91 protein-coding genes and 2 pseudogenes are annotated in these 100,784 nt (G+C 62.0%); 46 read left to right on the forward strand and 47 right to left on the reverse strand.

Going from position 1 to position 100,784, the window contains the following annotated elements; all coding sequences use genetic code 11:
• Positions 1 to 101 precede the first annotated feature (101 nt).
• Complete coding sequence (locus IQ26_RS11650) at positions 102 to 1,343, forward strand: glycoside hydrolase family 5 protein (protein WP_145716990.1); 1,242 nt, start codon at positions 102 to 104, stop codon at positions 1,341 to 1,343.
• A 140-nt stretch (positions 1,344 to 1,483) separates the two neighbouring features.
• Positions 1,484 to 3,373 (forward strand): asparagine synthase (glutamine-hydrolyzing), encoded by a 1,890-nt coding sequence (gene asnB, locus IQ26_RS11655; protein WP_145716992.1) that lies wholly within the window; start codon positions 1,484 to 1,486, stop codon positions 3,371 to 3,373.
• 109 nt (positions 3,374 to 3,482) lie between these two features.
• Here asnB and IQ26_RS11660 read toward each other — a convergent pair whose 3' ends face one another.
• Entirely contained in the window at positions 3,483 to 4,601 is a 1,119-nt protein-coding gene (locus IQ26_RS11660) for a glycosyltransferase family 4 protein (RefSeq protein WP_145716994.1), read from the reverse strand.
• On the opposite strand from IQ26_RS11660, the gene IQ26_RS11665 reads away from it, so the two are divergent.
• The 3 genes from IQ26_RS11665 (at position 4,566) to IQ26_RS11675 (ending at position 7,449) form a co-directional block, all read left to right on the forward strand.
• Positions 4,566 to 6,194 (forward strand): lipopolysaccharide biosynthesis protein, encoded by a 1,629-nt coding sequence (locus tag IQ26_RS11665; RefSeq protein ID WP_240547076.1) that lies wholly within the window; start codon positions 4,566 to 4,568, stop codon positions 6,192 to 6,194. The genes IQ26_RS11660 and IQ26_RS11665 overlap by 36 nt on opposite strands.
• Positions 6,195 to 6,440: 246 nt before the next feature.
• Complete coding sequence (locus IQ26_RS11670) at positions 6,441 to 6,920, forward strand: hypothetical protein (protein ID WP_145716999.1); 480 nt, start codon at positions 6,441 to 6,443, stop codon at positions 6,918 to 6,920.
• Between the two features lie 175 nt (positions 6,921 to 7,095).
• Positions 7,096 to 7,449, forward strand: a complete 354-nt coding sequence (locus tag IQ26_RS11675) for a hypothetical protein (protein ID WP_145717001.1) — start codon at positions 7,096 to 7,098, stop codon at positions 7,447 to 7,449.
• Between the two features lie 192 nt (positions 7,450 to 7,641).
• Here IQ26_RS11675 and IQ26_RS11680 read toward each other — a convergent pair whose 3' ends face one another.
• The 4 genes from IQ26_RS11680 to IQ26_RS41060 all read right to left on the reverse strand — a co-directional run bounded on the left by IQ26_RS11680 (position 7,642) and on the right by IQ26_RS41060 (position 11,429).
• A complete protein-coding gene (locus IQ26_RS11680; protein ID WP_145717003.1) occupies positions 7,642 to 8,445 on the reverse strand; it encodes a WecB/TagA/CpsF family glycosyltransferase in 804 nt (267 codons plus the stop codon).
• On the reverse strand, positions 8,442 to 9,779 hold the full coding sequence (wecC, locus tag IQ26_RS11685) for a UDP-N-acetyl-D-mannosamine dehydrogenase (RefSeq protein ID WP_145717005.1): 1,338 nt from the start codon (positions 9,777 to 9,779) through the stop codon (positions 8,442 to 8,444). The genes IQ26_RS11680 and wecC overlap by 4 nt, the downstream gene beginning before the upstream one ends.
• Positions 9,772 to 10,926: a non-hydrolyzing UDP-N-acetylglucosamine 2-epimerase gene (gene wecB / locus IQ26_RS11690; RefSeq protein ID WP_145717008.1), complete on the reverse strand. Its 1,155-nt coding sequence runs from the start codon at positions 10,924 to 10,926 to the stop codon at positions 9,772 to 9,774. Before wecB ends, wecC begins: the two co-directional genes overlap by 8 nt.
• A gap of 377 nt (positions 10,927 to 11,303) precedes the next feature.
• Entirely contained in the window at positions 11,304 to 11,429 is a 126-nt protein-coding gene (locus IQ26_RS41060; protein ID WP_276316417.1) for a hypothetical protein, read from the reverse strand.
• 99 nt (positions 11,430 to 11,528) lie between these two features.
• Between IQ26_RS41060 and IQ26_RS11695 the strand changes: the two genes are divergently transcribed.
• The gene (locus tag IQ26_RS11695) at positions 11,529 to 12,569 is read left to right on the forward strand and encodes a glucosamine inositolphosphorylceramide transferase family protein (protein WP_240547077.1); all 1,041 of its coding nucleotides are present in this window, start codon (positions 11,529 to 11,531) and stop codon (positions 12,567 to 12,569) included.
• An 18-nt stretch (positions 12,570 to 12,587) separates the two neighbouring features.
• Here IQ26_RS11695 and IQ26_RS11700 read toward each other — a convergent pair whose 3' ends face one another.
• Complete coding sequence (locus IQ26_RS11700) at positions 12,588 to 13,901, reverse strand: VpsF family polysaccharide biosynthesis protein (RefSeq protein ID WP_208760144.1); 1,314 nt, start codon at positions 13,899 to 13,901, stop codon at positions 12,588 to 12,590.
• 171 nt (positions 13,902 to 14,072) lie between these two features.
• Here IQ26_RS11700 and IQ26_RS11705 point away from each other — a divergent pair, with 171 nt between their 5' ends.
• The 12 genes from IQ26_RS11705 (at position 14,073) to IQ26_RS11760 (ending at position 28,560) form a co-directional block, all read left to right on the forward strand.
• Positions 14,073 to 15,638, forward strand: coding sequence for a GumC family protein (locus tag IQ26_RS11705; protein WP_145717011.1), 1,566 nt, complete (start codon positions 14,073 to 14,075; stop codon positions 15,636 to 15,638).
• An 8-nt stretch (positions 15,639 to 15,646) separates the two neighbouring features.
• The gene (locus IQ26_RS11710; protein ID WP_145717013.1) at positions 15,647 to 16,753 is read left to right on the forward strand and encodes a glycosyltransferase; all 1,107 of its coding nucleotides are present in this window, start codon (positions 15,647 to 15,649) and stop codon (positions 16,751 to 16,753) included.
• A 166-nt stretch (positions 16,754 to 16,919) separates the two neighbouring features.
• On the forward strand, positions 16,920 to 18,122 hold the full coding sequence (gene uxuA / locus IQ26_RS11715; protein WP_145717015.1) for a mannonate dehydratase: 1,203 nt from the start codon (positions 16,920 to 16,922) through the stop codon (positions 18,120 to 18,122).
• 212 nt (positions 18,123 to 18,334) lie between these two features.
• Entirely contained in the window at positions 18,335 to 18,808 is a 474-nt protein-coding gene (locus tag IQ26_RS11720; RefSeq protein ID WP_145717017.1) for a VOC family protein, read from the forward strand.
• Positions 18,809 to 19,093: 285 nt separating this feature from the next.
• Positions 19,094 to 20,740, forward strand: coding sequence for an ABC transporter ATP-binding protein (locus tag IQ26_RS11725; RefSeq protein WP_145717019.1), 1,647 nt, complete (start codon positions 19,094 to 19,096; stop codon positions 20,738 to 20,740).
• 253 nt (positions 20,741 to 20,993) lie between these two features.
• Positions 20,994 to 21,482, forward strand: coding sequence for a MarR family winged helix-turn-helix transcriptional regulator (locus IQ26_RS11730; RefSeq protein WP_240547079.1), 489 nt, complete (start codon positions 20,994 to 20,996; stop codon positions 21,480 to 21,482).
• Positions 21,479 to 22,207 carry an SDR family NAD(P)-dependent oxidoreductase gene (locus tag IQ26_RS11735; protein WP_145717021.1) on the forward strand — a complete coding sequence of 243 codons (729 nt, stop codon included), beginning with the start codon at positions 21,479 to 21,481 and terminating at the stop codon, positions 22,205 to 22,207. The genes IQ26_RS11730 and IQ26_RS11735 overlap by 4 nt, the downstream gene beginning before the upstream one ends.
• Positions 22,208 to 22,209: 2 nt before the next feature.
• A complete protein-coding gene (locus tag IQ26_RS11740; protein ID WP_145717023.1) occupies positions 22,210 to 23,541 on the forward strand; it encodes an NAD(P)/FAD-dependent oxidoreductase in 1,332 nt (443 codons plus the stop codon).
• Positions 23,542 to 23,687: 146 nt separating this feature from the next.
• A complete protein-coding gene (locus IQ26_RS11745) occupies positions 23,688 to 25,271 on the forward strand; it encodes a peptide ABC transporter substrate-binding protein (RefSeq protein ID WP_407660285.1) in 1,584 nt (527 codons plus the stop codon).
• Between the two features lie 105 nt (positions 25,272 to 25,376).
• Positions 25,377 to 26,327: an ABC transporter permease gene (locus IQ26_RS11750; protein WP_145717027.1), complete on the forward strand. Its 951-nt coding sequence runs from the start codon at positions 25,377 to 25,379 to the stop codon at positions 26,325 to 26,327.
• An 11-nt stretch (positions 26,328 to 26,338) separates the two neighbouring features.
• Positions 26,339 to 27,226: an ABC transporter permease gene (locus IQ26_RS11755; protein ID WP_145717029.1), complete on the forward strand. Its 888-nt coding sequence runs from the start codon at positions 26,339 to 26,341 to the stop codon at positions 27,224 to 27,226.
• A gap of 11 nt (positions 27,227 to 27,237) precedes the next feature.
• Positions 27,238 to 28,560: an NAD(P)/FAD-dependent oxidoreductase gene (locus tag IQ26_RS11760; RefSeq protein WP_145717031.1), complete on the forward strand. Its 1,323-nt coding sequence runs from the start codon at positions 27,238 to 27,240 to the stop codon at positions 28,558 to 28,560.
• Between the two features lie 3 nt (positions 28,561 to 28,563).
• Here the strand turns inward: IQ26_RS11760 and IQ26_RS11765 are convergent, their stop codons facing one another.
• The 4 genes from IQ26_RS11765 to IQ26_RS11780 are packed head-to-tail and all read right to left on the reverse strand — an operon-like array spanning position 28,564 to position 32,535.
• Complete coding sequence (locus IQ26_RS11765; RefSeq protein ID WP_145717033.1) at positions 28,564 to 29,844, reverse strand: TRAP transporter large permease; 1,281 nt, start codon at positions 29,842 to 29,844, stop codon at positions 28,564 to 28,566.
• Between the two features lie 6 nt (positions 29,845 to 29,850).
• On the reverse strand, positions 29,851 to 30,372 hold the full coding sequence (locus IQ26_RS11770; RefSeq protein WP_145717036.1) for a TRAP transporter small permease: 522 nt from the start codon (positions 30,370 to 30,372) through the stop codon (positions 29,851 to 29,853).
• Entirely contained in the window at positions 30,369 to 31,349 is a 981-nt protein-coding gene (locus IQ26_RS11775) for a DctP family TRAP transporter solute-binding subunit (RefSeq protein WP_145717038.1), read from the reverse strand. Before IQ26_RS11775 ends, IQ26_RS11770 begins: the two co-directional genes overlap by 4 nt.
• 34 nt (positions 31,350 to 31,383) lie before the next feature.
• Positions 31,384 to 32,535, reverse strand: coding sequence for a mandelate racemase/muconate lactonizing enzyme family protein (locus tag IQ26_RS11780; RefSeq protein ID WP_145717040.1), 1,152 nt, complete (start codon positions 32,533 to 32,535; stop codon positions 31,384 to 31,386).
• 96 nt (positions 32,536 to 32,631) lie between these two features.
• Here IQ26_RS11780 and IQ26_RS11785 point away from each other — a divergent pair, with 96 nt between their 5' ends.
• The 4 genes from IQ26_RS11785 to IQ26_RS11800 all read left to right on the forward strand — a co-directional run bounded on the left by IQ26_RS11785 (position 32,632) and on the right by IQ26_RS11800 (position 36,904).
• Complete coding sequence (locus IQ26_RS11785) at positions 32,632 to 33,549, forward strand: LysR family transcriptional regulator (protein WP_145717042.1); 918 nt, start codon at positions 32,632 to 32,634, stop codon at positions 33,547 to 33,549.
• Positions 33,550 to 33,850: 301 nt separating this feature from the next.
• The gene (locus IQ26_RS11790) at positions 33,851 to 34,828 is read left to right on the forward strand and encodes a tripartite tricarboxylate transporter substrate-binding protein (protein ID WP_145717044.1); all 978 of its coding nucleotides are present in this window, start codon (positions 33,851 to 33,853) and stop codon (positions 34,826 to 34,828) included.
• A gap of 83 nt (positions 34,829 to 34,911) precedes the next feature.
• Positions 34,912 to 35,385 (forward strand): tripartite tricarboxylate transporter TctB family protein, encoded by a 474-nt coding sequence (locus IQ26_RS11795; RefSeq protein WP_145717046.1) that lies wholly within the window; start codon positions 34,912 to 34,914, stop codon positions 35,383 to 35,385.
• A 10-nt stretch (positions 35,386 to 35,395) separates the two neighbouring features.
• The gene (locus IQ26_RS11800; protein WP_145717048.1) at positions 35,396 to 36,904 is read left to right on the forward strand and encodes a tripartite tricarboxylate transporter permease; all 1,509 of its coding nucleotides are present in this window, start codon (positions 35,396 to 35,398) and stop codon (positions 36,902 to 36,904) included.
• Between the two features lie 6 nt (positions 36,905 to 36,910).
• On the opposite strand, the gene IQ26_RS11805 is transcribed toward IQ26_RS11800, so the two are convergent.
• The 6 genes from IQ26_RS11805 to IQ26_RS11830 form a co-directional block, all read right to left on the reverse strand.
• Positions 36,911 to 37,987: an ABC transporter ATP-binding protein gene (locus tag IQ26_RS11805; protein ID WP_145717050.1), complete on the reverse strand. Its 1,077-nt coding sequence runs from the start codon at positions 37,985 to 37,987 to the stop codon at positions 36,911 to 36,913.
• 5 nt (positions 37,988 to 37,992) lie between these two features.
• Complete coding sequence (locus tag IQ26_RS11810) at positions 37,993 to 39,039, reverse strand: carbohydrate ABC transporter permease (protein ID WP_145717052.1); 1,047 nt, start codon at positions 39,037 to 39,039, stop codon at positions 37,993 to 37,995.
• On the reverse strand, positions 39,036 to 40,154 hold the full coding sequence (locus IQ26_RS11815) for a carbohydrate ABC transporter permease (RefSeq protein WP_162457937.1): 1,119 nt from the start codon (positions 40,152 to 40,154) through the stop codon (positions 39,036 to 39,038). Before IQ26_RS11815 ends, IQ26_RS11810 begins: the two co-directional genes overlap by 4 nt.
• 92 nt (positions 40,155 to 40,246) lie before the next feature.
• The gene (locus IQ26_RS11820) at positions 40,247 to 41,719 is read right to left on the reverse strand and encodes an ABC transporter substrate-binding protein (RefSeq protein WP_145717056.1); all 1,473 of its coding nucleotides are present in this window, start codon (positions 41,717 to 41,719) and stop codon (positions 40,247 to 40,249) included.
• A gap of 308 nt (positions 41,720 to 42,027) precedes the next feature.
• Positions 42,028 to 42,534 carry an SIS domain-containing protein gene (locus tag IQ26_RS11825; protein ID WP_208760145.1) on the reverse strand — a complete coding sequence of 169 codons (507 nt, stop codon included), beginning with the start codon at positions 42,532 to 42,534 and terminating at the stop codon, positions 42,028 to 42,030.
• Positions 42,519 to 43,178, reverse strand: coding sequence for an orotidine 5'-phosphate decarboxylase / HUMPS family protein (locus tag IQ26_RS11830; protein ID WP_162457938.1), 660 nt, complete (start codon positions 43,176 to 43,178; stop codon positions 42,519 to 42,521). The genes IQ26_RS11825 and IQ26_RS11830 overlap by 16 nt, the downstream gene beginning before the upstream one ends.
• Positions 43,179 to 43,716: 538 nt before the next feature.
• Between IQ26_RS11830 and IQ26_RS11835 the strand changes: the two genes are divergently transcribed.
• The 5 genes from IQ26_RS11835 to IQ26_RS11855 all read left to right on the forward strand — a co-directional run bounded on the left by IQ26_RS11835 (position 43,717) and on the right by IQ26_RS11855 (position 48,748).
• Positions 43,717 to 44,358, forward strand: a complete 642-nt coding sequence (locus tag IQ26_RS11835) for a glucose-6-phosphate isomerase (protein WP_145717063.1) — start codon at positions 43,717 to 43,719, stop codon at positions 44,356 to 44,358.
• Positions 44,355 to 45,332, forward strand: a complete 978-nt coding sequence (locus IQ26_RS11840; protein ID WP_240547081.1) for a shikimate dehydrogenase family protein — start codon at positions 44,355 to 44,357, stop codon at positions 45,330 to 45,332. The genes IQ26_RS11835 and IQ26_RS11840 overlap by 4 nt, the downstream gene beginning before the upstream one ends.
• 4 nt (positions 45,333 to 45,336) lie before the next feature.
• Positions 45,337 to 46,218, forward strand: coding sequence for an MBL fold metallo-hydrolase (locus tag IQ26_RS11845; protein ID WP_240547082.1), 882 nt, complete (start codon positions 45,337 to 45,339; stop codon positions 46,216 to 46,218).
• A gap of 13 nt (positions 46,219 to 46,231) precedes the next feature.
• Positions 46,232 to 47,119 carry an SIS domain-containing protein gene (locus IQ26_RS11850; protein WP_145717065.1) on the forward strand — a complete coding sequence of 296 codons (888 nt, stop codon included), beginning with the start codon at positions 46,232 to 46,234 and terminating at the stop codon, positions 47,117 to 47,119.
• Positions 47,120 to 47,224: 105 nt separating this feature from the next.
• On the forward strand, positions 47,225 to 48,748 hold the full coding sequence (locus IQ26_RS11855) for a xylulokinase (RefSeq protein WP_145717067.1): 1,524 nt from the start codon (positions 47,225 to 47,227) through the stop codon (positions 48,746 to 48,748).
• A gap of 180 nt (positions 48,749 to 48,928) precedes the next feature.
• Here IQ26_RS11855 and IQ26_RS11860 read toward each other — a convergent pair whose 3' ends face one another.
• The 8 genes and pseudogenes from IQ26_RS11860 to IQ26_RS11890 form a co-directional block, all read right to left on the reverse strand.
• Positions 48,929 to 51,466: an arsenate reductase (azurin) large subunit gene (locus IQ26_RS11860; protein ID WP_145717069.1), complete on the reverse strand. Its 2,538-nt coding sequence runs from the start codon at positions 51,464 to 51,466 to the stop codon at positions 48,929 to 48,931.
• Between the two features lie 14 nt (positions 51,467 to 51,480).
• Positions 51,481 to 52,008 (reverse strand): arsenate reductase (azurin) small subunit, encoded by a 528-nt coding sequence (locus IQ26_RS11865; RefSeq protein ID WP_145717071.1) that lies wholly within the window; start codon positions 52,006 to 52,008, stop codon positions 51,481 to 51,483.
• Positions 52,009 to 52,161: 153 nt separating this feature from the next.
• The gene (locus IQ26_RS41250) at positions 52,162 to 52,587 is read right to left on the reverse strand and encodes an AAA-type ATPase lid domain-containing protein (RefSeq protein WP_322791153.1); all 426 of its coding nucleotides are present in this window, start codon (positions 52,585 to 52,587) and stop codon (positions 52,162 to 52,164) included.
• Positions 52,588 to 52,644: 57 nt separating this feature from the next.
• A pseudogene (locus IQ26_RS41255) lies at positions 52,645 to 53,505 on the reverse strand (sigma-54-dependent transcriptional regulator); the annotation flags it as partial.
• Complete coding sequence (locus IQ26_RS11875) at positions 53,495 to 54,952, reverse strand: sensor histidine kinase (RefSeq protein WP_145717075.1); 1,458 nt, start codon at positions 54,950 to 54,952, stop codon at positions 53,495 to 53,497. The pseudogene IQ26_RS41255 and the gene IQ26_RS11875, both read right to left, overlap by 11 nt.
• Positions 54,949 to 56,049, reverse strand: a complete 1,101-nt coding sequence (locus tag IQ26_RS11880) for a substrate-binding domain-containing protein (RefSeq protein WP_322791152.1) — start codon at positions 56,047 to 56,049, stop codon at positions 54,949 to 54,951. The genes IQ26_RS11875 and IQ26_RS11880 overlap by 4 nt, the downstream gene beginning before the upstream one ends.
• A 217-nt stretch (positions 56,050 to 56,266) precedes the next feature.
• Complete coding sequence (locus tag IQ26_RS11885; protein WP_145717078.1) at positions 56,267 to 56,860, reverse strand: DJ-1/PfpI family protein; 594 nt, start codon at positions 56,858 to 56,860, stop codon at positions 56,267 to 56,269.
• A 179-nt stretch (positions 56,861 to 57,039) separates the two neighbouring features.
• A complete protein-coding gene (locus IQ26_RS11890; protein WP_145717080.1) occupies positions 57,040 to 57,741 on the reverse strand; it encodes a GntR family transcriptional regulator in 702 nt (233 codons plus the stop codon).
• A gap of 144 nt (positions 57,742 to 57,885) precedes the next feature.
• On the opposite strand from IQ26_RS11890, the gene IQ26_RS11895 reads away from it, so the two are divergent.
• Genes IQ26_RS11895 through IQ26_RS11905 form a run of 3 tightly spaced genes read left to right on the forward strand, consistent with a single transcriptional unit; the run spans position 57,886 to position 61,452 of the window.
• Complete coding sequence (locus tag IQ26_RS11895) at positions 57,886 to 59,112, forward strand: iron-containing alcohol dehydrogenase (protein ID WP_145717082.1); 1,227 nt, start codon at positions 57,886 to 57,888, stop codon at positions 59,110 to 59,112.
• A gap of 18 nt (positions 59,113 to 59,130) precedes the next feature.
• Positions 59,131 to 60,615: an NAD-dependent succinate-semialdehyde dehydrogenase gene (locus IQ26_RS11900; RefSeq protein ID WP_145717084.1), complete on the forward strand. Its 1,485-nt coding sequence runs from the start codon at positions 59,131 to 59,133 to the stop codon at positions 60,613 to 60,615.
• A 12-nt stretch (positions 60,616 to 60,627) separates the two neighbouring features.
• Positions 60,628 to 61,452, forward strand: coding sequence for an alpha/beta hydrolase (locus IQ26_RS11905; protein WP_145717086.1), 825 nt, complete (start codon positions 60,628 to 60,630; stop codon positions 61,450 to 61,452).
• A gap of 155 nt (positions 61,453 to 61,607) precedes the next feature.
• On the opposite strand, the gene IQ26_RS11910 is transcribed toward IQ26_RS11905, so the two are convergent.
• The 13 genes from IQ26_RS11910 to IQ26_RS11970 all read right to left on the reverse strand — a co-directional run bounded on the left by IQ26_RS11910 (position 61,608) and on the right by IQ26_RS11970 (position 76,496).
• Positions 61,608 to 62,549 (reverse strand): choline/ethanolamine kinase family protein, encoded by a 942-nt coding sequence (locus IQ26_RS11910; RefSeq protein ID WP_162457939.1) that lies wholly within the window; start codon positions 62,547 to 62,549, stop codon positions 61,608 to 61,610.
• Positions 62,550 to 62,569: 20 nt separating this feature from the next.
• Positions 62,570 to 63,535 carry a phosphotransferase gene (locus IQ26_RS11915; protein ID WP_145717088.1) on the reverse strand — a complete coding sequence of 322 codons (966 nt, stop codon included), beginning with the start codon at positions 63,533 to 63,535 and terminating at the stop codon, positions 62,570 to 62,572.
• Between the two features lie 11 nt (positions 63,536 to 63,546).
• Entirely contained in the window at positions 63,547 to 64,827 is a 1,281-nt protein-coding gene (locus IQ26_RS11920) for a Zn-dependent hydrolase (protein WP_145717090.1), read from the reverse strand.
• The gene (locus IQ26_RS11925) at positions 64,820 to 65,581 is read right to left on the reverse strand and encodes a DeoR/GlpR family DNA-binding transcription regulator (RefSeq protein ID WP_145717092.1); all 762 of its coding nucleotides are present in this window, start codon (positions 65,579 to 65,581) and stop codon (positions 64,820 to 64,822) included. Before IQ26_RS11925 ends, IQ26_RS11920 begins: the two co-directional genes overlap by 8 nt.
• Positions 65,582 to 65,629: 48 nt before the next feature.
• Positions 65,630 to 67,453 (reverse strand): dipeptide ABC transporter ATP-binding protein, encoded by a 1,824-nt coding sequence (locus IQ26_RS11930; RefSeq protein ID WP_240547084.1) that lies wholly within the window; start codon positions 67,451 to 67,453, stop codon positions 65,630 to 65,632.
• Complete coding sequence (locus IQ26_RS11935; protein WP_145717096.1) at positions 67,450 to 68,376, reverse strand: ABC transporter permease; 927 nt, start codon at positions 68,374 to 68,376, stop codon at positions 67,450 to 67,452. Before IQ26_RS11935 ends, IQ26_RS11930 begins: the two co-directional genes overlap by 4 nt.
• Positions 68,376 to 69,356: an ABC transporter permease gene (locus IQ26_RS11940; protein ID WP_145717098.1), complete on the reverse strand. Its 981-nt coding sequence runs from the start codon at positions 69,354 to 69,356 to the stop codon at positions 68,376 to 68,378. The genes IQ26_RS11935 and IQ26_RS11940 overlap by 1 nt, the downstream gene beginning before the upstream one ends.
• A 126-nt stretch (positions 69,357 to 69,482) precedes the next feature.
• Complete coding sequence (locus tag IQ26_RS11945) at positions 69,483 to 71,066, reverse strand: ABC transporter substrate-binding protein (protein WP_145717100.1); 1,584 nt, start codon at positions 71,064 to 71,066, stop codon at positions 69,483 to 69,485.
• 450 nt (positions 71,067 to 71,516) lie between these two features.
• Positions 71,517 to 72,596, reverse strand: a complete 1,080-nt coding sequence (locus tag IQ26_RS11950) for an ABC transporter ATP-binding protein (RefSeq protein ID WP_145717102.1) — start codon at positions 72,594 to 72,596, stop codon at positions 71,517 to 71,519.
• A 33-nt stretch (positions 72,597 to 72,629) separates the two neighbouring features.
• Positions 72,630 to 73,451 (reverse strand): carbohydrate ABC transporter permease, encoded by an 822-nt coding sequence (locus IQ26_RS11955; RefSeq protein WP_240547085.1) that lies wholly within the window; start codon positions 73,449 to 73,451, stop codon positions 72,630 to 72,632.
• Between the two features lie 4 nt (positions 73,452 to 73,455).
• A complete protein-coding gene (locus IQ26_RS11960; RefSeq protein WP_145717104.1) occupies positions 73,456 to 74,376 on the reverse strand; it encodes a carbohydrate ABC transporter permease in 921 nt (306 codons plus the stop codon).
• A 75-nt stretch (positions 74,377 to 74,451) separates the two neighbouring features.
• Positions 74,452 to 75,690, reverse strand: coding sequence for an ABC transporter substrate-binding protein (locus IQ26_RS11965; protein WP_145717106.1), 1,239 nt, complete (start codon positions 75,688 to 75,690; stop codon positions 74,452 to 74,454).
• A gap of 119 nt (positions 75,691 to 75,809) precedes the next feature.
• A complete protein-coding gene (locus IQ26_RS11970) occupies positions 75,810 to 76,496 on the reverse strand; it encodes a GntR family transcriptional regulator (RefSeq protein ID WP_240547086.1) in 687 nt (228 codons plus the stop codon).
• An 84-nt stretch (positions 76,497 to 76,580) separates the two neighbouring features.
• Between IQ26_RS11970 and IQ26_RS11975 the strand changes: the two genes are divergently transcribed.
• Positions 76,581 to 77,723 carry a mandelate racemase/muconate lactonizing enzyme family protein gene (locus IQ26_RS11975; protein WP_145717109.1) on the forward strand — a complete coding sequence of 381 codons (1,143 nt, stop codon included), beginning with the start codon at positions 76,581 to 76,583 and terminating at the stop codon, positions 77,721 to 77,723.
• 45 nt (positions 77,724 to 77,768) lie between these two features.
• On the opposite strand, the gene IQ26_RS11980 is transcribed toward IQ26_RS11975, so the two are convergent.
• From IQ26_RS11980 to IQ26_RS12000, 5 genes are all read right to left on the reverse strand, one after another.
• Positions 77,769 to 78,578 carry a formylmethanofuran dehydrogenase subunit C gene (locus IQ26_RS11980; protein WP_145717111.1) on the reverse strand — a complete coding sequence of 270 codons (810 nt, stop codon included), beginning with the start codon at positions 78,576 to 78,578 and terminating at the stop codon, positions 77,769 to 77,771.
• Complete coding sequence (fhcD, locus tag IQ26_RS11985) at positions 78,575 to 79,483, reverse strand: formylmethanofuran--tetrahydromethanopterin N-formyltransferase (RefSeq protein WP_145717113.1); 909 nt, start codon at positions 79,481 to 79,483, stop codon at positions 78,575 to 78,577. The genes IQ26_RS11980 and fhcD overlap by 4 nt, the downstream gene beginning before the upstream one ends.
• A complete protein-coding gene (locus tag IQ26_RS11990; RefSeq protein ID WP_145717117.1) occupies positions 79,471 to 81,102 on the reverse strand; it encodes a formylmethanofuran dehydrogenase subunit A in 1,632 nt (543 codons plus the stop codon). The genes fhcD and IQ26_RS11990 overlap by 13 nt, the downstream gene beginning before the upstream one ends.
• Entirely contained in the window at positions 81,096 to 82,187 is a 1,092-nt protein-coding gene (locus tag IQ26_RS11995; protein ID WP_145717121.1) for a molybdopterin-binding domain-containing protein, read from the reverse strand. Before IQ26_RS11995 ends, IQ26_RS11990 begins: the two co-directional genes overlap by 7 nt.
• Positions 82,188 to 82,551: 364 nt before the next feature.
• Positions 82,552 to 82,932, reverse strand: a complete 381-nt coding sequence (locus IQ26_RS12000; RefSeq protein ID WP_126043440.1) for a 4a-hydroxytetrahydrobiopterin dehydratase — start codon at positions 82,930 to 82,932, stop codon at positions 82,552 to 82,554.
• A gap of 155 nt (positions 82,933 to 83,087) precedes the next feature.
• On the opposite strand from IQ26_RS12000, the gene IQ26_RS12005 reads away from it, so the two are divergent.
• The 7 genes from IQ26_RS12005 (at position 83,088) to fae (ending at position 89,621) form a co-directional block, all read left to right on the forward strand.
• Positions 83,088 to 84,056: a beta-ribofuranosylaminobenzene 5'-phosphate synthase family protein gene (locus IQ26_RS12005; protein ID WP_145717123.1), complete on the forward strand. Its 969-nt coding sequence runs from the start codon at positions 83,088 to 83,090 to the stop codon at positions 84,054 to 84,056.
• A gap of 41 nt (positions 84,057 to 84,097) precedes the next feature.
• A complete protein-coding gene (locus IQ26_RS12010) occupies positions 84,098 to 84,991 on the forward strand; it encodes an NAD(P)-dependent methylenetetrahydromethanopterin dehydrogenase (RefSeq protein ID WP_145717127.1) in 894 nt (297 codons plus the stop codon).
• On the forward strand, positions 84,969 to 86,099 hold the full coding sequence (locus IQ26_RS12015) for an ATP-grasp domain-containing protein (protein ID WP_240547087.1): 1,131 nt from the start codon (positions 84,969 to 84,971) through the stop codon (positions 86,097 to 86,099). Before IQ26_RS12010 ends, IQ26_RS12015 begins: the two co-directional genes overlap by 23 nt.
• A complete protein-coding gene (mch, locus tag IQ26_RS12020) occupies positions 86,096 to 87,052 on the forward strand; it encodes a methenyltetrahydromethanopterin cyclohydrolase (protein WP_145717131.1) in 957 nt (318 codons plus the stop codon). The genes IQ26_RS12015 and mch overlap by 4 nt, the downstream gene beginning before the upstream one ends.
• 64 nt (positions 87,053 to 87,116) lie before the next feature.
• Positions 87,117 to 88,073: an ATP-grasp domain-containing protein gene (locus IQ26_RS12025; protein ID WP_145717134.1), complete on the forward strand. Its 957-nt coding sequence runs from the start codon at positions 87,117 to 87,119 to the stop codon at positions 88,071 to 88,073.
• A gap of 56 nt (positions 88,074 to 88,129) precedes the next feature.
• Complete coding sequence (locus IQ26_RS12030) at positions 88,130 to 88,948, forward strand: triphosphoribosyl-dephospho-CoA synthase (RefSeq protein WP_145717137.1); 819 nt, start codon at positions 88,130 to 88,132, stop codon at positions 88,946 to 88,948.
• 166 nt (positions 88,949 to 89,114) lie between these two features.
• Positions 89,115 to 89,621 carry a formaldehyde-activating enzyme gene (gene fae, locus IQ26_RS12035; RefSeq protein ID WP_145717140.1) on the forward strand — a complete coding sequence of 169 codons (507 nt, stop codon included), beginning with the start codon at positions 89,115 to 89,117 and terminating at the stop codon, positions 89,619 to 89,621.
• 531 nt (positions 89,622 to 90,152) lie between these two features.
• On the opposite strand, the gene IQ26_RS12045 is transcribed toward fae, so the two are convergent.
• Positions 90,153 to 90,851, reverse strand: coding sequence for a HisA/HisF-related TIM barrel protein (locus tag IQ26_RS12045; protein ID WP_240547088.1), 699 nt, complete (start codon positions 90,849 to 90,851; stop codon positions 90,153 to 90,155).
• Between the two features lie 46 nt (positions 90,852 to 90,897).
• Here IQ26_RS12045 and IQ26_RS12050 point away from each other — a divergent pair, with 46 nt between their 5' ends.
• Positions 90,898 to 91,932 carry a hydantoinase/oxoprolinase family protein gene (locus IQ26_RS12050; RefSeq protein WP_145717146.1) on the forward strand — a complete coding sequence of 345 codons (1,035 nt, stop codon included), beginning with the start codon at positions 90,898 to 90,900 and terminating at the stop codon, positions 91,930 to 91,932.
• A gap of 410 nt (positions 91,933 to 92,342) precedes the next feature.
• On the opposite strand, the gene IQ26_RS12055 is transcribed toward IQ26_RS12050, so the two are convergent.
• Positions 92,343 to 93,137, reverse strand: coding sequence for an alpha/beta fold hydrolase (locus IQ26_RS12055; protein WP_145717148.1), 795 nt, complete (start codon positions 93,135 to 93,137; stop codon positions 92,343 to 92,345).
• Positions 93,138 to 93,279: 142 nt separating this feature from the next.
• Between IQ26_RS12055 and IQ26_RS12060 the strand changes: the two genes are divergently transcribed.
• Positions 93,280 to 93,750 (forward strand): MarR family winged helix-turn-helix transcriptional regulator, encoded by a 471-nt coding sequence (locus IQ26_RS12060; protein WP_145717150.1) that lies wholly within the window; start codon positions 93,280 to 93,282, stop codon positions 93,748 to 93,750.
• Between the two features lie 20 nt (positions 93,751 to 93,770).
• On the opposite strand, the gene IQ26_RS12065 is transcribed toward IQ26_RS12060, so the two are convergent.
• On the reverse strand, positions 93,771 to 94,550 hold the full coding sequence (locus tag IQ26_RS12065) for an SDR family oxidoreductase (RefSeq protein ID WP_145717152.1): 780 nt from the start codon (positions 94,548 to 94,550) through the stop codon (positions 93,771 to 93,773).
• Complete coding sequence (locus tag IQ26_RS12070) at positions 94,547 to 94,870, reverse strand: nuclear transport factor 2 family protein (protein ID WP_145717154.1); 324 nt, start codon at positions 94,868 to 94,870, stop codon at positions 94,547 to 94,549. The genes IQ26_RS12065 and IQ26_RS12070 overlap by 4 nt, the downstream gene beginning before the upstream one ends.
• Positions 94,871 to 94,971: 101 nt before the next feature.
• On the opposite strand from IQ26_RS12070, the gene IQ26_RS12075 reads away from it, so the two are divergent.
• A complete protein-coding gene (locus tag IQ26_RS12075; RefSeq protein WP_145717157.1) occupies positions 94,972 to 95,886 on the forward strand; it encodes a LysR family transcriptional regulator in 915 nt (304 codons plus the stop codon).
• A 203-nt stretch (positions 95,887 to 96,089) separates the two neighbouring features.
• Here IQ26_RS12075 and IQ26_RS12080 read toward each other — a convergent pair whose 3' ends face one another.
• Positions 96,090 to 96,428, reverse strand: coding sequence for a hypothetical protein (locus IQ26_RS12080; protein WP_145717161.1), 339 nt, complete (start codon positions 96,426 to 96,428; stop codon positions 96,090 to 96,092).
• Positions 96,429 to 96,773: 345 nt separating this feature from the next.
• On the opposite strand from IQ26_RS12080, the gene IQ26_RS12085 reads away from it, so the two are divergent.
• From IQ26_RS12085 to IQ26_RS12105, 5 genes and pseudogenes are all read left to right on the forward strand, one after another.
• Positions 96,774 to 97,277 (forward strand): DUF305 domain-containing protein, encoded by a 504-nt coding sequence (locus IQ26_RS12085; RefSeq protein ID WP_145717164.1) that lies wholly within the window; start codon positions 96,774 to 96,776, stop codon positions 97,275 to 97,277.
• Positions 97,278 to 97,290: 13 nt separating this feature from the next.
• Positions 97,291 to 98,748 (forward strand): YncE family protein, encoded by a 1,458-nt coding sequence (locus IQ26_RS12090; protein ID WP_145717166.1) that lies wholly within the window; start codon positions 97,291 to 97,293, stop codon positions 98,746 to 98,748.
• A gap of 55 nt (positions 98,749 to 98,803) precedes the next feature.
• Positions 98,804 to 99,328, forward strand: a complete 525-nt coding sequence (locus IQ26_RS12095; protein WP_145717173.1) for a sigma-70 family RNA polymerase sigma factor — start codon at positions 98,804 to 98,806, stop codon at positions 99,326 to 99,328.
• Complete coding sequence (locus IQ26_RS12100) at positions 99,325 to 100,098, forward strand: anti-sigma factor family protein (protein ID WP_145717175.1); 774 nt, start codon at positions 99,325 to 99,327, stop codon at positions 100,096 to 100,098. The genes IQ26_RS12095 and IQ26_RS12100 overlap by 4 nt, the downstream gene beginning before the upstream one ends.
• Before the next feature lie 493 nt (positions 100,099 to 100,591).
• A pseudogene (locus tag IQ26_RS12105) lies at positions 100,592 to 100,784 on the forward strand (IS110 family transposase); the annotation flags it as partial.

Here is a 100,784-nt window from a genome sequence, read left to right on the forward strand (position 1 = left end):
GTTTCGATTCTTATATACCATGCTGTCGAAAAGCCGCGCGACGGCAATCCTCCTTTTCCAATCCTGCGGTTAATGTCTTCGGCATGATACGGAGAGTGGCGATGAGAAGGATGGCGTGTGTTGCGGCGTGGGTGCTCGGCATGGCGGTAGCCGCCGGCGCTGCGCCGATCCCGCTCCAGCGCGGCGTCGGCGTGCATGAATGGCTCAACTGGTCGCCGGTGGAGGACGATGGATCCTATAGTTGGCCCCCCTATCGCAGCGAGCAGGAATGGCTTGCGGGACACAGGCCGCTCACCGATTGGCCAGGCGGCGACGAATTTGCGCGCGTTCGATCTATGGGGTTCGACTTCGTCCGGCTGAGCGTCGACCCCGGTCCTCTGCTTGCCAGCGAGGGCGCCAAACGAAAGCAGGCGCTGGACATACTTGCCGCTGCGGTCGAACGGATAACGTCGGCCGGCCTCAAGGTTGTCTTCGACCTGCACGGCGTCACCCAGGTCCCGGCCAACAGCATGGAGATGATCTATGGCGGTGCCGACAGCGAGGGCGTGGCCCGCTATCGCGAAATGGTTGTGGCGGTCGCCACCATGCTGGTCAAGGTCGGCACCGACAAGGTAGCCATCGAACCCTATAACGAACCGGCATACTACCCCTGCGATTCGAGCGGAAGCGATGACTGGCAGCGGATCATGGCAGGCACGGTCCGCGATATTCGCGCAGTCAGCAGCGAGATCACCATCGTCGCAACGGGCGCCTGCGGCGGCAGCATTGCCGGACTGGTCAATCTCACCCCAGACTTTGACGATTCGAACCTCTACTACAGCTTCCATATGTACGAGCCGCACAGTTTCACGCACCAGCGGCCCGACGGAACAAACACCTTCGCCTCGGGCCTTCCCTGGCCGGCCGACAGCAGTACGCCCGAAGTGGTGGCCGAAACCCTTAAGGCGCAGATGGACGCCGCCGGCTTGATCTCGGTCGAGCAGGTGATGAACATGGTCGCGGCGCGTGAAGCAATCGCCCGATATTTCGAACAGAATTGGGGCCAGAGCCAACTCGAGGCGAGCTTCCGTCAGGCGGTCGACTGGGCCGAGGCCCATGGCATTCCAGGCCGGCGGCTTTTCATGGGTGAGTTCGGCGTCATCCTCATGTCCACCGACGGCCGCATGGGCGCGTTCGACGCTGACCGTCTGCGCTATCTCAGGGCGGTGCGCCAGCAGGCGGAACGCTTCGCGATCCCGTGGTCTGTCTGGGAATTCTCCAATCCCCATGGAATGACCGTCATCCGGCCCGATGGGCCAGCGGTCCCAGACTCATTGATGTTGCAGGCACTGGGCCTGCCATAGCTGACGTAACCTCGCTTCACGGGCCAAGCTGGGCTTTAATCTCTCCGGCAATTTTGCGATCCGGTTTTGTCGGCCACCAGGTGCTTAATACATTCGGTGTTAGTAGCGTCGTGAATACGCGTACCCCGGGGGGAGAAACGATGTGTGGAATTGCCGGCTGGATCGGGCGGAGAGTTGAGAATCCGCAAGATCGGGCTGCCAGGATGTCAAACGCATTGCGGCATCGTGGTCCCGATGCTGAAGGTGCCGAGCTCTTGGACTTGAGCAACGGCGAGGATCAATTGGCATTGGTGCATCGCCGCCTGGCTATTATTGACCTGAATGCCGATTCAAATCAGCCGATGCATATAGACGACGGCCGACTTAGAATTATTTTCAACGGCGAAATATACAACTATATCGAGTTGCACCAGGAATTGATCGGCCTCGGTCATCATTTTCGAACGCGTTCCGATACCGAGGTGCTGCTCAGAGCTTACGATCAGTGGCACTTATCCATGTTCGACCGATTGAGCGGCATGTTCGCTTTTGCGCTCTGGGATGCTCAGAGGCATGAATTGATCCTCGGCCGGGATCCCTTCGGCAAAAAGCCCCTTTACCTCATGCAAAGCGAAAGATTGCTGTCCTTTGCCTCGGAGATCAATGCGTTGTTGTCATCGCAGCCAAATGCGCAGCATCTCGATTTGAACGCTGTGCACGAATATCTGCGCTGGCGTTACGTGCCTGGACCGCGCACGCTTTTTAAACAGATCCGCAAACTCAACCCTGGAAGCTATGCTGTCTGGTCGCAAGGGACAGTGACGGAAACGCGCTATTTTACGCCCCCGGATCAAACGGATCTGACCGAGGATATCGACCGCGAAACCGCCAATCGACGATTTCTGGAACTGATCGACCTTTCCGTCGAGATCAGAATGCGCAGCGATGCGCCCTTTGGCGCCTTTCTCTCCGGCGGGCTCGACTCGTCAGCAATCGTCGCCCTGATGACCAAGCACAGTGACAAGCCCATTCGTACATTCTCGGTCGGTTTCAGCGAGTCGGCTTATAGCGAACTCCCGTTCGCCCGACGCGTCGCCGATCACTTCAAGACGGATCATTGTGAACTGGTCATCCAGGCAGACGACTTGATTGACCATCTGCCCAAGTTGATTCGCCATCTGGGGGCGCCTGTTTCACAAAGTTCGGACATCCCAATTTACCTGATGTCGGCGCGAGCCTCGCAGGAGGTCAAGATGGTGCTCACAGGGGAAGGGGCAGACGAGATTCTCGGCGGGTATCCCAAACATCGCGCGGAGTCGTTGGCTGGAATCTACCGGTCGCTCGTTCCAGCCTTGCTCCACGACAATCTCCTCGCCCCTTTGATACGCGCCATGCCTGGCGCATCAGCCAAGTTCGATACATTTGCCCGAAGCGCGGGTGAAAGGGACTTTGCCACGCGGATGATCTTATGGTTTGGAGCCATGACAGCGCGGCAACACGATTGCCTCATCGGTGCGCCGGCCAATTGCCAAAACGACCGTAACGACTTCCCGTTCTCCTCGAGCGCGACGGCATCCCATCTTCGCCGCGTGCTGTTTTTTGATCAGACATCGTGGTTGCCTGACAATCTCCTGGAACGGGGCGACCGTATGATGATGGCCGGTTCAATCGAAGGGAGAATGCCGTTCCTCGATCGCGATCTGGTTGCGTTCGTCAGCAAATTGCCTGATCGCTACAAGGTGGGTTGGCGGAAGGGTAAGCTGATCTTGCGCGACAGTATGGCCAGCATGCTTCCTGAGGAAATTCTCAACCGCCGCAAGATCGGGTTCAAAGTACCCGTCGCCGAATGGTTTCGCGGGCCGATGAGGAACTACGTGCACGACCATCTTTGCTCCTCCCGTTCCGTCATTCGCAGCTACTTGAGCGCGAAGCACCTTGATCAAATTGTCTCGGAACACACCAAGGGTGCAGCAGACCACGAAAAGCTGATATGGGCGCTGCTGAATTTGGAGATATTCCATCGCGAGTTCGAGCTTGGAGCGCCGCAGTGACGCCAATGGGATCGATGCCGCGCCCCGCCCGCGGTGCTCGTCTTAGGTTCACCTGCCGCACTCAGGCGACGATCCGCAAGCTCAGCATCCATGTTCTCACAGGACAGAGTCAGCGCTTGACCGGTTGAGCCTCTAACGCGACCGACCTCCAGACGTCGCTGATCGCGCCGACAAACGGTGCGAGCTCGAGCCGTTCCCGATGCACCGCCATCGCGGCAGCGCCAAGCCTGGCCCTCAGTGTCGGATCTTCAACCAGCCGTGTCAGTGCCTCGGTCAACGCCGCAACATCGCCGGGTGGCACCAGCAACCCGGATTGCTCGTTGGTGATGATGTCCTCGACGGCGCCGACAGGCGTCGTCACCACCGCGAGGCCCGCGGCCATCCCTTCGATGACCGAGACGGGCAGGTTTTCGGCAAAGGAGGGCAGCACCAGAATATCCGCCGAAGCGATCAGCGACGCGACCTCATCGGGGCCGACCCAGCCGGGAAAGGCAACGCGCTCGGCAAGGCCCAGTTCGGCCGTTCTCGTCCGCGCCGCCTCGACTTCGCCATCGCCGGCGATCGTGGCGCGCCAATTCTTGATCGGCTCCATGCGATGCAGCGCATCCAGCAATTGCGGTACGCCCTTGCGGTCGCCTATGCGGCCGAGGAACAGGATATGCACATGGTCGCCGCCGCCGACATGGGCCAACGAGGGAACCGCCGTGGCGTTGGGAACGATGACAATATTGCCGGCTCCCCCCGGTGCCCGGCTGGCGACGAAGTCGCGCCAAAGCCCGCCCAAGACGATCACTCGACCGGCGTGCTCGAACAGAGCTTTGATACGGCGGCTCATGAAACTACGATCGTCTTTCCAGAATGTCTGATACTGCGCCCCGTGCAAATGCAGGACATAGGGTATCGACAGCAGGCGTGCGCAGGCGGCGATCACCATCTTGCGATAGGTACTGCCGGAGACCGATATATTGATGTGAATGACATCAGCGCGTCTCGCCAAACGCGCCGCAAGCATCCGCAGGCAAAAGTCAAACATGTAGAAGACCGAAAGTCCGACATGCCCTGGGCCGCGGCTGGCGAGGAAGCGTACATCGATGTCGGCGATCTCTTGCCGTTCGAACTCCTGCTTCAACGCCCCCATGATGCGGTCGATGCCTCCCTGCCCCGAAACACCCGAGGGCGTGGCGACAAGGACATGCACTTTTCGATTGTGGGCAAGACGCTGCAACATGATTCCTATTTCGGAAATACAAAGCAAAGGTTTCAAATAAGGTTTACGACGAATCCGTTAGTTCAAACTGAATCTGTTCACCCTTTGCCGTCATCGCGCTGGATTTTCCGCCGGTCGACGATTAATCGAAGGCGAAATTTCCGGGAACAACCCTTGCTGCTCCGCTCCACGCTCATCTATGCCCCGGCGATCCTGCTGACGCGAATCTCCGCGCTGCTGCTGCTGGTGATCGTGACGCGGTTGATCGACCAGACAGAGTATGGCCTGCTGACCCTGGTGGTGACCGTAGGCGAAATGACCGACATCGCCGTTACCAACTGGCTGCGCATCGCCTTGCTCAGGCTTGGCGGCAAAGGCGACATCAGCCGAGGCAGCCTGAGGCTGGCCGGGCGGGTACTGCTTGCCAGCACGGCACTGGCGCTGATTGTATCCATGGTCGCCTCGGCAGTGATCGTGCCGGAGCGCTGGGTCGAGTTCGCGATCGCCGTCTGCGGCTACCTGATCGCCGGCTCCATCGGTCGCTTCGCGTTGACCGTGCTGCAGATGCAGCAGCGTCATTCGGTCTATTCGATGCTCGAATTCCTGCGCGCCCTGCTGCAACTCGCGCTGCCGATCGGCGCCATTGCCATCTTTCAGGATTCGTTCCTGACGGTATCGCTCGGCTCGAGCCTCGGCGTGCTGATCGCAGGCGTCGTGGCGGGCGTCATGGCATCCCGGCGCGTCGTTGCCGGTCCGCCACGCTTCACCCAGAAGGAGTTCTTCGTCCTCGGCGTGCCCCTGGTCATCATGGCGCTGGTAGGCTTCGGCCTCCACAGCGCGGAGCGTCTGTTCCTCAAGATCTATTACGATGCCGGCGCTGTGGCGATCTTCGCCGCGGCCTATGTGCTGGCCCGCCAGCCGATCGACATGGTCGCCAATTCCATCAACATGGGCGCCTTTCCCGAGGTTGTCAGCCGGTTCGACGACGAGGGGCCTGCGGCGTCGGGCAGGCTGCTGTCGCAATTGATGGCCTTGATGATCCGCCTTTGCCTGCCGGTTGCGGCGATGCTGGTGGCACTCAGCAGCGATATCACGCAGCTCTTGTTGCCTTCCGAATATCACGGCCGCTTTGGTCTGCTCTTTCCGATCATCGCGTTCAGCGTGCTGTGTGCCAACCTCGCGAGCTTCGTCTACGGCACCGTGGTGCACGCGCACAAGCGGCCGTGGCTGCTGATCATCGCCAATTCGTTCGGCTCGGTGGCGACAATCGCACTGTCGGTGCTGTTGATCCCACCGATGGCGGAGGTCGGCGCCGCCCTGGCGCTGGCGGGCGGATCGTTGGTAGGCCTTGTAGCCTGCATCATCATCAGCGAACGGCTCACGCCGGTGCCGGTGCCATGGCGCGACATCGGCGTTTCGATCGTCATCTCGCTCGGCACGGGACTGGCCGCCAGCCTTGCCAGTGCTGTATTCGGCAATGTGCCGGCCATCTTCCCGCTCGTCGCCGGCGGCACCGCCGGCGCGGTGGTTTTCCTCGGGCTGACCTGGCTGTTCTACCCTGCCGCCGCGATGCAACTTGTAGCCAAGCTAAGGGCGCGGTTACGGCTCGCATAGACCCACGAGGGCATCGGAATTGCCGTGTCGCGGTACTGGAGAGCGGTCCCAACTTCGGACCGAAGCATCTGCCCCGGGCCGGCGACGTTTGTTGGAGCAGTCGCCCTATAGATACACCTTTCGAATTACGGTGGAATCACTGTGACAGTGTACTTTTTACGCTTGCACGGCTGTCGTGTGTAGATTGACCGCATGACTCGACGCTGCGGGTGAGCAAGGGGCAACGAAGGGTGTGCGAACAAAACAATGACCAACAGCAACAAAAACACGATTGGACACCATACATCTCCCTTTTGGCGCATCCTTCGAGGAGAGGCTGTGTACCAGCTTGATGAGACGTCAGGGCCGGAAGCCATCAATCGAGCGCTTGGTCCCGACCCCTTTTGGAAGAAAGGGGAGAATGTAATGTGCTTCGACGACCTCGAGGTCGGACTAGACGAAACAAACGAACTGAAAACCGTCAGGTACTTCGGATTATATCCTGGAAAGACACATAAGGGCGAAATCAAGCTGCCAAAGCATGAGAGCGAAAAGATTTCAAAAAAACTATTACAAATGAGTAGTGTTGTGGGATATCTAATGATTAACTCGGTTGAATTCAATTACGATAAGACGCTTGACAGCGAATCAGACCGTGGCATTCACCTACACGATGGATTTGGTCTTCATTTTTATGAAAAATCGGGAATTTTTTATCTTGGTTCTGTGTTTTTGAAAAAAATTTAGAAACAGCAACCCTTTGAAGCATCTCCCTGATCGTGGGGCCGCGAACGGGTCAAAAGTAGGGTTTCAATCAAGCGGATGGATTCTGTCCGACTTCAGCGCACAGTGTGCCGATCCAGGTTGTGCTGCATGGCGCTGAGCTCGGCTGAAATCGAATCAGAAGCGGAGATGAAAAAGAATGGATGATTTTGCCGACAAGCAAGAAAAGTGGAAAGACTACTTTTTACCTAGGGCGAAAGGTGGCGATCCAGATGCCCAACGCGCTGTCGGTTTGGAGTTTTCAGCCGGGAGATATTTGCCAAAAGACCTGGATCAGTCAGAGTTTTGGCTCCGCAAGTCGTCCGAAAAATTGGGTGAGAGGTCTCTCTTTCAATGGATGAAGATACTTGTACTAGCGCGTGACCGCGCGTGCACACGCTGTTTGCCGAAAAAAGCGACTGGAGATTGGGTGCCATCTACTACTTGTATGGATTTTATTTGGCTTCAGAAGGTAGGATCGACGAGGCAAAAACAATTTGCGAGAAAGGAATGAATAAAGGAAGTCTGTTCGCTGAAGCACTTTATTACAGATATAAATACACATGGCCTGTAAGAATAATAATGACTCCGAGGATAATTATCACCTTGATAAAGGTTTTTTCTGTAGCGCGGGCAAACAAAGATGATGATCGTGTTTTACGTTGACTTCGCCATTTCGACCCCGGCGCCCTGTTGTAGCCGCGGCCTATAGATCGACCTTTCGGCGCCCCCGACGGTCCCAGAACTCCCGGCACAGCAGTGCTGCATAAGTAGTGTTGGTGTCATAGTAGCGGCGCCACAGGCGTCGCGGCTCCTGTGCCACGCGAAACAGCCATTCCAGACCGGCCGCCTGAACCAGTTTCGGCGCCCGGGCAACCTTGCCGCCATAGACATCGAAACTGCCGCCCACGCCCATGACGAAACTCGGAGCGAGTTCGTCACGATAGCGCTTGAGAAAGCGCTCCTTGCGCGGCGTCGGCATCGCCACCAACAGGCAGTCGGCGCCCGAGGCGTTGATCGCCTCGACGATGCCGGCCTCGTCTTCCGGCTTGAAATAGCCATCGCGCATGCCGGCGACAACGAGGCTCGGATGATCCTTGGCAAGTCGCCTTTTCACCGCATCGAGAACGGATTGTTCGGCGCCCAGGAGGAAGGGGCTGTAGCCGCGCGTCGCGCACAGGCTCAGCAGATTGGTCATGATGTCGACGCCCGCTACCCGCTCCGGCAGCGCGACGCCGCAAAGACGCGCACCCCAAAGCACACCTTTGCCGTCGACGTTGATCACATCCGCCGTCGCCACATCCTCCCGCAGCTCGGCATTGTTGCGCATGTTCACAAGCTTGGCGACATTCACGACCACATGATGCAGCGGCCGTCGAAGCGTCATCGCCTCATCGGCGATGGCCAGCGTCTCGGCCATGGTCAGCGCATGGATCGGCGCGCCAAGGAACTCCCGGCGCCGTGACGCCAACAGGCGATGCTGCGCCCATGCCGGGTCGTGTGCGCTCAAGCGGCCTCCTCCGCACTTGCGGGAAGTGTCAGGTGTTCGATTTCCGATTTCTTGCCTTCGATGCGGGCGTCAGGCTTGCGTGCCTTGCGCCAGGTCCACAAACCCCTTGTGTCGATGAGCTTCTTGTCCTTGAGCGCTTCGGGATCGATCAGATTGAACTGCCGATGGTCGACCAGCAGGACGACGATATCGCACTTGTCGATGGCCGAAAGTGCATCGGTGAAAACGATGCCCTTGCCCTCGAGCTCATGCGGCAGTGTATGTGTGTTGGGTTCAGCCGCGATGATCTTCAGGTTGGGGATATCGGACAAGAGCTTCACCACCTCGACAGCCGGGCTCTCGCGCATATCGTCGATATTGGCTTTGAAGCTGAGGCCAAGACAGGCGATCGTCTGCTTGCGGGAAGGGTCGAGCAAGGCTTCTATATCCCTGACCACCGACATAGGACGCTCGGAATTGATCCGGCGCGCCGAAGCCATCAGCCGCGTGCTGTTGGGCGCGGCGTCGATGATGAAATACGGATCGACCGCAATGCAGTGGCCGCCGACGCCCGGGCTCGGCTGGAGGATGTTCACGCGGGGATGCCGGTTGGCGAGATCGATCACCTCCCAGACGTTGAGCGACAGATCCTGGCACACTGCCGCAAGCTCGTTGGCAAAGGCGATATTGACGTCGCGGAACGCGTTCTCGGTCAGCTTCACCAGTTCCGCGCTTTCGGCCTGGGTCATGAACAGGTCGCCGGTAACGAAGGTTGAATAGAGTGCCGCAGTCCGTTCCGACGACTTGCGCGACAGTCCGCCGATCGAGCGATCGTTGTTGATCAGTTCGGTCAGGACCTTTCCCGGCAACACGCGCTCGGGCGAATAGGCGACCAGGACATCGGCCTCTTCGCCATGCGTGACAGGAAATTTGAGATCGGGCCGCAACTCGGCAAGCAGTCCCGTCATGATGCGCGTCGTGCCGACTGGCGATGTCGATTCCAGCACCACAAGGTCTCCCCGCTTCAGCACGGAAGCGATGCTTCGTGCCGCCGCGAGCACGTAGCTCACGTCAGGCTTGTGGTCGTCAGTCATCGGGGTCGGCACAGCGATGACATAGGCATCCGCCGGCTGCGGCGTGCTGAACGCCTTTAGCTTGCCGTTGGCTACGACCTTCTGGATCAGACCATCAAGGTCCGGCTCGACGATGTGGATTTCGCCGCGGTTGACCTTCTCGACCACCGCCTCGTTGACGTCGACGCCGATCACGTCGAGCCCGCGGCTGGCAAAAATGGCGCAGGTCGGCAGGCCGATATAGCCCATGCCGATAACGGAAACGGTCTTGATGTCAGCCATGATGCAGCAGTTCCTCAACGATCCGGTTACTGGCCCGGCCATCGCCATATGGGTTGTGTCGTTCCGCCATGCCGCGATAGGCCGCCTGGTCATCAAGCAGGCTATTGGCATTGGACAGGATTTTTTCGATATCGGTGCCGACGAGACGCGCGGTGCCCGCCACAATCCCTTCGGGTCGCTCGGTGTTCTCACGCATCACCAGCACCGGCTTGCCGAGCGAAGGCGCCTCTTCCTGCACGCCGCCGCTGTCGGTCAGCACGAGGTAGCTCTGCTTCTGCAGATACAGGAACGGCAGATAGTCCTGCGGGTCGACGAGATGGATGTTCGGCACGCCTTCCAATTCCGTGTTGACCACCGAGCGCACATTAGGGTTGGGATGAACCGGGTAGACGATCTGCACGTCCCCGCGCACCGCCAATCCCTTCAGCGCCGCACAGATGCGGTGGATGCCGCCGTCGAAATTTTCACGGCGATGACCGGTGACGAGGATCATTCTCTTGGTGGGATCGAGGAAAGGAAACCGGGCGGCGAGCTCAGCGCTCATCAGCCTGTCGGCGTCGATCGCGCCGGAAAAATGCAACAGCGTGTCGATCACCGTATTGCCGGTCACGAAGATGGTGTTCTCAGCCTTTCCTTCGGCGATGAGGTTGTCGCGTGCCTGAACGGTCGGTGCGAAGTGCCAGGTGGCGATGTTACCGGCGATCTTGCGGTTCAATTCCTCTGGAAAGGGAGAGTTGATGTCATGGCTGCGCAATCCCGCCTCGACATGGGCGACCGGAATGCGCTTGTAGAAGGCAGCCAGAGCGGCAGCCATCGCCGTCGTCGTGTCGCCCTGCACGAGGACGATATCGGGCTTCGCCTTTTCCAGCACTTCGGCCATGCCCAGGAGCACGCGCGACGTCACGTCGAACAGCGTCTGGCCGGGCTGCATGATATTGAGGTCGTGATGCACCGGCAGGCCCGTCAGCTCAATGACCTGGTCGACCATCTCGCGGTGCTGAGCGGTGATGCATGTTTCGGTGACAAAACCCGGATGGGCAAGCGCTGCACGCACCACCGGAAAGCATTTGAGCGCCTCCGGCCTCGTGCCGAACACGATCAGCAGTTTCTGCCGGGAAGGCAGTTTTGGATGTGAAAGGATGTTCATTGCTGATCCTGGTCGCCAATAGGGGTCGCGACCTGCTGATTATTCGCCACAAGAGCTCTAATAGCGGCAGAAGCCGCCTTCGTGACCTTAAATCTTAATGTATGATTAACGATCAAACCCGCGCTCCCCCGGGTAACTCTTATGAAAGACCGAACCGGTAGGTATCCTGGCAGAGTAGTCTTGAAAAAGAATATATTCGATTGACTAATATTTTAATCATCGGCCACGCCGACGGATCTCGGCGCTGGGAAATAGAGCTTCTGGTGCGGTTGAAAGCGGCTGGTCACGTGGTTTCGAGTTGCCACGCGTCGGCGCCTGCGCCGATCGCACGCGGGCTTGATAAAGTGCTGGCGATCGAGAGCCGACGCTTCGGTCCCTCACTGGCGAGCCGTTCCAAGCCGTTGCCGGCAGGCGAGTCCGGTCCCGCCGATCTTGTAGTCGATCTCACGGCCACCGCCGCAGGACGAGGCGCGCCCGTCCTGACGCTCGAATTTTGCGGCCACAGCACCTTTCCAGCCGGTGTGGCCGAGATGCTGGCGAGCGGGCGTTTGCCAGAGCTTGCCATTCGCCTCGATGGCGTTGCAGTCGTCCGGGGGCGCCCAATGCTCGGCGACCGGCTTTGGCTGTCTCGCAGCTGCAACGACCTGCTCGCCGGGGCCATCTCGCTGGTTGTGCAAAGCGTCGCCCGTTTTTCCGCGGGCGAACTTGTGCCCATTGCCGATAGCCCGGCGCCGACCCAGAAGACCGGCGGTTTTGTCCGGCACTATCTGCCCTTCTTCTGCAGGGGGGTGGTCGATCGCGCTGTGCAAAAACTAAGACTTGGGCGACGCCCCTTCTATTGGCAGGTTGCCTACCGGCTGATCGACGGGCCAGGTGTCGCCGAAACCGGGCAACTCGACGGTACGCCGTTCACCGTCCTCGCGGACGATGGCCAGCGATTCTACGCCGATCCCTTCGTCCTCGAGCGGGATGGCCGCCACTATCTGTTTGTCGAGGAATTTCCCTACGCTACGGGCCGCGGAGTGATTTCTGTCGCCGAACTGGGCGACGATGGCACTTTCGGCGTACCGAGGGTGGTGCTGGAGGAACCGCACCACCTGTCGTATCCGCAGGTATTCGCTCACGCCGGCGAGATTTTCATGATCCCCGAAAGCAGCGCGGCGCGCGAACTTGTGCTCTATCGCGCCGCACAGTTTCCAGATCGCTGGGTACGCGACACCGTGCTGATGACGGACAAGGATTTCAATGATGCCACGCTGCTCGAAGTCGATGGGCGCTTCTGGCTGTTGGGGACGGAGCGGTTCGGTTATGGCAGCGCGTCGGATACGATGGCCGTCTATTCCGCACCCTCGCTGCGCGGGCCGTGGGTTGCGCATGCGCTCAATCCCATCGCCGTCGATCACTCGGCCACTCGGCCCGGCGGCGCCTTTATCCGCCAGGGCGATGGCCTGGTGCTGCCGGTGCAAAATGGGTCGAGAGCCTATGGCGGCGGTCTGGGGTTGATGCGGCTTGATCGGCTTGACGATTTCGATGTCCGTTTTGCGCCGCCTCGCCCGATCGGCGCGGGGCCGGCATGGGCCCGCGCGGGCATCCACACGCTTAACCGCGCAGGTCGTGTCGAGGTTGTGGACAGCGCCGGCTGACGAGCCTGGAGCCTGTGCTTATCCGAGCCGATCCAGTTTCGGCGCGGATGCGACCACGGCCGAAGATGTACTCTTCGGCTGGTATCTATACGGCGCGTTTCTATAGGCAAGCAGCAACACCACGATTATCGTGATCTCCGGCGATTTTGACGAGAGCGCGTTATTCGACAGCGCGGCAAGCAAGAACGTCATGGTGCCGACCCATGCTGGCAGCGGCGCCGCGCGCAGCAGCCGAAAAACGAACCAGAATATCAGCACGGTAAAGAGCACGGCTATGGGCAGGCCGAAGAGCATGATGATGACCACCGGCGCGCTCTCGATGTAGGGCAGATGCAGCTTCTCGTTGACGATCGCCAGGAGGTCGTCGACGTTCATGCCAAACAGGATGTCTTTCCAACTGACAAGCCCGAACACCTGGTAGATCGTCACCCGCGCCATGAAATTTTCGTCGAAGATCGTGTTGCCGAATCGATTCAGCAGCCCGCCCGAAAACAGTATGGCCACCAGCGCCGCGCCGCCCGTCAGGGCGAACAGCAGCACGACAGCCTTGGCCTGCCGCTGGTGCCTGGGCGTCAGGCGCGGCCAAGGCACGAACATCAGCAGAATGAGGGTTTCGCAGGCAGCGAGCATCAGGGCGGCGCGAGCGCCTGACGCGGCACAACCGACGAGCAATACGAGGATGGATACCACCCGCACCCATATGCGCCAGCGCGTCAGCGGTACGAATCCGATGGCTGTGGCGCAGAGCGCGCCCAATGCCAGCGGGTGCGCCGATAGGCCGATTGGTCTGAACTGCAGTTCCCGGAGACCGTAAGGTAGAAATCGATGTTGAGTCACCGCTTCGATCGTGCCGATCACGGCGCTGAGAATCACCATTCCAAGCACGACGTCGCCCAATGCCCGCCGTGCATCCGCATTCAAGGCCAGCATCAACAGGCCCGCGGCGCCCGCCACCAGATAGGTATCGATGATGAACCCCGAGGAGCCCGCCCGGCCTGTGATGAAAAGATACGGCACCAGCGCGAACATCAGCGCAGAATAAAGCAGCAAAGCCTTGAATATTCCAATTTCGTCGCCCTGCAGCAGAAATGGCCGGCTGAAAAGAAAGAGAGGAAGCAGCAGAAAGATGGCATAGGTGCCGAAATGCAGCTTCTCGTAGAACAAGCCTCCCTGGGCCGTATAGTCGACGACCATGTTCATCATCTGCGGTGACACCGTGAAGCGGAGCAGGAACGCCAAGGCTGCGCATAGGAAAAACAGAAGCGACAGCGCGTTCTGACGACGCGCTTGGCTGGACAACAATCGTTCCGATGCGGCAGCGGGATAGCTCATGGCCGATCCAGGTGGAGGTATTCAAACGGCATTCTGGCCAACGAGGTCCATTCAGGGGTCCGCCGAACGGACGCTGCGCCTGAATCGGCAAAATATGCCAACTTGGAAAATGAGATGTTAACGATCTTTCTGTAGTGCTGGCCCGCGTAGCGAATAACAAGAGTTAGCATCATGTCCGCCGCTTCCGGCACTCCCCCTTCCTCTGCGGCGGATTCCGATATCAGCGCACTTGAGCGGATCGCCAATGCGCGGCGCGCCAGCAGGGCAAGGCTGCAACAGGATGCCCCAGTCATGGCACGCACCTCCGGACCTGTCATGCCGCACACACCCGAGCCTGTCGCGACGGTGACGCTTGACAAGATCGGCGATTTCCTTGAGCTCGATTTTCGACGCCTGTTTGTCTGGCTGCGTGCCGGCCTCGTCGTGGCATGCATGCTGGCAGTGGCCGGCGGCGTCATCGGCGCCGCCTATGGGCTGCTGAGCAAACAGCGTTATACTGTTACGACGGAAATCCTCATCAATCCTGCCAATTTGCAGGTTGTGGAAAACGATCTCTACTCGCAACCGGGCCAGGTCGATAGCCAAATACTCAACGCGCGCAGCAAGCAGCGCATCTTGACCTCGGGCAACGTGCTTGCACGTGTGGTGGACGAACTCGGTCTAGCCAACGATCCGGAGTTTTACGACCCGGACCGGAGCGCCTCGGCGTCTGGCGTTGGGGTGAGTGGCACCAAGTCCGATCCGAAGCTTATCGCCCAGAAGAGCCTGGCGGAGCGGGTAAGCGTCTCTGCGGATGAAACGTCGTTCGTCACAACCCTCTCGGTATCGGCGGAAACCTCCGGCAAGGCGATCCTGATCTCGCAAGCCATGGTCAAGGCATTCCAGGAAGAACTGGCCAAGGCCGAAGCTGCTGGTGCCAGCCGTGCCGCGGCTGCTCTTGACGGCCGGCTCGGCCAACTCAAGCGGGACGTGCAGGTCGCCGAAGAGAAGGTCGAGAGCTACAGGCGCAGCCACAACCTGTCTTCCAGCAATGGGCAGCTTGTCAGCTCGCAGACGATGACGCAGCTCAACAGCGAAATTGTTGAGGCGCAATCGCGCGCCATCGCCGCGCAGGCAAGTTACGACGCCTTGGTTGCCTCCGGCGTCAATGGGGCTAACCCTGACCCCACGGTCTCGGAAGCACTCGCAGTGCTGCGCGACAAGGCAAACGGCCTGCGGCAGCAAATCGATTCACAATCCATGACATTCGGTCCGCGCCATCCGACGATCGTCAGGCTGAGGACGGAATTCGAAACCGTCAGTTCTCAACTCAGGTCGGAGTTCTCCCGTACGGTCGGCACGGCAAAAGCCAACCTTGATAGGGCCAAGGCTTCATTGGCTTCTCTCAGCGCCAAGATGAGCGACCTGAAGGGCAACGTTTTCACCGACAGCGAGTCCCAGGTCGCCCTGCGTGAGCTTGAACGCGATGCCGCATCGAAGAGGGCGGTCTACGAAAGCTTCCTGTCACGCGCGCGTCAAATCACCGAGCGCGAGCAGATCGACACCACGAATGTGCAGGTGATTTCCACCGCGGTGCCGCCAAAGGGGCGCTCGTGGCCGCCACGCACCCCCCTGGTGGCCGGCATGGGAGCCTTCGCCGGCTTTGCTCTAGGCATGTTGCTCGCCATTGCCATGGGCATCGTGCGTGACATGCGCCAGCCGCCCAACCGATCAGGCATCGGCGTCAGCCGAGCCTGAATCCAGGCATGCCAAAGCGCATTGTCTTTCACATTGCCAGTCTCAGGGGCGGCGGCGCCGAGCGTGTCTTCGTCCTCATTGCAAATGAATTGGCGTCCCGTGGGCACGATGTCACGCTTTTTACCTGGAACGCGGAAGGGCCTAACGCTGCGCTGCGCTCGCCTGCCGTGCATCTGGTCGATTTCGGCCTTCCCATCAGGGGCGAGGGTTATGGCAAATGGGCAACGCTGAAAGGCGTCGTGCGAAGCGCACGTCTATTCAACCGCCTTGGTCCCCATGCGGTCTATAGCGCCCCGGAATTCGCCAATCTGGTCGTGGCGCTGGCGCTTCTGTTGGCACGCAGCCGAGCGAGGTTCCTTCCAAGTTTCCACGCAGCCGCCTCACTGCCTTCCAGTGGTCTCGGCGCAAGAATAGCGGTCTGGCTTTCCACGCTGGTTGCAGCGCGCGCAACCAAAGCCATCGCCGTCTCGGCGGGTGTCGGCCGCGATATCGTGGCCCGCGGCTTCCCCAGATCCAAGGTTGTCGTCATCAACAACCCGCTGCCGCCGGCTGCAGCGCCCCAGGGACATTCCCATGCCTGGCAGGCAAAGCTGGCGACGATGGGCGATGGCCCGGTCATCGCCACCGCTGGACGTCTGGTGCCGGTCAAGGATCATCGGACTTTGCTCCGGGCCTTCGCCATCCTGCGCGCCGGCCGCCGCGCTCGGCTTGTCATCTTCGGCGAAGGCCCGTTGGCCGCCGAGCTCCGCGCCTATGCCCAGGAATCCGGTATAGGCGCCGATGTGCTCCTTGCTGGCTACGTCAACGACCCCGCGTCCTGCTACGCCGCAGCCGATCTGTTCGTCCTTTCGTCCACGAGCGAGGGCTTTGGCAATGTGTTGGTCGAGGCTATGGCTGCTGGTGTCCCCGTAGTCTCCACGGATGCGCCGCATGGCCCGCGCGAGATTCTCGGTGACGGTCGTTTCGGCGCCTTGGTGCCGGTTGGCGACGCCGCGGCCCTGGCAAAGGCGATGGCTGATATGCTGGACAAGCCGACTTCTGCCGCCCTCCTGAAGAGCAGGGCGGCGGATTTCGAAGTTGAAAAGATCGGAGATCGATACGAAGCTCTGCTGTAGCCAGGGACTTCGCTGGCCTTCGGCCGGTACAGGCGCCCAAGCGGGATCGGTGTCAGATACATCGGAATCTGGTATTAGCCGACGAAGATCAAAAGCTGGTCGGTCACGGCGGCGGGAAACGCGGGCGTGCAGCCGCACGGCGATTCTTTTTTTACGGGATGTTTGAATGAGACATGTGTGGCGTTGGTTTGGGCCGGTCGACAAGGTGACGATCGCGGATGCGCGTCAAGCCGGTGCGCAAGGTATCGTCTCGGCCCTTCACCACGTTCCTTACGGCGCCGTCTGGCTGCCCGCCGAAATCGAAAGACGTCAGCGCGAAGTCGCATCTTTCCCGGATGGAAGCGCAAGCGATCTGAACTGGGAGGTCGTCGAGAGCCTGCCGGTTTCCGAAGCGATCAAGACGCAGGTCGGCGAATGGCGCAGCCATATAGCCAACTACAGGACATCACTGGAAAACCTGGCGCGGGCCGGCATTTCGGTCGTCTGCTACAATTTCATGCCCGTGCTCGATTGGACCCGCACAGATCTTACCTGGCGCCTGCCGCATGGCGGCACCACCATGCGCTTCGATTTGGCCGATTTCGCCGCATTCGACATCCATATCCTGAAACGCAAAGCGGCGCTCGCCGATTACACACCGGAGCTCGTCTCCGAGGCGGAGCAGCGACACGCGCAGATGGATGACGTTGCACGCAAGATTCTAGCAAGAAGCGTCAATTCCGGTCTGCCCGGCTCAACCGAAGACACGTCTCTCGACGGTCTCGCGGCTCAACTGTCAAATTATGACCACATCGACGCAACAACCCTGCGCCGGCATTTCGTCGACTTCCTGGCGGAGGTCGTGCCGACGGCCGAACGCCTCGGCCTGCGTCTCTGCTGCCACCCGGACGATCCGCCGTTTCCGCTGCTCGGCTTGCCGCGCGTCATGTCGACCGAGGCCGACTACAGGTACATTCTGGACGCAATCGACAGCCCGGCCAACGGGGCGACACTGTGCACGGGGTCGCTCGGCGCAAGACCGGATAATGATCTGCCGGGCATGATCGGGCGGCTGGGGCCAAAGATCCATTTCGCGCATCTGCGCAATGTGCACAAGGAAGAGCCGGGCATCCCCTGCTCTTTCCACGAGGACGAGCATCTTACCGGCGACACCGACATGGTGGCGGTGGTGGCGGCGCTACTCCACGAAGAGGCGCGGCGCAGGAAGGAAGGACGCCCGGATGCCGTCATCCCGATGCGCCCCGATCATGGCCAGGACATCCTCGATGACCTCACGCGAGGCGCCCAGCCCGGCTATCCGGCCATCGGTCGGCTCAGGGGACTGGCCGAGCTCCGCGGCGTCGAACATGCCATTCGCAAGGCGACATAAGCTTCATTTCGCGGCGAACGATCCCGCAGTATGTCTGCACGGGAGATAATGCTGCAGGAGCCAAGCGTCCCCCAAGCCGATGTTCCATATGGGCCGATGTTCCATGTGGAAACAAAAAGGCTGCGGTGCGTTAGCCGTGGGGCTGCCTGTCTCGAAAGAGAGCGGGTGGGGAAACAAGGCCGGAATTTGGCTTCAAAGCGAAAGGACACGCAATGGCAAAGAACACGATTTTCCTCTGGTACGACAAGGACGCCGAGGCTGCTGCCCGCTTCTGCGCCGAGACCTTTCCCGACAGCGCGGTGGGTGCCATCACCCATGCACCCAGCGACTACCCGTCCGGCAAGGAGGGCGACGTGTTGATGGTCGAATTCACGGTTGCCGGCGTCGCTTGTGTCGGCCTCAACGGCGGTCCCGCGTTTAGACATAGCGAAGCCTTCTCGTTCCAGATCGCCACAGACGACCAACACGAAACCGACCTCTACTGGAACGCCATCGTCGGCAATGGCGGCCAAGAGAGCGCCTGCGGCTGGTGCAAGGACAAGTGGGGCGTCTGCTGGCAAATCACGCCGCGCGTGCTGACCGAGGCGATGGCGGCCGGCGGTGATGAAGCAAAGCGCGCGTTTGGTGCGATGATGACCATGAAGAAAATCGACGTGGCCGCGATCGAGGCGGCACGGCGTGGCTAGATAGGCTTCACCAACATCGCTGAACGCGGATCTGCAACGATCTCGACTTTGCGTCCCGCCCACCGCGTGAAGGTGGACTGACCCTGCTGCCGCGAGAGGAGCGGCACTTACCAGGGCGTTCCCGCCGGAGCGCCCTTTGGCCATCTTGGCCCCGGACAAAATCGCTGCGATTTCGCAGTGATCGCAAGACACCGGTGCCTGTCTCAAAAATGCGGGCTTGCGCAGACGGTGGAACGTGCGGCTAGTATGCGTCGTCAGATCATTGGAACTTCGAAAGGCCAAGCAATGCTGCCGAGCGAAACGACTACAGGCGATCCGATCGAGGAAGCTGTTCTGTCTGTTCGAAATCTGACTATCAGCCTGCCCAGGAACATGGAGCGTGAGAACGCGGTCGAAAACATATCCTTCGACATGAAGAAGGGTGAGATGCTGTGCATCGTCGGCGAATCCGGCTCCGGCAAGTCGGTCACCGCAAATGCGATCATGGGTCTGCTGCCATCTTCGGTGCGGATCACGCAGGGAAGCATCCGGTTTAAGGGCCACGATCTGGCCAGTGCACGGGAAGATGTTCTGCGCGGCCTCAGGGGCCGTTCGGTCTCCATCGTCTTTCAGGATCCGCTTTCGGCGCTCAATCCGCTGATGACCGTCGGGCAGCAGGTTGCGGAGGTTATGGAAGCGCACCACGCAGGCACTTCGGCGACCCGCACGAAGGCGGTTGTCGATCTGCTCGGCGAAGTCGGCCTGCCGGAGCCCGAGGTTCTGCGGCATCAGTATCCGTTCCAACTCTCCGGCGGGCAACGCCAGCGCGTCATGATCGCCATGGCGCTCGCGCTCGGGCCTGATCTGCTGATCGCCGACGAGCCGACGACGGCTCTCGACGTCACCACCCAGGCGCAGATCCTTGCGTTGATCCGGCGGCTGCAGCGCGAAAAGAACATGAGCGTCATGTTCATCACGCACGATTTTGGCGTCGTCGCAGAAATCGCCGATCGCGTCATCGTCATGGAGAAAGGCGCGATGGTCGAACAAGGCGTCGTTTCCGACGTGCTCGGCAATCCAAGCCACCCCTACACTAGGCGACTGATCGCCGCCGTTCCACATATGATCGAGAATGAGAAGAAGTCGCGCGGCGATGCCCCAATTGTGCTGGAGGTGCGGAAGCTCGACAAGACCTACCGGCCAGGCATCGGCTTCTTCTCGCGATCGCGCATCGTCCACGCCGTCAAGCAGGTCAGCTTCGAGGTCCGCCGGGGCCGGACGCTTGGGATCGTCGGAGAGTCCGGCTCGGGAAAATCGTCCCTCGGCCGCGTCCTCCTGAAGCTGCTGGATAGCGACGGCGGCAGCATTCTGTTCGACGGCAAGGATATCGCGGCACTTTCGGCTTCCGAATTCCGGCCGATGCGACCGCACATTCAGATGATTTTCCAGGATCCTTTTGCCTCGCTCAATCCGCGGCAGACGATCGCCAAGATCCTCACCGTCGGCCCGATGGCGCACGGCCTGCCCGCTCGCGAAGCGCGCGCGAAGGCGTTGAAGCTGCTTCGGCTGGTCGGGCTCGACGAGGGTGCCTACGACCGGTTTCCGCATGAATTTTCAGGCGGCCAGCGCCAGCGGATCGGCATCGCGCGCGCCCTGATGATGGACCCCAAGGTCCTGGTCGCCGACGAAGCGGTCTCCGCCCTCGACGTCTCGATCCAGGCGCAGATCCTCGACCTCCTGGCCAATATCCAGGAGGAAATGAAGATAGCCATGATCTTCATCACTCACGACCTGAGAGTGGCAAGCCGTATCTGCGACGAGATTCTGGTCATGAACCGCGGTGAAGTCGTGGAATCCGGCCCGCCCTGGCAGATATTCCGATCGCCACGTCACGCCTATACAAGGCAACTCATCTCTGCCATTCCAGGCAAGGAATGGGTTCCCGCCGCCTAGGCGGAGATCGGGAAAGTCCCGCGATCCATCACGGTGCCGATAGAGGCGCGGCCGCAAGGCCGTGTCTCGATCGAACTGCACGCGCACCCTCGGACCTTCCTGCGGGGAAAATAGTTGCTTTTGTCCATCAAAAGTAGTTGCAATTGTCCACCACCCGCTCAACTATGTCTTTGAAGGCCCGCGGCAACCCCGATTTTCGAGGCTGCCGGTGATCTCGATGCAGGCTGCCAGGGAAGCCTCAGGAGAGTGTCCGTTGCCGAAGAAGAAGAAAGGCCCTCTTCATACCGTCGAGACGGTAGGGCTCGATGTCCTCGAAGACACGTTGAGCTTCTATATCCGAAGCATCAATATCGCCCTTTCTCGTGATCTCGATGACCGCCTGGAGGGTCTCGACGTGGCTCGGGGAACCGGCAAGATCACCACACTGCTTCTTGTCGACAGCCACCCAGGGATACGGCCCTCGGTCATCGCGCAGCTCATTATGCGCGATCGTTCCGCCATGGGCAGGCTGGTTGACCAGATGATCGAGCACGATCTTCTGACGCGTGAGGCCGCAGCGGACGACGGACGGGCACAGGGGCTTCATATCACCGAAAAGGGGGCGGGCCTCGCCCGCAAGGTGCGCAAGATCGCCACCAAGCAATCCAGCGATTTCTTCGCCGGTGTGCCCGAGGAAGACCAGAAGCGTCTGCTCGACATATTGCGGCGCGTCTATCGTCGCACCGTGGGTCTCGGCCAATGAGTGAGCCGGCGGCAGTTGGCGCAGTGCAGGCCACCCGACGGGTGGCGCTCCTGTCCGGCGCCAGTCGCGGCATCGGCGCGGCTTGTGCCCGGCACTTGTATGAAACGGGCTGGTCGCTGTCGCTCGGCATGCGCGAACCGGTGCAGCCCGACTGGGCCGACAGCGAGCGCGTAAGCGTATTCCCTTATGAGGCCGCGGCCGCCGGCGCCGAACGGGGATGGGTCGACGGCACCATCGATGGCTTCGGCCGGATCGACGCGGTCATTGCCTGTGCCGGCATCATGATTCCGAAGTCGGTCATCGACGTTGACGACACGGATCTCGATCTCATGTTCGAGATCAACGTGAAGGCTCCGCGCCGCCTGGTGCGCGCGTCATGGGAAGCGCTTGCGACAAGTCGAACAGGCCGTGTCATCATTCTCGCCTCGCTGTCGGGCAAGCGGGTCAAGTCCGCGACATCAGGCTCCTATTCGATCTCCAAGTTTGCTGCCGTCGCCCTTTCCCACGGTATCAGACAGGCGGGATGGGATCTTGGAATTCGAGCCACGGCCGTCTGTCCCGGTTTCGTCGCCACCGATATGGCGCGCAGCATTACCGATCGCGCCGATGCGCTGATGACCGATCCCGATGATCTCGCACGGACCATCGGGATGCTCCTCGATCTGCCCAATCATGCAAGCGTCGCCGAATTTTCCATCAATTGCCAGCTCGAGGAGCTCTACTGAGCATGCCCGGACCATTCGTCGTCCCCGTTCATGGAGATATTGAACTGCCAAAGGAGGTGGACTGCGTCGTCATTGGCGGCGGCATCGTCGGGGCCTCGACGGCGCTGGAACTCGCCGAAAGCGGCTTGCGGGTGGCTTTGTGCGAAAAGGGCGGAATCGGCCAGGAGCAATCCAGCCGCAACTGGGGCTGGGTACGCATCTCCCGTCGGGATCCGCGCGAGGTCCCGCTGATGGCGGAAGCACTGCGCATCTGGACGAGGCTCTCCGAACGAACGGGACGGGATACCGGTTATGCCCGAGCCGGAATTGTGTTCACCTGCGCGAACGACAAGGAATACGAACAGCACGCGAACTGGGGACGTCATCTCGAAGGCTATCAGCTCGAGTCGCGAATGATCGGTTCGGGAGAATTGCGTGATCTCCTCCCCGGCTCCCATCTCGATGTCAAAGGCGCGCTGTACACGCCCGCCGACGGCCGCGCGGAACCGCAGAAGGCCGCGCCGGCGATTGCCGAAGCCGCGCGCGAGCGCGGCGCCGCCATCTTGACCGAATGCGCGGTGCGCGGCGTGGAGACAACCAACGGCGCCGTCTCGGGCGTCGTGACCGAACGTGGTTTCATCGCTTGCAAGGCAGTCGTCCTTGCGGGAGGCGCCTGGTCGAACCTGTTTTGCGGAGCGCTTGACCTTGACCTGCCGCAATTGAAGGTCATGAACACGGTCCTTCGCACCACGCCGGTCGAGAACGGACCGGAACAGGCCGTGTGGGCAAACAATTTCGCTGTCCGCAAACGCCAGGACGGCGGCTACACCATCGCCTCCAGCATGACCAACGTCGTCGACATCGTGCCGAACTCGTTCCGCTACGCGCGCGATTTTCTTCCGGCCTGGAAGATGGAGTGGCGATCGCTGAATTTCCGGCTGGGTGGCCGTTTCCTCGAAGAGGCAAGGGTACCGACCCGTTGGACAATGGACGAGGCGAGCCCCTTCGAATACTGCCGCGTGCTCGATCCCAAGCCGTCGAAGAAAAGCTCCGAGCGTATCCTTTCGAACGCCCGCAAGGCATTTCCGGCTCTGGACAAGGCGGAGATCGCGCAGCGCTGGGCCGGCTATATCGACGTCACGCCCGACGCCGTCCCCGTCATTTCCGCGGTCGATGCCGTCCCCGGCTTCCATGTCGCGACCGGATTTTCGGGCCACGGCTTCGGCATCGGCCCGGCGGCAGGCAGGCTGATGGCGGATATCGTCACCGGGCGGCCGCCGATCGTCGATCCGACGGACTTCAGATGGTCGCGATTTTCGGACGGGTCGAAGGTCGCGCCGGTCAGTGGATTCTAACCGCTCCGACAAGAGAGCGGGACGCAAGCAAAGTGGAACACTTTCAAAGGAGACTTCTAATGTCGAACCAGAGCAGCAGTACAATCTTTCGGCCGACGCGTCGGCAAACGCTTGGAATGGCGATCGCCAGCGCAGCCGGCCTCGCCATGCCCAACCTGACAGGTACCGGCAAAGCCCTTGCCGCGACTCCGCCGAGCGCGCCCAAGGGGCAGGTGATCGTCGGCTTTTCTCAGGAACCCACCGTCTTCAATCCGCACCTGGTGCATATCGAGGTCGACGAGGGCATCCACTTCAGCGTCTTCGATCCGCTGTTTGGCGTCGACCCGCAAGGTAATTTCTTCCCCGCGCTCGCCAAGGAGGTGCCGACCGTCGAAAACGGCGGCATCTCGGCCGATGGACTCGAATGGCACGTAAAGCTGCGCGATGACGTCAAGTGGCACGACGGAAAGCCGTTCACGGCCGAGGACGTCAAGTTCACGCTCGAACTCCTGGTCGACCCGAAATTCCTGAGCTGGCGGCGCGCCGGCCACGAACTTGTCGAGAATCTGACCGTCGTCTCGCCAACCGAGATCAGTTGGAAGATGAAGGAGCCTTACGCACCCTATCCATCGATCCTGGCGGCGACCTTCATCGTCCCGAAACATGTGCTTGGGGCGGCGGAGGACAAGAATACCGCGCCGTTCAACAATGCTCCCATCGGAACCGGACCGTTCAAATGGGTGGAGCGCACGGCCGGAGACCATATCGAGTTGGCCGCCAACACCGATTACTTTGGTGACGGCCCTTATCTCGAGCGTCTGATCTACAAATATATTCCCGACCTGACAGTTCTCTACACCCAGTTCAAGACCGGCGACATCGACGTCATCGGACTGCAGTGGATCACGCCCGACCACTATGAGGAAGCCAAGGCATTGAGCGGGACATCCGTCGCCGTCGTTCCCGCCGCCACCGTCGAATCGCTCAGCTTCAACATGGAGCGCCCGCAATTCAAGGAACTCGCGGTTCGCCAGGCGCTGTACTATGCGCTGGACAAACAGACGATCATCGACACCCTCTACTACGGGCTGCCGACCCCCACCGAAACCTACATGCCGCAGCAATCCTTCTACTACAATCCGGATTTGCCAAAGCAGGAATACGATGTGGAAAAGGCGAAGAAACTGCTCGACGACGCTGGCTGGGTTCCCGGCAGTGACGGCATTCGCGTCAAGGATGGCGTCCGCCTCTCGTTCAAGAACTCGACCACGGCGGGCAATCATATCCGCGAACAGGCGCAGCAGTTCATTCAGCAATCGTATCGCGACATCGGTGTCGAAGTGGAGATCTCCAACCTGCCGCCTGCGGTCATGTGGGGTGACTACTGGATGAAGTCGCAATTCGATTCCGTTGTCGTCGGCATCAACTTTCTGACAGGGTCCGATCCCAACACTTCCGACTATCTCAGTTCGAAATCAATTCCGGCCAAGGGTGGCGCCGGCCAGAATACCTGGCAGTACGCCAACCCGGAGGTGGATAAGCTGCTCGAAGCCGGCGGTGTCGAATTCGTGCCGGAAAAGCGCAAGCAAGCCTATCTGAAAATCCAGGAGACCCTGCGTAACGACCTGCCATTTCTGCCGATATTCCAATATGCGACGGTCCGCGGACACAAGTCCGGTGTCGAAGGCGTCGTCCCCAATATCAACGTGCGCATCGACTCCTGGGATGTAGCCACCTGGTACTGGTCATAGCTCTGGAAATGGGCCGGGCCGGCAATGACCGGCTCGGCCTGTATCGCCAATAAAGGCGCCTTGGCGCGACGTATCCGACTGACAGCAAAAACGGAGACAGCCGGCATGCTTCGCTATCTGCTGGGACGTTTCTGGCAAAGTCTTATCCTGCTCCTGCTGGTCTCGATGATTGGCTTTGCCGTCTTGAACCTCGCTCCAGGTGGGCCGCTTTCGCAGTTCAGCCTCACGCCGGGGATGACGCAGGCCGATCTCGATCGCATCGCCTCACAAATGGGTCTCGATCGACCTCTTCCGGTTCAGTACATCGACTGGCTGGGACACCTGCTTCGTGGTGACTGGGGACGATCCTTCCGGGACGGCAGGGCCGTGCTCGATATCATCTGGGAGCACCTCCTCGCGACGATGCTTTTGATGGGCGTATCGACCGCGATCGCTATCTTCGTCGGCACGTTGATAGGTGTACTGGGCGCGCTCAAACGGTATTCGATCTTCGACTACGCGGCGACGGTCGGCGCGATGGTGGCATTGTCGATCCCGACCTTCTGGTTCGGACTGATCGCGATCTACATCTTCTCGCTCCGGCTCAGGTGGCTGCCGGCCGGCAACATGTACACGATCGGCGACGGTTCACTGGGCGACTATGCGGTCCATCTCATCATGCCGAGCATCGTTCTCGCGCTGGTCAATATCGCCGTATGGAGCCGCTACATGCGGACCGCTACGCTCGACGTCATCAATCAGGATTTCGTTCGCACTGCCCGGGCCAAGGGACTGAGGCCCCGGCGTGTGTTAGTCCGCCACATCCTCGGAAACGCTCTGCTTCCGATGATCACGCTGCTGGGGCTTCAACTGCCAACAATACTGGGTGGCGCCCTGGTGACGGAAACCGTCTTCACCTGGCCCGGCATGGGACGGCTGTTCCTCGATAGTCTCGGCTACAGCGACTACCCCGTGGTGATGGGCCTGCTGATGATGTCCGCGGTTCTCGTCCTGGTCGGCAATCTGGCCGCCGACCTCACCGTCGCATTCGTCGATCCGCGCATTCGATTGAGCTGAGGAACGAACAAATGAGCCAGTCGGAATTACTCGTCTCCGCCCGCTCCACGCAACCCTGGTGGCGCAGCCGCACCGTGCGCCGATTTGCGCGCCATCGACTGGCAATGTTCGGCTTGGCCATGATCATCATTCTGGTCCTCGCCTGCGTCATCGGACCCTTTCTCCTGCCCTTCGACGACCTTTACATCGACCTGCGTGGCCGCTTCTCCCCGCCGTTCACCGGCTATCATTTCTTCGGCACCGATCCGCTCGGGCGCGACATCGCGGCGCGCCTGCTCATGGCTGGCCGCATTTCGCTGCTGGTCGGTTTCGCTGCCATGCTCCTCAGCACCGTCTTCGGAACCGTGCTCGGGATTGCAGCCGGCTACTTCGGCGGTCGCATCGGCACGGTGCTGATGCGTTTCGTCGATGCGATGCTGTCCTTTCCCAACATCTTCCTGCTGCTGGCGATGGCTGCGTTCATCAAGCCGAGCCCGATCATGATCACCCTGATCATTGCTGCGACGAGTTGGATGGAAATCGCTCGCATCGTCGAGGCGGAAGTGCGCTCGCTGCGTGAACGCGACTTCGTGGTCGCCGCCCGGATGCTCGGGCTCAGCAACAGCCACATCATGTTCCGCGAGCTTCTGCCCAATGCGATCGGCCCGATCATCGTCGCGGCCACGCTTACCGTCGCCCGTGCCATCCTCCTCGAAGCCTATGTCAGCTTCCTTGGCTACGGCATCCAGCCGCCGCTGCCGAGTTGGGGAAACATGCTCAACGGCGCCCAGCAGTATCTCGATAGCGCGCCGTGGCTGGCGATCGTTCCTGGCGCCGCGATCACTCTGGCGGTCACGAGTTTCAACTTCATTGGCGACGGGCTGCGCGATGCGCTCGACGCGCGAAGCGACATGCTTTGAGGCCGGCCGGCATGGCAAGGTTTTCGCCGTTTGAAGTCTCACTCTGGTATGCGACCGCGAAGCCGCCGCCGGAAAGCGGCCCGCTGCAAGGGCGCACACGGGCGGACGTCTGCATCGTCGGCGGTGGCTATACCGGATTGACGACAGCGCTCGATCTCGCTCGCGACGGCATCCGCGTCGTTCTTCTCGAAGCTCAGGAGATCGGGTTCGGCGGCTCGGGGCGCAATGCCGGCCACTGTACGCCAACCTTCACGCATTACAGCCTGCCCGAACTGCGTGCCATGTTGGGCGAGCCGTGGGCCGAAAGGCTGATCGCCCGACAGACAGGGGCCAACAGACAAGTCGCGGAGATGATCGAGCGTTACGGCATCGACTGCGAATGGCAGCAGAACGGCTACGTCATGGGCGCGCTTACGCCAGGTGCCGTCGCCAAGCTCGAGGCAAAGGCGCAGCAGTACAATGCAGTTGGCGCCAAGACGCGGATGCTGGACAGGCAGGCTAGCGAGGAGATGACCGGCAGCCCGCGATATTATGGCGGCTGGTTTCATTCCGAGGCTGGCCACCTCAATCCGTTGAGTTACGCGAGAGGGCTGGCGCGTGCCGTCATCGAGGAGGGCGGCACGATCCATACCAAATCGCCCGTCCACGATGTCGTGCGGCAGGACAGCGCCTGGGCCGTACGCTCGGGCGAAGGGGTTGTGGTTGCGGACAAGGTCATCTTTGCGACCGGCGCCTACACTGTTGACGGTTGGCCCGGCCTCGACCGGACCTACAAGATCCAGAAGGTGTTCGTCGCCGCGACGCAGCCGCTGATCGGCGCGGAACGCCAAACCGTCCTGCCACGCAACACCACGATGCATGATGGCCGCGGTGACATCTTCGTCTACAAGTACAACACCGAGGGACGGATTGTCGCCTCGATGTTCCCGATGGGTCGGCGCGGCCGGGACATGGCGTTCACACACCGCCTCATGTCCGACCGCCTGCGTTGGCTTCATCCGCAGATCAGCAGCGACTTGAGATGGGAGTATTTCTGGTTCGGTGAACTGGACATGCAGAAGCGAACCATCCCGCGGTTCTATGAGCTCGCGCCCGGCGTCGTCGCGCTGACTGGCCTGTCCGGTCGTGGCGTGCCAACCGGAAGCATGCTCGGCGGCGTACTCGGCGAGTGGGCGAAGGGAGTCCCCGAAAAAGACCTGTCGCTGAAGCTCGAACCGCTCCGGCGAGCACCCTTCTTCATGTCGTTCGCTCCCGCCGCCGTGTTGCGATACTACCGCGCCTCGGACTGGCTGCGGGCAAAAGCGAGCGGATCTCCGCTTCCACCCCACGCCTGAGAACTACCGTGCGCTCAGCAGGTAGAGGAACGAGAAGCTGATGGACGGGAAGTAGGTCACCAGCCCCAGGCACACCACGATGATGCCGACCAGCGGCACCAGATGCGGGATCATCCGGTGAAGCGATATCTTCGCCACGGCGCAAGCGGCGAAGAGGTTGACGCCGAAAGGCGGCGTGATCATCCCCATGGCCAGATTGGTTATCATGATCATGCCGAAATGCACCGGGTCGATGCCGAAACGGACGGCCACCGGAGCAAGGATCGGCGCGATGACGACAATCGAGGCGGATGTCTCGATGAACATTCCAATCAAGAACAGAAAGAGGTTGACGGCCAGCAGGAAGGCGACGGCGCTATCGAAGTTCACCACGATCCATTCGCCGATCGCCGCGGGAATGCCGGCCCTGGTCAGAACGAAGGAGAACAGCCCGGCCATCGAGATGATGAACATGATGATGGCCGAGGAAATGGTGGACCGCCGGATCACGTCGGACAGGCTCCGCGGCGTCATCTCGCGGTAAATGACCAGGCTGACGGCCAGTGCGTAGAAAACGGCTATCACCGACGCTTCGGTCGGGGTGAAGACGCCGCCATAGATGCCGCCCAATATGATGATCGGCATGAGCAGGGCCAAACCCGACCGTTTGAGGCTTGGCAGGAACGGCTTCCGCGGGAAGTTTTCGGAGGCCCCATGACCGGTTAGCCGCGTCCACATCAGAACATAGATCACCAGGGCGCCGGCTATCAGCAGTCCCGGCCCAAGCCCCGCGATAAAGAGGTCGCCGACCGGCGCACCGGCCGAAACGCCATAGAGGATCATCGGGATCGACGGCGGAATGATGACGCCGAGTTCGGCAGAGGTCGCCTGCAGCGATGCGGCGAAGCCGACCGGATATTTCTGGCGCACCATCGCCGGTATCAGGATGGAGCCGATGGCGAAAGTGGTTGCGACGCTCGAACCGGAGACCGCGGCGAAGATCATGCACACGACGATGCACGACATCGGCAAGCCGCCCCGGACATTGCCCAGCACGCTCTCCACCAGATCGACCAGCCGGGAGGAAATGCCTCCGGCCGCCATTACATTGCCGGCCAGGATGAAGAACGGAATGGCGGCAAGCGGGAATTTGTCAAGGGCGATGAAGGCCTGTTGCGGCACGACAATCAGGGGCAGATTGGAGAAGCCGACGGTTCCGATCACCCCTGCCAGCCCAATTGCCACGGCAACCGGAACGGCTAGCATCATGAGCACGATCATGGCCAATATCATTACGGGCAGCATGTCGGATTATCCCCCGCTCTCTATGACAACTTCGTCGGCCTGGGGAGGATCGATCGCATGGGCGACCAGGGCCAGGATTGACAGTACTGCGCCGGCCGGTAGCGCCGCGTAGGCCCATGATGCCGAGATGTTCAGGCCGGCGATGGTCTGGAACCGCACCCGCCACACCAGAATGCAGCCAAACCACAGGATTACCAGCAGCAGGGCCATGACAGCCAGCGTGATAAAGGCGCGAAGCGCGGCCTTGGCCCGTCCCTGGCTGCGCGCGAGAAGAAGGTCGACTGAAATCAGCGTTCCGGTGCGCATGGCGCCCGCCAGCGCGAGATAAGTCATCCAGATCAGGATCGCCTGGACGAACGGCTCCGACCAGGACGCCGGCTGGAACAGGATGAAACGCGCGATGACCTGGTAAAGCCCGGCCAGTGCTGCAAGCACAAGCCCCAGGCAGCCGAGCACAACCGCGGCCTGGGTGATGTGGCGCTCGACCGCGAGAAAGGCCGAGCGCCAGGAGCCGATGGCAAGGTTCATTTGGTTTCCTGGATTGCCTTTAGCTGCGCCTCGCCGAACTCGTCAGCGAACTTGGCGAAGAGCGGATCGAGCTTCGCACGGAACGCTTCCTTGTTGACGTCCTCGACCACGGTCATGCCCTGCCCGGTCAAGGTTTCGATGCCGGTCCTGGCGACAGCCTCGACCTCTTTGCGGTTGCGCGCCATCGCGTTGTGGGCAGCTTCCTTGAAGACCGCCTTGTCGGCGTCGGAGAGCCCGCCATGGACGGCAGGCGAGATCAGCAGGACTAGCGGCGTGAATGCATGGTCGGTCAGGCTGAGGTATTTCTGCACTTCGCCGAACCGGTTGTTGATGATCGCGCCGATAGGATTTTCCTGTCCATCGACAACCCCTTGCTGCAAAGCCGTGTAGACCTCCGGGATCGCCATCGGAGTGGGCAGGACATCGAGCTCGGTCCAGACCGCGATGTGCATTTCGTTCTGCTGCGTGCGGATCTTGAGGCCTTCCACATCGGACGGCTCCTTGACCGCCCGCACATTATTGGTGAGCTGGCGAAAACCCATCCCGCCAAAGGCCAGGCCGACCAGGCCATTCGAGGGAAGCCCCTCAAGCGTCTTGTCGCCGATCGGTCCATTCAGGACTGCTTCGGCATGGTCGAAGTCGCGGAACAGGAAAGGAATGTCGAATACCTTCAGTTCGGGCGCGAAATTTGCGACGATCGAGGTGCTGACCACAGTCATGTCGACCGTGCCGACCTGCACGCCTTCGACGACCTCGCGATCCCCGCCGAGCGCGCCGCCGCCCTGGAGCCGGATGGCGATACGGCCGCCGGTCCCCTTCAGAACCTCTTCAGCGAATTGACCCATGGCGATCGCCTCGGGCGCCTGCACCCCGCCAACATAGCCGAGGTTGAGGGTCATCTCCGGTTCTGCCAAAGCCAGGCTGCTCGGCAGGCCGGCAGCCAGCATGCAGGCTACGAAAAAGGCACGTCTGTTCATTGCATCCTCCCTGTTATGAACGTTACATCAAGAACTATTCCAGCACCCAATGGGCTGTGACGTACTCGGCGATCCGGTCGATCGCGACCTCCACGCCCAGGCCCGGTCCGCCCGGCACTGCCAGGTGTCCCTCGGCGTCGGGCTTCGGGTCGAATATGGCAGTGCGCAGGGGATTGAAGCCCATATCGCATTCGAGCAGCGGGAACGGGACCGAACCGCGGCTCGACGGCAGCACGGACGCGAATTGAAGCGCGGCCAGGGTATTTATCCCCGTGCCCCAGACGTGCGGGGCGACCGGCACGTCGAAGGCGCCGGCCAACCCGGCAATGCGCATGCCCTCGGTCAGGCCCCCGCAAAGCGCGAGATCCGGCTGGATGATGTCGAGCGCCCCGGCGCACAGGCTGTCGCGGAACGCCTGGACGCCGCAGAAGGATTCGCCGCCCGCCAGTGGAATCGCCAGAGCACGGGCCAGCCTCGTGTAACCAGGCAGGTCGTCGTGCGGAAGCGGCTCCTCGATCCAGGCCAACCGCGCATCGGCGACCGCCTCGGTCAGGGCGACAGCGCCGCGTTGGGTGGAACTCTCGTTGAGATCGGCCATGAGCAGCGCATCATCGCCGAGAACTGCGCGCGCCCGGCGGATCGCCTGCACGTCCAGCGCCGCGCCAACGCCGACCCGGACCTTCACCGCGCGATAGCCCGCCTCGGCGTAACGCTCCACCTCCTCGGCAAAGCCGGCATAGCGGTCGACGCCTGACTTGAGGAGCGGACCGCTGGCATAGGCCGTCACCCGATCGCGTAGCCGGCCGCCGAGCAAAGCATGAATTGGCTTGCCTTCGACGTGTCCGTAACCATCCCAGAACGCAATATCGAGGGCGCTGATCGCCATGTGCGCCTGGCCACGACGGTCGGGAACGGCAAACTGCAGCAATCTGGCCTGAGCGGCTCGGGGGTTGGTGACGTCTGCACCGAGGATGGCGGGAGCCAGTGTGGTGCGGATGAAGCTGCTGGCGGAGGTCGGGAAAGCCCATGTCTCGCCCCAGCCGGCAATGCCGCCGGCGGTGGTGACCTTCACCAGCAGGGCCGAACGCTGGTTGAAGACCCGCAGTGCGTTTCCAGCAAGCTCGGGCAGCGTGCAGCAAAGCTCGAATCCCTCGACCTTTACGACCCGATTGTCCCGATCCTTCATGAACGCTCCTCTGCCATGGGTTGTCTGCTGCCAGCTATCGCATTAACTCTGCAGTGACCAATTAGAAGTTCTGGCTTCCACTCATTGGGATTTTCAATGAATAGAATCACGATCGCTCAGATCGAGGCATTCTACTGGACGGCGACGCTAGGCTCGGTCGACGGTGCGGCGCGCCAGCTCAGCCTGTCGCAACCGACGATCTCACTTCGGCTGAAAGCGCTGGAACGTGAGACCGGAGTTCCGCTGTTCCAGCGCGTCGGGCGCGGTGTTCGCCCGACGCCCGACGGATACGATCTCCTGCCGGAGGCAAAGCGCATTCTCGAAGGTATGGAGAGGCTGGCTGGTCGCGGCGGCCCTGTCCGGGTGCGCGGCACCATCCGTGTCGGCTTTGCCGAGGGTTTCGCCCTCGTCTGCCTGTCGAGAGCCCTCGAACTGCTGCACCAGCTTTATCCCGACCTGAATCCCGAACTCGTGGTCGCCACCACCTCTGCCGTCGAACCGGAACTCCATGCGCATCGGCTCGATCTGGCTTTCCTGGTCAACCCGACCGACAACAGCGATTTCACGCTGGTCCCTCTTGGCGCCCAGGAAACGTGCTGGATTGCCTCGGCCCGGTGGTCCTTGCCGGCCTTGGTCAGCCCGCACGACCTTGCGAACCTGCCGATCATTTCCAACCCGCAGGGCAGCATCAACTATCGCCAAGTCCGCGAGTGGTTCGCCAGTGCGGGCGTCACCCCGGCGCGGGTCGACATCTGCAACAGCGTGGCGATGCTGGCTCACGTCGTGACGGCAGGAGTGGCCATCGGCATCTATCCCAGCAAGATGGCCGAGGAGGACGTCCGCGCCGGTGTTGTACGCTTGCTCCGCACGTCGCCGCCCGTCGCCGATACGCCGATCTACGCCAAATTCGCAAAGCGCAGCGGAAGCCCGAACATTCGGGCCTTCATCGCGACCGTCCGACAGGTGCTATCGAACATGGACTACCTGACTGATCACGGTACGGGCGTGAATTGAGGTGCCTGGGCCGCATGCGGCCCAGGTCGGAAAGATCACAGGTCTCTTCTTATAACGGAACGAGTCCGTTTCGTTTAAGAGAGTGAATGGAGATATCCGAGCGACGCCAGGAACTCGGCGAATGCCCTCCGGCTCAATGTCACCTTTCCACCCATTTTGCGCGGACGGTTGCGCATAATCGCAGTTTACGGTTTGAGTCCGATTGCAATCTGCTAGCTTGCGCTAGTTGTTGCTCCATCCACAGCGGTGCTGAGAGGACTCCGTGCAGCGGTGGGAATTCTTATCCCGGGAGGAAATCACGATGAGAAAATTTGTCGCCGTTCTGGCTGCCGCCGCGGCCATCACGCTTTATCCATTCGCCGCGGGCGCGCAGACCTATCCCGAACGCACCATCACCGTCGTGGTGCCGTTTTCGGCCGGCGGCCCAACCGACACGGTCACGCGCCTCGTCGCGGAAGCCATGTCGAAGGATCTCGGCCAGCAGGTCATCGTCGAGAATGTCGGCGGCGCCGGCGGCACGCTGGGCGCTGGCCGCGTCGCGAGCGCCGAGCCGGACGGCTATACGCTGCTCCTCTATCATATCGGCATGGCGACCAGCGCCACGCTCTACCGCAACCTGCCTTACGACACCCTCAACGCTTTCGAATATGTCGGCCTCGTTACCGAGGTGCCGATGACGATCCTCGCGCGCAAGGACCTCGAGCCGACCGATCTGAAGGGCCTGGTCGACTACGCCAAGGCCAATAAGGATACCGTGACGGTCGCCAACGCCGGCCTGGGCGCTGCCTCGCATCTCTGCGGCATGCTGTTCATGAGCGCCATCGGCACGCCGCTGGTCACCGTGCCCTACAAGGGCACGGGCCCGGCCATGACCGACCTGCTCGGCGGCCAGGTCGATATCATGTGCGACCAGACGACCAACACGACCAAGCAGATCCAGGGCGGCACGGTGAAGGCCTACGCCGTCACCTCACCTGAGCGCCTCGACGTGTTGCCCGACCTGCCGACGACGACGGAAGCCGGCCTCCCGGAGGTGCAGGTCGGCATCTGGCACGGCCTCTACGCGCCTAAGGGCACGCCGGCGGAGGTCACCGAACGCCTGTCGAAATCGCTTCAGGTCGCGCTGAAGGACCAGAATGTCGCCGCCCGCTTTGCCGAACTCGGCACCAAGCCGTCGTCCGAGGCAGACGCGACGCCGGCCGCGCTGAAGGCCAAGCTGGAAGGCGAGATCGCGCGCTGGAAGCCGATCATCGAGGCCGCCGGCCAGTACGCCGACTGAGGTTCTCGAAAACGGGGCGCCAATCGGCGCCCCGTTTTCGCACTGCAACGGCGTGCCGGCGACGCGGGCCTGGGAGGAACGTCATGAAACCTTTTGCAATTGACACGGCCAACGGCATATGCGCCGCGCTGTTCATCTTTCTCGGCGGATTTTTCGCGCTGCAGTCGCTCGGCCTCGAGGTCGGCACCGCCTTCCGCATGGGACCGGGCTATTTCCCGCTGGTCCTGGCGATCGTGCTCATCCTGCTCGGCGCCATCATCCTCGTCCAGGCGGTGCGCTTCGAGAGCGAGCCGATCGGCCATATAGCCTGGCGCGGCATGCTGTTCATCCTCCCTGCCCCGATCTTCTTCGGCCTGACCGTGCGCGGCCTCGGCTTCATCCCCTCGATCTTCCTGACGGCGCTGATCGCATCCTTCGCCAGCGGCCGCATGAGGCCTCTGACCGCCCTCGTGCTGTCTGCAGTTCTGACGCTGTTCGCGTTCCTCGTCTTCAGCTACGCGCTCGGGCTGCCGTTCCGGCGCTTCGGCCCGTGGCTGCCCGCGTGGCTGGCATTGTGAGAGGATGAACATGGAACTCCTCGACAACCTCGCGCTCGGCTTTTCGACGGCAACGACGCTCTGGAACCTGCTGTTCTGTCTGATCGGCGTCCTTCTCGGCACGCTGATCGGCGTCCTGCCCGGCATCGGCGCCACCGCAACCATCGCCATGCTCTTGCCGATCACCTTCCAGATCGGTGACCCCGTCTCTTCCCTGATCATGCTCGCCGGCATCTATTACGGCGCGCAATATGGCGGCTCGACCACCGCCATTCTCATCAACATGCCCGGGGAATCCTCGTCGGCCGTCACCGCAATCGACGGCTACCAGATGGCCAAGAACGGCCGCGCCGGGGCGGCACTCGCCATCGCAGCCATTGGCTCGTTCTTCGCCGGCACCGTGTCGACCTTCCTCGTCGCCATCTTTGCCCCGCCGCTGACGGCGATCGCGCTGCAGTTCGGCGCGGCCGAGTATTTTTCGCTGATGATCGTCGGCCTCGTCTCGTCCGTCGCGCTCGCCCACGGCTCGATTGTCAAGGCGCTGGCGATGGTCGTGCTCGGCCTGCTGCTCGGCATTGTCGGCACCGACATCTATACCGGCACGCCGCGCTTCACGCTCGGCATCCGCGAATATGCCGACGGGCTGAATTTTGTCGCGGTGGCGGTCGGCGTCTTCGGCGTCGCCGAGATACTGCGTAACCTCGAAAACGAGCACGAGCGCTCCGTGATGATCCGAAGGGTCTCCGGCCTTATGCCGACCCGCGAGGACTTTCGGCGCATGGCGGCGCCCATCGTGCGCGGAACGATCATCGGTTCGGCGCTCGGCATCCTGCCGGGGGGCGGCGCGATCCTTGCAGCCTTCGCCTCCTACACGGTCGAAAAGCGCGTATCGAAAAACCCGGGGGAATTCGGCAAGGGCGCCATCGAAGGCGTCGCCGGGCCGGAATCGGCCAACAATGCCGGTGCGCAGACCTCCTTCATCCCGATGCTGACACTCGGCATTCCGGCCAACCCGGTCATGGCCCTGATGATCGGCGCGATGATCATCCAGGGCATCGTGCCCGGCCCCAATGTCGCGATCGAACAGCCGGCGCTGTTTTGGGGCATCATCGCCTCGATGTGGATCGGCAATCTGATGCTGATCATCTTGAACCTGCCGCTGATCGGTCTTTGGGTGAAGCTCCTGACGATCCCCTATTACGTGCTCTTCCCGATCATCATGGCGTTCTGCTCGATCGGCGTTTACAGCGTCAACACCAACATCTACGACCTCTACGCCGTCGCCTTCTTCGGCTTCCTCGGCTACCTCCTGACCAAGCTGCGCTGCGAGCCCGCGCCGCTGCTGCTCGGCTTCGTGCTCGGCCCGCTGCTCGAGGAGAACCTGCGCCGCGCCATGATTCTGTCGCGCGGCGACCCGAGCACCTTCATGACGAGACCGATCAGCGCCGGCCTGCTCGTGATCGCGCTCGCCGTGCTCGCCATCGTCTTCCTGCCTGCGGTCAAGAAGAAGCGCGAAGAGGTGTTTGTGGAGGAGAATTAGCGAAAGTCACTCGGCCGCTTTTTCATGAGCGCGGCCGCCGATGCGGCCTCCGGTTTCCGAATCGAACAGAAAGACGGCGGAGTCCTGGAAGGTGATACCGATCGGCTCATCCATATCGTAATGCGCCGATTTGTCGGCCTTGACGGTTACGGTGGCCCCGCCGAACTGGCACGTGATCAAGGTATGATCGCCGATCAGTTCCACAGCGTAGACCCGCGCCGCAATCTTGCCCTCCGATGGGCCCGTGACCCGGCAATCCTCGGGCCGGAGGCCGGCAGTGACCTTTTCCCGGCTTTCGGCAACGCTGGTCGCAAATCGGCCTTCCGCGCAGGTGAAGATACCCTCGACCAACTCGCCCTGGAGAAAATTCATCGGCGGCGAGCCGATGAAGCCGGCGACGAACAGGTTCGCCGGATCGTCGTAGATCTGTCGGGGCGTGGCGATCTGCTGCACGACGCCGCGGTTCATGATGGCAACACGGTGAGCCAAGGTCATGGCCTCGATCTGATCATGGGTGACGTAGATCGTCGTCACGCCCAGATCGGCCTGCAGGCGTTTCAGCTCCGAGCGCATGTGGCCGCGCAGCTTGGCGTCGAGATTGGAGAGCGGCTCGTCCATCAGGAAGACGCTTGGCCGCCGCACCATGGCGCGGGCGAGCGCGATGCGCTGCCGCTGACCGCCGGAAAGCTGCCGTGGATAGCGGTCGAGGAACTCCTCAAGGTGCACCTTGACGGCGGCGCCGCGGACGGAGGCGTCGCGCTCAGTGCGCGGCACGCCCCGCAGCTTCAGCGGATATGCGATGTTCTCCGCAACCGTCATGTGCGGATAGAGCGCGTAGGACTGGAACACCATCGCCACGTCGCGATACTTGGGCAGCACGTGGGTGACGTCGCGATCGCCGATGAGGACGCGGCCGGAACTCACCGATTCAAGCCCGGCGACCATGCGCAGCGCCGTCGTCTTGCCGCAGCCCGAAGGGCCGAGCAGCACCAGGAATTCACCGTCCTCGATCTCCAGGTCGAGCCCTTTGACCACCTCGACCGCGCCGAAGGACTTGTAGATATCGGACAGGGTGACCCGCATATTGATTAGCCCTTCACTGCGCCGACCAGCAGCCCGCGCGCGATGTGCTTCTGCAGGATGCTGGAGATGACAATCACGGGAGCGATCATCACGGTGATCAACACTGACATGTTCCACCATTGCGGCCCGCGGGTCGTGTTCTGTGCCGATACCAGCACCGGCATGGTCTGCGCGTCGGCATTGGAAAGGAACAGGGCCAGCAGGTACTCGTTCCAGGCAAGGATCAGCACCAGCAGGAAGATCGCGACCAAGCCGGAACGCACCAGCGGCAGCGCGATGGTGAAGAAAACGCGGAACTTGGAGGCTCCGTCTATCTGTGCGCTCTCCTCGAGGTCGAGCGGGATGCCGGCGAAGAAATCGCGTGTCAGCCATACGACGATCGGCAGGTTGATGGCGGTGTAGGTGGCGATCAGCGCCAACTGCGTGTCAAGCAGGCGCATCTGCTGGAACATCACGTAGATCGGCAGGACGGCGACTATCGGCGGCATGATGCGGTTCGAGATGATCCAGAACTCGATGTCGTTGTTGCCGACCGCAAGCTTCGTGCGTCCAACCAGCGTGAACAGCGCGATTACGAAGAGAGCGGCCGCCACGGCAACGGCGATCTCCCACCGCACGCCGAAAGTGGCCACCGCCGCGATCACCGCGGTAAGGAGGATCAGGAAGAGCGCAACGGCGGCGAGCTTCACCTGGAAGCGGATACGCACGAGCGCGTAGGCCGCCAGCGAGCCGATCAGGACTGCAAGCAGCGTGCTGGCCACCGCGACAACGACCGAATTCATGTAAGGGCGCAGCGTGTAATTCTGCACGAGCATGAAGTCCCATGCCCGCAGCGAGGGGGCAAAGTCGACGAACGGGAGATAGAACGGCCCGTTGTCGACCTCCCCAGGCCCTTTGAAGGACGTGATCAACACCCAGTAGAGAGGAACCACGACAACCAGCGTCCACAAGAACAGCAGCGCATAGGTCACGACCCTTGCGACCGGCGCCTGGGTGTCGATCGACGCCGGCTCGAACAGCCGGCGCGCCAGTGAGCGGTGCTCGGCGCTCATGTTTCGAACCGGCGCGCCGGCCGGACCACAAAGTTGAAGAACGAGACGCATACGATGGTCGAGATGAAGAGGAGCATGTAGCCGATAGCGGCCGAGCCGCCGAGATCCTGGGTGCGCCAGGAAATGAAGGAATGGAGCGTCATCGATTCCGTCGCCAGGCCGGGACCGCCGCCGGTGAGCACGTTCGGCAGGTCGATGATCTTGAAAGCCTCGATGAGCCGGATCAGCACGATGGTAGCGGCGATCGGCGCGATCGCTGGCCAGGTAATGTCGCGAAAAATCTGGAAACCGTTGGCTCCGTCGAGCCGTGCCGCCTCGACCTGATCGCGCGGCTGGTTCTCAACGGCCGCCAGCAGCACGATGAACATGAACGGCGTCCACTGCCAGGTGTCGCCGACCAGCACCATGAGCCGCGCCGACCAGGCCTCTGTGGCCCACGACCACTCGTTGATGCCGAAAGCGCGCACGAGCGGGGCAAAGGGCCCCTTCTGCATGTCGGCGAGCATGCGAAACGTGTAGGCGATGCCGACCGGGGTCACCATCAGCGGGATGAAGAAGAGGACGCGAAAGAAATTCCGGCCGCGGATTGGCTGGCCGCAGAGGAGTGCGAGGCCCAGCCCGAGTGCGAACTGCACGGACACGCCGACGAACACGTAGAGAAGCGTGTTGACGACAGTTCCAGGCACGCCGCCCGGCGCCATGGTGGCCAGCGCGAGGATCGCCAGGCCCATAGCCATTGCCGTCGCGAGAAGCCGACCAACCACGCCGACGATGGTCGGCCTGCCACGCAACAGATAGCGGGCGAGAAGAAAAAGCAGCCCTGCCGTGATCAACGCCAGCAAAGCGGATTGGACAAAGCCGAACGTGCCGAACTTGCCGAGCAGATGATACTGCTGCGAGCCGACCAGCAGCTTGCGGAAGTTCACAAGTCCGATGAATTTCAGCGTGAATCCGCCCGGCGCGAGCGCAAAGCGCGAAAGCGCGAGGTAGGCCGAGATGATGAGCGGAAAAATCGCGAAGCAGAGAAGCACGACGACGGCCGGCAGCACCATGATCCGGCCCGAGTGACCGTCCAGCCATTCGGCCCAGCTGCGGCGGTCGGCAGCTTCTGGCATAGTGTCGGTTGCGGTCATCATAACCCGGGAAAATGGGGCAGGCATAAGACCCGGCATGGACCGATGCCACGCCGGGTCGATTGCCTGGCCGCCTATTTGGCGCCGATGGTCGCCTTGTAAAGTTCGAGCTGCTCGTCTTTGCCAATCTCGTCGTTTAGCTCGTTCCAGCCTTCCTCGACGGCCTCGACGGTGGCTTCCTTGTCGATTTCGCCGGCGAGGAAGCGCGAGACCGCTTCGTCGAGCACGACCTGCTGGTATTTCTGGTTCTGCGGGATGCGCAGGTCGAGGATCATGTTCGGGCTGCTCATGCTGTCGTTGATCGCGCCCAGATACACTTTGGCCTCGTCCTCGCTCATGTTGGCCTTCTTCCAAAGGTCGCTGTAGCTGAGCTGCGAGGTGCGATATGGGTTGAAGCCGGTGCCGCCGACGGTCACGTCGGCGTTCGACTGTGCCGGCTGCGTCATGAACGAGAAGTAGGCGTAGGCGGCGTCCTTTACCTTCGGATCGGCCGCCGCGTTGATGCCGCCGCCCCAGCCGCCAAAGGCGGCGAATGGTGCATGGTTCACGCCGTCGATCGCGTGCGGGCAGTTATCGGCCGTGCAGGCCTCGAGCTTGCCGGTGTCCCAGTTCAGGACCTCCTTGGATCCGGGCATGATCGCCGCGCCCCATTTGCCCATCACCTTGGACTGGGCCGGATCGATCGAGATCGTGCCTACATCACCCCAGTCGAGGTTCAGCGCGCAGCGGCCGGAAGCGAAGAGCGGCCTTGTATCGCTGACATCGAGGTTTAGCTCGTCCGGCGGGCCGTATTTGGTCGATTCAGACAGGAAGTCGAGCGCCTTGCGGAAGGCGTCGTTGTTGACGAGCGGCGTCATGTCCTTGGTGTTGAAGAAGGTGCCCTGGCTGGTTCCCTTGGACTGGGTCATCGAGCCGACCACATCGGTGACGAACCAATAGCTCTGCGCGTTGCGCTTCTTGGCGATGCACGAGCCGAAATCCGGCGTGCCATCGCCGCTCATGTCCTTGCCATGCGTGGCCTTGGCGACCTCGAGATACTCGTCCCAGGTTTTCGGCACCGCCAGGCCGGCCGCTTCCAGCACGTCCTTGCGGTAGTACATCATGTGGAAGTCGCCATCGAGCGTGATCATGTAGGTCTTGCCGCTGTACTTCTCGGAGAAGTCCCGGAAGAACGCGCCCACATCGTCCTGCTGGATGTCCTTGTCGGCCTCGATCCGCGGCGTCAGGTCCTCGAGGTAGCCGCCGGCAATGTAGTCGACCATCCATTGTGGGGCGAATACGCCGGCGTCGACCGAGTTGGTGCCGCTCGCCCAGTCGGTGAGAATCTTTTGATAGAGATCCGAGAAGGGCACCGCGATGACATTGATCTTGGCGCCGGTGAGCGCTTCGAACTCGGGCGCGCGCCTCTGTAGCGGCTCCTGAATCGCACCGGTCTGGGTAATGACGTTCACCGTAACGCCCGCAAACGGCTTGTCCTGCGCAAAGGCAGGTGCGCCAACCAGCGCGGAAAAGGCCGAAACGCCGGCCAGAAAGACCCCAATTCTCATCAGACTTCCTCCCATATTGACCGGGACTTGTTCCTGCGAACCAGGCCGCCGGTATCTCCCCGTCGGTTGCCGTCGCCGGAGCACGGCACCAACGCTCCTCAAGCACAATATCGGCATCGCGCGGCGAGTCCAGTGCCTTGCCGCAACGGAAGGTGAGGTACCCAGCGGGATTCCCGGCTAATGCATATCGCCCAAAAGCGCGCAGCGGTTAGAGCGCGCGCCGCCAGGAAACCGCTCCGTCTTGCCCGGGGTAAATTCCACCGCATCAACAATCCCGTCACCGATGCTCACCACCGTCGGCATGGGCCTCACTGCAAGTTGGTGTGGCGGTGCAACATCAGCCTGTGCGCTTCGGGTATCTGCTGCGCCAAGCCGAGCACGACGCTGTCGAGCAGGATAAGGCAGGATTGCTCGAATAGGCTCCCGCCAAACTGTTTCGATCCCTCGACAGGGACATGCAGCGTGACATCGGCAATGCCGGCCAAGGTCCCGGCTGGCTTGTGCGTCAGCGTAACGACCTTGGCGCCCTCCGCCTTGGCGATGCGGGCAAAGCCCGTGCTGACCGGCGTCTCTCCAGAGCCGGAGATGATCAGCAGCGCGTCGCCCCTGCGGATCGATGGCGCCGATACCTCGCCGACGAAATGCACCGTTCGGCCAAGATGCATGAAGCGCATCGCACCCATCTGGGCGACAAGGCCGGAGCGCCCCTGCCCGGAAAAGAACCATCGTTGATCGGGATCATCGAATGCCTGCACCAGCCTCGCAAAGGCGTCGGCGTCGATCCGGCCAAGAAGGTCGGCTATCTCCTGTCCCACGGCCAGCCACGGCCTGGATTGGGCAATCTGTCGCGAATCCATCGTGCTATCTCTTTCGGGTTTGCGGATTCTGTAATGGCGCTGCCAACCACGAGGATTTCGGGTTCGACTGCGATCACCGCTTCCAGCGTGTCGGGGCCGATCCCGCCGGCGAGCGAAACCAGAAAGCCGCGATCGTGCATCTTTTTCACGGCGTCGATATGTGACGTGGAGGTGTTGCCGGCCAGCCGCGCATCGGTCGGCGAGTGGACAGCGACATAGCCGAAGCTTTCGGGGAAGACAGCATTCAAGGGAAGCAATTCCGCCTTGCCCGACTCGGTGATGGTGTCGACGATGACAGTCGCGCCGAAGGCAGCGGCACGTTTTCCTACCGCTTCATGCGTGGCTGACGAAGCACACGACAGGACAGTCATGAACGCGGCGCCAGCACCGAATACCATATCGGCCTCGAATTGGCCGCCGTCGACGGTTTTGGTATCAGCCAACACCATGACATCAGGGCAGAGCTCGCGCGCCGTGGTGATGGCAGAGAGGCCAAGACGTTTCAGCAACGGCGTGCCGATCTCGATAATGTCGGCAAACGCCTTCATCTGCGGGAGCAGGGCCAGGTGTTCAGGCTTGTCGAAGGCGACTTGGAGGAGCAAGGCGGTTCTCTCGAATTGCTTCAGGCCGGTTATGGCGCATATCGAATGGACACGCGAGCGCTACCAAGTGGCCTTGGCCGAGATTCAGGCAGCAGGCTCTTCGCCACCACGCAGGGGCCGTCGCGAACGAACGGGATGTGAGGTAAAAGTCCGGGCGCGTGGAAGCCGACGCAGTCCGCCATCACAAACATCAGAAGCTCACGTGATCTGTACCATTGATACATAACTTGCGGCTCATGCTACCCACTTCGCGCTCGCAATTCAGAATTTCCAGATTATTTCGCCATATTTGAACGATTTTACGATTGACACCCAACTGTCAGTGTAGTGCTACTACAAAATTACCCCAAGGCGCCGGCCGCCGCAGATCAAATCCGGGAGGACACGTTTGCACACGGAACGGGCCTCGCGGCGTCACTTAAAACGCCGCTCGCGGTGCGGGCGCCATGATTAACGGCGCCAATTCCGCGATCGACTGTGGCTACATGATCGCCTGATCAGCGCCGACGCCAACAGCAACGCAATATGAGGTAGCCCTTTGACGAGACTGTTTGAACCCACGAGATGCCAGGTCGATCCGTCGACTGGTGCGATGGGAAATGCCACCGGCAGTTACCAGAAACGCTTCCTCGATCTGGACGGGCTCTATGCGGACGCCGCGGCCTTTGAAGCCATGCGCGCGACATGGGGCGAGCGCATCGTCTACGAGGTCTCCGAGTTCCGGCCAACCGAGCAGCCGGGCGATCTGATTTTCGGCGTCACGCGCATGGCGCCCGGCAAGGTCGGCGACGAGTATTTCATGACGCGCGGTCATATCCACAAGCAGGCCGACCGGCCCGAGATCTACTATGGCCAGAAGGGGCACGGCCTCATGCTGATGGAATCGCCGGAGGGCGAGATCCGGATCCTGCCCGTCCACGCGCAGACCGTCTGTTACGTCCCCCCTTACTGGATCCACCGCTCGATCAATGTCGGGGAAGACGATCTGGTGATGCTGTTCTGCTACCCGGCCGATTCGGGGCAGGGCTACGAGATCATCGCAAGATCGGGAGGCATGCGCTCGCGCGTGGTCACCGGCGATGAAGGCTGGAAGGCAGTCGACAACCCGGATTGGCGGCCGCGTGACGCGAAGCTGATCTCCGCCCTCTATGCGCGACAATCCCGTACGGTGCCGGCATGAAGGCTCCCCTCGAAATGGCTTCTTGCCGCTATCGGCCGGCCACCCAGCCGACATTCTATTTTATCGGCGTCACGACGACGAGCAGTTCGATCATGCGGGTTTTCCCTGCATGGGCGCGTCACCTCGGGCTGAAGGATGCGGTTCTCAAGGGCATCGACTTTCCGCTCCATGTCGATCCGGAGGCCTACCGTGAGGTCGTCTCCTTCATAAAATCCGATCCGCTGTCGCTTGGCGCGCTCGTCACCACGCACAAGATCGATCTCTTCAACGCAGCTCGCGACCTGTTCGACGTCATCGATCCGCACGCTCGCCTGATGCACGAGACCAGTTGCCTGTCGAAGCGCGACGGCAAACTGATCTGCCATGCCAAGGATCCGATCTCTTCTGGCCTTGCGATAGATGGTTTCATCCCGGCGGGATACTTCGCCGACACCGGCGCGGAAGTCCTGTCCATGGGTGCCGGCGGATCGACGATTGCGATCACCTGGCACCTGATGCGCAAGGAACGTGGCGCCGACATACCTTCGCGCATCATTGTCACCAACCGTTCGCAGCCGCGTCTCGACGAAATCCAGCGCATCCACACAGACATGACGTCGACGGTCGAGATCGAGTATGTCCTGGCGGACCGACTCGAGATCAATGACGAGACGTTGGCGACGCTGAAGCCAGGCTCGCTGGTGATCAACGCGACGGGACTTGGCAAGGACGCCCCGGGCTCGCCGATCACCGATGACGGCGTGTTCCCCAAGCGCGGCATCGCCTGGGATCTCAACTATCGCGGCGACCTGATCTTCCTCGACCAGGCAAGGCGGCAGCAGGCCCGGCAGCAGCTGCAGACCGAGGACGGTTGGAAATATTTCCTGCATGGCTGGACGCAGGTGATCGCAGAAGTCTTCGACATCGCGATCCCGGTCTCGGGGCTGGATTTCGACGAGATTTCGCGCATCGCCATCGAAGCGGCGAAAGGCTAATGCCGTGGAACGCATTCTCGTCACGCCGCGCGCGCTTACCACGACGGCATTCGACGAACCGCTCGCCGCGCGCCTTGCCGCGTCGACGAAGGCTGGCGTCGCGCTGTACTGGCTCGGACAGGCCGGCTTCGTCATCGAGGCGCATGGCCGCCGGATCCTGATCGATCCCTATCTCTCGGACAGTCTGGCGCAGAAGTACCGCGGCAAGCCGTTCTCGCACGAACGCCTCATGCCGGCATCGGTATCGATAGACGATCTCGGTCGCGTCGACCTTGTGCTCGTCACACATCAGCATACGGATCACATGGATCCGGCGACGCTGAATCCCATCGCCGCCGCGAACCCCGAATGCCGCTTCGTAGCACCACGGGCAGCACTGAACGAAGCGATGAACCGCATCGGCGTGGGTGCGGAACGGATCATCGCCCTCGACGCCGGAGACAGCGTGCGGCCTCTGCCCGAATGCTCCGTCAGCGCGGTGCGGGCCGCCCATGAAACGCTGGAGCGCTCGCCCGAAGGCTGGCATCGATTTCTAGGCTATGTGTGCGATCTGGGCGGAACACGTTTGTACCACTCAGGCGACACTGTTCTCTTCGAGGGACTTGCCGAAGAGGTCGCGCCACTTCGCCCGTCCGTCGCGCTGCTGCCGGTAAACGGACGGCGCGCCGAACTGCTGAATGCAGGGATCCCCGGCAATCTGACGCTAGACGAAGCATGCGGGCTTGCCGCACGCATCGGATCTCAGGATCTCGTCGCGCACCACCACGGCATGTTCGCATTTAATACGATTGATCCAGCCAGGATCGACGCCATGGCGGCGCGGGACGATTGCACGGTCCATGTCCATAGGGCACGAACGTCGGTCGAGTACCGACTGTCGAACTGAGCCGAGGATCGCGATGCCCCCCAAGCCACGACTTTCAAGTCCCGCGATCGGAAACATCCTGGAGGTCATCCGCACGAAGCGTGAGGAACTTCGCAAGTCCGATCGGAAGGTTTGTGAGCTTGTGCTTGCCGATCCCAAACGGGTGTTCAACGCCACGGTCGCCGAGACCGCTGAATGGGCGCAGGTCAGCCAACCAACCGTCATCCGCTTCTGTACGTCGATTGGCTGCCAGGGCTACCAGGATTTCAAGCTGCGGCTTGCCCAGAGCCTGGCGCTGGGCACGCCGGCGACCCATTCGGTGATCCTCGACACCGACACGCCGGCCGGCGTCACGGAGAAGATCTTCGATTACGCGATCACCAGTCTCGATTGGGTGCGCCACCATCTGGACCCCGAAGCGATCGACCGTGCCGTGAACATCCTCGAAAAGGCCAACCGCATAGAGTTTTTTGGCTTTGGCGCCTCCGGCATCGTGGCACGAGACGCGCAGCAGAAGTTTCCGCTGTTCGGCGTGCCATGCGGCGCGGAAACCGACGCCCACCAACAGATCATGGTGGTTTCAATGCTGAAGCGGGGCGACGTGGTGGTGGTCATTTCCAACACGGGTGCCACACTATCCATCATCGAGACGGCGCGCCGCGCCCGCGACCGCGGTTGCCAGGTGATCGGCCTCGTCGGCATGGAAGGGCCGCTGGTCGAATTCTGCGACGTTGTTTTACTGGCCGAAACGCTGGAGAATACGAACATCTATACGCCAACGATTTCGCGTATCGCCGCGCTGGCGATCATCGACATCCTGTCGACGGCGGTGGCGCTGCGCCGTGGGGCCGAGCACATCGAACTCTTCACCGGCATGAAGCGCAATCTGAGATACCTGCGGACCACCACCGACAGGTTCTGACCGACAGACCGAGGATCACATGTTTGCTGCCCTCTCCCGCATCAGCCCGCCCTCCTCCCTGACAATGCGGTTCAGCTCGCTTGCCCATCCCAGGGCTCTGTCGAAATGAGCGGCGAGCTTTTCCTCGCCATCGACGTCGGCACCGGCAGCGTCCGCGCCGCACTGACCGATGTCACCGGCAAGATCCTCGAACTTGTGTCGCGAGAGCACGACCAGATCGTGCCGGAGTTCGGCTGGGCCGAACAGCGACCGGTCGACTGGTGGGAGGGTGCGCGAACGAGCGTCAAGACGGTGCTGGACCGCGTCGACGGCGCCCGCGAACGCATCTCCGCCATCTGCGTCTGCGGACAGATGCACGGGCTGGTCCTGCTCGACGCGCACGGGGCGCTGACGCGCGAGACGGCGCCGCTCTGGAACGACAAGCGCTCCGTCGATCTCGTGCGTCGCTTCGAGGAAGCGAATGCGCCGGGCAGCTACCTGCCCGAAAGCGGCAACACGCCGACCCCCGCATGGCCGGGCTTCAAACTGCAATGGGTCCGAGACAACGATCCCGCCGCGTACGCCCGCAGCGCGGTCGCCATCATGCCGAAGGATTACATCAACTACCGGCTGACCGGCGAGATTGCCATGGATACAGGCGACGCGTCCTGCAGCTTTCTGATGAACCCAGAGCGGCTCGACTGGTCAGCGGCGATGATCGAGCGCATGGGGCTGGACGCCGCCAAGCTGCCGCCGATCCGCAACCCGCTGGATGTCATCGGCCACGTCACCGAACAGGCGGCGCGCGACACCGGGCTGCGGTCCGGAACCCCGGTGCTGGTCGGCGGCGCCGACTATCCGGTGGCGCTGCTCGGCTCGGGCGCTTGTCGGCCGGGAATGGGTTCCGACAGCACCGGCACCGGCGCCATCATTACGGCGATCGCCGAGAAGCCGCTGCTTGACCCGGAAATCTCGAACGTCGCGACGATCGAAGGCAACTGGGCGCAATTCGTGCTGCTGGAGACTGGCGGCGACGGCATGCGCTGGGCACGCCGCGCCTTCCACGGCAACGCACTGTCCTATGACGAGATCGTCGCCCGCGCCGCCGAGGCACCCGCCGGTTGCGACGCACTGCTGTTCATGCCGTTTCTCACCGGCGAGCGTCTGGGGCGCCATCGCAACGCCCGCGCACAGTTCTTCGGATTGGGCGCCGGGCATGGCATGGAGCATCTGCACCGCGCGATCCTGGAAGGCATCGTCTTTGCCATGACGCGCCACATCCGCATCATGGAACACGCGTCGAACAAGCCGCTGGAGCGCGTTATCGCCGCCGGCGGCGGGGCGCGCACCGAACTCTGGCTGAAGATCAAGGCGAGTGCCTTCAACATTCCGATCCTGGTTCCGCGAGAGCCCGAATGCGGCATTGTCGGCTGTGCCGCGATGGCGGCGACGGCGACGGGCCGCTTCTCGCGCGTCGAACAGGCGGCCGAGGGTTTCGTCAGCTACGGCGCAGAAATCCAGCCGGACCCCAGATGGGCCGAGACCTACAGCCACACCCAACCCGTTTTCGACCGGCTCTACCACCACAGCCAGGCGCTCTACGACGACCTCGATGCACTGGCGGCCGCCACGCGGCCGACGCAGCCGTGACGTCCGCGATCGGCCCATCCTCATGCGCGACCCCGAGGCGATCAAGGCGTTGGCCGGCGGAATCGACAGGCTGCTGGTCGACGGCGCCGGAATTGCACGGCCCGAAGCTGAGTTCGAGGACCTACATCGAAGTCATCGATGTGAAAACCTCAATAGCCAGATGCGGGGCTCGGGAGGGCCTCAGACTGCCTGATACTCCTGCGACTTGAACGAAAGGTGTTTCACGCCTTCCGGCGCATCCGAGATTTTCCGGATGTTCGCCCAGGTCTGCTTGTAATTCGGGATCACCAGCTCGTTCACGCCGTCATTGATGACGTTGCCCATCACCCCGGTCGGAAAGCCGAACAGCATGAAGGTCTCGCCCTTCTTCGCCGTCGGGGTCGGATAAACCATCGCCTGCGTCGAACCGTCATCGTTGTAGACCTCGACGAGATCGCCGGCCTTCAGGCCGAGTTCACCCATGTCGTCCGGGCTCACCTGGATGTAGGTAAAGGGCATGCGATCCATGACGAATTCGTTCTCCTGGTCGAGGAAGGCGTTCTGCCAGACGATGTTGGCGCGGCCATTGTTGATAAGATACTTGAATTTGGCCTTCTGCTCTTCCTTGCCTGGTGCCTGCAGCCCGCGCCAAGGCGCGTCCATGAAGTTTGCCTTGCCGCCTTCCCCGGAGAAAACGCCGTCTGCATAGAGTCGTTTCGTTCCGACGATCTTGCCGTCCGCGAAGCCAGTAGCGGGCTCCTGGAAGCCGTTGTTGCCCATGGCCTTCAGGCGCTCGTAGGTGACGAACTCGCCGCCGCCGGCGTTCTTGTTGTAGCCGTCCATGAAGGCATCTTCTTCGGTCGCCCAGTCATAGCCCTTGAACTGGTCGGCATAGGCGGCATCGCCCATCTCGCGCAGCACCTTTTCCATATGCTGGGCCAGTCCTGCCGCGATCAGGCAGTCAGGCTTGGCATTGCCCGGCGGGTCCATGTAGCGCTCGACCAGCCGCATGCGCCGCTCGCCGTTCATCGACGTCAGGTTCATCTCGCCCGACTCTGCCGCCGGCAGCCAGACATGGCTCGCCGCGCCGATCTTGGACGGGATGATGTCGACATCGACCGAGAAAAGGCCCCCGGCCTTGATGGCGGCCAGAATGGTTTCGACCATCGCCTGCCGATCGCCATACGGCACCTTGCTCATCGCATCCTTCACGATGTCCGTCCGCGTCTTGTAGACGCGGTTGAACTCGTGCGCATTGAGCGAAGTCTTGTAGTGGTCGCAGGCCCAGATGTGGTGGACGCCACCCTGGCCCTCGATCAGAAGCTTGTCGACATAGGTCGCGGGCCGCCCGACATGCGCGTCGGAGGGGCGCACATAGCCTTCCTGGTGTCCGCCGAGGCGCACCACGCCGCCGCCCTCGCGGCCTATATTTCCCGTCGCCAGCGCTATGTTCACCAGCGCGCCGTTGGTGCGGTAGTTGTCATTGCCCCAGATCAGCCCCTTCTCGTAGCCGATCATGGTGCGTCGGCGCTTTCCGCCTTCTTTCGGCCTGGCGATCCACTCCGCCGCCTTGACGATGTCGGCCGGATCGAGCCCGGTGATGCCCGCCGCCTCTTCGATCGACATCCTGCAGCCTTCAACGGCGCCGCTGAAGTTGGTGAGGTGCCCGGGCTTGCCGTCCGCCTCGCCGCGCGCCGGATACAGCGCCGGGCGCGCCTTGCCTTCAGCGGCCGTGCTGTTCTTCAGGAAATCCTCGTCGACCCAGCCCTTGTCCGCAATGTAGGTGAACAGCGCGTTGAACAGCGCCAGGTCGGTTCCTGAATTGAGCGCGAGGTGGAGTACGTTTTCCTTGCCCGCTTCGGCCTCGCAGGCGTTGACGGTCACCGTGCGGCGGGGATCGACGATGATGATCCGGGCGGCCGCATGCGGCTCGTCCGGCATCTGCGCCTGCTTCTTGTCCAGCGTCGTGCCTCGCAGGTTTGGGACCCAGTGGTTGAGGAAGTAGTTCGTCTGGGTCTCGAGCGGATTGGTACCGACGGCCATGATCGTGTCGGCGAGCTCGGCGTCCTCGTAGCAGTTGTTGAGTTCGCCAACGCCCATGTCGCGAGTGGCATGGACTTCCGAGTTGTAGGCCGGGCGATTGTGGATGCGTATGTTCTTCACCTTCATGGAGCCAAAATAGAGTTTTCCGGTGCCCCAGGTGTTTTCGTAACCGCCGGCCGACCCGCCATGATCGAACATGGAGACGAACAGCCCGTCCTCGCCCTGTTCCTTCACGACCGCCGCGGTCACCCTTGCGACGAGGTCGAGCGCATCGTCCCAGGACGTCGGCTGCATCTGGCCATAGCGCCATACCATCGGGTCGGTGAGCCGCTGCATCTGCGAGCCCCGTGCCGTCGAAAACCGCGTTTCGCCCATGCGAGCGCCGCGCACCGAACCAAGGCCGGAGTTCACCTCGCATTCGTGGTCCGGCTTGATGACGATATGGACGTCCTTACCGTCCTGCTTGACGATGTTGTACATCGAAGGCGCGTACCAAGCGTCGGTCTCGGCGGCCTGCTGCTCGGACAGATCGACGCCGAATACGTTCGAGGCGGCATCGGTGCCGCCCTGCTTGTTGGCCGGCCAGGTGTAGGCGTGGTAGCCGCAGCCGACGATGCAGTAATGGCAGGTGACGTTGTGTTTCTTCGCATCCGCCGGAATGATCGGCAGCCGGTCGATGTGACGTTTGTAAGCCATGATCCGATCCTTCCCTAAAGTACGTTGCTCAGGCGACCGTAGAGCAACTCATCCACGCCCTCGGCATAGATGTCGCCCTTGTCGTCGATGCGGAGCGCGTATTGCGGCAGGTTGGCGGTCGACTGCCCCCATATTTGTTGCCCGCCGGCATCCGCGTCGAAGCGCGAATAGTGGCCGGGACAATTGAAGGAGTGGTCGTCGGCGTTGTAGTTGAGCGGGAAGCCCTTGTGCGGACACGTGGTCGAGAACCCAACGATGTCGCCGTCAGGGCCGGCGCCGCCTTCCACTTTCGTTCCAAGCTTCAGCAGCACACCGGGCGCGTTCTCATCGGGGTAGCCGACATCGAAAGGCTCGTTTGGTTTCAAATCGGCGATATTGGCCAGCCTGTTCGACGGGTATTCGACCAGTGCCAGACCGGGTGCGGCCTTGGTCTGAGCTTGCGCCGGCAGCGCCACCGCCGTGGCCACGCCTGCGGCGGCGAACGCCCCTCCCCTTAGAAACTGTCGGCGGCCGACGTCGACCAGCTTGTTGCAGCGATCCATGCATTCCTCCCGTTTGGCGAAAATCGTCGCAAGCGGCCTTGCAACGCCTGTGCCAGCCGGAGAAGCCGCCGATTTCATTCGGGAAACTGCTGTAGCGTCAGCCCCAACGGGCCCGCGCGTGCGGAAATCCGGACATGCTGCACTGCCGAAGGTTCAAGAAGTCGAACGTGCCCGATCGGCAAGGCCGAGCCGCGTCATCTTCTCCCAGAGCGTCGTTCGGGAGATCGCCAGCAACCCAGCTGCTTTCGCAATTTGACCGCCTGTTTCGTCCAGCGCGCGCTCGATCTGCCGCCGCTCCGCGGCATCGCGAACGTCGGCTAGCGGGGCGAATGCAGCACTTCCGGGCTTTGTTGTCCGTTCCGGGAACAGGTCACCGGGCATGATCCACTCGCTGGTCGACAACGCCACCGCCCGCTCGACGCGGTTTCTGAGCTCCCGCACATTTCCAGGCCAGGGATAGGCAAGTGCGGCCTCCTCGGCCAGCGCGCTGAAGCCCCGGATCCGGATGTCGGATCGACTCGCTGCATTTTCCAGGAACCTGTCGAGAAGCCAGGTGATGTCCTCATGCCGCTCGCGCAAAGGCGGAATTGTCACCGGCAAGACCGCAAGCCGGAAATAGAGATCTTCGCGGAAGCTCGACGGCCCGCCGCCTTGGCCAAGGTCGCGATGAGTGGCGGAAACGACCCTCGCACGAAACGTACAGGGCGTTTCACCGCCAACCCGGTTGAAACTTCCGTCTTCGACCAATCTGAGCAGTTTTGCCTGGAGCGGCATTGGCATGTCGCCGATCTCATCCAGGAACAATGTGCCCTTTCCAGCCCGCTCGGCGTATCCGAGGTGCCGTTGTTGCGCGCCGGTAAACGCCCCTTTTTCGTGACCGAAAATCTCGCTTTCCAGCAGCTCGGCCGGGATAGCCGCACAGTTCACGGCGACGAACGGCTCCAGACGCCGAGGCGAAACCTCATGCAGCAGGCGGGCCGCAACTTCTTTCCCGGATCCTGTCTCGCCGGTGATCAGAACAGGCAGATCGTGGCCCGCGTAACGACGCAGCAGGTCTTCGGTATGCTGGATGGCCGGGGACTCCCCGAGGAAATAGCCCTTGAGATGAAGCTGGCTATGCGTCGTCCGCCGCGCGGCACCGATCCGCCGCAGGAATTCATCCATCGCGAACGGCTTGGTCATGAAATCGACGGCGCCGGATCGCATCAACCGGACAGCTTGGTCGATCTCGCCATGGCCGGTCACGAAGATAAAGGGTGGGGAGTTCGGCAGGTTGGCAAGTTCGCTGAAAACCACTTCGCCGGAAATGTCCGGAAGACGGACGTCACAAATCACCAGATCGAGGGAACTGGACAGGCCTTCAATTCCGGAAATGGCGTCTCGTCCTGACCGCCACCATGTCACCCGCCAGCCTTCGAGCTCGAGGCGCTGAACGATCGACCCTCCCATCACAGGATCGTCCTCGACAAGGCCTATCCGGGCGCGGTCAGGCAGCATGGGCTTTGGCGTCCTCGCTGTCGAAGGGAATTGTCAGCGTGACCGCCGTCCCTCCCCCTCTTTTGGGTGCGATACTGGCACGTCCGCCAAGATCGTCAACCACGCGGCGGACCATCCAGAGGCCGAGACCACGCCCCGCGCGTACGGCCGGACCGGGATCCTGATCGATGAGAATCCCCGCGATATCGGCCGGCATTCCGGAGCCCTGGTCGCCAATTTCGATGTGCAGCCGGTCTTCGGCGCTCATTGCGTTCAGCGAAACCGTCCCGTCTTCCGGAGTGACCGCGCTCGCATTGAGGAGGAGGTTGAGAACTGCCTGACGGACCGGACCGCCGCGGATGGGCAACTCCGGCGCACCGTTCCATGCGACGCTCCAATCCAGCCGCTGCCGCTTCCGGCGCAATTCCGGCTTGAGCAACAGACGGACATCTTCCAGATCGGCGGCGGTCATGGGGCGCTGCGATCGTTCAGGCCGGTAGGTGGCAAGCGCGGCCTCGACCACGTCGCGGATACCGGCAAGGCCGCGCTCGATCAGGCTGATCGATGTGTCGCGAACACCGGGGGTTTCGCCATGGGTCTTCAACGTATCCAATGCGTTGAACAGGCCGCCAAGCGGGTTGTTGATCTCATGCGCCATGCCGGACGCGAGACGCCCCAGGCTCGACAGCTTCTCTTCCTCGGCGAGCTGCATGGCGAGATTGGCACGCTCGCGCTCGGCACGAACAAGGGCATTGTAGCCGCGGAACAGGCCCGCGACTTCGGAATCCCTCGTCGGGATTTCCCGGGGGGAGATCGGCTCGGCCGCGCCATGCGCTGCCGAACGCATGTGATCCTCCAGCACCCGCATCGGGCCGATCATCTGCCTCACCAGCACGAAGCCGCCCAAAGCGAACAGGGACGCAAGGACGCCGTTGGTAATGAGCAGGGTGATCAGAATCTCACGCCGCTCGGCAAAGAGGTGCGAAACATCGAATGTGGCGTGGATCGTTCCGATCGGCTGACCCTGGTAGACGAGATCGCGGTGGGCGAACCCGGTCAATCTGGTCTCGTCGATCGTGACGACATCAGGACCATAGCGATTGAGATAATCCGCCGGCAATTCGGAATAAGTCGCCATCCGGTTCGGATCGCTCGCTGCGAGCACCCTGCCGTCCGGGCCGGTCACCACGGTTTCGACCGGAGCGAGGGATTTATAGGACGCCGAGGATCTGTCGAGCGCGTCGAACACCTCCCAGACGTCCGCCCGCAGCACGGCCGGCACGACCGTCGCCGAAAGACCATCAAGATATGTTTCGGCAAGGCCGTCGAGGAAGCTTTCCTGTGTCCGCGACAGCCGGTTGAGCACTCGTTCGGAAATGGCTGCACTGATGACCACCATGAGCAAAGCCACAAGGACCGGCACGCGGTAGGAGACGGGAATCGATCGGAAACGCCGGAGCAGTTTCATCCAAACTGCCTCACGGTTTCCACCTTGGCCGCAATCGCGTCGAAGAGCGATGGATCGGTTGCCACGAACCCGTCCAGACGAAGCAGGGCGAGGACTTTCCGCCCCTCGGCATCATCCTTCATGGAAATCAAGGCCTGCTGCAACGCCTTGACGCGTCGATCGTTGGAGGCGGACTTCGGCGACGCTATTGGCGGAAAGCCGAGCAATTCCGATTTGCGAACGATCCTGGTCTGCTTCACCAAATCCGGCTCGGTCTCACGCATGACCTCGTAGACGTAGCCGTCCACGCTGCCCGACTGAGCGAGGCCCGAGGCGACGGCCCTGATGACGTTTCGGTGTCCATAGGTGAAAAAGCTCCGCGAGAAGAAATTGCCGGGAAGCTGGCGCTTCTCCGCAAGCAGCGCCCGCGTCACCAGAAAACCCGAATTCGAATCAGGATCCGAGAACGCGTGGACGTCGCCTTTCAATCCGGGCCAGTCATCCGCTTTGCGACCGGCCGAAGCGATCAGGTACGACTGGTAGAGCGGCTTGCCGTGCCAGACCGGGGTTGCGACCAGGTCGAGATCGGCCTTGAACTGCACGTAGGGATAGCCGCAGATCCATGCCGACTGAACCTGCCCGGAAACCAGCAGCGCCGTGATTTCCTGATACGTGCGGCGCGTGACGAGCTCGACCCGGCCTCCGATCCTGGCGCCCAGGTAGCTGCGCAGATGGCCAAGCAATTCGAGATCGTTCGAGAGGAAGACCGGCGTCAGCCCGAATTTGAAACTCTCTTCTTCGGCGCCGAGGGCAACGGGTGCGAATAGCGTCGTCGCACCCGAAACAGCGGCCGCAATCAGATCGCGCCGTGTGATCGGAACGCCGTCGGTGGCCCTGTGCGGGTTGCCTAGGTTCCTCAAGAATTCCTCCCGACCGGAGTAGGTGCGTGCCCGGCCGGTTCGATCATACCCGAAAACGTGGAAGTCTAGGAACAGCAAAAGCGGGACCGGATTTCGGCGACGGGCAAGCCCGATCGTATCGAGCCGCAGCACGGTCTGCCCGAGCAGTCCGGCAGTCGGTTCGGCCAGATCGATCAGCCCGGCGTCGAACGCTCCCACCGACGCAGGCTGCGATCTGGGAGAGGCGCTCGGCATCGCCGAGATGCGCGCGTGGGCGGCGAAACAACCTGGATCAATTCGGCTGGCATCGTCGCCGATGAAGATCGGCGGCGACCCGTTCCTCTCTTGCACGTGAGCACGAAGGCGTTGCCACGATCCGTGGACGATCTGGGGAGCGAACCGATGCATCCCGTCTGGGATGCATCGGACGATTGACTCAGTTGTGGCGGATCTCCGTTCCCAGCACCTTCAGGCACTCGCGGATGAACGCGGCAAGTGCGGTCCAGCCCTTTGCCGACACCATCGTTCCGTCCACATAGGCCTCAGTCGGGGACAGGTCGATATAGGTTCCACCGGCGAGGGTCACTTCCGGCTCGCAGGCAGCCAGCGCACCTACTTTCTTGCCACGCACGACGCCGTCGACCGCGATCAGGATCTGGACGCCATGACAGATCGTAAAGATCGGCTTCTTGTTTTCGTGGAAATGGCGGACTATCGCCTGCACGCGCTTATCCGTGCGGATGTACTCGGGGCCACGACCGCCGGCGCAATACACGGCATGATACTGGTCGAGCTGTTTTTCCGCCTCCGAAAAGGTCTTGTTGATCAAAGCATAGTGGCCGGGTTTTTCGGTGTAGGTTTGGTCGCCTTCGAAATCGTGAAGCGACGTCTTGATCAGGTCTCCAGCGTTCTTGTCGGGACAGACAACGTGGACGACGTGGCCGACGGCCTCCATCGCCTGCTGATAGACGAAGATCTCGTATTCTTCGGTAAACTCACCGGTCAACATTAGTATTTTCTTGCCTGGCATGGTCGGTTTCCTCGTTTTGTGGGTGGAAGTCAGGCGGGCGTTGCACTCGCCCGGCGGCGCGGGTCTCAGAAAAGGGGATCCGGGACGTGGTATCCCGGGCGTTCGCCTGCGTGGTAAGCGGTGCATCCAGCTTGACGGCGCCGCTCCCGATGTGGACGGTGACTGACATCGTGACAGTCTCAATCGAACGCCAGCAACAAACGATCACGAGAATGCTCGATATGGCGGCGCATCGCCTGTTCCGCCGCGGCGGGATCGGAGGCAGCGAAGGCGGCCAGGATGGCCTCATGCTCGTCGAGCGCTTCCTCGGTGACGCGCGAATGGAACATCAGGCGGAAGATGTGGAAGTGCGTATGCTGGAATGCGAGGGTCTCGCGCACGAGATCATTGTTTGCAAATTCCATGATCCTGTCGTGGAAAATGGCGTCCTGCCGCGCAAAATTGGAGTAACGCAGGCGTTCGTCCTTGCCTTCGCGGCGCGCCATGCCCCCTGCGGACTCCCGAAGCACCGCAAGTTTCGTCTCATCCATCAATGCGGCTGCCTTGGCTGCCCCATGCGGTTCGAGCAGCAGGCGAAGCTCATAGAGTTCGTCAAATCGGCGCTTGGTTATCTGCGGCGCGGCGCGGTAGCCGATCAAATGTGTCTTCAGCACAAGGCCTTCGCCTTCGAGGCGGCCAAGCGCTTCACGGATTGGCGTGTGGGATACATCAAGCTCCTTGACCAGGCTGTCGACGGTGATCCGTGAGCCAGGCGCGATCTTCAGCGACATGAGTTGCGCGAAGATCGCTTCGTAGACGTCCTCCACAAGGCTGTTGGATCGCTGGATGCGTCCGCCAGCGGGCTCGACTTCTCGGGCATTGCTTGAGTTCATGACCTGCATCTTTGCCTCTTGACAGGATCACTGGCTAACACGATGCTTCGTCCAATACAATCCTATATCCTATACGATTTAATAGAGGATACTTTTTAGGCCAAGCTCAACGAGCTTTCGCTTTCATTCCCAACATCATCGAGGATGCAGAACATGAGCCTTTTCGCCGCCGTAAGGCTGCCGCGTGAAATCCTCTTCGGGAAGGGCCAGCGCCATGTCATTCCAACCGTTGCGGCCAGGCTGGGCCGTCGCGCTCTTGTCTGTACGGACGAGCGCTTCGCCGCAACTGTCGCCTTCGCAGAGATCATGGCGGCGCTTGAGGGCGCATCGATCGATGTGCTGGTGCACGACCGTGTGCAGCCCGATGTGCCACGAGACACGGTTGCCGTCTGCGTGGAGGTGGCGCGGGAGTTTGCGCCGGACATGGTGATCGCCATCGGAGGCGGCAGTTGTCTCGACATGGCCAAATGCGCCGCTTTGCTCATCAGTCACGGCGGCCTGCTCCAGGACTACTACGGCGAGTTCAAGGTGCCTGGCCCGACGCTGCCGTTGATCGCGGTGCCGACAACGGCTGGCACCGGCTCGGAAGTGACCCCTGTCGCGGTGATCTCCGATCCGGATCGCACCTTGAAGGTCGGCATATCCAGCCCGCATCTGATTGCGGCAGCCGCCATCTGCGACCCGGAACTGACGATGACATGTCCCCCGGGACTGACGGCCATCGCGGGCGCAGACGCGCTGACACATGCGATCGAGGCTTTTACCGCCGTCAGGCGCGGCACTGACCCCAGCCTGCCGCAACAGCATGTCTTCATCGGAAAGAGCGCGCTGACCGATCATTTTGCGCTGCTCGCGATCAAGCTGCTTGGCCGCAGTCTCGAGAAGGCATACCGCGACCCAGCCGACGAGGACGCTCGGGCCGATGTGATGATGGGCGCGCTTGCAGCCGGCTGTGCGTTCGGCACGGCCGGAACGGCGGCGGCGCACGCGGTGCAATATCCGGTCGGCGCCCTTACCCACACCGCTCACGGGCTGGGTGTCGCCACCATGTTGCCGTATGTCATGAAGTACAACCGGGTCGCCGCGGCCACCGAGATGACCGAGATCGGCCTTGCTCTTGGTCTCGACAGGAGGGACCGGAGTACCGGTGAGATGGCCGGCGCGACGATCGACGAGATCGGCCGGCTGTTTGGAGCGATCGGGATCACGCCTTCGCTGGCCAAGCTCGGGCTTCCCGCCGACAAGCTCGATTGGACGGCCGAACAGGCGCTCGGCATCGACCGTCTCATCAAGAACAATCCGCGTCCATTCGATCTGGCAGCCATGCGGGGCCTGATCCAGGCTGCCTACGATGGCGATCTCGCCACCTACGTCATGTGAGCAATCGAGGAGCAGGCCATGAACATATCTCATCAGCTGGAAGACGATCAGGACACTGCCGACTTCCATAGATTTTCCCACGGCCTGTATATCGGCGGCCAATGGGGGCAATCCGCCGACGGCAGGGAAATCCAGGTCGTGGACCCTTCCACCGAAGCGGTGATCGCCACCGTTCCCGATGCGACGATCGAAGATGCCACAGCCGCCGTGGAGGCCGCGGCCAAAGCCGCCGACGGCTGGCGCACAACGGCACCCCGCAAGCGTTCCGAAATCCTTAGACGTTGCTTCGAACTGATGACGCAACGTTCCGAGACGCTGGCAACCCTGATCTCGCTGGAAAACGGCAAGGCACTCCGGGACGCGCGTGGCGAGATCGCCTACGCTGCGGAATTCTTTCGCTGGAATGGCGAGGAAGCCGTTCGCATCACCGGTGAATTCGGGATTGCGCCTTCCGGCACGAACCGGATCGTGGTCGACTACGAGCCCATCGGTATCTGCGTCCTTGTCACACCCTGGAACTTCCCTGCCGCCATGGCGACGCGCAAGATCGCGCCCGCCTTGGCTGCCGGGTGCACGGTAATTTTGAAGCCAGCCAGCGAGACCCCGCTCACGGCCTACGCGCTTGCCGCGCTCTACCAGGAAGCAGGCGTTCCGCCAGGTGTGGTGAACGTTCTGACAACCTCCAATCCCGGTCCTGTGACGGCCGCGATGCTGGCCGATCCGCGGGTGCGGAAGCTTTCCTTTACCGGCTCGACGGGTGTCGGGCGCGTTCTGCTGGCCGAGGCTGCAAAGCACGTGGTTTCGTGTTCGATGGAACTTGGCGGCAACGCGCCGTTCCTCGTGTTCGACGACGCGGACCTCGACGCGGCGGTCGATGGGGCGATGGTGGCGAAGATGCGCAACGCCGGCGAGGCCTGCACGGCCGCAAACCGCATCTATGTCCAGTCCAGCGTTTACGATGCCTTTTGCGAAAGCCTCGCCAGGCGGATGTCGGCACTCAAGATCGGCGCTGGTCCGGACGCGGCCACGGAGTGCGGGCCGATGATCACCAGGAAGGCCGTCGACAAGATCGACCGTCTGGTCAACGATGCTGTCGCCCGTGGCGCGCGGGTGCTGTGCGGGGGCAAGGCAGGCTCGGGAAAGGGATTCTACTATCCACCGACCGTGCTTTGCGATGTCCCGGCCGAGGCGGAGATGGCGCACGAGGAAATTTTTGGGCCGGTGGCGCCGATCTCGAGATTCGAAACGGAAGCCGACGTCATCGCGCGCGCCAACGACACCGAATACGGTCTTGCCGCCTACATCTACACGCGCGATCTTGCGCGTGGAATGCGGGTGGCATCCAAGATCGAAGCCGGGATGATCGCTCTCAACCGCGGTTTGATGTCCGATCCGGCAGCCCCCTTCGGCGGGGTAAAGCAGAGCGGCCTCGGCCGCGAGGGCGGCCAGCATCACGGCATTGCCGAGTTCATGGAGGCGAAATACCTCGCCATCAGCATCTGAGCGGAGGGAAGAGTGCAAAGCGATCCGTTTCGCATCCGCGATCACGTCGCGGATTTTGACAAAATCGTGCAGGACATCGTTCACCGCAGCGAGGCCGTTCGCGCAACCATTCCAATGACTGCGGACGTTGCCTATGGGCCGGATCAGACCGAGACCGTCGACCTGTTCTTTCCCTCGGGCAAAAGAAGCGGCCTGCCGGTGCACATGTTTATCCATGGCGGTTACTGGAGAATGTTCTCCAAGCGCGACTACTCATACGTCGCGACGACGATTACCCAGGCGGGTGCGATTGCCGTCATCGTCGACTATGCTCTGATGCCCAAGGTCAGGATGGCTACGATCGTCGACCAGGTGCGCCGCGCCAAGCAGTGGGTTCTGGCCCATATCGCCGACCATGGCGGGAACCCGGCAGAACTGACTGTCAGCGGTCATTCGGCTGGAGCACATCTTTCAACGTTTCTGTTCAATAGCGAGAATACCCCGTCGAATGTGCGGGCAGCTCTTCTGCTCGGCGGCCTCTACGATTTGAAGCCGCTCCAGAACTCCTTTCTCGCCAACGAGATTGGGATCACCGATGAGGAAGTCGCCATGTTTACACCTCTTGCCCATCGGCATGATCCTCAATCCAAAGCGACGGTTCTGGTCGGAGCCAATGAGACGCCGCCTTTCCATCAGCAAGCAGATCGATTCAAAGAGAACCTGCTGCAGCAGGGTTCGCCGGTCACGTCGCTTGTTCTCACGAACCGCAACCACATGGACAGTGTCAGGGATCTCGGCGTGCCTGGGAGCCAGGCAGGTGATTGCCTGACGAACCTGATTGCAAACGACCGCCGCTAACCCTCCCTGCAGACATGCCAGCCGTTACCCATGCCGGCTCAACCGCAATGCCGGCTGCATCCACTCGGGCAGTAGCTGGAGACGGAAACCCCCCTCTTTGGCTCATCACAATGATAATACGGTACTGGTCGGAATTGCTCTGCCAGTGACACCGGTCAGACCGCCCTGAGATATTCGACCCATTGCGGGGTCTGTATCACCGAGCGCGCGCGCATATATTTCCACGCACCGTATTTGTAGAAATCGAAATCGAGTGCCGATACGACGTTCTGCACCATTGCCCAGGTTCCCCACTTCACATCGGCGAGCACCTTGTGCACGACCAGTCGCGCTTTCAGCCGTGGGTCGAACCTGCCGAAATATTCCTCGATGACTTCCGCCTCGACCGTATCGGAGAAGAACATTTCCCCGCACCAGATGCCGAGTTCGTAACAGCGGTCGTTGTTTGCCGCATACTCATAATCGATCAGCATCATCGACCGGTCGGGCGCGATCATGAAGTTTCCGGGCATTGGATCGTTGAAGCACGGCACGAGGTCGATGCCCGAAGCCTCGAGCGCCGCCCGCGCCAGCCGGTACTGGCGATGCAGCCAGGCAAAATCCGCGGGCAGTGCGCCTCCGAGCTCGCGCACCTGATCGATATGCTCGTCAATCATGTCGAAGACCGTCTTGGTTAGCGGCAGGAGGCCCGAATCGTTGAAGCGCCGATAGAGACCCAGCACCGAGCGGCGCACATCCGGATCCAGGAAATCGCGATTGGTACAGGAGCGCCGTCCCTCCATGAAGTCGGCGATCTCGACTCCGCGTTCGTCCAGATAGTCGTAGACCGCGGGTCCGATACCGAGCGAATGCGCGCGCCGGCTCGCCTCCGCCGCCGCCTTTCGGTCGATGAACATCTCGGTGCCCCGGCCCGGAACCTTAACGAAATAGCTCCCTGGCTGTCCCTCGATGCGAATGCGCCAATTGGAGTTGCTGATGCCGCCATGCACCGGCCGGTAGCGGAGATCGCGGCCCGTCCATGGTTCGACGGCATGGATGACGGCTTCGATCTCCCGCTCGGCTTCGCTCACCGCCTCGCCTGGCCGCTTCTCAATCATCTACAGCCCCTTGTGTCAGCTCAAAGCCGTCTCAGCTTCAGTTCGAAGTCCGGATGGCGAAGAGCCATCCGGCAGCGCAGCAGGCGCCACTGCGCGTATTTCAGGAACTCGATGTCGCCGCGCGCTGATGTCGAGTTCATAAGCATCCCCCAGAGCCCCCACATCAGATCGTCCGCGACCGCATAGACACGGCAGCGGTCGAGGGAAGCCTGACGAAAAGACCCCTCGAACATCTCAAGCGCCGGCCGCATCTCTTCCTCGAACGGAAAGGCCTCATTGAGCAGGATGCCGATCTCGTAGAGGGGGTCGACATTGCGGGCTTCGTCGAAATCGACGAGCTGAACCGCCCCGTCCTGGCTTATCATGACGTTGGAGGCGAGACCGTCCGCGTGGCTCGGCCGGGCATCGTAGCCCGCAGCCGTGATCGCGCGCTCGATCTCCCCGACGCCGTCGAGCATCCACCAAAGATCGTCCGGACGGTCGACGCCGGCGGCTTTGCAGGCGTTGTCCAGCACCCGGATCCTGTCGAAAACTGTCCACGACAAGGCGAATGGCCGCGACCCATGGATCGCCTTTTTGAGCGCGATGACCTGTTCCATGATTTCCGTCCGTCGCAGATCGTCCATGCGTGCCGTTTTCCAACCGGGCGGCAGGAGATCGAAGACGATCGCGCCGGCGTCTCGCGCAAGATGCCGGGGACTTGGCGCGCAGCCCAGTTCGGCCGCGACGGAAGCGGCGTCAAACACGGCCCCCAGATCGACGAACGCCTTCTGGTCGGCGCTCACGATCTTCAGGAAATAGGCCGGAGACGACTGGTCGACCGCCACCAGCCAAGCTTCGCTGTCGACGCCGCGATGCGAGGGCGATGCGATACCCGGAGAGGCCGAGGCAAAACCGATCTGTTTTCCCGTCCATTCCGCAACAGCGGTGAGCGCCGCCTCGGCACGAACTTCCGCGGAGGTGGAGGCTTCGCCGATCGTCTTCATCGTCCGGCCCTTCAGCGCTTCAGGACGTTGCCGTCGACGCAGAACCGCCACAGCATCCCCGCGAGCAGTTCCGTCCCCAGGAGCCGGTCCTCGGGCGTGGTAAACTCCGTCGGATGGTGGATGACACCGCCGACGCTCGGCACCCCGATGACGATCGCCGGCGTCACCGCCGACATGCTGACGGCGTCGTGCCCACCGATCGTGTCGAGCCGCAGCACGGTCTGCCCGAGCAATCCGGCGGTCTGTTCGGCCAGATCGATCAGCCCGCCGTCGAACCCTCCCGCCCGCCTGCGGTCTATGGATCGAACTTCGAACGACACGCGCGCACGCGCGGCGCAGGCTGCGATCTTCTGCTTGAGGTCCGCTTCGGCCGAGGCCAGAAGCTCGGCGCTTGCCGACCGCAGTTCGATGAACATCACCGCCTCTGCCGGCACCACGTTCGGCGAATTGGGATGGACTTCCAACCGCGCCGCCGAGGTGTGCAGATCCGGACCGGCCTTGTCGGCCATGTCCCGGAGTTCGGCGATCAGATAGGCGGCGGCGAGCAGCGCATCCTGCCGCTCGGCCATCGGAGTCGGGCCGGTATGGGCCTGCCGGCCGACATAGGCGAGGCGATATTTGACGGCGCCCCAGAAACGGGTGAATGCCCCGAACCGCAGGCCGGCCTTCTCGAGATGGGCCGAACCCTCGATGTGGATCTCGATCAGGGCGTCCGGCACCACGCGAGCGGCCTTGCCAGCATAGCCGATTTCCGCCAGCGCCTCGGCCACCGAAACGCCGGAGCCGTCCCGGCGCGCCAGCGCGAAATCGAGGTCGATCTCGCCGGAATTGACGCTGCTGCCAAGCAGGCTGGGCTGGAATCGCGCACCTTCCTCGTTGGTCCAGTTGACGATGATGAAGTTGCATTTCGGCGTGATGCCGGTCTCGGCCACCCGGCGCCGGATCGCCTCTATCGCGCCGCAGGCGGCGATCACCCCATAGGCGCCGTCGAAACGGCCACCATTCGGCTGGCTGTCGAGATGCGACCCGCACATGATGCAGGGCGCATCCTTGCCGGCCCAGTCGAGAAATCCGTACATGTTGCCGATCGCGTCGACCTCGAGGCGCAGACCTTCCCGCGCGAACCATGCAGCCAACCAGTCGCGTGCCAGTCCATCCTCGCGCGACAGGGTCAGTCGCGTCATCGAGCCGTCTGGACCGCCGCCGAAGGCTGAAACCTCATCCATCATCCGATGGAGGGCTTCGGCGTCGATGTCGGGGAAAGCCGACGGGTCCTTGCGAATTTCAAGCATAGAGCACCTTTACCTGCGCCTGATCCATTTGCGCGGCGAAGTCCGCCTTGAGGGGAGCGTCGGTGATCAGGATGTCGACGTCCCGGAATTCGTATGTGCAGATCGAGCCCTGCCGGCCGAACTTGCTGCTGTCGGCCAGCATGACGCACTGTTTGGAGTGCTTTCGCAGCGCGCGGCGAATGTTCGCCTCGTCTTGCCCGAGGTCCATGAAGCCGAACCGGCTATCGACGGTCGCAATGCCGACGAAGGCGATGTCGAACAGATGCCGCGTGACGAGATCGACCGGATCCGGCCCCATGAACGCCCGGTAGCTCGCCCTGACGTCGCCGCCGACCGCCACGAGATTGGGATGGCCGGCATCGGCGAGCAGCGCGACGATGTCGAGCGAGTTGGTGTAGACGGTGATGTCCGGCCAGTTCCTCAGATGCTTGGCGAAGGCCAGTGTCGTCGTGCCGGTGTCGACGAAGATCTTGATGTTGTCCCTGAGCAGGGTCGCCGCGCATTCGCCGATGCGTGCCTTCTCGCGCGCGTTCAGCCGCATCCGGTCGGCGATGGGTTCGTCGGCGTTCGGGCGCGGCTTGACGCCACCGCCATAGATGCACCGCAGGTGCCCCTCGAGTTCCAGTTGCTTCAGGTCGCGACGCACCGTTTCCCGGCTGACCTGGAAATGCTCCGCGAGTGCCTGCACCGATACGCGCCCGTGCCTGTCGAGTTCGGCCAGTGCGTATTGCAAGCGATCTTCAGGATCGCTCATGCGGATTTCGCTTCCATCGGTATGTTCCTCCCCGTTTTTTCTTGTCCATCATGCGGCGGCGCGGGCTCCCGGTCCTCCGACGAGAAAGCAGGCCGCCAACTCGCCGTGATTTCGAGCCGTCAGCGTCGGGCTCTCGGCACGGCACCTGTCGAAGGCATGCGGACAGCGACTGGCGAAACTGCAGCCCGGCGGCAGGTCGATCGGGCTCGGCGGCTCTCCCTCCAGCAGGCAGTCCTCCGGCCTGTAGCGGCGCTCCTCCAGTGTCGGAACCGCACTCAACAGCGCCTTCGTGTATGGATGCCCCGGATCGAAGAAAAGACGCTCATTGTGGGCGATCTCCACCACCTCGCCGAGATACATCACGGCGACCCGGTTGCAAACGCGGCGGACCATTGCAAGGTCATGCGAAATGAAGACGTAGGTCAGGCCGTGCTGGGCCTGCAGCTTTTCGAACAGCGCCAGCAAGCGGAACTGCTCGGTCTGGTCAAGCGACGATAGCGTCTCGTCCATGATGAGCACCTTCGGCTCGAGCACCATGGCGCGGGCGACGTTGACGCGTTGGCGTTGACCGGCGCTGAGCCCAAGCGGCAGTTCGTCATAGAGGTTCGCGGGAAGCTCGACCTCGGCCATGACCGCCAGCACGCGTTCACGAATCTCCTTCGCATTGCGCATGCCGTGCACACGCAGCGGATCCTCCAGGATCGCGCCGATCGACGTGCGCGGCGGCAGCGAGTTGAACGGATCCTGCAGCACCAGCTGAAAATCGCGCCGGAACTTCAGCAGCGTCTTTCCCCGCAGTTTCGAGAGGTCCTTGCCATTGCAGATGACGCTGCCGCTGTCGGGAAACTCCAGGCGGCTGAGAAGCCTCATCAGGGTGGACTTGCCGCAGCCGGACTCCCCGACCACACCGAAATTCTCGCCCGGCATGACGTCGAAGGTGACGTTGCGCACGGCGCGAACCTCGCTGTGGGCGGCGAACGTTCCCCGTTTGCGGACACGGTAGGTGCGGGTGGCGTCGCGGATGCTGATCGTTGGCCTGGCCGCGTTCTGTGTACGCGGAACGGCGGCCGCTTCGCTCGTCCAGATTTTCGGTATCTGGCTGATCAACTGCAGCGTATAGGGATGCTGCGGCGCGTCGATGAGCCGCTGCGGGGTGTTGCGCTCGACGATCCTGCCTTCGGACAGCACCAGGACCTGATCGGCCGCCTCCTTGACCGTCGGCAGCGACGAGGAAACGAACACCACCGCGGTGTCGAAACGCTCCGTCAACTCGCGCATCAAACGCAAGACCTGCGCCGCGACTGTCACGTCGAGCGGCTGGGTGACGTTGTCGGCGACGAGGAAGGCCGGATTGCTGACCAAGGCGTCGACGATCAGTGCGCGCTGCATCATGCCGCCGCTGAATTGCGAGGGGTACTCGTCGAAGCGCAATCGTGGCGAGGGAATGCGAACCGCTCCAAGAAGGTCGATGACCCGCTTGCGGGCCTCCGACGGGTCGATGCCGGGCACTACGGCGCTCAGCTTTTCGACGATCTGGCGGCCGACCGGCAACGTGGGATCCAGCGCTCCCATGGGATTCGCGCCGACATAGGCGATCTCCCTGCGCAGCAGGCGCATCCGTCCGCCGGCCAGGTCGAGGATGTTCTGCGACTTGTACTCGACCGAGCCGGACGCGATGCGCAGCGGCGGGTCGATCCAGTTGACCAGGGCTCGCGCCAGAACGGTCTTGCCTGAACCGCTGGCCCCGATGATGCCGACGATTTCGCGCGGAGCGAGATCGAAGCTGACATCGGAGACGACCGGCCGGGCGCCAGCGCCCGTGCCCACGTCCACGCCGAGATTCCTGACCGACAGGACCGGGCTGCTGTTCACGACACGCCTCCGTAGATCCGGTTGCGGGCCCGCTCGAACGAAGCGCCCATGAGGTTGATGCTGGTCAGGGTAAGGCACAGGAACACTCCCGGCATGGTAGCGATCCACCATGCGTTGAGCAGGTATTTCCTGCCGTCGGCGATGATGTTGCCGAAGGTCGGCGTCGGAGGCTGCACGCCGAGGCCGATGAAGCCGAGGATCGACTCGAAGATCATCATGCGCGCCACGTCGAGCACCGACACGAAGATGATCGGCGGCAGCACCAGCGGCGCGAGCAGCCAGACCATGATGCGAAAATCCGAAGCGCCGCTGACCTGGGCGGCACGCACATACTCGCTCTTGCGTTCGGTCATCACGACGCTGCGTGTGACGCGGGCATAGACCGGCCAACTCGAAAGGCCGAGAACAAGGATGATCGCCGGAATCGTCGGCCGCGATACCCCCAGAACCGTGATCGCCAGGATGATCATCGGGATGGAGAGCTGCGCGTCGGTGATCCGCATGATCACCATGTCGATCCTGCCCCCATAATAGCCGGCGAGCGTGCCGAGCGAGCAGCCGATGATCAGCATCACCACCACGGTGGACAGTCCGATCAGCAGGGAATAGCGCAATCCCACCAGACTGCGCACCAGCATGTCGCGACCGATCTGATCGGTGCCGAGCGGCGCCGCCCAGCTCCATTTGTCACCGAGGAAGGGCGGCGACTGCAAACGGCCGGCGACGTTCATCTTGGTGGGGTCGATGCCGCTCAAGGCCGGGTAGAGCAACGCCGCGAGACCCAGTACGGCGAAGATCACGAGGCCGACCCGGAACTCGTTCGACGCGAGCGCCGCCTTCCATATCCGCCGGGACAGCGAGGCGCCGCGCTGCGCTTCCGGCGCGGTTGCTTTCAGGTCCAGATTGGCTTCCGCGACGCTCATCAGTATTCCAGTCTCGGATCGATCAAGGTCGCAATCAGGTCGACCGCGATGTTGATCAGGACGAAGATGGCGCTGGTGACGATCGCGATCCCCTGAATCAGCGGAAAGTCGCGCTGCAGCACGGCGTTGATGGTCAAAAGCCCCAGTCCGGGATAGTCGAAGATGAATTCGATCACGAGCACGCCGCCGAGCAGGCCGCTGATCTGGATGCCGAGCAGATTGAGCAGCGGAACCGAGGCGTTGCGCAGCGCATGCGCGAAGATGATGCGGCGCTGGCTGAGCCCGCGCACGCGGCCGACCGCAATGAACGGCATCGTCATCGCCGAGGAGATCGAGCCGGTCAGCGTCCGGATAAGAACCGGCGAAAGTTCGACAGCCAGCACGATTGCCGGCAGGATGGTGTAGGCAAAACCCTTGTAGCCGATCGCCGGCAGCCATCCGAGCTTCACGGACAAGAGCAGCGCAAGCACGATGCCGAGCCAGAAACCCGGCAGGGATATGAAGATCGACGACACGTAAAATGCGACCCTGTCCGGCCATCGTCCGGGAGACAGTCCGGCCGGGATGCCGACCAGGAACGAAAAGATCATCGCGAACGCGATCGCCAGAAAGGCGAGCTGCAGCGTCATCGGCAGGGTCTCGCCGATAAGGGTGAGCACATCGGCGCGCTCGCCGCGCGTGGCGTCCCCGAAACTGGATCCGCCGGTCGAGGCGCCGCTGGCCGGCCGAACGAACGACTGGCCGAGGTCGCCCCTGACAACGCCGCTCATATAGCGCCCGAATTGAACCAGCACCGGGTCGCGAAGCCCCATCTCCTCGGCGATTTGCTCGATCAGCGCCTCGGGCGCCATTCCGCCCGCCATCAACCGGACGGGATCGCCCGGAACGATGCGAAGCAGCGTGAAGATCAGCAGCGTGACGAGAAAGATGATCAATGCGCCCTGAGCCAGGCGGCGGACAAGAAAGCTGATGACGAACATTCCATCTCCTGCGGCGAACGAAGCCCGAGGACTGGTTGCCGGCAGCCGGGTCCGTGTGTCCGGACGCCCGACCGTCGGCGACTGTCACGGCCCGGCTTGTTTCTCCCGGGCCGTGGCTTGGGCCAATCAGGCGAACGCCGACTTCGAGGCATCCATGGAGCCGTCCGGATAGATGAAGAGCCCCGTCAGCGATTTGTCCATCGCGTGGATCATGACGGAGGTGAACAGCGAGAACGATGGCACCTTCGCGGCAATCATCGGCATGGTTTCCGTCTGGAGGATCTGCTTGCGCTCCTCGAGCGAGGCCGCACTGCGCTCCTTGTCGAGTGAGGCGTCCAATTCGCGATCGACGATGCCGGTGATGCGCTTGGATGAGGAATGGAAATGCGTACGCAGCACGAGGTCCGGTTCCGGCGATCCGGTCGACCAGCCGCAGTCGACCATATGGCCCGGACCGCCGCCGGGACGGTCGTAGAGGCGCTCGTTCCACGCCGCGATCTCCAGCACCGACAGCGTGACGGGGAATCCCTGCTCCTGCAGCATCGCGGTGATCACCTCGCCATACTCCTTGGTCTTGGGATAGAACCCGACCGAGGTAATGTATTCGAGTTCGGGCAGGCCCTGCCCCTTCGGAAAGCCTGCTTCGGCGAGCAGGGCCTGGCACTTCTCCGGGCTGTATTCGGGATAGTTGGGCAGGTCGATATAGCCGAACTTCACCGGCGAGACATAATTCGCCGAGGCATGGCCGGCCTCGCCGAGGATTTCGAGCAACATCGACCGGTCGATCGCGTGACAGGCCGCCATGCGCACGCGCGGATCGTCAAAGGGCGGCTTGGAGCAGCGGAACCACAGATATTTGTTCTCGACCGAGACCACGCTGCTGATCGCCACATTCTCGTTGCCTTGCAGGGTCGCCACCTGCTCCGGTTCGAGCCGCTCCACGATGGAAGCCTGGCCGTTCATCAGCGACAGCATGCGGGTGGTCGAATCGCCAACGAAGTTGAAGCTGATGCCGGGGATAGTCGGCGTACCGAGGAAATAGTCCGGATAGGCTTCCAACACCGTGTCGTTGCCTCGCTGCTCGACGAACTTGTAGGGCCCGGTGCCGTTCAAGCGCTGCGAAAGCGGCCCGCTCGGCCCGGCGGCGATGTCGGTCGCCGACAGCATCGGCAGATAAGAGGCGAGGAAGATGAACAGGTGTGCCGGATAGCCGCCCTTCGATGTATCGACGATCACCGTGTAGTCGTCCGGCGTCGTGATCGTCAGCGTCTCGGTCGGGCCGGGATACCATTGCGCCGGCCGGTCCGGCTGCGAGCCGTATTCGAATGTCGCCTTGACGTCTTCCGCCTTGAACGGCTTGCCGTCGTGGAACTTCACCCCTTCACGCAACTTGATCTCGAGCTTGGTCGGCTCAAGCAAGGTGATCTTTGTGGCGAGTTCGTAGATGACCTCGTCGGGATTTTCGACGCGCATCGGCGTGCGCGTCAGGAACCCCATGACGAAACCCTCGATGTTCTTCTGCGACAGCGTCGTATGCGCCGTCGGATCCCAGTTGCCGGTGATGTTCTCGGCCGACAGGAAGACCAGTTGCTTGCCCGCCTGCGCAGCCGCGCCAGAGACCAGGAATTCCGGGTTGATCACCATAAGCCCGGCGCCCGCTCCGAACGCCGCCATGCCTTTCATGAAATCGCGCCTGCTTGACTCGCTCATATGCAGTTCCCCTTTTTCCATCATGTGGTTTTGTGGCTTTCTATACGTTAGCCAAAACTCTGCGCTTGACAACATGGATTCTTCCTGTGCGCTGCCGATGATGCGCCAAAAACGCCCAATCGCGCTACCTTGTTGATATTTTGGGCATATTGACGCAAAAACGTTCTACTGAAGAACACCGGGACAGCCTCGCTGCCCAATAAAGTGGCATCAGAATCAAGTTCTGCGATTATGTGGTTTCTTCCAAAACGTCGCAAAGCCAAACGTGGCGCGAACATCTCGCGCAAAGAAATCCGCCGTTCAATCGGAAGGTGCAGCTGCAATTTGCGGATGTCGGACGGAACACGGCGATGAAGGCATTGCGTTGTCCGCTGCAACGCCTTGCAAAACGGCCGGTTTGCGCTGCAAGCCGGCCGTTGCCTAGCGCACGCCAGCAAGGCGGTCCGTACGCTAAATATCGATGCGCTGCTCGGTGTCCGGATCGAACAGGTTGACGCTCGCCGGATCGACGGCAAGAAAGATTGCCTCGTTTCGTTGGCCGGCAAACCTCGGCGGCACGCGCGCCATGACCGAGCGATCGCCAACCTGCACTGTCACCATGGTTTCGGGCCCGGTAGGCTCGACCACATCGATCACGCCCGTTACCGAAGCTTGATCGCGCGCAGCCACCTTCAGTTCCTCAGGCCGCATGCCCAGGATCACTGGGCGCTCGGAGATTTCCGCCGGTTTGCCGGCCAGCATCGCGATCGATACCCCGCTCGCTTCGAAACGGACACCGTTCGCGTCCCGGACCAATCGTCCAGGCAGGAAGTTCATTGCCGGAGACCCTATGAAGCTTGCCACGAACATATTGGCGGGCCGTTCATAGACAGTGCGTGGGTCTGCCAATTGCTGGATGTGTCCGCCCTTCATCACGGCCACCTTGGTGCCCAGCGTCATCGCCTCGATCTGATCATGCGTGACATAGACGATGCTCGTGCCGAGACGCTCGTGCAGGCGCTTGATTTCAGTGCGCATTTCCACGCGAAGCTTGGCATCGAGATTGGACAGCGGCTCGTCGAAGAGGAACAGCTCCGGGTCGCGCACGATCGCCCGGCCCATCGCCACGCGCTGCCGCTGTCCGCCCGACAGGTTGGCGGGGCGCCGGTCGAGCAGATGGGAGATTTGCAGCAAGCGCGCGGCGTCTTCGACGGCACGCTTGCGTTTGTCGGCGCCCACGCCACGCATTTCCAGCCCGAAACCGATGTTCCTCGCGACCGACATGGTCGGGTACAGCGCGTAGGATTGAAACACCATCGCGATATTGCGGTCCTTGGGTGCAAGGTCCACGACCGAGCGTCCGCCGATCAGGATATCACCGCCGGACGTGTCGTCGAGGCCGGCAATCATGTTGAGCAAGGTCGACTTGCCGCATCCGGACGGCCCAAGCAGAACCAGGAAGCCCCCGTCCTCGAGCTCGATGTCGACGCCGTGAAGAACCTGTACGGAACCGTAAGACTTGCGCACGTCCTTGATGGAAAGTGTCGCCATGTGAGCACTCCTAACCTTTGACGGCGCCCGCGGTCAGCCCCTGAACCATGGTTCGTTGGACGATAGCGAAGAGAACGATGACCGGGATGATGCTGAGGATGCCGCCGGCGGCCAGAACGCCCATGGAAGCTGGAACTCGCCGACCATCAGTTGCAGGCCCACGGGCCAGGTGCGAGACCCCTGCCCCGTCGTGAGCATCAGGGCGAACAGGAACTCGTTCCAGGCAGCGATGGCAATGAACACGGAGCTTGCAACCAAGCCGTTTCGCGCAAGCGGCACGACGATACGGACCATGGCGCCAAGCCTTGTCGAACCGTCGATTCGTGCCGCACTCTCGAGTTCCCTGGGTGCTGAATCGAAGAAGCCCTTGAGCATCCAGACGAACAGCGGCAGCAGGAAACTCGTATAGGCGAGCGCAAGGCCGAAACGGCTGTCTACGAGCCCGACGCCACGCATCACGACATAAAGGGGAATGATCACCATGACCGCCGGGAACATGCGAACGACAAGATAGCCGAGCATGAGCCGGTCCCGGCCGCGAAACGCGAAGCGCGAAAATGCATAGGCGGCCAACGTCCCTGTGACGACGCAGATCGTCACCGTCAGCAAGGTGACGACGAGGCTGTTGCCGATAAGCAGGGGAAAGCCGGACTGCGTCCAGATGGCGACATAATTGTCGAAGGTGATGCGGCTCGGTATGTACTGCATCGTCTGGGTGACGATGTCGGCCTCATATTTGAGCGACGTCAGGAACATCCAGACCATCGGGCCGATACAGAATGCCGAGAGGCTCACAAGCACGGTATAGGTGGCGATGTTCGCGATCAACCGCCGGTGACGCTTGCTTTCGATCATCGCTCTATTCCTTGGTAATTCTGGACATGCGGATGTATGCGACCGCGAAGATCATCAGGATGACGAACATCACCACCGACAGGGCGGATGCGTAGCCGAAATTGAATTCCTTGTAGGCGGTCTGGAAGGCGTACAGCGACAGCACCTGCGTGGCATCTCCCGGCCCGCCACCGGTGAGAATGAGGAGCAGATCCGGCGAATTGACCAGACTGATGACACGCAGGATCACCGCCGCCGCGATGACGGTCTTGAGCATCGGCAGGGTGATCAGCCTGAGCTGCGCAGCCACCCCCGCGCCGTCCACCGCGGCTGCCTTGTAGAGGTCCTCGGGAATACTCTTCAGACCCGCAAGCAGCAGGAGCGCGAAGAATGGAAACCCGTGCCAGGCTTCGACCAGAATGGTCGCCGCAAGGGCGGCATTGGGATCCGCAAACCATGCCTTGTAGGACTGCAGGACGCCCATGCGGACCAGAATGTCGTTGATGACCCCCAGCCGCGGATCGAGCATCAGCGCCCACATATGGCCCGCTACGACGTTGGGCAGGAAATAGGGAAGCAGGATGAGCACGGCGAAGATCTTCGTGCCCGGCAGATCCCTGTTGAGCGCTGTCGCGGTGAGAAGGCCAAGCGCCAGTTCCAGCACGACCGCGGCTGTGACCCACACGACCGTGTTCTTCAGCGCGATCCAGAACACCGGGTCGGACCACATCGCCGCATAGTGTTTGAAGCCGACCCAGCCATCGAGCCCGGGGCGCGTCAGACGCATCTCGCGAAAGCTGATGGCCATGCCGTAGAGGGTCGGATAGGCGATCACAAGAAGGATGAGGACGAGGCTCGGAAGGAGCAGCAAATACATCCAGTATCGGGTCTCGGACAGTTCGCCGAGAGCCCGGAAAGGCAGGTATCTGCTCGCGCTTGAAGTCATGGATCTCCGGCGCGAAAGCACCGTCCCGTTGCGTGATAGGCGCGGCTGACGCCCGAGCCGCCGTGCCGGAATATCTCAGCGAAGGGCAGCTTCGAGGCCCTGGGTCATACGGTCCACAGCCTGTTCCGGCGTCGACTGGCCCGTCAGCACCGACTGGAAAGCGGGATTGACGACGTTCTCGGACCAGCCCGCGGCGCCGATGAAATTATTCGGCAGGCGTCCGAAGTCGAGCGTTTTCACCGCCGCACCGTAGATTGGATTTCCGGTGATCCGCTGATCCTGCAGCGCAGCGGCAGAGGCCGGAAAATAACCGGTCCCCTCGAGCAGCGCTACGGCAGCGTCCGTCTGGCCCCAGAAACTCACCCACTGCCAGGCAGCCTCGATATTGTCTTCCTTCATGATGCCGTTGCCGGCGTAGGCGACGCGAGCGATATGCGCCTTGGGGCCGGCCGGCATGGGTGCGGTCGAGAACTGTTCGCCCTGCTTCATCGCGCCGGAGATTTCGTTCAGCGAACCGGTGTGATGCCACAGCATTGCCGTCTGTCCGGTGCGGAACGCCTCCATGATCTGGCGGTAGCTGTCGTTTGGCGCGCTCGGCGGCACGACCTTTTCCTTGAGGAAGAGATCCGAATAGAACGTCACCGCCTCGATCGCCGCGGCCCTGTCGATGGCTGGCTGCCCGTCCTTGACGATCGGCGAGCCGAACGCCTCCATGACGTCGATGACATATTTGAACCCGCCGGCGCCGGCGCGCATGCCAAAAGCAAACCTGCCCTTCGAAGGATCCGTCAGCTTGCGGCAGGCTTCCAGGAATTCGTCGAAGGTCTTGGGCGGTCCTGCCAGCCCGGCTTCCTCGAAGTAGTCGGTGCGGTAGTACATCCAGTCGACGAAGGCGAAGGCGGGAACGGCATAGATCGCGCCGTTGCTGGAAAGCCCGGTCCAGCGATTGTCGGGAAAATTCGTCTTGCCGGCCCAGCCGTTCACGCGGTCGGTAAGGTCGATCAATCCCTCCATCGCGGTAAGGTCGGCGAATCGCTCGGCGATCACCATGGCGGTATCCGGACGCCCGCCGGCCAGCACCGCCGAAGAAACCTTCGCCATGTATTCCGAGTTCGGGATGTTTTCCTGCGTCACCGCCACATCCGTATTCGCCGCCTGAAACAACCCGATGATCTTGAGCAGGCTGGCCATTTCCGACTGACTGGTAAAATGATGCCAGTAGCTGATGGCGCTCGCGGCCCGGGCACCGCCGACGTGCCCCGCCATCGCAAGGGCCGCGGAGCCGATGAGAAGCTGCCTCTTGTTCAACTGCATGCGATCTCCTCCAAGATATCAGATCAACGCACTGATCGATCAGTTGGAGGTAACATCATTTCCCAAGCCGCGCAACCGCGCTTGGGAGCAGTAGCAAACGAAGCGCGCGGTTTGACCTGTCAGACGAGCCCCAGGTTGCGCTGCATGGCCGCTTGGAAATGCGCCAGCAGCATCGCTTCAGCGCTATCGGCATTCCTGGTGCCGCAGGCCTCGAGGATGTCGAGATGCTCCTTGAGTGTCCGGATCATGATCGGCGAAGTGAGCTTGCTGTCGAGCCGCAGAAGCCGCAGATAGTTGTGCATGCGCCGATAGGTGCTGTCGATCAGCGGATTGCGCAGCGCGCCGACGATTGCGCCGTGAAGTTCTGTCTCCAGCGCATCCATCTCCTCCAGCTGCTCTTTCCCGACACCTTCTCGCTCCACCCGCCGAACCAGGCGGGAATGCCGCATTTCCAAGGCATTCATGACGGCCTCGTCACCTTGCTCGGCAAAGACGCGTATTGCCGAACGCTCAATGATGGAGCGGAACTGGTAGGTTGCGCGCGTAAGCTCCATGCCGGGTCTTACGAACTGGATCCCGGAGCGCGGATGAATGGTGAGAATTCCCTCCGCTTCGAGCACGCGCAAAGCGTCGCGAAGCGGAGCGATGGGCACGTCGACGATCGCGGACAGCTCGTTCTGCGAGACGAAAGCGCCGACCGGAACGCGCCTGTCGAACAGGCCTTCCAGGATTCGTTCATAGGCGACATCGCTCATACGGGTGGCCGCCACCGGGGTATGAGAGACGGATTTTGCTTTGCCCGCCACTTGCGGCACCTCCGTGGGTTCGATACTAAAGGCGTTATCTGATAGATCAGTATAATATTATTAAACGATCAGAAGGTCATTGTGATGAGCCTTTCGCATTTTCGTATAACCCGATTTCAGTTCGCCCGCGACCGGGTAATCGGGGACAGTCAGGTTCGCGCGGACGATGTCAACATTGCCGCTCTGGAGCTCGTTTCGGAAAGCGGCGACGTGGGACTGGGCTTCATCCAGACGCTCTTCAATCCCCTGCCCGACCAGACGGAGATCGAGGCAGTTTTCGAGAACGAGGTTTGGCCGACGCTGAAAGGGCACAAGGCGATCGCGCTGGTTCATCGTGTGAACCGCCCGCGCGGCGGCAACCAGCGGGCTTATTCCCTGCCTTTTCAGGAGGCTGTTCAGGTGGCGCTTTGGGACCTTGCGGCAAAGGAGGCCGGCCTGCCCCTTCATGTCCTGCTTGGCAGTCGCCGCAACCGCGTGGGTGCTTACGCCAGCGGTCTCGATTTCCACCTCGACGATGAGGCCTTCGTCTCCTTGTTCTCCCACGCCGCGTCGCTTGGCTACTCCGCTTTCAAGATCAAGGTCGGCCATCCGGATTTCGACCGCGATCTGCAGCGCCTGGAGCTGTTGAAGACCTGCGTGCCGGCAGGGTCGAAAATCATGATCGATCCGAACGAGGCGTGGACTTCGAAGGAAGCTCTAATGAAATTGGTGGCGATCCGCGATGCCGGCCACGATCTTCTGTGGGTCGAGGATCCGATCCTGCGGCACGACTACGAAGGGCTGAGAACGCTCAGGCACGCAGTGACATGGGCCCAGATCAACAGCGGGGAGTATCTGGATCTTCAAGGCAAGCGGCTTCTTCTGGAAGCCCACGCAGCCGACATCCTGAATGTCCACGGCCAGGTAACCGATGTCATGCGCATCGGTTGGGTGGCCGCCGAGCTCGGGATTCCGGTCAGCATCGGCAACACCTTTCTGGAGGTCGGCGTGCATATGGCGGCCGCCCTCCCCGAAGTCGAGTGGTTGGAATACTCATTCCAGAACTTCGACCATCTGGTGGATCAGCCCATCGAAATCCGGGACGGTTACGCCTATGCGCCCGACCGGCCGGGCCATGGACTGGTACTTTCCGAAAAAGCGCGCACCGAATGGATGAGACCAAAGCGTCTGGCGCGGTCGGAACTGGGTGCTGCGCCCGAAAACCCGCGCCTTCCCGGAAAGTCATGATGAGCGATAGGTCATATCGGCCGCGCTATGTAGGGCTGCAACGCTTCAGCGAGGGAAAAGAACCTCACCCATTCCAAGCACCGCGTTGTCACCGCCATATTTATGCGGCGCGTTGCCCAGAAGCGGCCGTTTCAAAATACCCTCGGCGATCAGATGGCGATCGATGATGGCGGCGAAGACGCTTTCCGGCGCTCCGCATTCGACGAAGCTCGGCGACAGGCTTTTTGGTGCGCGATCGAGAAGGATCGAACCGCGACGCATCAGATAGCCGGGCATCTCGCCGGCGCCGCCGGCCACCACCAGCGTGCCGGCGATCATGCGACTGCCGGCATGGTCGCCTGAGCCTTTCAGCACCGCAATCAGGCCGCGCCGCATGCGGTCGGCGGCAAAAGCGCCCGCTTTGCCTCTGACGATCAGCACACCGCCATTCATGCCGGCCAGTTCCCCGGCGAGCGGCGCGCCGAGGTGGTCGCCGGCGTTGCCTGTTATTTCAAGCCTGCCGCCGCGCATGGCGGAGCCGGCATGCGGACCCGCATTGCCTTCGATCGTGAGCTTGCCGCCGCGCATGGCGCGCCCGGCCTGGGCGCCGGCATCGCCGACGAGGCGAACCGAACCGTCACGCATGCCTTCCGCGACGCGGTCGAGGCGCGCGCTTCCACCTTCGAACACGATGTCCAAAGGATCGTTGCCGGCGACGCGAAAAATATCGCCGACCTTCGATCCATGTTTCGACATGCCGATCTGGATTTTTTCGATATCGTGCCTTTCGATCCCGGCAAGACGCTCCGCGGTCAGCGGCGACAGGTCAAGGCGCTCGGGCGGCTCGGCGACAAGAGTGAAGGTGAGCGCCTTCATGGCAGCATGTCCTTCAGCGAATAGATGAATTTGCCGAGCTTGCCGCCGTAATTGCCGGCGCTGATGCGAACCGCGCCTTTGTGCGGCCCGAGATCGAGGACGGCCTTGATGCCGGCCTTCATTGCCGCGGTTACGGCGTCGTTGGTCTCGCCGTCGATGACGATTTCCAGGACGGCGTTGATGTCAGGGCCGAGCGCACTCTTGACGACGCCGCGCAGCGTCGGTGCGTAGGCTTCGTTGGCCGAGGCGATCATGCCCTTGTATTTACCGCCGATCTTGGAACCCGAACGGGCAATGCCGCCCGGAAACGGCACGATCGCGCCGGGCACCTGGCTGATCGCGGCGACCGCGGCCTCGGCGGCGACCAAGGCCTTGGCGCTGCTTTCAGCCATGACGAAGAAATTGCCGCCGCCGACGGCTTCCTTCGTCAGCCCGGTCGTTGCCTCGCACAGGAATTCGCCGTCCATGACGGGAACGCGCCAAAAATGCCTGCCGCCGATTTTCTTGGAGATCTGCCAGCCGTCGCCGAAATAACGCAGCGCCGAACCGAGCTTCAACGCGGCGCTGCCCTCCAGTCCGGCGAAGCAGGCGGAACCTGGCGAGGTCAAGACACACTGGCCGACGCGGTTGAGCAGTTGTTTCTGCAGCTCCTCGGTCCCCATCGCGAAGATCATCACGCGGCAGCCGGGCCGGCCATCCGGCGTGGCCGATGGCGGCAGTTCGACATCGATTGCCGCTTCGCAGCCGCAGCCGATCACCGAGGTGGCGAAGCCGGTCATTGTGATCGCCGCCTGGCGCGCCCATTTCCGGTTCGGCGCGGTGATGATGATGGCGGTCGCGCGCATGCCGAAGGCCTCGGCAAAGGTATCGTCGATCGTTATACCATTTACGCTCACGTTCGGCATGCCACCTCGCCGAATGGCTGTTCGCGCGCGATCGCGGAATCCGGGAAATTGAACCAATCCAGTGACAGGCCGTAACGCTGCTGGTGATAGTCCTCCAGGCGGCGCACCATCGCCTTGTCCGGCGACGGATTGAGCCTGAGCGCTTTGCCCCAACGGTAATGGGTGATCTCCCCGTCTTGCACGACGAGATCGCCATCCTTGAAGACATACGCCGCCTGCCCCAGCATTTTCGCGATATTCCCGTTCCTGCGGTAGATCGCGATGTCGGCTATGGCGCCGGCGCCGAGATGGCCTCGATCGGTCAGCCCAAGCAGCTTGGCCGGGGCCGCGCGCGTCATGATGGCGATTTCCTCGAACGTGTATTCGCGCTCGATTGCGGCCAGGGTGGAGAGCGCCATCGCGGATTTCGAGAGTCCGGCAATCATTTCATTGCGCGCTTCCCGGCTCATCAGCAGCGCGAACAGCGCCGGATAGGCGGTAAAGGGTGCGCCGTTGGGGTGATCGGTGGTGAAGAAGACCCGCCAGGGGTCGTCGATCAGCAGAAAAAGCTCGAGCCCGATCGCCCACTGCATCGTGCCATAGAAATCCTTGCCATAGCTGTAGGGCACGATGCCGCCGCCATTGCCGTCGCCGTCATGAATGACCGACTTCTTGGGGCTTGCACTGCCACGCGCCGAAAACTGCCGCATGACGTCGGAGGAGATGGTGACCGTCTGGCCGAACATCACCTGGCCAATGTCGATGGTGACTTCCGGCGTCGTGTTGACCAGTTCGGCAAGACGCGCCGCGGCCGAGGAAAACTTGCGTTTCCCTTCCGTGCCGTAGCCGTAGAACTGGAGATGGGCGAGGTGCAGCGGCAGCCCTTCCGCCGCCGCGATCGTCGAAGCCGCCGTATCCGCCGATCCAGGGCTGCCCAGATTGTTGCAATGGACATGCAGAGGATGCGGGACCCCGAGACTGTCGACCGCCGCCTGCAGCGTCTTGACGATCTTGCGCGAGCTGACGCCATAGGAAGGCACCACATCGTCCAGCGAGAAGGTGCGGACGTTTTCCTTGAAGGCGGCAGCCGCGCCGGCGTTGATCACCTTGACCCCGAGCGCTCGCGTCGAGGCGACGGTCCAGGCGACATAGTCCTCGATCATCGTCGAGGGGGCGTCGTCGCGGATCATCGACAGCAGGAAATCGTCGTTGCCGAGAATGGCTAGCGTCGCCTTGTCGATGATCGGGATGTCGGCCAGTTCGAGATGGGTGTGAAGCGCGGCTCCCGGCGACATCGCCGGCTCGACGACCGTGGTGAAACCCATCTTGGCGTAGAGGCAGCCGGTCTGGAAGGTCGACCAGCCGGCATTGGAGAGCGGCGTCGCCGCCGGCCGCGCCTGGTGGGCGGCATGTTGCTCGGGCAGGAGCAGCCGGGCCGTATTCACATTACCGCCGCCGATATGGGAGTGGATGTCGATGGCGCCCGCCATCACGATGCAGCCGGCGGCGTCGATGGTCCTGTCGGCGGCGCCTCCCGCTGGCGCTCCGACGATCTTGTCGTCCCTGATCCAGAGGTCGCCCTGGCCGAGACGGCCATTGACGGGATCGATGATGTCGCCGCCGGCGATTTTCGTCAGCATGGCAACGCGGCCTCGGCGGAGACATGACTGGCGACCAGGCGGATGACCGTCGCAGCGGAGGGCAGTTCGGACGCCGCTCGCGCATCGACCGACCTCAGCGAACCGGTGCGGCTGGAATAGAACACCGCCTCGTGATCGACGCCCGCTTCGCCGATGGCGATGGTGACCGCGGCGCCGGCTATCGGCTTCTGCGTTTTCGCCAAGGCGATAAGCGCCATGCGGTGTCTTTTCTTCTGCGGCTGGACAATTGAGGAGGAGATCCGCAGGTGCAGGTCGGCTTCGCCGGCTGCGATCATGCGCGCGACGTCGTAACGCCAGGGATCGAAATCCGGGAAGCCGCGGGCAAAGCCCGTGCGCAGCGGAAAACCCGTCATCCAGGTCGAAGCGAGCGCGCTTCCCCATCCGTTTTTGCTGGCCGGCAGGTGCAGGCCGGATGCGCGTGACGTGCGGTTGAGATCGGCGATCAGTCCTTGCAGCATCTCCAGCGCCAGCCCGTCGGTTGCATCGCCTGAAAACAGGAAGACGGGAAAACGCGCGACCTCCAGGGCTTTGGCGAAATCGTCGAAATTCGACACCGGCTGCGATGTCTGACGCCCTCTGTACTGCGCCCTCAGCGCCGCCAGTGTCGCACCGAGGCTTGCCTCGCCGCAGGAAAGGAGCGTCGCCGCCCGCCCGTTGTTCAACGGCGGCGCAGACGCCCCGTTCGGCCCGACCAGAAAGAATTCGCGTTGATTCTTGGCCGAGAGATCGGGAACCGTCCCGGCAAGTTCGCCGACAAATTCATGATGGACCTGCGGGAGTTCGCCCACGATCACCACGACGTCGGCGCGCCGGCGCGTCTCGCCGGGCGCGACGGTCATCGCGCCTTTGTCGGTAAAAAGCGCGGTCTCCCGGGAAAGTGCCGCGCCATCGGCATGATCGTATGCCGCGCCGACCCGCTCAGCCAGCGCGATCGCCGCCCTGGTGCCGTGTATATCCGTATCCAGGCTGAAAACCGGGCACCGGCTTGACCCCAACAGCGCGGCGGCATGTGCAGCCGCGCGCTCGACCAGCGTTTCCCGGTTGCCGATCCAAGCAACCGCCATTCACTACGCTACTTTCTGGTGCCGACCTGATCCTAGACGAAACTGGATTGGCCGTGAACCCCGCCTGTCAGAGACTGTTTCGAAATTCGCTCCGGCGAGTCATATGGTGGTGGTTTCGAGAACCGGAGCGCAGCGGACATTAGAGCGCCGCGCGTCCATTGGACGCGCAAAGGACGCCCTAACACTTTGGTTGGCGCATGATCCTTTCCGGACACCGATTTCGGTTTCCGGGGTCATGCGCTGGGTCCGTGAGCACCGGAAGCGCAGAAAACGCCATCAGATGGCCGCCAGAGTAGAGTTTCCAAACGGTCTTTCAGCAGATTAGCGAATGTTTTCATAAGCTATCAACAAATTCCGACCGCGCTTAATCATATTTGATGTAAGCGAAGCGCTGATCGGTCGGCGGAGTGCCTTCCAGCGCGCCGCCTTCCTTGGCCGGCTGCCACTGGACGACATCCTCGATCTTTTTGGCGAGCTCGAAGTCCTTGTCGGTGATGCCCTTCGCTGCGTGGTTCATCAGGCGCACCTCGACCCAGGCATAGGAGGCCGTGATATCGGGATGGTGCCACGCCGCCTCTGCGAGATGGCCGACCGTGTTGATGACCATCAGTGTCGATTTCCAGCTGTGGGTCTTGTATTTGCGCCGGATCCAGCCGTTCTCGTAGCGCCATTTCGGCAGCTCCTTCTCGAGCCGGTCGGCAATCTCGGCTTCCGAATAGACCTTCTCCCTGGCTGTCTCGCTCATCTCGACCTCCGCGACTTGCCCGGTCTGTCTCCGCCGGGACCAAAGTAGATAAAACGAATGCTCTCTCCGGCTTGCCCCTTCGACGAAAACAGCTATCATGGCGACGGGCACCTAAACTTCCATGATGCGTCTATGATGCACCCATCGGGGGGTAGATGTCGAATTCTGTTACCATACGAGTGCCCGCCCGCCTGCATCTTGGCTTCCTCGATCTCAATGGCGATGCCGGGCGCCGCTTTGGCAGCGTCGGGCTTCCGCTGAGCGAACCCGAAACCGTCGTCACCCTGTCGCGGTCCGGCGAGACCATCGTCGAAGGCACAGAGAGCCGTCGCGCCGGCGAGCATTTGTCGGCGCTCTGCAGGCATCTCGGCATTCGCGGCCAGCACCGTCTGGTGGTCGAACAGTCGATCCCGAGCCATGCCGGCCTGGGCTCCGGCACGCAGATCGCCCTTGCCGTCGCCTCGGCGCTGCGCACGCTTCACAACCTGCCTCTCGACATCGGCGGCGACGCGACCCTGCTCGAGCGCGGCGGCCGGTCCGGCATCGGCATCGCCAGTTTCGAACGCGGTGGCGTCATTGTCGACGCCGGCAAGGACGACAGCGGCAGGCCGCCGCCGGTCGTGGCGCGCCTGCCGTTCCCGGAAGAATGGCGCGTCATCCTGATCCTCGACCATGGCGGGCATGGCCTGCATGGCGATGCCGAGATCGCGGCGTTTCGTGCGCTGCCGCCCTTCCCGGCATCCGGCAGCGGGGAGATCTGCCGGCGGGTGCTGATGGGCATCATGCCTGCCCTGGTCGAGCATGACCTTCCAGCCTTCGGCGCCGCCGTCGCCGCGATCCAGATGCTGATCGGCACCCATTTCGCCCCGGCGCAGGGCGGCGTGTTCACCTCCAAGCGGGTCGAGACAGTGGCCCACGGTCTCAACGGAGCAGGCGCCGTCGGCATCGGCCAGAGCTCGTGGGGGCCGACAGGGTTTGCCTTCGCCCCGTCGCAAGACGCCGCGGTCAGGTTCGTCGGCGCGGTTCGGCAGACCGTTGAAGACGGCATCGAGATCAGAATTGTCAAGGGCAGGAATTCCGGCGCGAAGATCAGTTCGACCAGGCTCGATCTCGTCGGCAGCTGACGCGTCGGCAACACGATCACGTTCAAGCAGAAAGGCGAGAAATGGCCCGCAAACATATCCTGCACATGCTGACGCCGTTGAAGCACATGAGCCCTTTCGACGTGAACATGGCGCTCGATGCAGGCTTCGACGCCGTCGTCCCCTATGTCGATGTAAGCCTCGACGAGGTGACGGGCCTCGTGCAGGACGCGATCTTCTCGCGCCCGCCCGATGCGGGCGTCGACACCGGCATCTTCATCGCCGGCAAGGATGCCTCGCTGGCGCTCGACATGTTCGACGCAGCAAAGAAGGCGATGGTGCCGCCTTTCCAGGTTTCGGTCTTCGCCGATCCGGCCGGCTCGTTCACCACGGCCGCGGCGATGGTGGCCAAGGTCGAAAAAGCGCTGGAGACAAAATTCACGCGTGGGCTCAAGGACACGAGGGTTGCTGTTTTCGGCGCCACCGGCGTTGTCGGCTTCTGCACCGCCGTCATCGCCGCCAGGGAAGGCGCCAAGGTCACGCTTGTCGGCCATGACGGCATCGAACGGGTCAAGCAGATCGCGGCCGAGATCGAAAGCCGATTCAAGATCTCCGTGGACGCGGCCGACGGATCGAGCGACGCCCGCAAGACCAAGCTGGTCGAGGCAAGCGAAGTGATCCTGGCCTGCGCCAAGGCCGGCGTCCAGGTGGTTTCGAAAGCCCAGTTGAAAGGCGACGGCCTGCTCATTGCCGCCGACGTCAATGCGGTTCCGCCGGCCGGCATCGAAGGCGTGGCCGTCAATGCCAACGGCGATCCGCTCGAAGCGGCAAAAGCTGTCGGCATTGGTCCGCTGGCCATCGGCAACGTGAAATATAAGGTCGAGTTCGGCCTCTTCAAAAGAATGATCGAATCCGAAAAAACGATCACGCTCGATTTCCAGGAAGCGTTTTCCCTTGCACGCGAAATCGCCAAATAGCGCCGGATCTCTCCTGATCGCGGCGATTTCAGGCCGGGCGCTGGCTGCCGCCGCGCGCCGCGCCGGCTATCGTCCGCTGGTCGCCGATTTCTTTTGCGATACGGACACGGTCGCGCTCGCAGAACGCGCGACGATGCTGCCGGGCGACCTGCAGCGCGGCGTCGACGGCGAGCGCATCATCGAGACGCTTCGGCAATTGGCTGGAGACGACCGGCCGGTCGCCATCATCCTGGGCTCGGGCTTCGAGCGGATGACGGAGACCGTCGACGAGATCGCGCGCCATTTTCAGCTCGCCGGCAACAACGGCGCCGCGATCCGCAGGATCAAGGACCCGCAAGCGCTGGCCGCCGATTGCGCCGAACTCGGCATCCCGCATCCGGAATTCCGATGGGACCGGCCGCCTGATCCGGAGAACTGGGTGGTCAAGACCGCGGGCGGCGCCGGCGGCGGACATATCAGACGGGCCGCCGGAGAAACCCCGGCCGCCGGTCGCTATTTCCAGCGTTTCGTTGCCGGCCGCAGCATCTCGGCCCTGTTCGTCGGCGACGGCCAGGCCGCTGATATCGTCGGCTTCAGCCGGCAATGGGCGTCCCCTGCCCCGGCAGCGCCCTATCGCTACGGCGGCGCCGTGCGGTTGAGACGCTTCGACCGCAGGCAAGCTGAAATCATCCGCGGCTGGCTTTCAGGTCTGGCGCGCCGGGCCGGTCTGGTCGGATTGTGCAGCGCCGATCTCATTCGCGGACCGGACGGCCACACGCTCATCGAGATCAATCCGCGGCCAGGCGCCACGCTCGACATTTTCGACGATGCCGACGCGCCACTGATCGAAGCGCATCTGCGCGCCGCGGCAGGCAGGGCCTACCGCCTGCCGCGCTTCGTCGATTCGATGGCATCGATGGTGACCTACGCCGCGGCGCCGATCGCCCGCTTTCCATCGATTGCCTGGCCTGAATGGACTGCCGACCATCAGTCGCCCGGCACCCGTCTGATTGCCGGCGACCCTGTCTGCACCGTCTTCGCGCGCGGTCCGAGCGCCGATTTGACGAGGCGGCTCATCAAGGGACAGGCCAGCCGATTGCAACACCAATGGGAAGGAGACCGGACATGAAAGATGGTTCGGCATTCCTCAACGACAATGCGCAGCGCATCGTCGACGGCATGATCGGCGACGCCGAACGCCTGCGTATCGCCGTTTCCAGGGGGCCATTGGGCGAGTGCCTGATCGATGCCGGCGCCAAGGCCGCCGGCGGCGTCGAGGCGGGGCTGCGCATGGCGGAAGCCGCGATGGGCGGTCTCGCCATCGTTTCGGCGTTCATGGACCGCGCGTCGCAGAAATGGCCGTTCACCGTCGAAGTGCGGTCTTCGCAGCCGGTGCTTGCCTGCCTGGGCAGCCAGTATGCGGGCTGGAATCTGTCGAGCCAGGACTATTTCGCCATGGGATCGGGACCGGCACGGGCGCTCGCCCGCGTCGAACCGCTGTTCGAAGCACTTTCCTATCGCGACACCGCGTCATCCGCCGTGCTTATCCTGGAGACGGCCGAACCGCCGCCCCGAGCGATCGTCGAGAAAGTCGGCAAGGCGACCGGACTGGCAACCGAACAGCTCACCTTCCTCTATGCGCCGACACAAAGCCTTGCGGGCGGCGTGCAGATCGTTGCGCGCTCGCTCGAGGTTGCCTTGCACAAGGCCAACGATCTCAAATTTCCGCTGGAGAACATTGTCGACGGCATCGGCGCGGCACCCATCCCCGCCCCCCATCCAGATTTTCTGACCGCCATGGGCAGAACCAACGACGCCATCATCTATGGCGGCAGCGTCCAGCTCTTCGTAAAAGGCTCGTCGAAAGAGGCCGGGGAGCTCGCGGAGCGACTGCCGAGCCGCGCCTCGCGGGACCATGGCCATCCCTTCGCCGAGATCTTCAAGCGGTTCAAGGGTGATTTCTATGCCATCGATCCGCTGCTGTTCAGCCCGGCAGAAGTGATCGTGACGGCAATCGAGACCGGCGACACGTTTCGCGCCGGCGAGCGTGATCTGCGGATGCTCGAACGGAGCCTCGGTTAGACATGGTGGTGCAACTGGTATGGAACCGCCCACGCCTTCGGTATACCGGTATCCGAGGCGCTGCATGATCCCGCGCATCCTGATCGCCAGCGACAATTCCGACACCCGCTCCAAGGGCCTGGCGGCAAGGCTGGAGCGGCGGGGCGCCATGGTCGCAACCGTGCCCCTGGCGGCGATTGCGTTCGACACCGGCAGCCCGAGCGGACTTTCGATTCCCGGTTTCGGCGGCACGCTGCCCGACGCCGTGCTCGTCCGTTCGATCGCCGCCGGATCGTTCGAAGCGGTCACCCGGCGCCTCGGCGTGCTGCACGCATTCGGCAAGCTTACAATTCCGGTGTGGAATTCCGCACAGGCGATAGAACGCTGCGTCGACAAGTCGATGACGACGTTCCTTCTGAACAATGCCGGCCTGCCGACGCCGCCGACATTCGCGGTCGAGGGACGTGCCATGGCCGAAGCGGTCGCCGAGCGCGAACTGCCGTTCACGCCGCTGGTGCTGAAGCCGCTTTTCGGCGCGCAGGGCCGCGGCATCAGGCTGATCGAAACGCTGTCCGATCTCCCGGCCGAGGACGAGGTCAACGGCGTCTATTATCTCCAGCACTACGTGCCGCGTCCCGGCCCTCCTTTCCGCGATTTTCGCGTTTTCGTCTGCGCCGGCCAGGTTCTGGCGATGATGTGCCGCCGTGGCGACGACTGGATCACCAACGTCAATCGCGGAGCCGTGCCCGAGCTGGTTTCGGGGCTGGTTTCGGGGCATGGCGAACCCGAATTGGCGGCGCTGGCAAAAGAAGCCGCTGCCGCTATCGGCGCGGATTTCGCCGGCGTCGACATCGTGCCGGCGGCCGACGGCCGCCTGTTCGTGCTGGAGGTCAACAGCATGCCCGCCTGGTCCGGGCTTCAATCGGTCGTCGCGGTGAACATCGCCGATGCGATTGCCGACGCCCTGCTGAAATTCCTGGCCGATCGAACCGAAGCGGCGACGGCGCGCCCCTACCGTTTCACCGCGCCGGCGAATTCGTGACGAGCCGGGCGCTTTCGCGAGAACGCCTCCGGGCTGCCTACGAGGATGCCTGCCGCATGGAGATCGAGGCGTTGAAACCGGGCAACGTCCATCTGTTCGCCGACGGGCACGGCATGTCCGCGGCCCAGTTCATGATGAGCGCCGAGGTCTCGTCCGCGCCGCTGACCGATCCTGGCCTGCCGGTCGGACAGCGCATGCTGGAAGCGGTCCGCGCGACACGTCTGGCGGTCGCGACCAACACCAATCTCGGCATCATCCTTCTGACGGGGCCTCTGATACGCGCCGCCGAAATGACGGGCGCCCCACTGCACGACACTCGACTGCACGACAATCGACTGCATGATAATCTCGACGCGGTGCTGCGCGCGATGAGCATGGACGACACCAGGGCGGTGTTCGAGGCGATCGTCGCGGCTGCGCCAGGCGGCCTGGGAGAGGCCGCGAACGATGTGCGGCAGGAACCGAAGGTTCATCTTATCGAAGCGATGCGGGAGGCGGCCGACCGCGACATGATCGCCCGCCAGTATGTCACCTGTTTCGGCGACGTGTTCGGCGTCGGGCTTGCGGCGCTGGAAGCGGCGTTGGCACGCGGGGAAGACGGCATGTGGCCGACGGTGTTCGCCTATATGGCGTTTCTCGCGGGCTTCCCCGACAGCCATGTGGTGCGCAACCACGGAGCCGAGGCCGCAGATCGGGCGCGGCAGGAAGCCCTTGCCGTTCAGGCGGCGCTCCATGCCGGCGACGAGCCGTCACGCATTCGCCTGCTCATGGAGTTCGACCGCCGGCTGAAGGCGGACAACATCAATCCCGGCACCTCGGCCGACCTGACCGTGGCTACTCTTTTAGTCCACCTTCTCGGCGTTCGCCTTGCATAATCGCAGCGTTGGTGGTTGACTTCCTGATGCGGAAGCCGGGCTTCCGCGGCTATCCAGCCAACCGGTCCGGACATCCGGGCGCTGCCAACAAGGATAGCTGTCCATCGAGCGCTCGCTCGGTTGCGGCGTCTTTGGACACCATAATTGTGTCTTGGAGGAAATTGGCATGGCAAAGATCTCGAAAGTAATGGTCGGTGAATCGCTGGTGGGAGACGGCAACGAAGTGGCGCATGTCGACCTGCTCATCGGCCCACGGGGGAGCGCGGTCGAAACGGCATTTTGCAACGCACTCACCAACAACAAGGACGGCTTTACCTCACTTTTGGCGGTGATCGCGCCCAATCTTCAGTGCAAGCCCAATACGGTGATGTTCAACAAGGTCACGATCAAGGGCGCCAAGCAGGCCGTGCAGATGTTCGGTCCGGCCCAGCACGCGGTTGCAAAGGCCGTGCAGGACAGCGTCGCCGACGGGGTCATTCCTGCCAATGAGGCGGACGATCTGTTCATCTGCGTCGGCGTGTTCATCCACTGGGACGCGGCGGACGACGCCAAGATCCAGAAGTACAATTACGAGGCGACGAAGGAAGCCATCCAACGCGCGGTCGCGGGAACGCCGACGGCCGCCGAAGCCACGTCCCAGCGGGACCAGGTGAAGCATCCGTTCGCCGCTTAGACAAGAGACAGCCCCGCACAGGCAAAACCCCCGGCGGAGCCGGAGGGTCTGTTGCGCCGCCTGAAAAAGCTTCTGGGCCTTTAGAGAACTGCCCTCGGGCCCGCCCCGGGGTTGGTAGCCGGTTTTGGAAATTCCGGTGCTCAAAGAGATAGAGCGGCGGCATGATTCGATTTGAGAGTCGCCGCTCTAAGGTGTGTTGAGATTCAGGTGATGCCGGCCCCACGCTTCCGGTTCTGGCCTCGCCAATTGGTGATCTCAGCGCCGCCCCTCATCCGCCTGCCGGCACCTTCTCCCCGTATAGTGACGGGGAGAAGGGGGCTGGCCGCAGCCTCGGCGCCCGTCTTGCAACGCTGGTGATTAGCGAAACCGGCGATGACAGCGCCCCTCTCCCCGTCACTATACGGGGAGAGGATGCCGGCAGGCAGGTGAGGGGCAGCGCCAACGCTCGCAAAGGGGTCTGAGTAAGGGCCTGAATGTCAACAGACCTTAGACCAAGGTTTCCGAGGGCCGAAGTTCGAGGTCACGCGAATGTCAGGCGCCGAGCGCTGCGAGGTGCCCGGGCGTGAGCGTGCCGTCATGCAGCGAGGTCGCGGCCAGCGCCGCGGCGATACCGAGTGACGAAAGGGCGCGAATGTCAGCCTCGTTGCGCACCCCGCCGGCCGCGATCACCGAGCGGCCTCCAGCCTTCGCCTTGATTGCCTCGAGCCGCGTGAAATCGGGACCGGAGGCGGAGCCGACCTTGGCCAGTGTCATGACGATCACCTTTTGCGGCCAAAGCTCCGGCTCGTCGAGAAACGATGGCGGACCGCGAAATCCGTCGTCGAAGAAATCCAGCGACAGGATAAGGTCGGGATGATCGCAAAAACGCCGGAGCAGCGCGTCATCCTGCTGCGATTCGGAACCCAGGACCGGGTAAAGCCGGCGTTCGGCAAGTGCTGCCGAAAGTGTTTTCTCGTCGGCGATGCCGGCATCGACCCAAAGCTCCGGCGGCTCCGCCATCGCCTGCAGCCGGGCAAGCGCGCCGCTGTTCGGCGTACCGCCTTCGATGGCATCGAGGTCGGCGATATAGAAGGTTGGAAAAGGATAAAGCCCGCGCAGGCCTTCGGTGACCGCGACGACATCGGAACTTTGGCTGAGCGGCGTGACGATCGGCCGGTAGCGATCGCGTTTTCCTTGCCGGGCGCGGACCACCTCGCCGCCCTTCAGGTCGAGAACCGGAATGATACGCAACGCTTTTCTCGCTGACCAACTGTCCCCTGTCATGAAAGCTTGAAGTGTGGAAAAAAGAAAGAGCATCATTGCCGGCTTCGATATCGGCGGCGCGCATCTGAAGGTGACGCGCGCGCAAGACGGCCGCATCGTCGAGGCGGTAACGATCGCCACGCCGCTGTGGCAAGGGCTCCACAGCCTGACCTCGGCATTCGACGAAGCGGCTCCGATCTATGCGGGCGCCGACCTCAACGCATTCACCATGACCGGCGAACTGGCCGACATCTTTCCGTCCCGCGATGCCGGCGTCGCAGCCCTGCTGGACGAGATTTCACGCCGTTTCCCAGGCGAAAAGCTGATCTATGCCGGGCGCTCCGGCTTTGTCGGGGTCGAGCAGGCGGCGCGGCTGGGCAACGCTGTCGCCTCCGCAAACTGGCACGCGACAGCGTCGCTGGTGGCGAAGCGCGCCGGCGATGCCCTGTTCGTCGATATGGGTTCGACCACCACCGACATCATCGCCGTCAGCAATGGCGCCGTCGCCAATGACGGCTACACCGATGCCGAACGGCTTCTGAGCGGCGAACTGGTCTATACCGGCTTCACCAGGACGTTCCTGTTCGGTGTGGCCTCGTCGGCCCCGGTCCGTGGCAGGCTGACACCACTGATGAACGAGTATTTCGCCTCGATCGCCGACGCGCACCGTATCCTGGGGGTGCTCGACGAAAAGGACGACAGGCACGCTTCCGCCGACGGCAAGGAAAAGACCGTCGATGGTTCGATCGCGCGGCTGGCGCGCATGATCGGGCGCGACGCCGCCGACCTGACGCCGCCGGAATGGCGCGAAGTCGCGCGTTGGTTCAGCGAGCAGCAATTGCGCAATATCCACGACGCAGCGTCGCTGGTCGCCGGGCCGCTCGCCCGGGATGCCCCGATCGTCGGCGCCGGAACCGGCCGCTGGCAGATCAGGCGGTTGGCCGAACGCATGGAACGCCGTTTCGTCGACTTCGCCGAGATCATCCCCGCAGATGACGCCGTTCGCGGCGAAGCGAGCAGCGTGGCGCCTGCGTCAGCGGTGGCGCTGTTGGCGGGATCTCGATTGTAGGTGCTATACCATGGCCATCCGATCAATCGGGGAGATGAGATACTGCCCCGGCTTGAAAGATCTCAACACGTACCAGCGCATCAAAAATCGGACCGCGCGCAAGGTCGCAACAGGATGGGAACCCGACGTTCGGAACCCGCTCGGCGCATGTCCGGTTCGCGCCCAAGTCGGTCGTTTCGGCGGTATCCGAATTAGCCGCCTGAAACCGGACATTCCTCGACCGCCTTGGTCGTAGAAGTGCCGGCGCAGTCCTCTGCCGGATTGCCGCCTCAACGAGACAACCGGCAGTGGTCTGCGGACGTTAGAGAAGCACTCTCGAAACAAAACCGCCGGATGATCCATCCGGCGGCCGTATTTTCGTTTTTGACACCTTAAAAGCTCGAAATGTCCGCACACGGCGCGTGGCCGAACTATTGCGCTTCGACAGATCCCTTGCGGGCAGCTTCGTCGATCACGTCAGCGACGACCTTTGGCTGAGTCATAAAGACCGCATGGCTTGCCGCGACCTCCGTGATTATCGCGCCGATGCGCTTCGCCATCGCTTGCAACATACGTTGATCGAAGGCCTTGTCGTCGGTTGCAATCACTGCCCAACTCGGCTTGCTTCGCCAGGCGGCATGCTCGAGCTTGGTTGCGAAGGCGGACATGTTTATCGGCACCTGAGAGTCCCGCATGAAAGCGGCATCCGCGTCCATCGTGTCGTTGGCGAAGCCAATCTTGAACCTGTCGGGAGAAACGAAGCCGAAGCCGTCCGCGGTAGTTTCGATGACAAATTCAGGCGGGGTCTGGTAACCCTCGTACTGCTGCGCAGTCGTCTCTCCGACATCTGGCGACAACGCCGATACGTAAACCAGGCCTGTCACGTTTGAATGGGTACCTGCTTCCGTTATCACCGTGCCGCCCCAGGAATGCCCCACAAGGACCGCAGGTCCATCCTGACGGTCAAGAATGCGTTTGGTTGCGGCAACGTCGTCCGCAAGCGAGGTGAGCGGGTTCTGGACGATCGACACACGATAGCCGCGGGCGGTCAGTTCGTCATAGACGCCGCGCCAACCCGATCCATCAGCGAACGCGCCGTGCACCAGCACCACGTTCTGGACGGTCTGGTTGTCGGGAATTCTCTCGGCAGAGTGAGTGGCCGTGGCTGCGGCAATTCCTGCGGCGGCGGCAGTTGCAGCCAGAAGGTTGGTCGTCCTGGAAGTCATGCTGATCTCCTCTTGTTTATCCGATAACAATTATCGCGATATCTTTCTCTACGGTTCCAGCCGCGATATGTCCAGCATAATTTTTATCGCGATATTCTTTTTCGGATCGGGTAGGCTATATAGGGTCCAAGGAGAGCCACCCATGCCGGCGAAAAAACTCAACAACCCATTGCCGCTCGACGATCAGCTCTGTTACGCGATCTACTCTGCCGGCATGGCCATCCAGAGAGTGTACAAGCCACTGCTGGACGATTTGGGCCTGACCTATCCCCAATACCTCGCACTCAATGTCCTCTGGCGCGAGGACAAGCTGACCGTTGGCAGCATCGCCGAAAGGCTCGCGCTGGAGTCGAGCACTCTGACGCCCTTGCTCAAACGGCTCGAAGCGGCAGGACTTCTGCGCCGGACACGGAGTCCCGCGAACGAGAGGCAGGTTGTGGTTGCGCTGACTGATAAGGGACGCGAACTCAGATCTCGTGCAGGCTGCCTTGCTGACGCTCTGCTTTCCTCCTCAGGACAAAGCCCAGCGCATCTCAACCAGATCAACCGTGACGTCAGGGAGCTACGTGACGCGATCTATGAACATACGGGCGTCTGGAGGAGCACGGCCTAGCCGGCAAGCATGGGGCTTTTTTACACTGTAGGCACCGTTCCTCCGTCGATTACGTACTCCGCACCCGTGATCGAAGAGGCACGATCGGAAGACAGAAAGGCAACGAGATTGGCGATCTCGGCCGGGCTTGAGGGGCGACCGAGGGGGATTCCACCGAGGGAGTCCATTATGATCTTCTTGCCGCCTTCAACGTCGGTGCCTGCCTCATCCGCGAGACGTCGGGCGAGCTTGACGGAAGCCTCGGTCTCTATCCAGCCCGGAGACACGCGAACGACACGCACGCCTTTCGGCGACACCTCCTTGGAGAGGCTTTTGCTGTAGGTCGACAACGCCGCCTTCGCCGCAGCGTATGCGGTCGTGGCGTCCGGCAGGGGAAGCAGCCTCTGGATGGAAGAGACGTGGATCACCACGCCGCTTCCCTGCGCGATCATTCCCGGTATCAGTTCTCGGTCGAGCCGCACGGCGGGAAACAGGTTGAGATCGAGTTCCTTGTGCCAATCACCGTCGCCCAGCGCCGAGAAGCCGCCTGCCGGTGAGGAAGAACCGCCGAGCATGTGAACGATAATATCGACGCCGCCCAACTGCCCCCTGACGGCTTCGGCCACCGTGAAGCAGCCTTCGCTGGTGGAAAGATCGGCAGCCACGAAAAGGTCCGCTGAAGAGTTCGCGGGGGCCGAGCGGGCCGTCGTCAGCACACGCGCGCCGAGTTTGCGGAACAGGTCGACGGTTGCGGCACCGGCTCCCTTTGTGCCGGAAGTGATCAGGGCGCGCTTGCCCGATAGATTCAGGAAGTCGCTCATGCGCCGATCTCCAAGGCTGCGATCTTGTCGCCCATCAGACGGAAGACGTAGGTGAGATTTGCAGGGCTGCCGGGAAACTCGCCGGTGACTTTGGCGATCACCTTCGTCCCATGCTCGTCGGTGAGGGCCTCGAGCGGATCGGCGACGTGCCGGTACCTGGCTTTCGAGTACTCCCACCAATTGCCAATGGCATAGTGGCCGGAGTGGGAGCGGCCCTCGTCATGGACAGCGGCGCTCGGCGCGAAGCAGGCCAGCAGAGCCTCGCAGTTGTTCTTCCGATCCGCTTCGAAATAAGCCTGGATCGCCTGAGGCAGTTGCATCTCTCATCTCCTCTTGGGGATTGCTCGCTCCACAAGTAGGCGTATTCCGATGTTCGGATAATTGGGATAAATATGGATGTCGAATTGCGGAAAGTGGGATAATGGCGAGGCCTGGCCTTCACGATCTGGAAGCTGTCGTAGCCGTTGCTCGCAGATCCTCTTTCCGCGGCGCGGCGCTTGAACTGGGAATGTCGACGACTGCCCTTAGCAATGCCGTCGGCAAGCTGGAGGCCCACCTTGGCGTTCGCTTGTTCAACCGAACCACCCGCAGCGTATCTCTGTCGGATGCCGGTCGCCTGTTCGTCGAGAGCGTCGGTCCTGCGTTGCAGGACATCCACGGTGCCATGGATGCGGCGCGCTCAAAGCAGGCAAACCCCACGGGAACGCTCCGCATCAATTCCTATGCCACTGCCGCGCGAGAAATCCTTTCACCCCTGCTTCTGGAGTTCATCAGGCGTTACCCGCAAGTCCATATCGATCTGGTCACCGAGGGACGGCTCTTGGACATCGTCGCGGAAGGCTTCGACCTGGGCGTGCGTCGCGCCACCCTCGTGCCGAGTGACATGATTGCGATCTCGCTGGGTCGGCCGCAGAGAAATGTGGTCATAGGCTCGCCCGACTACTTCAAAAGCTATGGTACGCCTTCCACGCCGACTGACCTCCTTCAACATCGGTGTATCCGTATCCGGCTGCCGAATGGCGCGCTCTTTCGCTGGCGCTTCGAGAAGGATGGGGAACCACTATTGATCGATGTGAACGGACCGATGACTTTGGATGAGGCAAGCCTGTCCCGCGGCACAGTGCTCGAAGGCGTGGCGCTGGGCTACGTAATGGAGCGTGACGTGCGCGAGGATATTGAGGCAGGGCGGTTGATCAGCGTTCTGAAGGAATGGATGCCGCCTTCCGACGAACTCTGCATCTATTACCCGGGACGACGGAATCCATCCGCAGCGCACAGAGCATTCGTTGAGCTAGCACGGGAACTCGGCTCAAAAGGCCGAAACACGGCTGTATAAGCGCCGTTCCGCTTTGCGCCCAATGCCGGACGTTTCTCCACTCATGGAGATCTCCCAGAAGCTGACATTCTCGCAGCGAGCGCGACGAGTCTCGTCGCTGGGAAGCGATCGTCGTTGCGCGCACGGGCGGGCTTGCATGGCTTTCTAGAAGCGGACCGTCCGTCATTTTGATCGCCCAGCGGTTGTTGACCTCTTACCTGCCGCTAGTGACCGTCGGCATCTTCGGCCGGAGCACATGCGGCCTGATCTTCCGCCAAGTTTTCGTACGCGCGCTTTCGAAGCTCGTGTTCCTCCATGCTGCGACACTGATCAGCTGCTATTTGTCGGTCTAAGTCCCTCATGTGTCTCTCGGCAAATACGCGCTCCGGTTCGCGAGGGTCTGAAAGCCATTCCTCGATTTCGGCCTTTTTGCCCTGGTATGCTTCCACGAATCCAAACTGACCATGCACCACCCCCGTGGAGTCTAGCACGATCTCAACCTCGTTGAGCAGTTCGTCATCGGGCTGCAATGCAGCAACTATATCTCGGCAGATGGGCTGCAACAGCGTGCCTCAGCGTTCGAAAACGGTAATCACGATCTGTTATCGAATAGATTGCTCACCCTGAAGGACAATGTCTTTCAAAGTATCGCAGGGCATGCGTCGCAACAGCCTATCTGATCGCGCGACAGGCGCGCTAGCGCCGACTAAGAGGGAAAGCTTTCGCGATGGCCTGCATGGATTCTAGTTGACGACATCCAAGGCCGCCCATCTTGCATCTTCATCTTAATGCTGCAGCCGACTCGACCCGGTTCGGCATTGCCAAGAAAAATTTTAGTTCGCCCGGAATAATCCGCTGTCTGCGGTGTCTACCCTTCTGAACTCTTCGAGAGAGATCAGGAGATAACGATGACCGCCTTATTTCGTAGTACCTGTATTCTGGCAACCACATCGCTGCTCACCGTCGTCTCGGTGTGGGCCTTTGCCCAGGATGTGCCAGCCCACCATCATGAGACCGTATCCGGCATGACGGACGAATCACCGTTTCTGCAGGAAAACGACGCAGCCATGGTGAAAATGGTGAACGACATGGCGGTCAAGCCGACAGGCGATGTCAATCGCGATTTCGTCGAGATGATGCTCCCGCATCACCAGGGAGCGATCGACATGGCCGTCGCCTACCTGCGCTACGGCAACAACGAGCAACTCAAGCGGATCGCGCAAGAAATCATTGTCGACCAGCAACAGGAAATCGCGGCCATGCGCATGGCGCTTGGCGATCCGCTTCCTGCCTCCAACGCGGTGCCGACGCAGGTCGATCCCAACGATGCGAAGACAAAACAGAGCCCTCACGAAGAGACGTCATCAACGGCCCCGGCCATGCAGATAATGATGATGAAACCAGCCAACTGAAAAGGACCGAGACATGAGAACCAACCTGAAGATCCTTGCTCTTCTGGCAAGCACCGTAATTGCCCCCGTGGCAGCTTTTGCCGGCCAGGCGCCCGGCCTGGCCTTCGACCCGGACATTCCAATCAGCCACAAGGACCGCGTCTATGCTGCCGAGCAGTTCTCCAACACGGTTTCGGTTTCCGACCCGGTCGACAATAAACTCCTCGGCGTCATCAGGCTCGGCGATCCACAGCCAGGCAACCTGAGCCCCCTCTACAAGGGCCAGGTCCTGGTCCACGGCATGGGTTTCTCTCCGGATCACAAGACGCTCGCGATCGTGTCGATCGGCTCCAATTCGGTTACTTTCATAGATACGGCGACCAATGCCGTGAAGCACACGACCTATGTCGGCCGATCCCCGCATGAGGCCTTCTTTACGCCCGACGGCAAGGAAGTCTGGGTGACGGTACGCGGCGAAGACTATATCTCCGTGATCGACGCGGCCACTTTCGAAGAAAAGACCCGGATCACGGTCGCTCCTGGCCCCGGCATGCAGATCTTCTCGCCGGACGGCAAATACGGCTATATCTGCTCTTCCTTCAATCCGGATGTCGCCGTCGTCACCGTCGCAGACCATCAGATTGTCGGCCATGTGAAACAGGAAAGCCCATTCTGCCCGAACATTGCCGCCTCCGCCGACGGCAAGCAGGTTTGGTTCACGCTGAAGGATGTCGGCAAGACGCAGGTCTTCAATGCCGAGGCCCCCTTTGACCTCATCAAGACCATCGATACCGGACCGATCACCAACCACGTCAATCTCGTCATCAACAAGAACGGCAGTTTTGCTTACGTGACCGTGGGTGGCCTGAACGAAGTGAAGGTGTATCGCACGGATGATTTCGAGCAGGTCGCGACCATCCCGGTCGGAAACCTGCCGCACGGTATCTGGCCGTCGGGCGATGGCACGCGAGTGTATGTTGGCCTCGAGAATGCCGACCAGTTCGCCGTCATCGATACGCTGACCAACAAGGTTATCGCCAACATCCCGATCGGCCAGGCGCCGCAGGCGGTCGCCTACGTTCCGAACGCGGTGCCCGAAGGCGATGGGATGCAGAACCTCGTGCCGCTCGGTGGGGCGGGAGACGCCGCTCACCTCAAGCTTGCGGCCAAGGGTGACAAGGACAAGCAGCAGTCGACGAGCGTTACGCTCTTCAATCAGGGGCTGACGCAGGTTCTGCAGGCCGCCGTCGCCGGCCTCGTTCCGAAGAAGCCTTACGTGCTTGCGCTTTCCGACAAGCCCGATGGCACCGGTCAGATCCAGGGCCTCGCGGCATTCATGACCAATCCCGCCGGTTCGGCTATTGTTAACGCGGTCGGTCCGATCCGACAGATCGTCGAAGCCAAGCACAAGGACGAGAAGCGCTATCTCGTCGTTGCCACCACCTCTGCCGATGGCAAGCCCGGTAAGATTGTTCAGGTTCAGGCAGAGTAAGTGAAAATGGCTCGCCTCAGCCGGGGCGGGCCAACCCACGGGAAGCAGATGTGCGATGGATGATCTTCTTTTCCAGGTCGAACCGATGATCCCGGCATTACGACGCTATGCCCGTGGTTTCGTTCACGATGCGGTCGCTGCTGACGATCTCGTGCAGGACTGCCTTGAACGCGTGATCTCTCATTGGCACCGGCGCCGAAATGATGATGCCCGCACCTGGGTATTCGCGATCCTGCATAATCTTGCAGTCAGCCGGCTGCGGCAGGCGGCCCGGCGCGGTCAGCATGTTGCCATAGAAGAGATCGCAGACGATCTGATGGCGCATCCGCCGACACAGGAGGACGACCTTGCAAGAACGGACGTCGTCTCGGCGATCCAACAACTGCCGGAGGAACCGCGTAGCGTGCTGCTGCTGGTAGCTGTCGAAGACCTTAGCTACGCCCAGGTCGCCGAAGTACTGGCGATCCCGATCGGAACCGTGATGTCGCGACTGTCGCGCGCGCGTGAGCGCCTGCGGCAGATCTTGGAAAGTCCCGCCAGGGGCGTTAGACCGGGCTCGCATCTGCGGAGAGTGAAATGACGGATAGGCCAATCACCGAGGACGATCTCCACGCCTATATCGACGGCCGGCTCGACGCTGCCCGAAACGAGGAAGTCTCTGCGTATCTCGACAAGCACCCGGATGTCGCCAATCGTTTTGCCTCCTATTCCATCCAGCGCACTCTTTTGCAGGGCGTTTTTGATCCCATCGCTGGCGAGCCAGTGCCATCAAGGCTCAATCTCAACCACATCATTGCCACCAGACGGCAAAACAGGGTCTCTAACTGGCGGCTTGCCGCCGCCGCCGTGCTTCTGTTCGTTGGCGGATCCGGCGGCTGGTACATGCGCGATATGATGGTCCCTCCAACCGAAGGTGTGGTCGCCCTCGGTCGCGAAGCCTCTGACAGTTTCGCCACCTATGCGGGAGACAGGACCAGGCCGGTGGAGCTCCGGGCCGACAATATGGTCGAACTGGTTGGCTGGGCGACTGAACGGATGGGGCGCAAGCCTGTCCTGCCAGACCTGTCGAAGTCCGGCTATCGGCTGATGGGTGGCCGCGTCGTTTCCACACCTCACGGCGCCGGCCTGATGCTGATGTATGACAATGACCAGGGCACGCGCCTTGTCATGTTGACAAGACCGATGGCCGTGGACCAGACGCGGACGATGACTCCCCATTCCCAAGGCAAGGTTGACGGCTGGGCTTGGGCGTCGAACGGTATGGGTTACAGTCTTGTAGGCTCATTGCCCTCCGAAGCGCTGCACCCACTCGCTGACGATATTCGCAGGCAGGTACAGGGCGAGGCCTGATCGTCAACTGCCCTGAACCGCCCCGTTGCACGGGCCAGATGCTGAACGTGGGGGCAGGGGGCCGAGGTTGATGCCGGCGAGCGAGCCGATGTGCCGACCGACCTGGCCGCGAAGCTGAGGCGCCGGAGCGGGAGAGCCGAGAGCGTGTAGGCGTCCCCGATATAAGTCTAATGACTGGGCTTTCGGGATAGGGATGCAAATGCTCCGGTTGACGGCGCCGGGCACCCCAAGTGTACTTTTGCTAGAGTCCCCTACTACGGCCCGAAAATGACGTTAAATCGTTTTCGCGCGGACGCCGCGCGCGTCGGCACAGGAGCGGGCGGAGATTCCAATGCCATTCGACCGCAGAACGAACATGACGTAATCGCGGGAGCGGTGGCCACCAAAGCTGTGGCGGCGATGTTCGGAGCTCTAGCCGGCTGGCTGTCCCCCGCTAGGATGAAGAACGGGCTCACGATGGACACCGGGCCCAGGCATCGAACGGAGGACAGCCATGAAGCAGTATATCGGTCTCGACGTATCCATAAAAGAGACGGCAATTTCGATCCGGCAGGACGGCAAGAGGATTTGGCGGGGCAAGTGCGCGTCCGACCCGCAACTGCTCGCGGCGGTGATCCGCAAGCGCGCACCGTATGCCTGGCGGGTCGTGTTCGAGACGGGGCCGCTGTCGGTGTGGTTCTACCATG

Origin of the sequence: Mesorhizobium tianshanense, assembly GCF_007830515.1 — a bacterium.
GTDB lineage: Bacteria > Pseudomonadota > Alphaproteobacteria > Rhizobiales > Rhizobiaceae > Mesorhizobium > Mesorhizobium tianshanense.

What these genes read in the sequence shown, in the direction of transcription:
- asnB (WP_145716992.1), top strand. Translation starts at nt 1,484, where the DNA reads ATGTGTGGAATTGCCGGCTGGATCGGGCGGAGAGTTGAGAATCCGCAA.
- IQ26_RS11675 (WP_145717001.1), top strand. Translation starts at nt 7,096, where the DNA reads ATGGATGATTTTGCCGACAAGCAAGAAAAGTGGAAAGACTACTTTTTA.
- IQ26_RS11670 (WP_145716999.1), top strand. Translation starts at nt 6,441, where the DNA reads ATGACCAACAGCAACAAAAACACGATTGGACACCATACATCTCCCTTT.
- IQ26_RS12070 (WP_145717154.1), bottom strand. Translation starts at nt 94,870, where the DNA reads ATGCAACTGCCTCAGGCGATCCAGGCTTATTTCGAAGCGGATCGGAAG.
- IQ26_RS11940 (WP_145717098.1), bottom strand. Translation starts at nt 69,356, where the DNA reads ATGTTCGTCATCAGCTTTCTTGTCCGCCGCCTGGCTCAGGGCGCATTG.
- IQ26_RS11765 (WP_145717033.1), bottom strand. Translation starts at nt 29,844, where the DNA reads ATGCTGCCCGTAATGATATTGGCCATGATCGTGCTCATGATGCTAGCC.
- IQ26_RS11770 (WP_145717036.1), bottom strand. Translation starts at nt 30,372, where the DNA reads ATGAACCTTGCCATCGGCTCCTGGCGCTCGGCCTTTCTCGCGGTCGAG.
- IQ26_RS11795 (WP_145717046.1), top strand. Translation starts at nt 34,912, where the DNA reads ATGAAACCTTTTGCAATTGACACGGCCAACGGCATATGCGCCGCGCTG.
- IQ26_RS11915 (WP_145717088.1), bottom strand. Translation starts at nt 63,535, where the DNA reads ATGAAGACGATCGGCGAAGCCTCCACCTCCGCGGAAGTTCGTGCCGAG.
- IQ26_RS11860 (WP_145717069.1), bottom strand. Translation starts at nt 51,466, where the DNA reads ATGGCTTACAAACGTCACATCGACCGGCTGCCGATCATTCCGGCGGAT.
- IQ26_RS11890 (WP_145717080.1), bottom strand. Translation starts at nt 57,741, where the DNA reads ATGCAGGTCATGAACTCAAGCAATGCCCGAGAAGTCGAGCCCGCTGGC.
- IQ26_RS11810 (WP_145717052.1), bottom strand. Translation starts at nt 39,039, where the DNA reads ATGAGCGCCGAGCACCGCTCACTGGCGCGCCGGCTGTTCGAGCCGGCG.
- IQ26_RS11660 (WP_145716994.1), bottom strand. Translation starts at nt 4,601, where the DNA reads ATGTTGCAGCGTCTTGCCCACAATCGAAAAGTGCATGTCCTTGTCGCC.
- IQ26_RS11650 (WP_145716990.1), top strand. Translation starts at nt 102, where the DNA reads ATGAGAAGGATGGCGTGTGTTGCGGCGTGGGTGCTCGGCATGGCGGTA.
- IQ26_RS12090 (WP_145717166.1), top strand. Translation starts at nt 97,291, where the DNA reads ATGAGAACCAACCTGAAGATCCTTGCTCTTCTGGCAAGCACCGTAATT.
- IQ26_RS12075 (WP_145717157.1), top strand. Translation starts at nt 94,972, where the DNA reads ATGGCGAGGCCTGGCCTTCACGATCTGGAAGCTGTCGTAGCCGTTGCT.
- IQ26_RS11710 (WP_145717013.1), top strand. Translation starts at nt 15,647, where the DNA reads ATGCCAAAGCGCATTGTCTTTCACATTGCCAGTCTCAGGGGCGGCGGC.
- wecC (WP_145717005.1), bottom strand. Translation starts at nt 9,779, where the DNA reads ATGGCTGACATCAAGACCGTTTCCGTTATCGGCATGGGCTATATCGGC.
- IQ26_RS12010 (WP_145717127.1), top strand. Translation starts at nt 84,098, where the DNA reads ATGGCCCGCAAACATATCCTGCACATGCTGACGCCGTTGAAGCACATG.
- IQ26_RS11925 (WP_145717092.1), bottom strand. Translation starts at nt 65,581, where the DNA reads ATGAGCGATCCTGAAGATCGCTTGCAATACGCACTGGCCGAACTCGAC.
- IQ26_RS11735 (WP_145717021.1), top strand. Translation starts at nt 21,479, where the DNA reads ATGAGTGAGCCGGCGGCAGTTGGCGCAGTGCAGGCCACCCGACGGGTG.
- IQ26_RS11725 (WP_145717019.1), top strand. Translation starts at nt 19,094, where the DNA reads ATGCTGCCGAGCGAAACGACTACAGGCGATCCGATCGAGGAAGCTGTT.
- IQ26_RS11855 (WP_145717067.1), top strand. Translation starts at nt 47,225, where the DNA reads ATGAGCGGCGAGCTTTTCCTCGCCATCGACGTCGGCACCGGCAGCGTC.
- fhcD (WP_145717113.1), bottom strand. Translation starts at nt 79,483, where the DNA reads ATGCCGAACGTGAGCGTAAATGGTATAACGATCGACGATACCTTTGCC.
- IQ26_RS11705 (WP_145717011.1), top strand. Translation starts at nt 14,073, where the DNA reads ATGTCCGCCGCTTCCGGCACTCCCCCTTCCTCTGCGGCGGATTCCGAT.
- IQ26_RS11740 (WP_145717023.1), top strand. Translation starts at nt 22,210, where the DNA reads ATGCCCGGACCATTCGTCGTCCCCGTTCATGGAGATATTGAACTGCCA.
- IQ26_RS12005 (WP_145717123.1), top strand. Translation starts at nt 83,088, where the DNA reads ATGTCGAATTCTGTTACCATACGAGTGCCCGCCCGCCTGCATCTTGGC.
- IQ26_RS11995 (WP_145717121.1), bottom strand. Translation starts at nt 82,187, where the DNA reads ATGGCGGTTGCTTGGATCGGCAACCGGGAAACGCTGGTCGAGCGCGCG.
- IQ26_RS11885 (WP_145717078.1), bottom strand. Translation starts at nt 56,860, where the DNA reads ATGCCAGGCAAGAAAATACTAATGTTGACCGGTGAGTTTACCGAAGAA.
- IQ26_RS11665 (WP_240547076.1), top strand. Translation starts at nt 4,566, where the DNA reads ATGCACTTTTCGATTGTGGGCAAGACGCTGCAACATGATTCCTATTTC.
- IQ26_RS12085 (WP_145717164.1), top strand. Translation starts at nt 96,774, where the DNA reads ATGACCGCCTTATTTCGTAGTACCTGTATTCTGGCAACCACATCGCTG.
- uxuA (WP_145717015.1), top strand. Translation starts at nt 16,920, where the DNA reads ATGAGACATGTGTGGCGTTGGTTTGGGCCGGTCGACAAGGTGACGATC.
- IQ26_RS11960 (WP_145717104.1), bottom strand. Translation starts at nt 74,376, where the DNA reads ATGACTTCAAGCGCGAGCAGATACCTGCCTTTCCGGGCTCTCGGCGAA.
- IQ26_RS12030 (WP_145717137.1), top strand. Translation starts at nt 88,130, where the DNA reads ATGGAGATCGAGGCGTTGAAACCGGGCAACGTCCATCTGTTCGCCGAC.
- IQ26_RS11840 (WP_240547081.1), top strand. Translation starts at nt 44,355, where the DNA reads ATGAAGGCTCCCCTCGAAATGGCTTCTTGCCGCTATCGGCCGGCCACC.
- IQ26_RS11950 (WP_145717102.1), bottom strand. Translation starts at nt 72,596, where the DNA reads ATGGCGACACTTTCCATCAAGGACGTGCGCAAGTCTTACGGTTCCGTA.
- IQ26_RS11760 (WP_145717031.1), top strand. Translation starts at nt 27,238, where the DNA reads ATGGCAAGGTTTTCGCCGTTTGAAGTCTCACTCTGGTATGCGACCGCG.
- fae (WP_145717140.1), top strand. Translation starts at nt 89,115, where the DNA reads ATGGCAAAGATCTCGAAAGTAATGGTCGGTGAATCGCTGGTGGGAGAC.
- IQ26_RS11910 (WP_162457939.1), bottom strand. Translation starts at nt 62,549, where the DNA reads ATGATTGAGAAGCGGCCAGGCGAGGCGGTGAGCGAAGCCGAGCGGGAG.
- IQ26_RS11790 (WP_145717044.1), top strand. Translation starts at nt 33,851, where the DNA reads ATGAGAAAATTTGTCGCCGTTCTGGCTGCCGCCGCGGCCATCACGCTT.
- IQ26_RS11865 (WP_145717071.1), bottom strand. Translation starts at nt 52,008, where the DNA reads ATGGATCGCTGCAACAAGCTGGTCGACGTCGGCCGCCGACAGTTTCTA.
- IQ26_RS11700 (WP_208760144.1), bottom strand. Translation starts at nt 13,901, where the DNA reads ATGAGCTATCCCGCTGCCGCATCGGAACGATTGTTGTCCAGCCAAGCG.
- IQ26_RS11695 (WP_240547077.1), top strand. Translation starts at nt 11,529, where the DNA reads ATGCTCGGCGACCGGCTTTGGCTGTCTCGCAGCTGCAACGACCTGCTC.
- IQ26_RS12095 (WP_145717173.1), top strand. Translation starts at nt 98,804, where the DNA reads ATGGATGATCTTCTTTTCCAGGTCGAACCGATGATCCCGGCATTACGA.
- wecB (WP_145717008.1), bottom strand. Translation starts at nt 10,926, where the DNA reads ATGAACATCCTTTCACATCCAAAACTGCCTTCCCGGCAGAAACTGCTG.
- IQ26_RS11785 (WP_145717042.1), top strand. Translation starts at nt 32,632, where the DNA reads ATGAATAGAATCACGATCGCTCAGATCGAGGCATTCTACTGGACGGCG.
- IQ26_RS12000 (WP_126043440.1), bottom strand. Translation starts at nt 82,932, where the DNA reads ATGAGCGAGACAGCCAGGGAGAAGGTCTATTCGGAAGCCGAGATTGCC.
- IQ26_RS11820 (WP_145717056.1), bottom strand. Translation starts at nt 41,719, where the DNA reads ATGAGAATTGGGGTCTTTCTGGCCGGCGTTTCGGCCTTTTCCGCGCTG.
- IQ26_RS11780 (WP_145717040.1), bottom strand. Translation starts at nt 32,535, where the DNA reads ATGAAGGATCGGGACAATCGGGTCGTAAAGGTCGAGGGATTCGAGCTT.
- IQ26_RS11850 (WP_145717065.1), top strand. Translation starts at nt 46,232, where the DNA reads ATGCCCCCCAAGCCACGACTTTCAAGTCCCGCGATCGGAAACATCCTG.
- mch (WP_145717131.1), top strand. Translation starts at nt 86,096, where the DNA reads ATGAAAGATGGTTCGGCATTCCTCAACGACAATGCGCAGCGCATCGTC.
- IQ26_RS11745 (WP_407660285.1), top strand. Translation starts at nt 23,688, where the DNA reads ATGCCCAACCTGACAGGTACCGGCAAAGCCCTTGCCGCGACTCCGCCG.
- IQ26_RS11975 (WP_145717109.1), top strand. Translation starts at nt 76,581, where the DNA reads ATGAGCCTTTCGCATTTTCGTATAACCCGATTTCAGTTCGCCCGCGAC.
- IQ26_RS11755 (WP_145717029.1), top strand. Translation starts at nt 26,339, where the DNA reads ATGAGCCAGTCGGAATTACTCGTCTCCGCCCGCTCCACGCAACCCTGG.
- IQ26_RS11775 (WP_145717038.1), bottom strand. Translation starts at nt 31,349, where the DNA reads ATGAACAGACGTGCCTTTTTCGTAGCCTGCATGCTGGCTGCCGGCCTG.
- IQ26_RS11720 (WP_145717017.1), top strand. Translation starts at nt 18,335, where the DNA reads ATGGCAAAGAACACGATTTTCCTCTGGTACGACAAGGACGCCGAGGCT.
- IQ26_RS11805 (WP_145717050.1), bottom strand. Translation starts at nt 37,987, where the DNA reads ATGCGGGTCACCCTGTCCGATATCTACAAGTCCTTCGGCGCGGTCGAG.
- IQ26_RS11750 (WP_145717027.1), top strand. Translation starts at nt 25,377, where the DNA reads ATGCTTCGCTATCTGCTGGGACGTTTCTGGCAAAGTCTTATCCTGCTC.
- IQ26_RS12055 (WP_145717148.1), bottom strand. Translation starts at nt 93,137, where the DNA reads ATGACTTCCAGGACGACCAACCTTCTGGCTGCAACTGCCGCCGCCGCA.
- IQ26_RS11955 (WP_240547085.1), bottom strand. Translation starts at nt 73,451, where the DNA reads ATGATCGAAAGCAAGCGTCACCGGCGGTTGATCGCGAACATCGCCACC.
- IQ26_RS12065 (WP_145717152.1), bottom strand. Translation starts at nt 94,550, where the DNA reads ATGAGCGACTTCCTGAATCTATCGGGCAAGCGCGCCCTGATCACTTCC.
- IQ26_RS11875 (WP_145717075.1), bottom strand. Translation starts at nt 54,952, where the DNA reads ATGAAACTGCTCCGGCGTTTCCGATCGATTCCCGTCTCCTACCGCGTG.
- IQ26_RS12100 (WP_145717175.1), top strand. Translation starts at nt 99,325, where the DNA reads ATGACGGATAGGCCAATCACCGAGGACGATCTCCACGCCTATATCGAC.
- IQ26_RS11920 (WP_145717090.1), bottom strand. Translation starts at nt 64,827, where the DNA reads ATGCTTGAAATTCGCAAGGACCCGTCGGCTTTCCCCGACATCGACGCC.
- IQ26_RS11945 (WP_145717100.1), bottom strand. Translation starts at nt 71,066, where the DNA reads ATGAGCGAGTCAAGCAGGCGCGATTTCATGAAAGGCATGGCGGCGTTC.
- IQ26_RS12060 (WP_145717150.1), top strand. Translation starts at nt 93,280, where the DNA reads ATGCCGGCGAAAAAACTCAACAACCCATTGCCGCTCGACGATCAGCTC.
- IQ26_RS11900 (WP_145717084.1), top strand. Translation starts at nt 59,131, where the DNA reads ATGAACATATCTCATCAGCTGGAAGACGATCAGGACACTGCCGACTTC.
- IQ26_RS11895 (WP_145717082.1), top strand. Translation starts at nt 57,886, where the DNA reads ATGAGCCTTTTCGCCGCCGTAAGGCTGCCGCGTGAAATCCTCTTCGGG.
- IQ26_RS11980 (WP_145717111.1), bottom strand. Translation starts at nt 78,578, where the DNA reads ATGAAGGCGCTCACCTTCACTCTTGTCGCCGAGCCGCCCGAGCGCCTT.
- IQ26_RS11935 (WP_145717096.1), bottom strand. Translation starts at nt 68,376, where the DNA reads ATGAGCGTCGCGGAAGCCAATCTGGACCTGAAAGCAACCGCGCCGGAA.
- IQ26_RS11815 (WP_162457937.1), bottom strand. Translation starts at nt 40,154, where the DNA reads ATGCCAGAAGCTGCCGACCGCCGCAGCTGGGCCGAATGGCTGGACGGT.
- IQ26_RS11800 (WP_145717048.1), top strand. Translation starts at nt 35,396, where the DNA reads ATGGAACTCCTCGACAACCTCGCGCTCGGCTTTTCGACGGCAACGACG.
- IQ26_RS12025 (WP_145717134.1), top strand. Translation starts at nt 87,117, where the DNA reads ATGATCCCGCGCATCCTGATCGCCAGCGACAATTCCGACACCCGCTCC.
- IQ26_RS11990 (WP_145717117.1), bottom strand. Translation starts at nt 81,102, where the DNA reads ATGCTGACGAAAATCGCCGGCGGCGACATCATCGATCCCGTCAATGGC.
- IQ26_RS11965 (WP_145717106.1), bottom strand. Translation starts at nt 75,690, where the DNA reads ATGCAGTTGAACAAGAGGCAGCTTCTCATCGGCTCCGCGGCCCTTGCG.